Source organism: Flavobacterium soyae, assembly GCF_045348165.1.
Classification (GTDB): Bacteria; Bacteroidota; Bacteroidia; order Flavobacteriales; family Flavobacteriaceae; genus Flavobacterium; species Flavobacterium soyae.
On sequence record NZ_CP150845.1, the window covers coordinates 5,132,763 to 5,248,105 of the forward strand.

Below are 115,343 nucleotides of genomic sequence, written 5' to 3' on the forward strand. Positions count from 1 at the left end.
TTTTTATCTAATTCTTCAATTTCATAAATAAAACCCTGACCTTTATTGATATCAATGTTTAAAGCATTTTCAATATAGCCGTCATTAAATTCGTCTTCAGTTCTTACGTCCAGTATAACTGCATTCTCGTCAGCAGCAAGCTGATTAACCCAATCTTCTTGTGATAAATTCATAATAAATGTGTTTTTGTAAAATTACGACGTTTCTATTAATTAAAAACGTACCAAATGCGATTTCGATTATTATTCTCAGAAAACGTTTTAGAGAAAGTATTATAATCAGTGAAACACAAATTTACTTACTATTTTTAAAAATACACTCTATAAAATCGATAGAAAATAGGATTTTTTCATTTGCACAAAATACCCTTAAATATGGTTTTCTGATAATTTATGACAGCTGAATCTATTATCTTTGTAAAAAATTATAATTTTTAATCTCTTTTTGATAAAAATATTTGCCGCGAATTACACGAGTTTTCGCGAAGTATTTTTTGGAAATTTGTAAAATCTGTGTCAAAAAAATAAATTTCAACACATAGAAACATAGATTAAATTTTTAAGTAAAGTTCAAAATAGATAATATATTATCAACACATAGCTATGTGCATTTATGAAAGTGAAACGCCTTTATTGAGTTTCAAAATCCTATGTCTCTATGTGTTTAAAAATACAATAAATGCAAAATTCATTAAAAACCATATTTCCTAATTTCTCCGGCGAACTTATCGCTACGATAGAAGAAAATGGAAGCCTTCAGGATTTTAAGGCCGGAACTATTTTAATGCGTACCGGACAATACATCAAAAACACCGTTTTAATAACCAAAGGTAAAATCAAAATTTACCGGGAAGGCGAAGACGGCGGCGAATTTTTAATGTATTATCTGCAGCCCGGACAAGCCTGCGCCATCTCTATGATCTGTACTGCAAAAAGTGAAAAAAGCCAAATCATGGCAAAAGTGGTCGAAGATGTTTCGGTTATGATGATTCCGCTGCAAATGATGGATAAATGGATGATGGAACACAAATCGTGGTATGAATTTGTAATTGAAACTTACCGAAGCCGTTTTGAAGAAGTTCTAGAAGTTGTCGATAATATTGCTTTTCGTTCTATGGACGAACGTTTAGAATTTTATTTAAAAAGACATTCTGATGCCTGCGGCTGTTCTGAAGTCAAACTTTCGCATCAGGAAATCGCCACCGAATTAAATACTTCAAGAGAAGTGATTTCCAGATTATTAAAAAAAATGGAACAGCGCGGTTTGGTCAAACTAAACCGAAACCAGATTGAATTATTAAAGTAATATTGCCCACAGATTTTACGGATGAAACGGGTTTTCACTGATGTTTTGTCACATTGAGCGAAGTCGAAATGCTTTGCGGGTTCTCGACTTCGCTCGAACTGACAAACTTTATCTTCAATTTTAAACACATAGAAACATAGATTTTTTTTTCTTAGTAAAAGGTTGAAATAAATAATACATTATTTACACATAGCTATGTGTGTTGATGCAAGTGAAACGCCTTTTTTTGAGTTAGTAAAGCTATGTCTCTATGTGTTAAAATTTATCTGCTCAATGCAACAAATAATCTGTGTCAACCCGTTTCATCCGTAAAACCCGTGGGCAAAAAATATCCATATGTGATAAATGTTACTGTAGATTCATAATTAACGAAGCAACTTTGCATAAAAATAAATGCAATGGAATATTTAGGATATTTTGCTTCAATCATTATTGGGATTTCACTAGGCTTAATTGGCGGCGGCGGATCAATCCTGACAATTCCTATTCTTGTATATTTATTTAGAGTAAATCCAGACCAGGCCACTTCTTATTCCTTATTTATTGTTGGATTAACCGCTTTATTTGGAAGTTACAGCCATTATAAAATGGGAAATCTTAAGATAAAATCAGCTCTTTATTTTGCGATTCCTTCTGTGATTTCAATTTTAATAATTCGTGAAGTCATATTTCCTCAAATCGCTGCGACACTTTTTTCTGTGGCATCTTATACCGTTTCAAAAGATTTTCTGATTATGATAGTCTTTTCGGTTTTGATGATAACGGCGGCAATTTCTATGATTCGAAAAAACCTTCCGGAAATAAAAAGCACCGAAACCAATTATGTTCAATTAGGTATCATTGGCTTTTTAGTGGGGATTGTAACCGGGTTTCTTGGCGCCGGCGGTGGATTTTTAATAATTCCTGCACTTTTATTTTTTGCAAAATTACCAATGAAACAAGCTGTGGGAACTTCGTTATTAATCATTACGATCAATTCTTCAATAGGTTTTGGAGGTGATTTATACATTGGAACTCCAATTAATTATTCTTTTTTATTAGGTGTTTCGGGAATGGCCCTTTTCGGAATGTTAATTGGAAGCCAGCTTTCTAAAAAAATTGACGGAACTAGATTAAAACCGCTTTTTGGGTGGTTTGTTCTCGTAATGGGATTTTATATAATTGCTAAAGAGGTTTTGTTTTAGAGATTATTTTCTCTCGCAGATTTGGCAGATATTTTTTAATTTAATTTTGCTTGTAGATAATCTTTGTCAAAGTTTAAAACCAAGACTGTAAGGAACTCTGATAAAACAATAATTTTTTTATTTTGCAGATATATTTTAACCGATTTAAGAAATGCAGAACAGAACAGAAGTCAAAGAAATCTTAGATTATATTTCAGAGGATCAGCTGGATTTTTTTGCTAAAGAAACGATGGTTGATTGGAATGTAAAAAAATTAAAAGGATATAAGATTCCCAAAATTTCATTTTGTAATGAATTGCAAAATGAAATTATAAAACAAGTAGTAATACATTGCGGAGGGGATCCTGATAAATTACAAACATTTAATACATGAAAGAAAGTTCCTTACAGTCTTGGTTTGAAACTTTGACAAAGATGAAACTATTTAAGCTATTTTCTTCTCGACCATTTTAGCAATTGGTTTTCGATAAAATAAATACCTCAAAACCAAAGTATAAAAAGTAAAAATAGAAGTCGTTAAAGTTCCAACAACAAATAAAAATTCGGTTTGCGATAAAATAAAGAATTTATATGATGCACCTGCTCCGTGCAGTAAAATAACAAGAGCAATAAAAATAGCCCATCTTGACGAAAAAACAAAAGCTTTTCTGGCATTTTCCTGTCTTAACTTTCGTTCCAAACTTTCATTTGCCTGTTCGATTTCAAATCTTTTAAGTTCTATATATTCCGAATGGCTTTTAGGATCATAAGGCCTCATTAAATGATCTTCTTTTTCTGCCTCTTTTGTTACATCTTTTGGAACATTAATAATATCGTTTCCTAAAGCACTTTCCGGTAATTTTTCTGCTAAAGTTTTTTCCATTAACTATTTAGTTTTTCCTGATAATATTCTTTAATTAAATCATTTCCAATTACAACATCATGCGTTCCATCCCAGGTTTGTGACCACGGACTCCCCTCTTCATGTGTTAGTGCAGAAAGCTGCAATCCGGATAAACCTTTGTAATTATCCCAGATTTTTTTCAGGAACTCTTTATCTTCCTCTTTTAATGGCGTTTTCGCAGATATATTCAACAAAAAAGGATCAACAGGATCTTTCCCAAACATTCGTATTGCATAATACAAATCTGGAATAACCGCACCATATTTCCAGGCCTGAATTTCGTTTTCAAAAAGCGGTTTTCCAGTAATTCCCAAATGCCATCCATCCGAAATATAAGTCAGCTTTAGCAATTTCATCGGGTCAAGTCCCTGACCTTCTTCTTTTCCTAATTCTATGAAATACTTTGCTATATCAAAACAATTATACATTTTCTAAAATTTTAATTATTTCTCTTCTAACAAAACTAATAAAAAGCAGATCAAATACAATATCTGTAAAAATTATATTAAAGAAATTTAATGTGAAGTCTTTGTGTGTTGCCTATCCCGATAGCCATCAGGAAGCTATCCGCTATATTCACGATTAACAAAAACTACAACTAAAAGCCTTTTATAAATTGCCTCCAGCTTTAGCTGGAGGTAAATAAATCTATATAAATAAAAGGCTTTAGCCAAACTTTACAATTTGGGCTAAAGCCTTTTGAATACCAATAAAAAAACCTTCAGTTAAAACTGGAGGCAATTGATTTTATATCAAAATAAAAATTCGTGAATTGCTTCGTCCGTTATCGCTCGGGTCGTGACAAAAAATAAAAACCATCAATGTTCTCCATACCCAATATCATCCATTTTACCGCTAAAAACTCGATACTGAATAATAAAATAAATTATCACAAGAAATAAAGCCACAAAAAACCAGCTCATTCCGGCATTTAATCCATATTCTCCGGCGGCAGTATTATAAATTGTTAACGACGGATTTACTTTATTAGTCGAAGGCAGAACATTCGGAAAAATAGAAACGGCTGTCGAAGCAAATCCCCCCACTAAAAAGAAAGTCGAAAACATAAATCCGTAACCGTCTTTTTGAAACGAACGGACTTTAAACAATCCCAGAATTCCAACGAAAGTCAAAAGCGGGAAAAACCAAAGAATAGGATTTTCGACAAAATTATGAAACGGTTTTGGCTCTATAAAATGCCAAACCTGCAATGAAATACAAACTAAAACCAACAGAACAATATTCAATGCAAAAACAACCTTTTTAAGCTTCGGGTTTAAAGATGAATTTGTTTTATAAATAATCCAGTTGGCGCCATGAATCGTTAAAGCGACAGTGCTTACAATTCCAAGAAAAAGCGTAAACCAGTCAATAATTCCCAATTCATTTGCCTGCGGACTAAAAGTTGGATTCCACAAAGGCAGAAAGAAATAATGTGCTTCTTGTGTTGAAACACCATTTTGCACCATTCCGAGATTTACGCCTCGAACAATATTTCCCAAAGCAATCCCAAAGAACAGTGCCAAAAGTAAACTTGCAATTCCGAAAGCTTTATCCCAAATGGTTTCCCACATTGGGTTATGAATCTGTCCGCGCATTTCCAATCCGATAGCTCGGAAAATCAAAAGCCATAAAATCATAATCAAAGGCAGATAAAAGCCACTGAAAGAAGAAGCATATAAAGTAGGAAAAGCAAAAAATAAAACCCCTCCGGCTGCAATAAGCCAGACTTCATTGGCATCCCAAAACGGACCTATTGCACTTGTAATTGCTTTTTTATCTTTTTCTGTATCGGCAAAAAATAAATGAATAATTCCTGCCCCAAAATCATAACCGTCTAAAACCAGATAAACAGCCAGGATTCCCATTAAAACTACGTACCAAAAAAATTCCATACTTATATTTTTTCTGTTGAAAGTTCCACATTATGAGGCCCTTTATTGATAATTTTTCCAATCAAAAGTAAAAACAACATTCCCAGTAAAAGGTATAAACCAATAAAGCCAAGTAATGTAAACAGTGTATTTCCTGATGAAACCGTTGGCGAAGCACCGGCAGCAGTTCGCATTAAATTGTAAACCAGCCAGGGCTGTCTTCCTAATTCAGCCGTGTACCAGCCTGTTGTATTGGCAATGTACGGAAATGGCATCATAAACATAAGTGACCATAAAATCCATTTAGTTTGAAATAATTTTCCCCGGATTAATTGAAAGAGAGAAATAACCATTAACCCAATAAATACAGTTCCAAGTCCTACCATAATATGATATGCATAATACAATCCTGAAATATTTGTTGGGTGAAGATCTTCTTCAAATTGATCTAAGCCTTTAATTTCCTGTTCCCAGTTTCCGTAAGTCAGGAAACTTAAAATATTAGGAACGGCAATTTTATTATCGAGTTTTTTATCTTTAACATCGGGCTGACCAATTAATACAATTTCGGAGCCCTTTTTCTCGGTATGAAAAATTCCTTCCATTGCAGCAAAAGTCACCGGCTGATGTTTCACAACATTTTTTGCCAGTAAATCTCCCGTTGGAACAGCTACTATAACACTAGAAATCAATCCGAAGACAACTCCTGTTTTAAGGAACAATTTCCCGAAAGTAACATTCTTCTCGCTTAAAATATAGAAAGCCCCAATTCCGGCAACAACAAACGAACTTGTCACCAAAGAAGCGGCCTGATTGTGGAGATAAGAAGGCCATAGCCACGGATTTAAGAATAAAGCCTGAAAATTATTCAATACAAATTTTCCGTTTTCAAGGATTTCATAACCAACCGGGTTCTGCATCCACGAATGTGTCGCAATAATTAAAAATCCGCTGGCCCAGGAACCAATACAAATTAATAATCCGGTTACAAAATGCCATTTATGACCAAGGAGTTTTTCTCCAAATAAAAATAAACCTAAAAAAGAAGATTCGAGAAAGAAAGAAAACATTCCTTCCATTGCGAGCGTCTGGCCAATAATTCCTCCGGTTAATTCAGAGAATTTTGCCCAGTTCGTCCCAAATTGAAATTCCATGGGAATTCCCGTTACAACGCCCATCGCAAAATTCAGAGCGAAGATTTTCATCCAGAAATGGGTGGCGTGATTGTATTGTTCGTCTTTAGTTTTTAAGTATTTCCATTTGAAATAAACAATAATGAGCGAAAGACCCATTGTAAGCTGTGGAAAAAGATAATGAAAAGTAATGGTGAAGGCAAATTGCATTCGGTCATAAAAGAGCATTTCTTCCATAAGTGGTATTTATTTATGAAGTTCAACAAATTTAACCATTACAACCCGAATTAATGCCTTTTAAAAGAAGTTTATCACCTAATATTTGTTAAACTTTTCAACAATTTAAAAGTAGAAATCACATTTAATATTTTATGATAAAGTATGTCATTTCGACGAAGGAGAAATCGCACTAGAAACTCCGCAAAGAAAATCGCCAATCTTTATCTATCAGCGCGTACGATTTCTCCTTCGTCGCAATAACAAGATTTCGTATAGATTTGCATAAAACATAACCCGTGGTTTCAACCACGGGAACACAATGTATAATCCTGATACGTTTCCCGCAGTTGAAACCGCAGGCTATATTTGATTATTTTTTTAAAATTCCTTTTTCTACACTTTCATTTATCAAACCTTCGGCGTAATTCCATAACGATGTTGAACCATTTTTTATAACGCTCTTTTTCTCGTAAACCTTATTATAATTCACTCCAAACTCTTTCCAGGTCCCGCCGTTGTTAGAAATATTCTGCAGTAAAGGCTCTAATCTGTCCATAGATTTTGCGAATTTTGCTTCGTTGGTTTCACCAGCTTCAAACTCTTCCCAAATAGAAATCAATTCTTCAGCTTGTTTTTTCGGAAGTAAACCAAAAATTCGATTCGCGGCCAATCGCTCTTCATCTGTATTATCATGACTTTTTACAGTATCATAAATAAAAACATCTCCGGCATCAATTTCTACAATGTCATGTATCAAAACCATTTTTACGACTTTCAGAACATCAATTGGTTCATTAGAGTGTTCTGCCAAAACAATTGCCATTAAAGCCAAATGCCAGCTGTGTTCTGCATCATTTTCATTTCGGTCACTATTAAACAGCTTCGTTTTACGCTGAATATATTTTACTTTATCAATTTCTTTTATAAAGGTAATTTGATCTAATAAGTCTGCTGTATTCATCTTTATAATTGTTTTTTTTCTTTTAAAATGATATTCGTCATGTACAAAATTATAAGTTAAAACTTAATTGCTCGGGTTTAAACCAAATTATATAATGCACATGACAAAATCCATATTTTTTTTACACGAAAATCCAATTTCTGTAACATTAGTCACCTATTTTAATAAAAAACAAAGTTACCTTTGTATTCCATCATTTTTACAACACGTATTATGAAAATAGAACAAATTTACACTGGATGTCTCGCACAAGGTGCATACTATATAACTTCTAACGGAGAAGCAGCGATTATTGATCCGTTAAGAGAAATTCAGCCTTATTTAGATCGTTTAAAACGCAATCAGGTAAAGTTAAAATATATTTTTGAAACACATTTTCACGCTGATTTTGTTTCGGGACACATCGATTTAAGTAAAGAAACTGAAGCTCCAATTGTTTACGGGCCAAATGCAGCCTGTGAGTTTGACTGTATTTCTGCAAAAGACGGACAGGAGTTCAAACTTGGAAATGTGACGATAAAAGTACTGCATACTCCAGGTCACACTATGGAAAGTACAACCTATTTATTGATTGACGAAAACGGAAAAGATCATGCTGTTTTTTCTGGAGATACTTTATTTATTGGTGATGTTGGCCGTCCTGATTTGGCACAAAAAGCTGCGGGAATGACTCAGGATCAATTGGCCGGAATTTTATTTCATTCACTTAGAGATAAAATTATGACTCTTGCCGATGATGTAATCGTTTATCCTGCACACGGTGCCGGAAGCGCCTGCGGAAAAAACATGAGCAAAGAAACAGTTTCAACAATTGGAAATCAAAAAGTTACGAATTATGCTTTGCGTGCGAATATGACGGAAGCTGAATTTATCAAAGAAGTGACCGACGGATTATTGCCCCCTCCAGCTTATTTCAGCATGAACGTGGCCATGAACAAACAAGGTTATGAAAGTTTTGAAACAGTTTTACATAACGGAATGAAAGCTATTGAGGCAAAAGATTTTGAGGCAGTTGCCGAAGAAACTGGAGCTTTGGTTTTAGATACACGAAAAAGCAGTGATTTTGCTAAAGGATTTATTCCGCAGTCTATTAATATAGGGATCAATGGTGATTTTGCGCCGTGGGTTGGAACTTTAGTGGGCGATGTAAGACAGCCCATTATATTAGTAACCGAACTCGGTCTTGAAGAAGAAACCGTTACGCGTTTAAGCCGTGTTGGTTTTGATTCTATAATCGGGCATTTAGAAGGCGGTTTTGAAGCTTGGGAAAAAGCTGGTTTTGAAATTGATAGTGTTAACCGAATCTCTGCAGAACAATTTGCCGGTAAATTTAATATCAAAGAAGATAAAGTTATTGATGTTCGTAAAGAAACGGAATATGAAGCAGAACATATCGAAGATGCTTACAGTAAACCTCTTGCTTATATCAATGACTGGGTAAAAGACATTAACCCTAACGAGCATTTTTATTTACATTGCGCAGGTGGTTACCGCAGTATGATTGCGGCTTCGATTTTGCAGGCACGAGGCTTTAGAAACTTTAGCGAAATTGACGGCGGTTTTGGAGCCATCGCAAAAACTGAAATCCCAAAATCAGATTTTATCTGCCAAAGCAAGGTTCTAAAATAGATTTTTGCCACAGATTAAAATGATTAACACAGATTAAAATTAAATATAAAATTAGCAGGCAGACTTTACAGATAAAAAAGATATCCTTTTGAATCTGTGAAATCTGTGGGAAAAAAACTAACAAATGAATCTACTGGAAATTATTCAAGAACCTTGGCCTTGGTACATTGCTGGTCCTTTAATCGGATTGACTGTTCCTATTTTATTAATTATCGGAAATAAATCTTTTGGGATTAGTTCTTCGCTTCGCCACATTTGTGCGGCTTGTATTCCTTCTAACATTTCGTTTTTTAAATACGACTGGAAAAAAGAAAGCTGGAATTTATTCTTCGTTTTCGGAATATTTCTTGGCGGTGTTATTGGTGCCTACTTTTTATCAAACCCAAATAATGTTCAAATTACTCCAGAACTTTCAGAACAATTAGCTTCTTACGGAATCACGGATCATTCTGGTTTAGTTCCGGCGCAGTTATTTTCCTGGGAAAGTTTATTAACCCTTCGCGGATTTATTATGATTGTTGTTGGCGGATTTTTAGTTGGTTTCGGAACTCGTTATGCCGGCGGATGCACGAGCGGACACGCCATAATGGGATTATCAAATTTACAATGGCCTTCATTAATCGCTACAATCTGTTTTATGATTGGCGGTTTTGTAATGTCCCTTTTGATTTTACCTTATATTCTTTCACTTTAAAATTTCAAAAATGAACAATTTAGAAAATAAAAATACAGACAGCGAAGGAATCAATGCAAGTCATAAAAAAGAAACAGGATTCGCAAACCTTAAATATTTAATTGTTGGAATATTTTTTGGGATTGTATTTGTAAAAGCAGAAATCATCAGCTGGTTTCGTATTCAGGAAATGTTCCACCTGCAGTCATTCTTTATGTATGGCGTAATTGGAAGCGCAGTTGCTGTTGGTGTTATCTCGGTTTTCATCATTAAAAAATTCAATATTAAAACGCTTCAGGGCGAGAAAATCGAAATTCAGCCAAAAACGTTCAGTAAAGGACAAATCTATGGCGGATTGTTATTCGGTTTTGGATGGGCTATTACCGGAGCTTGTCCGGGACCGCTTTTTGCACAAATTGGAACTGGTGCTACTGTAATTATTGTTACTTTATTAAGTGCTATTACAGGAACGTGGTTTTATGGCTGGATAAAAGACAAACTTCCTCATTGATATATTTTTTGTTTCAGGTTTCATGTTTCAAGTTGCTTTACGAAACTTAAAGAAAATAAAATCCAATTTCATTCCGAAGGAATGTCTGGTTGGTAGAATTAAATTTGAGCTGCGGTTATACGTTCCGTAGGAACGTTTGATTAACGAGCCTAGTCTTATATTCTGTTGAAAACGGTGTCCCTACAGGACACAATTCAATTCAAAACAATTCTATTTTTTTCTATCGACGAAATATTCCTAACGGAATATTAAAAATTGTCTTTAGACTAACTTAGACGAAAATATAATCTAAAACAAACCCTACAGATTTTAAAAATCTGTAGGGTTTGTTTTTTAAAACCTAATGAATCAACCTGAAACCTGAAATAAAAACAAACTTTAACAACCAAGACATTTCTTCATCTAAATCTAATTTCGTTTCGCTAAGTTTGCTTTAAACAAAAAATCCAAAAAAAAAGAGCATTATATATGAACCGTTCAGAACAGCTATCGACATTAAAAAACACTGAAAAATGGGATGTAATTATTATTGGAGGCGGTGCCAGCGGTTTAGGAACTGCTCTTGATGCTGCTAGCAGAGGATACAAAACAATTTTAGTCGAAGCGGTTGATTTTGCAAAAGGAACTTCTAGCAGAAGTACTAAATTGATTCATGGCGGCGTACGTTATCTGGAACAAGGAAATATTCACCTGGTCATAGAAGCGCTGAAAGAAAGAGGCTTAATAGTTAAAAATGCGGGTCACTTAGTCAAAAACCAATCTTTTGTGATCCCAAATTACAATTGGTGGAGCAGTTTCATTTATACTATTGGATTAACTGTTTATGATTTATTGGCCGGACGTTTAAGTTTAGGCCGTTCAAAATATATTTCTAAGAAAAAAACAATCGAAATGCTTCCTAACGTAGAAGAAGCTGGTTTGCTAAATGGCGTTATTTATCATGACGGGCAGTTTGATGATTCGCGTTTAGCTATTAATATCGCTCAAACTGCCGTAGAAAAAGGAGCTTGTATTTTAAACTATGTAAAAGTTATAAATTTAATAAAAGACAATAAAAACCATGTTATTGGTGTTGAAGCAGAAGATCAGGAAACAGGAGATAAATACAATTTAAAAGGTGCCGCAATTATAAACGCTACGGGTGTTTTTACAAATGCCATAATGAAACTAAACGATACTGTTTATAAAAAATATATCGTTCCTAGCCAGGGCATTCATCTAGTTTTTGATAAATCTTTTTTACCCGGAGATCATGCTTTGATGATCCCAAAAACAAGTGACGGACGAGTTTTGTTTGCTGTACCCTGGCATAACCGGATTGTAGTAGGCACAACAGATACATTAATTAAAAAACATAGTTTAGAACCTATTGCTTTAGAAAGTGAAATCAAATTTGTATTAGAAACTGCACAGCATTTTTTAGCGAAAAAACCAACCAGAGCAGATGTTTTATCGGTTTTTGCAGGCTTACGTCCTTTGGCAGCACCCGAAGAAGAAGGCAAAAAAACCAAAGAAGTTTCCCGAAGCCATAAAATTATTGTATCTGAAACAGGCTTAATAACTATAACTGGAGGAAAATGGACAACATACAGAAAAATAGCTGAAGATATTATAAACAAAGCAATTAGTATTGGTAAACTGCCTAAAAAACGATGTATTACAGAACATCTTGCGATTCATGGAAATAAAACTACTGCAGCTTTAGACAGAGAAAATCATTTGTATATCTATGGTTCTGACATTCCTAAAATAATCGAATTACAACAAAACAATCCTGAATTAAAAGAAAAAGTACATCCCGATCACGAATTCACTATGGCAGAAGTGCTTTGGGCTATACGATATGAAATGGCAAGAACTGTTGATGATATTTTAGCAAGACGCGTTCGTTTATTGTTCTTAGATGCCAGAGCCGCAATTCAATCTTCAGAAAAAGTAGCAAAACTGATTGCTAAAGAACTTGGACATAATGAAGAGTGGATAAATAAAGAAATCTTAAATTTCAAAAAAATAGCAAGAGGCTTTCTTTTGTCTGAATTTCAATAGGCCTTTTGTCAAAATCTAAAACTTTGACAAAGTTAAATTCAATTTTAAGTAATCATCAAACATTTATTAATCAATATTTTACATTTAAAATTAGAGTATTTTTATTCTGTTTTTTGTACACTTTCAATTTCACGCTAATTCAATTAACAAAAAATTAACGAAACACTTGTATATACAAATATTAAAAACCATACATTTGTATATACAAATTATACACTTACGACTATGACAATTGAAGAGGTTATTAAAAGTACAGTTAAGATGGATAATGCGAAAAAAGTTATTCTGAATATCATGTACACACAGAATGTGATTCAGGATCATTTCAACGAGTTGATAAAACCGTATGATTTATCTGGAGAACAATATAATGTACTGCGTATATTAAGAGGACAAAAAGGAAATCCTGCTAATATGTGTGTGATACAAGAACGCATGTTAGCTAAAACGAGTAACACAACCCGATTAGTTGATAAATTATTACTGAAAGATTTTGTAACAAGAAATGTCTGTCCGGGCAATCGACGAAAAATTGAAGTCTTGATTACACAGAAAGGCCTTGATGTTTTAAAAGAATTAGACCCAAAGGTAGACGAGCACGAGCGTTCGTTTGCCAAAAATATAAGTCAGGAAGAATTAGAATTATTAAACACATTATTAGAAAAATACCGAACCCAACAAAATTAAAATTATGAGTACATTATTAGATAATTTAAACTGGAGATATGCAACAAAAAAATATGATGCATCTAAAAAAGTATCTTCAGCAGATTTAAATACTTTAAAAGAAGCTGTTAGATTAAGTGCTTCTTCATACGGATTACAACCATACAAAGTTGTTATTGTAGAAAATCCGGAAATCAGGGAACAATTAAAAGCTGCAGCTTACGGACAAACACAGGTTACAGATGCTTCTCAAATATTTGTATTTGCAAATGATGTAAATCTTGGAGTACATTCTGTAGACAATTATATCAACAATATAAGCAAAACAAGAGGTGTTCCTGCTGATGCTTTGGCTGGATTTAGCGATATGATGAAAGGTACAGTTGCAAACTTATCTGATGAAGCTAAAAACATCTGGACAGCAAAACAAACTTACATTGCTTTGGGTACTTTATTAAGTGCTGCTTCTGAATTAAAAATCGATGCTACACCTATGGAAGGTTTCAATGCAGCAGAATTCAACAAAATCTTAGGTTTTGATAAACTAGGCCTAAGTACTACAGTTATTGCTGCTGTAGGTTACAGACATGATGAGGACGATGCTCAGCATTTCAAAAAAGTTAGAAAATCTCACGAGGAATTATTTATCACTATATAATTATTATTAATCAAATTCAATTTTAACAACATGAAAAATTTAAAAACAATTGCAATTGCATTATTCGTAGCAGCAGCTGGTATCTCAGTAAACGCACAAACTAAAAAAATCGACGTAAAAGCGTCTACTATCAAATGGGTAGGTAAAAAAGTAACAGGAGAACACTCTGGAACAGTAAACTTTAAAGAAGGTGCTGTAGTTTTCAAAGGAAAAAAATTAGTTGGAGGAAGCTTCACAGTTGATATGACTTCATTAACTTCTACAGATTTAAGTGGAGAATACCAAGGTAAATTAAACGGTCACTTAAAAGCTGACGATTTCTTTGGAACTGATAAATTCCCAACTTCAAAATTAGTTTTCAAAACTATTGGTGCTAAATCTGCTGACGTTTACACAGTAACTGCTGATTTAACTATTAAAGGGATCACTAAACCAGTAACTTTTGATATTACTGTAAGTGGAAACACTGCTACAACTGCATTTAAAGTTGACAGAACTAAATATGATATTAAATACGGTTCTGGAAGTTTCTTCGAAGGTTTAGGAGATAAAACTATCAGCGATGATTTCGAATTAACAGTAGCTTTAAAATTCTAATTTCAGGCTTACTAATTCATATATAAGAAAAACCCCAATAGTTGATTCTATTGGGGTTTTTCTTTTTTATTTATGTCTTTTAATATTTATTGGATTTTGTCTGGTATCAAATACATCCAGAATTTCAATTGAATTTCTTTCAGAATTTATCCAATAAATAATCTTATAATTTTTAAATATCAAATAACGGATTTCTTTTGAATAACTTTCTAAAAGTTCTTCCTTTTGTCCAATTTCAGATTGTCCTTGCTGCTTAGTTGTTTCTTTCGTAATTCCTATAACAAGTTTTCTTGCAACGCTTAAATTGGCTTCTTTTTATAATAATCAAAAAATATTCTTAAGTACTTTTTTAGTAAAATCAGTCCAAAAAGTCTTTAACTTCATTTCTCACTTTCAAGCTTAAGAAAGTCTCTAATAAAAATCACTTTTCGAGTATCTAACTCCATTTCTTTTATTTTTATTAAAGTTACAAATTATCTTTAAATGAAAATTTAATTGCAAACAATTTTGAAGCAGCGTTTTCTCTGGTTAAATATCTTATTTCTTTTCAAAATCATAACATTCTTAATGATAAAATAACGCTTTCATAATAACTATCCCCGTATTGATTAACATTCGGGGTCTAATTTTGAGGAAAATAAAAATCAAAAAACAGAAATTAAAATTATAGCTATGAAAACAAAAATATGTGTTGCAATAATTACACTTATAAGCACTTTTTTTCTACAAGCTCAACAACAGATAAAAGGAATAACCGGCACCAATAACTGGATGAATAATTGGACCAATTTTAATCCGTCTAAAATAGAATACAGTGAAGCAACCAACATAATTGCCGGAACGATTGACAAAGATACCAGATTAGTAAAACGAAATACCTACCAGCTGGTAGGTATTGTTTATGTGACAAACAATGCAACTTTAACCATCGAACCCGGAACTATAATAAGAGGCGATGATAAAACCTGCGGAACTCTTGTTGTTACAAATGGTGCAAAAATTGTGGCCGAAGGTTTAGAAACTGACCCAATCGTTTTTACTTCAAACAAAGAAATCACAGACAGACGTCCGGGAGACTGGGGCGGAATAATCATTTTAGGAAAAGCTCCAATTAATTCGCTTGGCGGACTTCACACACTTCCTTTTACTTTAGATCCAATATTAAATCATTATGGAGGTCAGGATGCCGAAGACAATTCAGGCATTTTAAAATATGTTAGGATAGAATTTGCCGGTAGAAAACTGAGTTCAGAAAAAGAACTTAACGGTCTTTCTCTGGCTGGTGTTGGGAGAAAAACAATTTTAAGCAATATCCAGATCAGTTTTTCAAACGACGATTCTTTTGAATGTTACGGCGGAGATTTAAATATGAATAATTTAATTTCATACAGAACTACTGACGACGATTTCGATTTTACACAAGGAGCTCAAATTAGCATCAGCAACAGTATTGCTATTCGTCATCCTTTTTCATCAGATATTTCGGGTTCAAGATGTTTTGAAGTCGATTCTTATGATAAGATTCAAAATACTGATATGACTAAAAAAATGACAAAAATCAATGCAACCAATATCACTTTAGTAAATCTTGAAGAAAACAACCAAGGCCTGGTTAGAGAATCTATTCATATTAGAGAAAACACTTTTTTTAATTTAAGCAATAGTATTGTTTCTGGTTTTTCTCCTTTTGTTTTATTAGAAAGCAATATTGGAAATGGAGACGAAAGCTTGGCAAAAATGAGTTTCAAAAACATAATCGTGAACAATTGCAACGGCGGAATTACAAGTGAATCATCTAGTGCTGATGCTGCAATTCAAAATTATTACAATCCAAATTCTGGGATAGAATACTCAAAATACAAGAACAATGAGTTGTTTACACTGCCAAATATCAAAGGAAATCCAGATTTTAGAGCAAATGTTAATAATACGATTGCGATTGGAAACTAAGGCCTTAAGCAAACTTTAGAGTTTAAAATTTAACAAATTTCAAAAATTAGAAAAGTTTTTTTTGAGATTTTATGTATTCTAATTCAAATTACATTTATATCTTTGTCACATCAAAATAAGATATGAGAACAATAATGAACAATACTTGGTGGTGGAACAATTTACGTCAAACGTCGTGAACTAAGCTTCCTATGGTATTTTCAAAACTATAAATATAAAAGGCTTGTCATCACGACAGGCCTTTTTTTTTGGTCGAAATTTTAGCAGAAAAAAATATTAAAAACTAAAAAACACATACTTTGAAACCTTTTATACTCAACACACATTACAAACAAATCCTGGCAGACACCATTACGCCGGTTAGTATATATTTTAAAATAAGAGATAAATTTCCAAATAGTTTATTACTGGAAAGCAGTGATTATCACGGAAACGACAACAGTTTCTCTTATGTATGCTGTAACCCTATTGCTACGATTAAAATCGAAAACGAAACGATTTCAAAAACTTTCCCTGACGGAACTTCAGAGCAGACTAAAATTGATGCTTCAACAAATATTCCAGAAGTAATTCAGGAGTTTTCAAGCAAATTTCAATCGGAGAAAAACGACTTTAAATTCATTAATAATGGATTATTCGGATACATTTCTTACGATGCCGTTCGTTATTTCGAGAAAGTTTCGATTGCTAAAAAAGACAATGCAACTTCAATTCCGGATGTTTTTTATGCCGTTTATCAAAACATCATTGCCATCAATCACTTTAAAAACGAAGCCTATATTTTCTGCCACAGCGTTGATGGAACAAATAACATTTCTGAAATCGAACAATTATTACAATCCAGAAATATTGCTTCATACAAATTTTCAAAAGAAGGCGAAGGTTTCTCTAATTTAACCGATGAAGAATTTAAACACAATGTGGCTTTAGCAAAAAAACATTGCTTTCGCGGAGACGTTTTTCAATTGGTTTTATCTCGTCGTTTTACACAAGGTTTTAAAGGTGACGAATTTAATGTTTACAGAGCCTTAAGAAGCATCAACCCATCTCCTTACCTATTCTTTTTTGATTATGGAGATTTCAAAATATTTGGGTCTTCGCCCGAAGCGCAAATTATCGTAAAAAACAGAAAAGCCGAAATTCACCCCATCGCCGGAACTTTTAAAAGAACCGGAAATGACGAACGTGATGCACTTCTAGCCAAAGAACTTTCAGAAGATAAAAAAGAAAACAGTGAACACGTAATGCTTGTCGACTTGGCAAGAAACGATTTAAGCCGAAACGGTCACGATGTAAATGTGGAGAAATACAGAGAAGTTCAGTTTTTCTCGCACGTAATTCACCTGGTTTCTAAAGTTACAGGTCATTTACACGAAAAAGCGACGACAATGCAGGTTGTCGCCGATACTTTCCCTGCCGGAACTTTAAGCGGTGCACCAAAACACAGAGCCATGCAATTGATTGAAGATTACGAAAAAACAAATCGTAATTTCTACGGAGGCGCAATTGGTTTTATGGATTTTGAAGGTAATTTTAATCACGCCATTATGATTCGAACTTTCCTTAGTAAAAATCATCAATTACATTACCAGGCCGGCGCCGGAATCGTAGCAAGTTCTGACGAAGAAAGTGAAATGCAGGAAGTTTATAACAAATTAAGAGCATTGAATACAGCGCTGGAAATGGCAGAAAAAATATAGTTTCAAGTTTTCTTTGTTTCAGGTTTCAAGTTGTTGGAACGTGAAACTTGAAATCTGAAACTTTAAAAAATAAAAACAAACTATAAAAAACTATAAACCATGAAAAAAGTATTATCAATTCTAGTTTTAATCATTACAATAACCTCTTGTAATTCGGAAAAAAAAGAGAATCCAATTAAAGGAACCTGGCGTCTGATATCAGCAGAAACGACAGAAAAAGATTCAACTTTTTCGACTTTCAATCCAAAAACAAAAATGATTAAAATTATTAACGATACACATTTTGCTTTTTTAAATCATGATTTAAATAATGGTAAAGATTCAACAAATGCAGTATTCTTTGGCGGAGGCGGAAAATATACTTTAAAAGATAGTGTTTATACCGAGAATTTAGAGTACTTCAACAACCGCCAATGGGAAAATGGAAAATTTGAGTTTGTAGTAAAAATTAAAAACGACACTTTAACTCAAAAGGGAATAGAAAAAGTAGAAAAATTAGGAATCGATAGAATTATTACTGAAAAGTACGTTCGAGAAAAATAAATAAAAAATAGTTGTCAGTCTCAGTCCCAGTTTTCAGTAACAGTTTGAAAACTTAGTGTCTTAGCAACTTAGAACCTTAGAAAAAATGAAAAAAATATTAGTTATAGACAATTATGATAGTTTCACTTATAATTTAGTGCACTATCTGGAAGATTTAAACTGCGAAGTAACGGTTTATAGAAACGACGAATTCGAAATTGACGAAATTGCTTCTTTCGATAAAATATTACTTTCGCCGGGTCCTGGAATCCCTGATGAAGCGGGTTTATTAAAGGCCGTAATTGAAAAATATGCACCAACAAAAAGTATTCTTGGCGTTTGTTTAGGGCAGCAGGCTATTGGAGAAGTTTTTGGAGGAACGCTTTCGAACCTAGACAAAGTATACCACGGCGTTGCAACAAATGTAAAAACAGTAGTTTCAGACGAAATTTTATTTGAAGGTTTAGGAAACGAATTTGAAGTGGGCAGATATCATTCATGGGTCGTTGACAGTAATTTACCAGAAGCTCTTGAAGCAACGTCAATTGATGAAAATGGACAGATAATGTCACTAAGACATAAAAAATTCGACGTAAGAGGCGTTCAGTTTCACCCTGAAAGTGTGCTTACTCCGAAAGGAAAAAGGATTTTAGAGAATTGGATAAAGAGTTAGAAATTAGTCCAAAGTTTTAAAGTCGAAAGTCATAAAGTCAAATATTAGAAACTTAATCCTTTCCTATTTTAAAACTAAAAAATCCAATTCTAAAATAAATATCAAAAGTCAGGACTTTAAGACCTTCGACTTTAGACTTTAAGACTTAAAAAAAATGAAAACTATATTAAACAAATTAATCAATCACGAAGTACTTTCTAAAGAAGAAGCAAAAGACGTTTTGATTAATATATCAAGCGGACAATACAATCCGAGTCAGATTTCGGCATTTTTGACCGTATTTATGATGCGAAGCATTACAATTGATGAACTTTCGGGATTTCGTGAAGCTCTATTAGAATTGTGTGTTCGCGTTGATTTATCAGCTTACAACACCATCGATTTATGCGGAACGGGCGGTGACGGAAAAGACACATTCAATATCTCAACTTTAGCCTCTTTTGTATCGGCTGGAGCTGGAATTAAAGTTGCCAAACATGGAAATTACGGCGTTTCATCAATTTCGGGATCGAGTAACGTAATGGAAAAAATGGGAATTAAATTCAGCAATGATCCTTCGTTTTTAGAAAAATGTATCGACAAAACCGGAATCTGTGTTTTACACGCTCCTCTATTTCACCCAGCAATGAAAAATGTTGGACCTATCAGAAAAGAATTAGCGGTAAAAACCTTCTTTAATATGTTAGGACCAATGGTAAATCCATCATTCCCGCAAAATCAATTAGTTGGAGTTTTCAATCTTGAATTAGCCCGAATGTATGCTTATTTATATCAAAATACCGATATCAATTTCACCATTTTACATTCACTTGACGGATATGACGAAATCTCTTTAACAGGCCCAACCAAAACGATTACATCACACATGGAAGGAATGTTAAAACCTGAAGATTTTGGTGTTAGACTTTTATCTCAAACAGAAATCGAAGGCGGAAAAACCATCGAAGAATCGGCTGAAATTTTCACTAATATCATTTCTGGAAAAGGAAACGAAGCACAAAATAATGTAGTTTGTGCCAATGCAGCAATGGCAATTGCAACCGTTACAAAATGTTCTCCGCTTGAAGGATTTGAACTGGCAAAAGAAAGTTTACTATCCGGAAAAGGATTAAAAGCATTAAAAGCATTACAGGAATTAAGTAAATAAAAAACAAACACAAATTTCACGAATTAGCACTAATAAATTTGCGTCTTTGTGACTTTGTGGCAAAACAACAACAATGAACATTTTAGATAAAATAATATTTGATAAACAAAGAGAAGTCGTTCTCAAAAAATCAATCATTCCAGTTTCTCAGTTGGAAGCTTCTGTATTTTTTGGAAAAGAAACGATTTCATTAAGCCAAAAACTAAAAGCAAGTTCGACTGGAATTATTGCAGAACACAAACGCCGTTCTCCTTCAAAATCAGTTATTAATCACAACTTTACAGTTGAAGAAGTTGTAAAAGGTTATGAAAATGCCGGAGCTTGCGGAATTTCGGTTTTAACAGACGGGAAATATTTTGGAGGTTCTCTTGACGATTTACTTTTGGCAAGAGCAAGCGTAAATATTCCGCTTTTGCGAAAAGAATTTATTGTCGATGAATACCAAATTCTGGAAGCCAAAGCCCACGGAGCCGATTTGATTCTTCTTATAGCAGCTGTTTTAACTCGTGATGAAATTAAATCATTATCTGAATTTGCCAAAAAATTAGGTTTAGAGGTTTTACTGGAAGTACATAATCAGGAAGAACTGGAAAAATCGATTATGCCAACTCTAGACATGATTGGTGTAAACAACAGAAATCTAAAAACGTTTGAAGTAAGCTTAGATTTCAGCAAACAATTGGCATCCCAAATTCCGGATGATTTTGTAAAAGTTTCCGAAAGCGGTATTTCATCTATCGAAGCCATTCAGGAATTAAAGCCTTACGGATACAAAGGTTTCTTAATTGGAGAAAACTTCATGAAAACTGATAACGCCGGACAAGCAGCTGTTGACTTTATTAGTCAGCTATAGGCTTTATGCTATAAGCCTTTCTCAACATTACTAATTTAGCCTAAAGCCTAAAGCTTAAAGCTTAAAGCATCAAAAAAAATGAAACTCAAAATATGCGGCATGAAATATCCCGAAAACATTCTCGAAGTAGGCGCACTCCTACCCGATTATATGGGATTTATTTTCTGGGAAAAATCCGCACGATATTTTAACGGAACCATTCCTGAACTTATAAAAACAGTCAAAAAAGTGGGAGTTTTTGTAAATCAAACGCAAGAAGAAATTCTGGAAAAAGCAGCAAAATACAACTTACAAGCCGTACAGTTACACGGAAATGAATCCATTGAATTTGTATCGGAACTAAAAAATAAACTGTCAAAAAAAATCGAAATCATAAAAGCATTTTCTGCAGATGAAAACTTTGATTTTGAAGTGATAAAACCTTTCGAACCTGTCTGTAATTATTTCCTGTTTGATACAAAAGGAAAATTACCCGGCGGCAACGGAACAACATTTGACTGGACGATATTAAAAAAATACAATTCAGACAAACCATTCTTTTTGAGCGGCGGAATCGGAATTAACGAATTAAAAGCCATTGAAGAAATTTCAAAAAGCAATTTACCAATTTATGCTATCGATGTAAATAGTAAATTTGAAATCGAACCAGGGCTTAAAAACAGAAATCTATTTAGCAATTTCAAACGAAAATTTGATGTTGCCAACTTTTAAACTTTAAATAAAATGAGTTTTAACGTCAACGAAAAAGGATATTACGGAGAATTTGGAGGAGCTTACATTCCTGAAATGCTGTATCCAAATGTAGAAGAATTACGCCAAAAATATCTAAGCATAATGGATGAACCAGATTTTAAAGCTGAGTTCAACCAATTGCTGAAAGATTATGTAGGACGCCCAAGTCCGTTGTATTTTGCAAAGCGATTATCTGAAAAATACAATACCAAAGTCTATCTAAAAAGAGAAGATTTAAATCATACCGGAGCGCACAAAGTTAACAATACAATCGGGCAGATTCTATTAGCAAAACGTTTAGGTAAAAAAAGAATTATTGCCGAAACCGGAGCAGGTCAGCATGGTGTAGCAACGGCAACAGTATGCGCTTTAATGGGAATTGAATGTATCGTTTACATGGGCGAAATTGACATTGCGCGTCAGGCTCCGAATGTGGCCCGTATGAAAATGTTAGGCGCAGAAGTTCGTCCGGCACTTTCGGGTTCACGTACTTTAAAAGACGCTACAAACGAAGCCATTCGCGATTGGATTAATAATCCTGTTGATACACATTATATAATCGGATCGGCGATTGGACCTCATCCTTATCCCGATATGGTTACACGTTTTCAAAGTATTATTTCAGAAGAAATAAAATGGCAGTTAAAAGAAAAAGAAGGACGAGAAAATCCTGATTATGTTGTAGCTTGTATTGGCGGCGGAAGTAACGCCGCAGGAACATATTACCACTTTTTACACGAACCTGAAGTTGGAATTATTGCCGTTGAAGCTGCAGGAAAAGGTGTTGACAGCGGGCATAGTGCTGCAACAAGTAAATTAGGAAAAGTGGGGGTTATTCACGGCTGCAAAACCCTTTTAATGCAAACACCAGATGGACAAATTACTGAGCCGTATTCAATTTCAGCAGGGTTAGATTATCCTGGAGTTGGACCTTTACATGCACATTTGGCACAAACCGGACGCGGTGAATTCTTCTCTGTAACCGATGATGATGCTATGAATGCAGGCTTGCAATTGACAAAACTAGAAGGAATTATTCCGGCGATTGAAAGTGCCCATGCATTTGCAGTTTTAGATCAAAAGAAATTTAAACCTACAGATGTTGTCGTTATTAGTCTTTCTGGACGTGGCGATAAAGATTTAGACAATTATATTGATTATTTTAAATTGTAATAATAATCGTAATTTGGGCATTCGCTAACGCAAACAAATAACGAGAAAAAAGTAGATATGGAAAAGTTATTCTCTTACGGAACATTACGATCAAAACAAATTCAAATGCAGGTTTTCAATAAAGTATTAACTGGAACTCCTGACCAGCTTCTTGGTTATAAACTAAAAAGCCTTCAAATTGAAGAAGAATTTGGAATGGCTGATTATGTTGTCGTTGTACCAAGCGAAAATCCTTCAGAAGTTATTCATGGAGTTGTTTTCAATGTTACTAACGCAGATTTAGCAAAAGTAGATTTATTTGAATCTAATGCTTATAAAAGAGTTAAGGTTACTTTAAAATCAGGAATTTCGGCCTGGATTTATATGGAAAACTAAATAATTATAAAATAAAAAATGATTCTAGCTGCTGCACAAACAAAACCAACGCGAGGGGATATCGATGCAAATTTATCAGATCATTATCGTCTTATAGAATTGGCTGTAAAAAATAAAGCGCAATTAATTGCATTTCCTGAAATGTCTATTACAGGCTATGAAAGAGAACATGCACAGAGATTAGCTTTCCAGAAAAACGATTCGCGCTTGGATCATTTGCAAAAATTAGCTGTAGAAAATAATATTGTAATTATTGCCGGTGCACCTATTGAAATTGGCTCAAATCTGTTTATTGGCGAATTTGTAATTTCTCCAGATAAGTTAGTTTCAATTTATACGAAACAGTTTTTACACGAAGGCGAGGATGAATATTTTCAATTTTCATTTGATAATAATCCAATTATTTCAATTGAAAATCAAAAGATTTCATTTGCCATTTGTGCCGATATTGATAATCCGCTGCATCCGGAAAATGCGAAAAAGAGAGAAACTGATATTTATACTGCCAGTATTTTCTTTTCGCCAAACGGGATTCCGAACGCATACAGAGATTTGCAAAATTATGCCGAGAAACATCAAATGAATGTTTTGATGTCGAATTTCAGCGGCGAATCGTGGGGATTTCCTTCGGCAGGTCAAAGTGCATTTTGGAATAATAAAGGAGAATTAATTGGGCAGATGAATGATTCAGATTCGGGATTATTATTGGTAGAAAAACAAAAGGATAATTGGACAAGTAGGGTTTTAAAAAATTAAAAATAATGCCACAGATTTCACAGATTTGCACAGATTTTTTTCACGCAGATTTGACAGATTATTACAGATTTAATTAAAGATATTTTTAAAAAATCTGCATCAATTGGCTTAAATCAATTTAAATCTACATGAAATAAAATTTGAATAATAATCCGTGAAAATCCTTTTAATCTGTGGCAAAAAACTAACATACCTACAAGGTTTTGGAAACCTTGCAGGATAAAAAAGATATTAAAATGAACAGAATAACTCAAAAATTACAAGAAGATAAAAAGATACTTTCGATCTATTTTTCTGCGGGATATCCTAACTTAAATGATACTGTGCAGATTATTCAGGATTTAGAGAAAAATGGGGTCGATTTAATCGAAATTGGACTTCCGTTTAGTGATCCTTTGGCCGATGGGCCAACAATTCAGGCGAGTTCTACACAGGCGCTTCATAACGGAATGACAACTCAAATTCTTTTCGATCAGCTGAAAAACATCCGCGAAAGCGTAAAAATTCCCTTGATTATTATGGGATATTTTAATCCGATGTTACAATACGGCGTTGAAGCTTTTTGCAAAAAATGCAGCGAAATTGGTATCGACGGTTTAATTATTCCAGATTTACCTGTTGATGTTTACGCTGAAGAATACAAAGCGATTTTCGAAAAATACGGATTAATTAATGTTTTCCTGATTACGCCGCAAACTTCTGACGATCGTATTCGTTTTATCGACAGCGTTTCAAACGGATTCATTTATATGGTAAGTTCTGCAAGCGTTACGGGATCTCAATCTGGTTTTGGAAATGTTCAGGAAAGCTATTTCGAGAGAATAGCAAACCTAAATTTAAAAAATCCACAAATTGTAGGTTTCGGAATTTCGAATAAAGAGACTTTTAATCAAGCTACTAAATATGCAAAAGGCGCTATTATTGGAAGTGCTTTTATTAAACATTTAAGTGAAAACGGAAGTGGGAAAATTGAGGAATTTGTTGGAGAGATTCGATAAACGTATACAATAAAAGCCTAGCTTGTCATTCCGACGAAGGAGGAATCGCACTAGAAACTCCACAAGCAAATTCTCCAATCTTTGTCGAATTACGAGTGCGATTCCTCCTTCGTCGGAATGACAAAACAAACTAACAAAGCTGAAATACTAAGTGTTTCAGTTTTTTTTTTGCCCAAAATTATCGAAACCGTTTTATGTTAATATTGTGTTAAACAAAAACTAAACAAGTGTTTAAATTAAACGAGTGTTTAATTTTGTATTCGATTATAAACAATACTATGTCACAGATCGAATTAAACGATAAAAAAATTCAGATTCTTACTGTTGCTGAAAAGCTATTTTCTGAGAAAGGATTTGAGGGAACATCAATACGGGATATCTCGAAACATGCAAAAATTAATATTGCCATGGTTTCGTATTATTTTGGTTCAAAAGATAAATTACTGGAATCTTTAATCATTCATAAAACAGCTGATTTAAAGTTACAAATCGAAAGTTTACAGCATGAAGATCTTCACCCTCTTGATAAAGTCAATAAATTAGTCGAAATTTATATCAATAGAATTAATTGTAACAGAGGGATTTTCAGAGTTTTACATTTCGAACTTAATTCTAAAAAAAGAGAAGAAAGCCTTGCCGCTTTTACAGAGCTGAAAAAGGGAAACCTAAAATCTCTTGAAGCAATTATTAAAGAAGGCCAGTCAAAAGGGATTTTTAGAAAAGATGTCATTATCCCGTTGATTACACCAACGATTATGGGAACTTTTTTTCATTTTCATATGAATAAATCATTCTTTGAGGAACTCTTAAATCTAAAAACAGAAACGTTATACAACGATTACATTAAAAACAGTCTTACAAAGCACATTCAACAAACTATAAAAGCGCTACTTGTTTATGAAAATTAGTCAAATAATGCTCTTTGGAGTTTTCTTTATAGGGATATCTTCAATAGAAGCACAAGAAAAAACAAGTTTAACTTTAGATGAAGCCGTAAAAATGGCTTGGGAAAAGAGTAACGAGGTTACGCTTGCCAACACTAAGGTAAACTCAAAAAAATATGAATTACAAACGGTTAAGAATAACCAATATCCAGATTTAAAAGTTTCAGGACAATATCAGCGATTAACAAAAGCTTCGATCGATATGCCTAATCAGGGAGAAAGCGCTTCTTTAGCTTCTCCGGATCGTGCAATGCTTGGTATGGCAAATTTAAGTTTACCTCTTTTTGCAGGATTTAAAATTCAGAATAGTATTGACGCTTATGAAAGCTTATATGAAGCCGAAAGCGTTACTGCTGCTAAAACAAAAGAAGATGTTGCCTTAAGGGTAATTACTTATTACACGGCTTTATACAAGGCACAAAAAACTTTAGATGTTTTAACAGAGAATCAAAAAAGTGCTAAACAGCGTGTTACTGATTTTATTGAATTAGAGAAAAACGGAATCATTCCAAGAAATGATTTATTGAAAGCACAATTACTGGTTTCAAAAACGCAATTATCTATTGATGAAGCTAATAACAACATTAGCAACATCAACTTTTATCTAACGACATTACTTAAATTAGAGCCAACAGTAAAAATTCAGGTTAACGAAGATGATTTCTTTAACTTAAAAACAACTAATGCTCCAACATCAGATGTTTTAGCACTTGAAAGCAGAAAAGATTTAGAGGCTGTTCGTTTACAGCAAAAAGCTTCAGAAGCTAATGTTAAGATTGCAAAAGCCGGATATTATCCAACAATTTCATTACTTGGCGGTTATACTGCTTTAGATCTTAAAGACATTATTACTGTAAAATATGCTATGAATTTTGGTTTAGGTTTATCGTATGATTTATCTGGAATCCTTAAAAACAGCGCACACGTAAAAGAAGCAGAAAGCAAAGCGCTTGAAGTAAAAAATACGGAGGCTATTATGACGGACCGCATTAAAGTTGAAGTTCAAAAATCTATTGAAGATTATGACTTAGCGATCAATCAAAGTGTGGTTTATGAAGAAGCATTTCAGCAGGCTGCAGAAAATTACAGACTTGTAAAAGATAAATTCGACAATGGTCTTGCAGATACCAATGATCTTGTTGAAGCTGATGTTGAACAGCTAAGTGCTAAAATCAATACCGCTGTAGCAAAAGCAACAATTATTCAAAAATATTACGAATTACTTTCAGTATCAGGACAATTATCACAATCATTCAATCTTTCTAAAATATAATCGAAGCTCTCATGGAAAAGAAAAAGACAAATAAAAAATTCATCATCATACTAACCGTTTTGGTTTTAGTGGGAGGAACTTACGGAATATCAAAATACTTACACTCATTGGCTCACGAAGAAACGGATGATGCTCAAATTGAGAAAAAAATGAATCCGATTATTCCGAGAGTATCAGGATATATCAGTAAAGTATATGTGAAAGATAATGACTATGTAAAAAAAGGAGATACTTTATTTACTATCGATAAAAGAGATTATCAGTTAAAAATCGATGAAGCAAATGCTGCATTATTAGGAGCTGAAGGTCAATACGAAGCAGCAAAAGCTGATATTGGAAGTGCAAATGCAAGCATCTCGGTTTCTGATGCAAATATGAGATCTGCAAGCGGTTCTATCGAAAGTGCTAAAATCAGATTGAGACAGCTTACAAACGATTTCAACCGTTATAATAACTTGTATAAAACGCATACCATTACAAAACAGCAATTTGAACAGGCTCAGGCTGCAAAAGATGAAGCTGAAAACCAAGTACGTGTTTTAGAACAGCAGCAAAGAGCAAGTTCTTACCAAAAATCAGTTATTCAGTCAAAATCTAAAGTTTCTGATAAACAAACAGAAGTTGCTGCAGCAAACATCAAAAAAGCAAAAACAATGCTTGATGTTGCTCACTTAAACTTAAGCTACACAGTAGTTACAGCGGCTATTGATGGTCAGGTTTCTAAAGTTGATATTCAGCCGGGACAATTAGTTCAGCCGGGGCAATCTTTATTCTACATTATTAACAATAATGAGGCTTGGGTTGTAGCTAACTTTAAAGAAACACAATTAAACAAAATGGTTGTGGGGCAAAAAGTAAGTTTAAAAGTTGATGCTTATCCAAACTATGAGTTTAAAGGTACTGTAACTTCATTTTCTCCTGCAACAGGATCACGTTTTTCATTGTTACCTCCTGATAATGCTACAGGAAACTTCGTAAAAACAATTCAGAGATTACCAGTAAAAATTAGTTTAGATGAATCAAACGATCCTGAAAAAGTAAAACTTTTAAGACCAGGAATGAATGTTGATGTAGACGTACATTTAAAATAAAAAATGGCAGCAGCAGTACAAGCAGACGACGATTTAGTAGAATACGGTTTTAGACGTGTTGTCATTACGATTACGGCAGTACTTTGTGCATTGCTGGAAATTGTAGATACAACGATTGTAAACGTAGCACTGACAGACATGCGCGGAAGTCTTGGTGCTACCCTGACCGATGTGGCGTGGGTTATTACAGCATATGCAATTGCAAATGTTATTGTAATACCAATGACGAGCTGGTTATCGCAGCAATTTGGAAGACGTAATTATTTTGTGGCTTCTATCATTATATTTACCGTCTGTTCCTTTTTATGTGGAAATGCCACTAATATTTGGGAACTTGTAGCCTTCCGATTCGTACAAGGTATGGGTGGCGGAGCGTTACTTGTAACAGCCCAAACGATTATTACAGAAAGTTATCCGGCTGCAAAACGCGGTATGGCACAGGCCATTTACGGAATGGGTGTAATTGTAGGTCCAACTTTAGGTCCGCCTTTGGGGGGATATTTAGTAGATAATTATTCCTGGCCTTATATATTTTACATTAATATTCCACTTGGAATTATCGCTACTATTTTGGCTTTAACTTTCGTAAGAAGCCCTAAATATGGAGAAAAATTAAAAGCAAATCAGGTTGACTGGTGGGGAATTTTCTTGTTGAGTGCTTTTATCGGTTCTTTACAATTTGTTTTAGAACACGGACAGCAAGATGACTGGTTTAACGATTCACTTATTGTAACTCTAAGTGTTGTGACTGTTCTAGGATTGATTCTTTTTATTTGGAGAGAGCTGACTTACAAACATCCAATAGTTAATTTAAGTGTTTTAAAAGATGGAAATTTAAGAATTGGGACTGTAATGTGTTTCATTCTTGGTTTCGGTTTATATGGTTCAACGTTAATTATCCCTATTTATACACAGTCGATTTTAGGATGGACAGCAACTGATGCGGGATTATTATTGATTCCGGGATCTATAACAACGGCGATTATGATGCCATTTGTTGGAAACATGATTCAAAAAGGTGTTCCGCAAGGTTATATGGTTGGAGTTGGATTTTTTGTGTTTTTCCTCTTTACTTTTATGATGTACAGTCGTATGACTCCTGATACCGGTGTTGAACATATGTACTGGCCATTAATTTTAAGAGGAATTGGTCTTGGATTACTTTTTGTACCAATTACAACACTTTCACTTTCAACTTTAAAAGGAAAACAAATTGGTGAAGGAGCTGCTTTTACCGGAATGATGCGTCAATTAGGAGGTTCATTTGGTATTGCAATTATTACCACTTTTATCACACGTTTTAGTCAGGAACACAGAGTTGATTTAATCAACAATTTAGATCCTGCAAAATATGATGTTCAGCAGCGTATTGCAGGAATGCAAAGAGTTTTTATGTCAAAAGGATATAGTGCTGATGTTGCACTTAAAAAAGCTTACCAGGCAATAGAATATTCAGTATTAAAACAAAGTACCGTTTTGGCTTACATGGATATTTTTATGTACCTGGGAATTATGTTTTTATGTTGTATACCGATTATTCTCTTTATCAAAAAAGGGAAGAACAAGATTAGCGCAGCCGACGCAATGCACTAATAATAATAATTTTATAATACGCAGAAACGCCGAATTCAATTTAGAATTCGGCGTTTATTTTTTTGTTGACATCCACTAAATCTTCAGGGATTGAAATCTTTATCAATATTGTTGAAATTTACAGGGATTGAAATCCCTGCCTACAATATGTTCCGAGCCTTCGGCTCTCTAGTAAAAAATCTTAGAACCTTAGCATCTTAGTAACTCAGAACCTTAAAAAAACCTCTGATCCTTTGTAACTTTGAACCTTTGTCCCTCAAAATTTACCTTGTAAAAACCAAATGATTTCCTTTTGAAAGATTCGCATCAAAATGATAACCTTCGTAATTAAAACCTTTTAAATCATCAATAGTTTCTGCATTTGTATCAATAATATAACGCACCATCATACCTCTCGCCTTTTTTGCGAAGAAACTGATCATTTTTAATTTTCCATCTTTGTAATCTTTAAAATCCGGAGTGATTACAGGAACTTTTAAAGCTTTTACATCAACTGCCGAGAAATATTCGTTACTGGCTAAATTCACAAATAATTCCCCTTTTGTCAATTCTTTGTTTAAAGCTTTTGTAACAACAGGTTTCCAAAATTCATGCAGGTTTTTATAATCTCCAACAGGCAGTTTTGTTCCCATTTCTAAACGGTATGCCTGCATTAAATCAAGCGGTTTTAAAACTCCGTAAAGTCCTGATAAAATTCTAAGTTTATCCTGAAGAACATCTAATTTTTCTAACGGAATTGAATAAGCATCTAAACCTGTATAAACATCACCATCAAAAGTATAAACTGCCGGGCGGGCATTTTCAACCGTAAATGGTGTTTTCCAGTCTTGGTTTCGTTTCCAGTTTAAGTCAGCAAGTTTATCGGAAATTGACATTAAATGAGATAATTCAGCAGGTTTTTTCCCTTTTAATATTTTATGAACCTGACGCGCTTCTTTTAAAAATGAAGGTTCAGTATGTTGAGCAGTAGGTAATTCTTTTTCGAAATTCAGTGATTTCGCCGGCGATATAACAATTTTCATTTGTGCATTTTTATATGACTCAAAAATACAAATTGCATTTTTAAAAATATGTTATTGTAATTGATTTGTTTTATTACTGTATAGTTTTTTTCGCCACGAATTACACGAATTTTCACGAATTATTCTTTCACGCAGATTGCGAAGATTTTTTGCCACAGATTAAAAAGATTTTCACAGATTTTTTAATCATTTTAATCCTTTAATCTGTGGCTATATTTTTCTGCCACGAATTATTCTTTCACGCAGATTGCAAAGATTTTTTGCCACAGATTAAAAAGATTTCCACAGATTTTTTAATCATTTTAATCCTTTAATCTGTGGCTATATTTTTCTGCCACGAATTATTCTTTCACGCAGATTGCAAAGATTTTTTGCCACAGATTAAAAAGATTTCCACAGATTTTTTTAATCCTTTTAATCCTGTAATCTGTGGCAGAAAAAAAATAATTCGTGTAATTCGTGGCAGCCCTTTCTCAATTTATAAAAATCAACGCATCAAAATGTGAAATTGTTCAAAAAAGTGAGCGATAGATTATAATAGGGATTTTCTATGTTGTAAATTTGCATGCATTTCATTTCTTCGAAAATTGAAATCATCTTTATTCAAAAATTAGTGAATTCGTGGCTATACAAACAAATTATAAAACTGCTTTACAAAACAAAATCTTCGATATTATTTCGAAAGCTTCTCAGGAATTAAATGTAGACTCTTATGTGATAGGAGGTTTCGTTCGTGATTTGCTTTTAAACCGAGGTTCTAAAAAAGATATCGATGTTGTAGCGGTTGGAAGCGGCATCGAATTAGCGCTTAAAGTTTCTGACTTACTTCCGAATAAACCAAAAGTTCAGGTTTTTAAAACTTACGGAACAGCAATGCTTCGTTTTGAAGATACCGATATTGAATTTGTTGGTGCCCGAAAAGAATCTTATAATTTTGACAGCCGAAATCCGATTGTAGAAAACGGAACGCTTCAGGATGACCAAAATCGTCGTGATTTTACAATCAACGCTTTGGCTTTATCTTTAAATGCAACTAACTTTGGAGATCTTTTAGATCCGTTTAATGGATTGGCGCATTTAGAAAGTAAAACCATCAAAACGCCTTTAGATCCGGATATTACCTATTCTGATGATCCGCTGCGAATGCTGCGTGCGATTCGTTTTGCAACACAGTTAAATTTTGAAATTGAAGAAAATTCATTGAATGCGATTACCAAAAATGCAGATCGAATTAAAATTATTTCGGGTGAAAGAATCGTAGACGAATTGAATAAAATTCTTTCTACACCAAAACCGTCAACCGGATTTTTACTTTTATATAAAACCGGGCTTTTAGATTTAATCTTACCTGAATTAACAGCGTTGAATCAGGTAGAAGAAATCGAAGGTCATACGCATAAAAACAACTTTTACCATACACTTGAAGTAGTTGATAACATTTGCCCAAATACAGATGATGTTTGGCTGCGATGGTCGGCTTTACTTCACGATATTGGAAAAGCACCAACAAAACGTTTCAATAAAAAACAAGGCTGGACTTTTCACGGACATGAATTTTTAGGTGGAAAAATGGCAAAAAAAATATTCGAACGTTTACATATGCCATTGAATCACAAAATGAAGTTTGTACAAAAAATGGTCATTATGAGTTCACGCCCAATTGTTTTGGCGCAGGATATTGTAACCGACAGCGCAGTTCGTCGTTTAGTTTTTGATGCTGGTGAAGATGTTGAGGATTTAATGACATTATGTGAAGCTGATATTACAACCAAAAACCCAGCAAAGTTTAAGAAATATCATAAAAACTTTGAAATTGTTCGCAAGAAAATTGTTGAAGTTGAAGAACGCGATCACGTTCGTAATTTTCAGCCGCCGATTTCCGGTGAAGAAATTATGGAAATGTTCGATTTGAAGCCTTCTCGTGAAATTGGAGTTTTAAAAGAAGCTGTAAAAGAAGCTATTTTAGAAGGAGATATTCCAAATGAATATCAGGCTGCGTATGATTTTGTGATTAAAAGAGCTGCGAAATTAAATTTAACTCTTAAGAAATAGCATGGATCTTTTAGGTGGAATTTTTATATCTATATTATTGTTAATAATTATTTATTCAAATTTTATTTTTTTTAAGGGATTTAAGAAAACTGGAGAAAAACATATCAAACACAAATTATTTTACTTTTTAATGTCTGTTATTATTCCTTCTTCTGTAATTTTTATTGTTGCTGCTCTTTTAACTAGTCCTGCTTTAATTGAAATGTCGGGTTTAAGAACTGAGATGAATGATAAAATTTCCAGGATTATCTTCGGAAGCGTAATATTTGCTCCAAGTATTTTAATCAATATATATTTCTCGAAATTCTATTTAAAAAGAATTTCCAAAACAAAAAAGACAAACGAAATCGAATTAATCGGAAAAGAATGAAAAGAGAGAATAAATCAGTAATCATTTGGTTACTATCAGGTTGTGTTTTATTATTTTTAATGGTTGTCGTGGGCGGAATCACACGTTTAACTAATTCAGGTTTATCAATGACGGACTGGCATTTGGTTACCGACACATTTCCTCCTTTAACAGACGCAAAATGGCAAGCCGCTTTTAATGAGTATAAAAAGTTTCCTGAGTATCAAAAAATCAATATTCACAACGATTTTCAATTAGCAGATTATAAATTCATTTATTTCTGGGAATGGTTTCACCGTTTCATCGGTCGTATAATTGGTTTGGTTTTCTTTGTGCCGTTTGTTTACTTCTTAATCAAAAAGAAATTAGATACTCCAACTATTAAAAAATGTATTGTTCTTTTGGCAATGGGCGGTTTTCAAGGATTTTTGGGCTGGTTTATGGTTCGCAGCGGATTAATCGATAATCCGGATGTAAGTCATTTTAGACTTTCATTACACTTAACTTTTGCTTTTATCACTTTTGCTTATACACTTTGGGTTGCGTTGGATTTGATTTATCCTGAAAGAAATATCAATAAAATATTACCGCTTCGTAAAATCGCCAGATATGCTTTAGCAGCTTTATTAATCCAAATTATTTATGGTGGATTTGTTGCTGGACTAAATGCCGGATTAATTCACAATCACTGGCCTTTAATGAGCGATGGAGAATTTATTCACGAATCGGTTTTTATTGAACAATCTAGTTTGATTAGGAATTTAATTGAAGGGAAAAGCGGCGTTCAGTTTGTACACAGAACTTTTGCTTATGTTGTTGTTGGAATTATTCTTTTCCTTTTCTTCAAAAGTAAAAAATATACGCTTACTAATACGCAGGTAAACGGAATCAATACTTTAATAGTTTTTGTTTTTATACAATTCCTTCTTGGTGTTTTTACATTATTATACAGCGTGCCTTTGGCTTTAGGATTAATTCACCAAATTATGGCGTTTTTCCTTTTGAGTGCCATGACATATACATTGCATCGATTGAGCAAATAATGTTTTGAACGATATAAAAAAGAGCCGAAAATTTCGGCTCTTTTTTATTTTATGTATTTGGTTAATTCCGTTTGAAAATTTACGTCTCGTTAACCGGATTGAAATCCGTCAGAAATGATAATCACACAATATAACGTTCCGTAGGAACGTCTCATTTAAAAATAAATCTATTTTATCCCAGCCAGGTTTTAAAATCCTGCACTTTTTCACGGCTTACAATAACCTCATCTTCTTTGTAAGTTGGTAAAATTACTTTTAAACGAGAATTGGTATACACCTGAATTTCTTTAATTGCCTGAAGCGGGACAATAAATTTTCTGCTTACGCGAAAGAAATCCTTTTTGTCTAGTTCCTGCTCCAGAATCTCTAAAGTCGAATCAATTAAATAATTTCGATTGTCGTAAGTATGAATGTAAGTTCCTTTATTTTCACTAAAAAAACATTCAATTTCCTCTGTAGTAATTACTTTTAAATGCTGACCAATTTTAACCGTAAATCTCTTTTTGTATACTTTCTCAAAAGGGTTTGACAGCATTTGACGAATCTGTTCAAAATCAAGCTGCAGATTTTGAGTTTCTGAACTTGGTTTTGGCAAGCGTGTTTTAAATTTAGTAACCGCCACTTCCAGATCATCTTCGTCAATTGGTTTGAGGAGATAATCGATACTATTTAATTTAAATGCTTTTAAAGCATATTCATCATAAGCAGTTGTAAAAATAATAGCGCTTTTGATATCTATTTTTTCAAAAATTTCAAACGACAAACCATCTGACAATTGGATATCCAGAAAAATCAAATCCGGATGATCGTTATTGCTAAACCAATGAAGAGATTCTTCTACAGAATGCAGCATTGTTTTTACGGCAATATCTAACTTTTCAAGCTTTCGCTGCAACAATCGCGCAGCTGGTTTTTCGTCTTCTATAATTAATGTGGTCATTTAGTACTGTGCTAAATTTTTAAAAAAAAATATAATTTAAAATTACTCCCATTTATTTTTATTCTGAGCTTCTTTCTCCATATATTTTTTAATTTTTTTGTCCTCCCATTCTTTATTTAAAAAAAGATCAGGTCCAAAAACTGAAAATGCATGAATGGCTAAAGCAATACCCCAATAAAATGCTGTTGAATAGACTTCCCATTCTCTAAAGTTTCTAATTTCAAAATGATTACCTATAAAACCTCTGCTATTCAAACTAGAAATAATGATAATCGCATTTACGATAAGATAAACTTTCAAATGCGAATAAAAGCCTTTTATTCTTTTAACTTTTCTGTATGCTATATTGTAACTTTCATCTGTACTAAATTCATGTGCATAATCTTCGTACATGTGTCTTCTAAATCGTCCCATTTTTATTGAATTAAATTATTGCCATTTTTTTTTATTCTCTTTTTCTTTTTCCATCAATTCTTTGATTTTTCTTTCTTCCCAATCTTTACCTAAAACCGGAAATATTTCAAAAACTTTTAATCCGTGAAAAAGAACTCCAACTCCCCACCACAATAAGGGCCAGAAAAACCATAAATATTCTGGTGATGTCCATAAATTAATGACAATCAAAATAATATTTACACCAATGTAAGAGGTAAGATTAGCATAAAAGCCCTTTATATTTTCTACTTTCTTTTTTGCAAGATAGTATCTGTCTTCTTCATTATATTTTATTTCCATGATTACACCCATTTTTGTTTTTTCTGTCTTTTCTCTAAAATACTTTTCAGTTTACGTTCTTCCCATTCATTTCCTAAAATTTTAAAAGAAACAAATAAGTCTATTGCAGAACATACAAATACCGAACTCCAAATTACCATTACAACATCGTTTAAAAAATTTAATGGAAAAAAGTTCAATGGAGCTCCATAATATTCCTTTAACACAAAAGCTGCTAATCCTGCTGCATATATTAAAGCATGCATATAAAAGGATCTTAGTCTAACCACTTTTTTTCTAAAGATTTGCTCAAACTCCAGTTTTTCTCTTTCATTGTTACAATTCGTTTCCATGATTACTCCCATTTTTGTACTTTATTTTTCTTTTCTAAGAGGCTTCTTAACTTTCGTTCTTCCCATTCTCGACCAAGAAATTTAAAAGAAACCACCATATCAATTACACAACTAATGTAAACTGCCGTCCAAATACTCATTACAACTCCGTTTATAAATTGAAAAGGGAAAGAATGCAAAGGCAATTCTGTATATTGTTTTAATACATAAACAATTAAAGCAATGATGTAAAAAAATGTGTATTTATAAAATGATTTCAGTTTAGCTACTTTTTTACTTGCTAATTGTTGTAATTCATTTTCTTCGATATTATTACTAGAATTGTTTTCCATGATTACTCCCATTTTTGTTTTGAATTTTCTTTTTCTAAAATTGACTGGATTTTTCGTTCTTCCCAGTCTTTATTAAAAATTGGAGAGAAATTAAAAGCTTTCATTCCGTGTAAAATTATCGGAATTGTCCATCCCAGTACAGAATACAAACACCACAAATAACCTGGCGAAGTCATAAGATTGACTACAATAACAATTGGGTTACAAAGAAGATAAACCGTTAAATGCTGATAAAACTTCTTAATTTCAATCACTTTTTTCTGAGCTTCATAGTAACGCTCTCCTTTGTTATAATTTGGTTCCATGATTATTTCCAGTTTCTCTGTTGGTTTTCTTTTTCTAAAATCTCCCTGATTTTTCGTTCTTCCCAATCAGAACTGTATCCAAATACTTTAAAAGCATGCATTACAACTCCAAATCCCCAACCTAAAGCAGAAAACCAAAACCATTGAAATCCAGGAGAGTACGTTAAATTTACAAAAATTAAGCACGGAATCACACAACAATAAGAAATTACGTTTGCATAAAATCCTTTTAATTCCTCTACTCTCTTTTTTGCTCTGAAATAAGCTTTAGTTTCGTCACTATAATCTGCACTTGTTTCCATAACTGTAATTTGTTTGGTTAAAATTGGAATCTTAACCGTGAAATTTTTCTCGTTTTGTTCCACTATAACTTTCCTGTTCGTTACAATTTCGTAGCGGTTTACAATATTTTGTAATCCAACGCCTTGTCTGTCTTGTAACACTTCTTTCTTTTGAAAATCATTTTGAATGGCTAAATAATCGCCATCAATAAAAATCCTGATGTGCAGTGGTTTTTGTTCACTTACTACATTATGCTTTACTGTATTTTCGAGCAGAAGCTGTAACGATAACGGAACCACTTTTGCGTCTGGGTTAATGTTTGTTGTAGGCAATTCATAAAACAAACTATTCTCAAAACGCATTTTCAATAAATTCATATAAGTTTTTGCAAATGACAATTCATCTTCAACAGAAACCAGTTCTTTATCTTTTTGCTCTAAAACATACCTGTAAATTTTAGATAAAGAAGTCGTGAACCGCTGCGCGTTATCCGGGTTTTCTTCAATCAAAGAACTTAATACATTTAAACTATTAAAAAGAAAATGCGGGTCGATTTGATTTTTTAAACTTTCGAATTTAGCACTTGCCGTTCCTGCAATAATCTTTTGCTGCGTAACTTCAAATTTTGACGCCTGTTTCCATTTTACCATGAAACTTCTCGCTTGCATGAAAGTTGACACTGCTAAAGACAAAATAATATAAAACAGATGTATCCAAATCATTCTTTCGCTAAAGAACTTCTCTAAAGGCATGCTTTGCAGGTAAACAAAAATGTAATAATTTATTCCTAAAACTACCGGAACGGTATACAAAACAGTAACTATAATTCCGTAGTAAACCCTTAGATTTGTCTGCTCCAGCCAATCCCATTTTTTGTCTAAGAGCACATTAATGTATCCGTTTCCAAAACCTACTCCAAAAGAATAAAGACAGCTTATAAAAAAGGTTATAAGAACGTTTTCTACACTTAAATCATCTCCTAAACAAGCTGAGAATATCACTGTAAAAATCATAGAAATCTTAAACGAAACAATTGTACCGCTTTTTAAATCTGCATATATATTTCTATGATCTTTCATTTATAAACTGGCTTAAATTGATACTTTTTATTTACAAGTTTTTTGAATTTCCAAAGCTCTGTCTAATCCCCATTTAGGAGAAAAAGGAGTTTCTGGTTTAAAAGTAGCAAAAAGTTCTATAGCTTTATCAACTTGAGCACAAAGTGGTTTTGTATCAACTCCTGTCCATTTTGCACCGCCTATTTGATAATCAGCTTCTCCAAAAACAATTCTTGGGTTGTTTGGGTCGATCGCTTTTCCTTTTGCGTAAGCTTCCATTACTTTAGCCGAATATTTCATTCCGTTTGTCATTGGGTCAGCAACAACATATCCTGTATAAATTAAAGCTTGCAAAGCATAAAGTTCAGCATTGTTTTGATCTTTAATAAATTCTACGTCTAATGCATCCTGAGCTTTTGTTAAAAGAAGATCAATTTTTGTTTTATCTTTTTCAGTAAAAACGGCTGTTGTATTCATTAAAGCGATATAATAATTTGGCAGATAACTGTTCTTATCAGCAGAGGCAATTCTTTCAAATAATGCCGAAGCTTCTGTGTTTTTTCCTTCTTTCCAAAGTGCAAAAGCTTTAGTCATTCCTTGTTCAAATTGAGTTTGAGCAGAACTTATTACTACTACAAATAATGCGATTAAAGTGATGATTTTTTTCATTTTATAAGTAATTTAAATGGTTATTTTGATTTGTTTGTTAGTTACTAATTTATAATACAATTTCAATTTTTGAATCTTTCTCAACAATAAATTTAGCATCTTTATAGGCAGGCGGTCCCATAAACCCTTTTGCATTGTTTGAAGCTGCATAATCTTCGGAAGGTATTCCCATCGCGTTTCTATCAAGCTTACCGTTATTGTTTTCATCGTGATACGTTGAAATTGCATATTCTCCCGAAGGAAGATTGTCAAATGTTACGGTAACTTCATTGTTTTTAATTTCAGAAGAAAGACTTTTGTAAGTCGTTTTAAGAAATGTACCGTCTGAGTTGTACAAACCTACTTTCACAATTCCTGTATTGTTTTTAATGCCTGAAACAGATACAGTCAATTTTACATTTTGAGCAGACATTAAGCTGCAGATAAATAACGTGATTAGTGTAATAATTTTGGTCATGATTTCTTTTTTTTAAGTTACTAAGCTGCTAAGGTTCTGAGATTCTAAGTTTTTTTATTGATGATTAAAACTCTTTTTTTCTAGGTTCAAAGTTGCAAAGGGACAAAGTGACAAAGGTTTTATCCTTTTTAAGTTTTGATGGAACTTTGAACCTTTGTCTCTTTGTTTCTTTGTACCTTTTAATTTATACTTCAAAAGTATATCTGATTTTACTGTCTTAAAATTAAATGATACTGAGTTGTCGATTTTTGCTGCTGAATTGTTTTTTTGAAGGTTCTAAGGTTCTGAGTTGCTAAGATTCTAAGTTTTTTTTAGTTTTTAAAATCTTAGCAACTCAGAACCTTAGCAACTTAGCACCTACAAATTCTTCAACTGATTCTCACTCTTATTCTGGCTGATCGTCCAGAAGAAACCTACGAAGAAAAATCGGTCTGCGGTTGGTGTAATCGCTTGTCTGTTATACACTCCGTTTGGATCTGGTAATTTTGCGTAATCGTATCCAAAGATATTCTGCGTTCCTAAAATGTTTGAAACTGAGAAATAAAGGATTTTTTGTGTTGTCAATAAATACGCCCAGTTAAAACTCAAACTATTATATGATTTTGTTTTTCCGTTCATAAATTGCATTTGGTTTGGATCGTTGTACGGACGTCCTGAACTGTAACTGTTTGTGAATCCAATTTGTGATTTCCAGTCGGTAATAAAATATTTCGTTACAACAGATAAGGTGTGATTTGCAATAAAACTTGGCGTTGCCATTCTTGGAAAGTTTTTATATTGTCTTTCAGAATCAATATAAGAATAGGAAATCCAATATTCTAAATTTTTATACAAATTGCTGTCTCTCCAAAATAAATCCAATCCTTTTGCATAACCTTTTCCATTATTATTGAAAACCGAATTGTACTGAATATCTCTTGTATCGTATTGCACTAAATTGCTGTAATCTTTATAATAAGCTTCGGCTCTAAAAGTTTGTCCCGGCTGTGTAAACTGATAATTTAAAATATAATGCTGTGCTTTTTCACTTTCAAACTGGTGGTATTTTGAATACTTAATATAATCTACAACAGGTGTTTGAGAAAAGTCTCCGTAAGCAAATGAAAACTGGCTGTTTTTTGAAACTTTGTATGCTAATGAAGCTCTTGGTGCAATATTGTTTTCATTTAATAAACTGTTGTTAGAATATCTTAAACCAACTTTCATTGCCAGCTTTTTAGAGAATAAAATATCTGCTTCTGTATAAGCTGCAAAAATATTAGAATCATATCCGTTTTTCACGTCAATAGAAATATTGTCATCAAAGTTTTCATTGAATTTGGTAATGAAATAATCAGCTCCAAAAGACAATTTGAAATAGTTTGATACTTTCTTTCCAAGTTTTAATTTCAACTGCGCTGCATTTTCATCTGTATTGATATCATTAATATCGTATTTTGTTTTGTTTTTGCTGTAACCGTAGCTAATTCCAGAAGTTAACTGCCATCCCGTTCCAAAAGTTCCTTTATAAGAAGTGTTTAGGTAGAAGTTATTGTTGTTTAAATCTGTTCTTATTGGGTTCTCGAAATTGATGTTTTTCTGGTTCAAATCGAATTTTTCAGAATCAAAAGCTGCGTATAATTTAAAGATTCCGTTTGTAAAATTATATCTGTAAACTGTTTCACCTCCAAGCGATTGATACGGATTATTCCAGTCTACATTTTGTGGAATCACTGCCTGATAAGGCGCTAAATTAATGTAAGCCATATTTACGCTTAACGAACTTTTTGTCCATTTTTGAGTATTTCCTAAACTCAAACCAACGGTCATTAAACCAATATCGGTTTTATTATGATCTGGTTCATCCTGTGTATTTAAAAGCAAAACACTTGATAAAGCTTCACCATATTCTGCCGAGTAACCTCCGGTAGAAAAAGCAATTCCGCTGAATAAGAAAGGGGAAAAACGGCTTCTTGTTGGTAAATTATTGGTTGTTGCTCCGTACGGCTGTGCCACGCGAATTCCGTCAACAAAAGTCTGCGTTTCGCTGGCTTCACCTCCACGTACAAACAAACGTCCGTCCTCGCCCACACTTTGCGTTCCAGGCAAAGTCTGCAAAGCGGCAACAATATTTCCTGCAGAACCTGCAGTTGTTACAATATCTAAAGGCTTTAAAACCGAAACCCTTGCTTTGTCTCCAGATTCTAAAGTTCCGGCTGTAATAACAACGGCATCCAGAGTGTTTACATTTTCTCTTAGTTTTATTGTTTGATTTTTATAATTAGCAACATCAATTTCATTTTTAAAAGTTTCGAAAAGTAAAAAGCTTACTACTAAAAACTGATTTCCGGTTGAAGTAGTTTCAAAAGAAAAATCTCCAGTTTCAGAACTTGTTGCTCCATCGTAAGTTCCGTCTATATAAATATTAGCGCCGGCAACAGGTTTTCCTTTTTGGTCCAAAACTTTTCCTGAGATAACATTTTGTGCAAAAGTAAATGTGCTTAGTAATAATAAAATAAAAGTAATTCTGGTTTTCATACCTGTTGATTTTATTGGTTATTGGTCATGTATGCTGTCGCCTTTTATTTAATGGTGTTTGCAAGCAAACTTTTTAAGTGGCGATTTCATGATATTGGTTTTTGATGGAGCAAATGTATTTTAACATTTCCTGTTAAAAAATATATAATAACCCAATTGTAGAATTTTAAGGATGAGTTGTAAATTACAAATTTGTATCTTAGCTGTAGTGTTTCTAAAAACTATTAACTATGTCAGAAAGTAAAAGAGTTTCGAATTTGTATCAATCCATTTATAATGGAAATCCGTGGCTTGAAGTTACCTTAGCTGATACTTTAAAAGATGTAACTGCAGCTCAGGCTTATAAAAAAATCAATCCTAATTTAAACACGATTTGGGAAATTGTCAATCACCTAATACAATGGAGAAGAAACATATTAAAACGTGTTCAGGGAGAAATAATTACCACTCCCGATCATAATTATTTTGTGCCAATTTTAGATTCATCTGAACCAGCCTGGGAACAATCACTGCAAAGTCTGGCAAAATCTCAGGAATTATGGAGTGCTTGTTTGAATAATTTTAATGATGCGGATTTCGAGAAAATAGATCAAAATAATAATCATAATTTTTATGAAGATATTCACGGAATCATTCAGCATGATGTTTACCATTTGGGACAGATTGTTATTTTGAAAAAATTATTAAACACATAGAAACATAGATTTAATATTGTGTTTGAGATTATTTTAAAATCCAGATTTTACGCATAGCTATGTCTTTATGCAAATGAAATGCCTTTTTTAAAGTTTTCAATTCTATGTTTCTAAGTGTTAAAAAATAAAACAATTATGAAAAACTCACTTTTTATTATCGCTTTTTTATTGATGAATGTAATCGGTTTTTCTCAGGAAACCGAAGTTAAATTCGACGAAAATCTTGCAAAATCCCTGAATGCCGATGAATACGGAATGAAGAAATATGTTTTCTGCCTTTTAAAATCAGGAACCAATACAACGGCTTCAAAAGAAGAAACCAAAAAGTTGTTTGAAGGACATATGGCAAACATCAATAAACTGGCAAAAGAAGGAAAACTGGTTGTTGCCGGCCCTTTTATGAAAAACGATAGAAATTATAGAGGTATTTATATTTTTAACGTAGAAACTGTTGACGAAGCAAAAGCACTTGTAGCAACAGATCCAGCTATAAAAGCCAATTTACTCGAAGCCGAATTAACGCCTTGGTACTGCACCGCAGCTTTACAGGAAACTGTAAAAATTCATGAAAAGATTGCCAAGACGAAAATGTAATACTCTATATGAAAACAGAAAAAGAAAAAATGATTTCGGGCGAATATTACAACGCTTTTGACCCGGAATTAGTAAAAGGCCGCCGAACTGCAAAAAATCTTTTACACAGCTTAAATGTAAAAGAATACAGAGTTACCAAAAAAGCAAAAGAAATTTTAAAAGAATTAATTCCCAATACTGGAGCTGGTTTTTACATCGAACCACCTTTTCATTGTGATTATGGTTATAATATTTTTTGTGGAGAAAACGTTTATTTTAATGTGAATTGCGTTGTTTTGGATTGTGCTCCTGTAAATATTGGTTCGAATGTATTTATTGCGCCAAATGTTCAAATTTATACAGCCTCGCATCCGCTTGACGCTGAATTGAGAAAATCGCTTGAGAATGCTTATCCGGTTACAATTGGGGACGATTGCTGGATTGGCGGAAATTCTGTTATCTGCCCGGGAGTTACGATCGGAAAAGGCTGTGTTATTGGCGCCGGATCTGTTGTAACAAAAGATATCCCTGATAATTCACTGGCCGTTGGAAACCCTGCAAAGGTAATCCGAAAATTAAATCAAGAACCTGAATCAAAATCATAATGCTTACCTTAAATAAAGTTCACCATATTGCCATTTTATGCTCTGATTATCAAAAATCTAAAACCTTTTATACCGAAATTTTAGGATTAACGATTATAAGAGAAATTTACAGAGAAGAACGCCAGTCTTACAAATTAGATTTGGCTCTAAATGGAATTTATGTAATTGAATTATTTTCATTTCCAGATCCGCCAAAAAGACCTTCAAGACCAGAAGCCGTTGGATTACGTCATTTGGCGTTTGAAGTAATTAATCTAAATGAAACTGTTGCTTTTTTGACTTCAAAAAATATAGAATCTGAGCCAATACGAATTGATGAAACGACTGAAAAGCGTTTTACATTTATCACAGATCCTGATTTACTGCCGATAGAGTTTTATGAGAGATAAGTTTTTGCTGCGAAGGCGCTAAGACGCGAAGTTTTTTTTCTCGTTTTATGTCATTTCGTATGTAAAGGAATATTTCAATTGCCTCCAGCTTTAGCTGGATGATTTAAAAATCAAGCTGAAAAGGCTTTAGCCAAACATACGGTAGTTCGGCTAAAGCCTTTTTTCTATCATATTTCGTTCCTCCAGCTAAAGCTGGAGGCAATTTATTTCTTTAATAATTTTAATAAAAAAACTTCGCGTCTTAGTGCCTTCGTAGCATCCATTACACCGCTATACTCATAAAAACACACTGAAAGAATTTTCTTATTTTAATAATTTTAACATATAATAAGGAACGATTATTATTAAAAAACAGATTTGATTGCCTAATTTTGTGAAATCGCAAATAAAATCCTGCGACTACAAAATCACTTCTGATGAACAAAACGGCGCAAATCAAAAAAAATCATCAATTTATTAAATTCCGAAAATTAGTTATTGTTTCTATTTTAATTGGGTTTCTTTCAGCCTTTCTCGGAATTTCACTTAAAAAAATTACGGAGTATTACGAAGAAATCTTCTTCCATGAAGTTTCGGTAAACCCAATATTTTACATCATTTTTCCGGTTTTTGGGTTATCTGTAATTTATTTTTTGAGACAATATCTTTTTAAGAAAAAAGAAAACAAAGGAATTAAAGAAGTTTTTGAAAGCACAAAAACAACAAAAAATCTTCCATCTTATAAAATTCCATCACACTTTATCAACGGATTACTTACCGTAGTTTTTGGCGGCTCTACCGGAATAGAAGTTTCTACCGTTGTTGCTACTGCAACAATTGGTTCAGTTGCCCACGAAAAAGAAAATATCTTCCGTCAATACAAAACAGAATTAATCTGTGCAGGGGTTGCAGCCGGAGTTACAGCGCTCTTCAGCAGTCCAATTGCGGGTATTTTATTTGCTTTTGAAGTTATATCACGAAAAGTAACGCGTGTTTTTATCATTTCAAATATCATTGCTGTTTCAATCGCTTTTGGCTTACTTTCTATTTTAAAAGAAGAACCTTTATTTTCGGTTTCAATTACAACCTGGCATTTAAAAGCAATCCCGTATTTCATTCTTTTAGGAATTTTAGCCGGAATGAATTCGGTTTATTTAACCAGATGTGTATTGTTTTTTAAATCTCAGTTTGGAAAAATCGGAACTCATTATTATAAAATTATTATTGGTTCTGTTGTTTTAAGTATTTCGTTATTTATTTTCCCTCAATTATATGGGGAAGGTTATCATGCTATAAAAGACATTTTCGGAAATACTGCACAAATACCTTTAACCATAACATTAGCTTTAACATTCATCGGAATTTTAATTCTAAAACCTATTGTAACTTCTATAACATTAGCTTCGGGGGGCGACGGCGGTGTTTTTGCTCCGAGTTTGTTTATTGGTGCTTTCTTAGGATTGTTACTGGCGTCTATTTTAAACAGTTTTTTCCATGTAAATGTAATTCCGGTTAATTTCATGATTATCGGGATGGCGGCTGTTTTGAGCGCAAGTATTCATGCTCCGTTTACTGCCATCTTTTTGGTATGCGGCTTAACAAACGATTATACTCTGTTTTTACCAATTCTTGTAGTTTGTTTAATTTCAAAATACACTGCCAAAACAATTTATCCTTACACTGTATATAGTTACGCCCCAAGCTTGACGAAATAATTTTTTTGCCACGAATTCACCAATTTTTCTAATTTATTAAACGCAAACATTTGTGAATTCGTGGCAAAAAGTACCACAAATTACATTACTATGCCAACTCCTAAAATTAAAAGAAGCTATCGCAAGACACGCTATATTCTTTACAAAGAAACTTTAATTGACTACAAGGAACATTTTTGGTCATTTTTAGGATCATTTGCCGGAATTGGGATTTTGGCTTACGTACAGTCCCTGCATTTTTCCGGAAGTGATGCCGTATATTTAATTGGTTCTTTTGGAGCTTCGAGTGTATTGGTTTACGGAATCATTCAAAGTCCGTTTTCTCAGCCTCGAAATCTGGTTGGAGGTCATATAATCTCTGCTATTGTAGGCGTAACCGTTCATAAACTGGTTCCAGATGTTATGTATATAGCTGCTCCATTGGCAGTTTCTCTTGCCATAATTTTAATGCAGATTACCAAAACGCTTCATCCTCCCGGGGGTGCAACGGCTTTAATTGCTGTTATTGGAACAGAAAAAGTAAAAGCTTTAGGTTATATGTATGTTCTTTCTCCTGTTTTAAGCGGGGTGCTTATTTTACTTTTAACGGCTTTAATTTTTAATAATATGACTTCGAGCAGAAGTTATCCTAGTCATAGTACTTACCACAAACATTATCATAAACTTAGAAAGAGATTGACTGGGAAATAATTCTCTGGTCTGCTCCTGCAAGGTTTTCAAAACCTTGCAGGAATGTAAATATATGAATGTCATCCTGAGCGAAGTCGAAGGGCGCTCCAATTGGAATCGGGGCTTCGACTTCGCTCAGCCTGGCAATCGACGTCACTTAATCAGAAAGCTGAAAAAATCTTTTCAACAAATCGTAATTCACAATTCGTATTTCGTTTTTTATATTTTACCTTTGACCTCTCAATAAAAACAAAGATTATGGTTTATAAATTTAGAGTAATTCTAGACGCCGAAGAAGATATTTTTAGAGACATTGCTATTCTTGAAGACGATACACTTGAGGATTTACACAATGCTATCTTCAACGCTTTTGGTTTTGACGGATCAGAAGTTGCTTCATTTTATACTTGTGATGAAACCTGGAATCAGGAAGATGAAATTCCTCTTTTTGATACTGGCGATGTTCCGGGAGAACAAAGAACCATGAACGATTATCCGTTATCTAGTATTTTAGATAAAGAAAACACAAAGATTATCTACGTTTATGATTTCATCAGCATGTGGACTTTCTTAGTTGAATTGGCCGCCATCGAAGAAGAAGCTGTAGGCGCAACTTATCCTGAAACTTTATTCTCTCACGGAGTTATGCCAGACGAAGCAATGGAAAAAAGCTTCGAAGCTGATGATATGCACAATGATATCTACGGAGAATTTGAAGATGACTTAGACGAAGATGATCTTGATATGTTCGAAGGCGACGACAGCTTCGAAGATTATGGATTTGAGGAAAATTGGAATTAGTTTTTTTGAGGTCCAAAGGCTCAAAGTTGCAAAGGTTCAGAGGTTTTCTTTAGAATCTTTGATTTCTTATTGTAGGAATATTTTTATTTTTGTGTTTGATTTTTTAAATGCAAAATATGAATACTTTTAGAGACCTTTTGATTTGGCAGAAGTCAATGAACTTAGTTACCGAAATTTACCAATTAACAAATTCATTCCCGAAAGAAGAAATTTATGGACTGTCTTCACAAATTAGGAGATGTTCTATATCAATACCGAGTAATATTGCTGAGGGATATGGAAGAGACGGAAATAATGATTATTTGAGATTCTTAAATATTTCAATTTCATCATTGTTTGAAATGCAGACTCAGCTTGAAATTTCATTCAATTTAAAATATATAACCGAGTATCAATTCAATAAAATAAATGGAGAAAGCAGAGAAATAGAACGAATGTTAAGCTCTTTTATCAGAAAAATAAAAGGCAGAAAATAACCTTTGTCCCTTTGAACCTCTGTAACTCTGAACCTAAATAACACATGATAAACCTATTCAACACCCACATCGAGACGCTTGCGATACACCGCGTAGGGAACAAAAGCCGTAACGAAGCTATTTTTTTATCAGAGCAGCCATTTAATCTAAATGATGAAATTGTGCCTTTGATAAAAGAGTACTTCTTTAAACCTTTTAGAGAGAAAGAAGAAAACTATTATCAGTTTGCGCACGAAGTGGACTTGGATTACAACGACATGTTTAAATATGCAACGGAGATTTTTGCTAATCCTTCAAATCTGCAGGAGATTTCAAAAAAAATTACGATGCATTTATTTGAGCAGTCAAATCATCCGCATATTAAAAACGGAGAGGTTTATGTAACCTACTTAACAAACTTAAGTATTGATAATAATGTAGTTGATGCAATCGGAATTTTTAAAAGCGAATTGCAGTCGGACTTTTTACAATTTGAAGAAAAAAACAGCAATCTTGAAATGATTTTGCAGCAGGGAATCAACCTGAGCAAATTAGACAAAGGATGTTTGATTTTCAATTATAAAAAAGAAGAAGGATACAAAATCCTAACTGTAGACAGTAACCGTTACGACGCGCGTTATTGGTTAGAGCACTTTTTATCTGTAGATGCTTTTGAAGACGAAAACTTCATCACTAAAAAATATTTAAAATTCTGCCAGAACTTTGCAAAAGATGTTGTTTTACCAGCAGAAGACAAAAAAGAGGAAGTAATGTTTATGAACCGATCTGTGAATTATTTCGCTAAAAACGATCAGTTTGAAGAGCAGAATTTCCTAAATGAAGTATTAGACAATCCAGACTTGATTCCTGAATTCAAAAACTATAAAGTTGATAAAGGAGAAAAATACAGCATCGAAGATGTAACCTCATTCCCAATTGCAAACGGAGCAGTTTCTGACGCCAGAAAATCGATTAAAAACGTGATTAACCTGGATACGCATATTCAGATTAAAATGGATTTTATCAACCCTGAAAGTGCAGAAAAATTTGTTGAAAAAGGCTGGGATGAAGAAAAACAAATGTATTACTACTTAGTTTACTTCAATAAAGAAGAAAAAAGCTAAGAAGTTTTCATTTTCTATTACTTACTTAAAACAAAAAATGGCAGTTACAAAATGTAATTGCCATTTTTTTATTTCGATTATTTTTGATGCTATAAAAGGGAAAAAACTGCTTTTACAATATCATCATAAACTTGTTTATCTCTTTCTCCCGTGCGGGCCAAAACCCGAATTCCGGAATAATTATTAAAAATGAACCGGGCTAAAACCCTTGCATCCTGCTGTTTGGAAATATGTCCTGCCTCCTGCCCTTTTTTCACAGCATTTGTAAAAACTTCTTCCATTGTCTGGCTGTTGCTTTTTACAATCTTAGCAATTTCTTCATCGTGCATAGCCAATTCTACAGAAGAATTTACCATAAAACAGCCTTTTGTAATTCTATCTTCTAAACTCTCTATAACAGCTTGTTTAAAAATTGCATGCAAAGTCTCTTTAACATTTTCAGATTTATCTAAAAGCTCTTTTACAGCATCTTGATTCTGTTGCTGATAGCGCTGCAAAGACTTTGAAAACAATTTTTGCTTGTCGCCAAAAGTATCATACAAACTAGAGCGGCTTAAACCTAAATGTGTTACCAAATCCTGAGCAGATGTCCCGTTGTAACCTTTGTGCCAAAAAATTTCAATTGCTTTATCTAAAGCCTGATCTTCATTAAATTCCTTCGTTCTAGCCATGATATCAAAATTAAATTTCTTTACAAATATAAGGATTAAACGGAACAATCGTTCCTGAATAAGTCAAAAAAAATTATAATACTGTGTTTACAGTAAGCCCGCCGTCAACCACAATTTCAGTTCCTGTAATGAATGATGAATCATCAGAAGCAAGGAAACTAATTGTTTTTGCAACTTCAGCAGCTTGTCCAAAACGTTTCAATAAGATTTTTTCTCCTAAAGCTGCTCCTAAACCTTCAACTTCTTCTTTTTCTAAACCAACTTTACCATACAAAGGTGTTTCGATTGGACCAGGAGAAACTGCATTTACTCTAATTTTTCTTGGCGCTAACTCTGCAGCAAATATTCTGTTTAATGATAAAACCGCAGCTTTACTTGCTCCATATACACTTGAACCCGGCATTCCTAATTGAGCATTTACAGAAGTATTAAAAATAATAGAACCGCCATCGTTTAAAATTGGCAATACTTTTTGAACTGTAAAATAAACTCCTTTTACATTCACGTTCATAATACTGTCATAATGATCTTCTGAAGCTGAATCTACTGGAGCAAAAGCCGCAATTCCTGCATTTAAGAATAAGATATCTACTTTTCCGAATTGTGCTTTTACTTGTTCTACTAAGCTGTCAATAGATTTTAAATCTGATTGATCTGCAACGATTCCCGTAACGTTCAGTTCTGCTTCTGCTTTTGCCAAAGCTTCTTTGTTTCTACCTGTTACAATTACTTTTGCACCTTTTGATGCTAATTCCGCAGCAGCTGCGTATCCAATTCCGCTATTTCCACCTGTTACAATAGCTGCTTTGTTTTCTAAATTTTTCATTTTGTTTATTATTTAAGTTATTGATTATTCAATTATTATGGTACAAAGATATAATAACGGAATGATCGTTCCGTTATTTGTAATGTTAATTTTTAGTTAAAATAATTCCCCGCTTCCGAAAACGCCATTTTATAAGGGTTAATATCTATGAAACTATAAACGAAACAAATCGTAAAATGACGCCAATTCTTAATTTATGCTTAATTTTGTAATTCTAAAAACAAAAAAACAGATGGATCGTCTTTTACCAACCGAAAGTCCTTTCGAAACGATAATCTCATTTCATAAACTAATTGAGTCTTTTGAGCAGATTGCTTTATCTAATGTTGATTACCGATCTAACTACGCCAAAGCGATTTTAAAAGAAATTGAGGCGTATCCGGAATTCAGAACAGGAATTCACGATTACAGCACTATTAAAAATAATGAAGCCTTAATTAAAAACATTGCTGCTGATTTATTCCCTACGGCTTTAACAAACAATGAAATAAAAGCCATAACAATACCTTTTCAAAATATATCCTTTAATTATACAGAGCGTTTCAAGAAAATTTTACGAAATGCAGGTGATGAATTTTATATGGAAATTCGTGATTTTGATGATCATCAATTCTATATCAATAACTGCTGTTTGATTTTAAGCGCTTATTATCATCAAAATATCGATTTTAATAAACCCTTTTTCTACGATATACCAGATGAAGAAGGTGTAGAAAAACATTATCGTATTCTGTACAATGCCGATTTCATGGAAATCACACCTACAGAGAATGCACCGCAGCTTACGCAGGACGATATTGATGTTTTGATTGATAATTATAACGATATTGATTTATGGAAATCTAAATTTCCCCCTAGAAGCTGGATTTTAAAAGGTTTCGGAATTGTTTCTTTATTTGATGCGACTACAGAAAGTGCTATTTCTAATTTAAAAAGTAATCTTTTAAAACCAGAAACCTCAAGAGTTGCCTCTACAGAAATTGTAGAAAATATCTTTAGGTCTATTTTTAAAATTCCGAGCTTAAAAGTTGGTTTTATTATTTATAATCCTGAAGAAGAAAAATTTATACGGCCAATAAAGTTTGACAACCAAATGCAGAGTTTTTTACTTTCATCTACTCAGGAAGTAGATTGTAAAAATGCATTTTTTGGATGTTCGTTTGAAAATCTTTTAGATAAAAAAGAGCCGTTTGTAATTTCAAATGTGAAAAAGTTTATCGAAGAATCTTCAAACCCAAAACTTGGCGAGCATTTATTAAAACAGGGAATTCAAAGCTGTGTTTTTGCACCCGTTATAAAAGATGACCATTTATTGGGCGTTGTCGAATTGGTCTCTGATAATATACGTGAATTAAACAGCATAAATGCAACAAAACTAGAATTGGTTTTACCTTATTTAACAGATACAATTGACCGCTATAATACGGATATGCAGCATCAGGTTGAAGCTATTATTCAGCGTGAGTATACTACGATTCACCCAAGCGTTTATTGGAAATTTAGAAAAGAATCTCAAAACTATTTCCAAAACATAAATCATACAAAAGATTATATTTTTAAGGAAATTGTATTTAAAAATGTATTCCCGTTATACGGACAAATTGATATTAAAGGTTCATCTGAACACCGAAATGAGACGGTTAAAATTGATTTGAAAAATCAGCTGACGGCCCTTTTGGAAATTTTCGATAACCAGAAACCAAATTCAAATCTGGTACTTTTAGAGCAGAGAAAATTCGAATTGGAGTCTCTTCGAAGCGAATTGGATTTTCCGCTAAAAGCAGATATGGAACAGCATATCCAGCGTTATATCGAAGATGAAATTCATCCGATACTGAAAAATACCAAAGACAATGCTAAAAATAAAAAGTTAGAAGAATTGTACTTTGAAAGTCTGGATGAAAAAACAGGAATGTTCTATCAGGAAAGAAAAAAGTTTGATAACGCTATGTCGATTATCAATAAAAGACTTGCTTCTGTATTAGACAAAAAGCAGGTTGAAGCACAGCAAATTTATCCACATTATTACGAACGTTTTAAAACGGATGGTGTTGAGCATAATTTATATATTGGGGCATCGATTTCGCCAACAAAACCGTTTGACATTATGTATCTGCACAATTTACGTTTGTGGCAGCTGCAGACTTTATGCGAAATGGAATTAGAGCATCATCAGCTAAAAGAATCGCTTCCGTATGAATTAGATGTTACTTCACTGATTTTGGTTTTCAGTTCGCCGCTTTCTATCCGTTTTAGAATGGATGAAAAACGTTTTGACGTTGACGGAACTTATAATGCAAGATATGAAGTCGTTAAAAAACGAATCGACAAATCGAACATTAAAGGAACAGACGAAAGAATTACTGAAAAAGAGAAAATTACAATTGTATATTCTCAAAACAGTGAGGAGGCAGAATATTTAAAATACATCAAATATTTGCAGCACAAGAAAATTTTGGAACCATCAATAGAACAATTTGAAGTAGAAGATCTTCAGGGAGTTTCTGGTTTAAAAGCGATTCGTGTAAAAGTGATTAATAACGTAAATAATTCAAAAATAAAGAAAATTACTTATCAGGATTTATTAGATGAACTCAACTAAAAGCTGGGCTTTTTCTTATAGTCAAATTTTATAGAAATAGAACGCGGATGAAACGGATTCGCTTCGCGAAGACGCAGATGAAACGGATAAATATTTAACGCGGATAAATACAGAAAAAATCTGTTTTTATCCGCGTTTTTGCGAAGCGAATCCGTTTCATCCGCATCTAATTTTTTTATGCATTCTAAAATTTAAATCGATTTAAAAGCAATTACAAACGCAATTACAGTAACAATAATTCCAAACATAAATAGGTTGTACGCAATACGAAGTAAATTATATTTTCGCTGTAAAACCAATCCCAGGTAATACAAATCTTTAATCATGTTCGAATAAAGATAATCGCGGTCTTTCATCATTTCGTTCATGGCCCAGTCGTATTCTTCTAAAGGCATTTTGTAGAAGTTTCCAAAAAACAATAAATTAATCTTTTTATTCTCAATATCTTCTCTTGTAAAAACACCCGAAGTTACTTTTGGACGTGTAGAAAGAATTGCAAAAATAATGGTAATTACACTCGACATCAGCATAATAAATGTGGGGATAACTAAGTGTGCATTTTTCGGACTGTCTAATTTTGGAATAATAGACGAAAGTGCAATCGAAATAATAATGGCATTTACAGACAATAAAATATTGGCTTTACTATCAGCAATTCCGCTTAAACGGGTATGGTTTCCAAGTGTAACGCGAAACAAGGTATCAACGCCGCGATCTGGTTTTTCGACTTTTTCGCTTTTTTTGTTTTCTTTTTCAATCTCTTCTGCCGCTTTCAATTCCTGTTTATTTATTTTTTTTTGAATCAAAAGCAGGTTTTTTTCTTTTAAAGGCTGCCATTTTCTTAAAGCATAATCCGTGTAAAACCTATGTTTATTTAGCAAAAAGTTTAAGTTTTCCTTTGTCCATTCAGCATTCGAAAAATTTACAATTCCTATATTTTTTAATTCTAAACGCAATAACTCACAGGTTGTAACATATTCAGTTCCCATTAAATGGGCATAATCAGCATCTTTAATTATTTTCTCTAAATGTGTTTTTGGATGATAGTCTTTGACTGTAGCCAAAATCAAACCGGAAACAAGCTCGATAAACTTTTCTGATTTTTCTTTTTTCTTTAAAAAATCAACTGCAATCTTTACGCTTTTGGCTTCATGGTTTTCATAACCTTCAATATAACCTGTATCATGAAACCAGGCTGCAACTAAAAGCGCCTCTTTATCATCTGCATCCACATCCTCTTTTTTGCAAAGCTCTTTTACCGCTGTAACTACTGTGAAGGTATGGTTAAAATTATGGTAAGAATATAAATTAGAAAGTTTATCTTTGAGTAAATTACTGACGAAATCTTCGGATTGTTCTATTAGATTCATAAAAGAATATTTTTACACCACTAAATTATGAAATTGTTTTTGGATAATCATTTTATTGCTAAGATTAAAAACTTTTTATTAGCAATTATCACCTTAACATTAATTTATTCCTGTGCCACACATAAAGCGCAGTACGGAAAAAACGTTAGTGCTAACGAAACAGAAAACGCAGCAGAAGATACCATAAAAATTGCCCACACTTTTTATCTTGTTGGAGATGCCGGAAATGCTGATGAAGAACAAGCGCAGCAAACACTTGAACTTTTACATCAAAAACTTAAAAAAGCGAGTAAAAAATCGACTTTACTTTTTTTAGGAGATAATATTTATCCTAAGGGTTTTCCTAGTAATAATACTGAGGATAAAGCTTTGGCAGAAACAAAATTAACAAACCAGCTAAAATTAGCTGAAGGATTTAAAGGAAAAACAATTTTTATTCCCGGAAACCACGATTGGTACAGCGGAATAAAAGGTTTAGAACTGCAGGCTGATTTTATAACGAAAAATTTAAATGATAAAAAAGCATTTCTTCCCCGAAAATCCTGCCCAATCGAAGATACAAAAATTGACAGTAACACGACGTTAGTAGCTATTGACAGCGAATGGTTTCTGGAAGATTGGGATAATCATCCAACAATAAATGATAACTGCGATATAAAAACAAGAGAAGATTTTTTTAAGGAACTCGAAAGCATCTTAAACAAAAATCAGGAAAAAACGGTTCTTTTAGCGATTCATCACCCTTTATTAAGCAGCGGAAGTCACGGCGGTCAGTTTTCATGGAAAAAACAATTATTTCCGTTAGAAAATAAAATTCCGCTTCCGGTAATTGGGTCTTTTATTAATTTACTGAGAAAAACATCTGGAGTAAGTCCGCAGGACCTTCAAAATAAACAATATACAATTTATGCAAAACGAATAAAAACACTTTTGCAAAAACAGCGAAATGTAATTGTAGTTTCAGGACACGATCATAATCTGCAATATATCAGCAAAGAAAATATTCAGCAGATTATCAGCGGTGCCGGATCAAAATCGGAGGCCGCAAGAGCCATAAATCCATTTGATTTTTCGTATGGCGGAAACGGTTATGCAGCTTTAACTTTATATAAAAGCGGCGACGCCAAAGTTTCTTTTTACGGAAATGAAAACAATAAAGAAAAACTGCTTTTTGAACGTGAAATTATAAAAGCCAAAGAAATTAACTGGGCATCGGATATTAAGAATAATTTCCCTCCAAGAATTACAACTTCTATCTATTCTACTAAAATGACAGATAAAAGTATGTTTCACAGATTTTTATTTGGACAGCATTACAGAAAATATTACAGCATGCCTATTGATGTTCCAGTGGTAACTTTAGACACTTTAAAAGGCGGTTTAAAACCCATTCGAGAAGGCGGCGGGCATCAATCTGTTTCTTTAAGAATGTCTGATCCAAAAGAGCGTGAATATGTTATGCGCGGCATGAAAAAAAGTGCCTCTGTATTTTTACAGTCTGTAGCTTTTAAAGATCAATATGTTGTGAATGATTTTGAAGACACTTATACAGAAAGTTTCTTGTTTGATTTTTATACGACTTCGCATCCCTATGCTCCATTTGTAACTGGCAGTATGTCAGACAAAATTGGTATTTTGCATACTAATCCGGTTTTATATTATATCCCAAAGCAAAATGGTTTAGGTGAATTTAATGCGGGTTATGGCGATCAATTGTATATGGTGGAAGAAAGACCTGCTGATAATCATTTAGACGGTAAAAACTTTGGTAATCCAAGCGATATTATTGGTACAGATGATATGATGCTCAATCTTCATAAGGACGAAAAATATTCGGTTGACGAAAAAGAATATATAAAAGCACGTTTGTTTGATATGTTGATTGGAGACTGGGACAGACACAGCGATCAATGGCGCTGGGCTGAGTTTAAAAAAGACGGTAAAGTTATTTACAGACCAATTCCAAGAGACAGAGATCAGGCATTTGCAAAATATGATGGTGCGCTGCTTTCTATTTTAATGAATATTCCGGCATTGCGCCACATGCGTACTTTTAAAGATAAAATTAGCAATGTAAAATGGCTGAACAGAGAACCTTACCCAATGGATTTGGCTTTTTTAAGAACAGCAGAAGAAAAAGACTGGATTGAACAGGCAAAGTTTATTCAGGATAATTTATCTGACAGCGACATTGAAAATGCTTTTAAAGCTATGCCAAAAGAAGTTCAGGATGAAACAGTTGACGATATCATTCAAAAATTAAAAGCCAGAAAAAGAGACCTTCAAAAATATGCGATAAAATATTCTGATGTTTTAAGCAAAACGGTTATGATTGCCGGAACAGATAAAAAAGACCGATTTGTTTTAAACCACAACAAGAAAAAAAGCATTGAAATTCAGGTTTTCAGAGTGAAGAAAGAAGGTGATGAATTACAATATACAAAAACGCTGACCGATACTAAAACCAAAAATTTATGGATTTATGGTTTAGACGATAATGATGTTTTTGAAGTAAAAGGCGATCAAAAATCGAGAATTAAAGTTCGTTTAATTGGAGGTCAAAATAATGATACATACAATATAGAAAACGGAAGAAAGGTTATTGTTTATGATTTCAAATCAAAACAAAACACTTATAATTTATCTCCTGGCCTTGGGACTAAAACCCAAACACAGTTAACAGACGATTATGATGTTAACTTGTATAATTTTCAAAAACCAAAATACAATGTGATTTCCGGACTGCCAAATATTGGGTATAACCCGGATGATGGTGTAAAATTGGGAGTTAACCTTAATTATACAGTAAATAACTTCAAACAAAATCCGTACACGCAAAAACATGTTTTAAATGCTTTTTACTATTTCGCAACCGGAGGTTTAGAATTTAATTATGCTGCACATTTCCCAGGTTTATTAGGAAAATGGGTTATTGATGTTGAATCGCTTTATACAACACCAAATTTTGCGATGAATTATTTTGGCTACGGAAATGAATCTCAATATGATGACAACCTAGGTATGGATTATAACCGTGTTCGTATCCGTAAATTTAATGCTTCGGGAGCCATTCGCCACGTTGGAAGGTATGGAAGTGAATTTAGTGTTCAGCCAATTTTCCAAAGAATGACTGTTGAAGAAACTGAAAACAGGTTTATCAATATTCCAAATATTGTAAATCCTGATGTATTTAACAGCCAGAATTATGGAAGTTTAAAAGTCAAATATCTTTTTAAAAATTCTGATTTTGCTGCAAAGCCAACTTTAGGAATGTATTTTATGATTGCCGGAACATGGACAACTAATTTAGATGATGCTAAGAAAAACTTTCCAACGCTGGAAAGCATTTTAGGTTTCACACATAAAATTGATCATAACGGAAAACTGGTTTTAGCTACTTATCTAAAAGGAAAAGCAATTTTAAATAATAATTACGAATTTTATCAAGGGGCTGCTTTGGGCGGTGATACTGATTTACGCGGTTTTAGAAACGAGCGTTTTTTAGGAAATTCTTATTTCTCTCAAAGTTCTGATTTGCGTTTGAGTCTTGGTAAAATCCGTAAAACACTTGCTCCGTTTACTTACGGAATTTTAGGTGGTTTTGACTACGGAAGAGTTTGGCTTGACGGCGAAGATTCCAGAAAATGGCACCAAGATTACGGCGGCGGACTTTGGCTGAATGCTATCAATGTTTTAACCGCCAGAATTTCTTATTTCAAATCTCCTGATGAAGTTGGGAGGGTAATTTTTGGAGCAGCTTACAGTTTCTAGGTTCAGAGTGACTAAGTAACAAAGGTTCAAAGTTTTTTTACTGCGAATTACACTAATTTTCACTAATTTTTATTTAAAATTAATTCGTGGAAATTAGTGTAATTCATGGCAAACTTTTTATTTTAACTTAAATTCGTAAACGTTTCCTCCTATTTTATTTGTTTTTTCATCGGCTACGAGTAGAGTATTGTTGTCTTTAAAAACGATGGCTTCTTTTTGAGAGAAATGGTTTAAACTGATTTCGGTTTGGGTTCCTTTGTGGAATAAATCTCTTTTGAAACCTTTAAACAACACTATTTTATCGTGACTTAATAAAACCACTTTTTTACCGTCTGGACTTATCGTTGCGCTTGTTAAAACGCAGTGATTGTAATTACTGCACGTTTTAAACTCTCCTATTTTAACTGCTTTTTGAGTTCCTTTTGCATTTTTAATTTTGTAAATAAAAGCTGTTCCGTCAAAACCTTTGCTTCGATTTTTGGTGAAAAGATAAAAATAACCGTTGTGTTCAAAGAAACCTTCAACGTCATAGAATAATTCTTTTTTCTTTGGTGGAAATTCGGTTTGTTCCGGATACGAGAATGAGATTTTATATTCGGCAGAAGCCTCATCTTTATTCAATTGATTTTTGGCTACTTTATAAATGCACAAATCTCTGCGTTCGTTATCGTTGTTTCCGAAATCACCAATGTAAATATTTCCCGTTTTATCTTTGGTAATATCTTCCCAATCGACATTTTCGGCATTTGAAATTGTAATTGTCTTTTCTAATTTCCCTTTAGAATTAATGGCATAAATGGCATTCTTATTTCCGCTGTCTTCGAGAGTATAAATCACATTGGTTTCAGGAAAATAGGTAATTCCCGAAACTTCTTTTAATTTTTTCGGAAGCGAATAAAGCATTTTCAAATCATCATTTGACTGCTGCTGACAGGCTAACAAAACAATAGAAGCGGCTACTAAAAAGGTCTTTTTCATAAGATTGATTTTTTTTGTTATCCTGAGAAACGAAGGATCACACTAGAAACTCCGCACAGTAATTCTCCAATCTTTATCGAGCTGCTTGTGCGATCCTTCGTTCCTCAGGATGACAATAATTCTAAACTAAGTTTGTGTTTTTAAAATTACGGATGATGAATTCAAAAGCGGCCTGCATGATGTGTCCCATTGATCTTGCGTTTTTAAATTTCATATCGTTTGTGTATCGGTACAATTCCATTTTTAACTGGTTTAGATGTTCCTCAGTCGAAATGGTATCGTGACACATAATGTTCAATAATTTTTTGATTCTGTTTTCGGCAGAATGGATTCGTTTTGCCAGAATCGCTCTTTCTTCATCTTTATACTGAATAATGGAACGCTCTTCCAATTTCTCTTTAATGAGCTGCATCATCGGATAATTTTCTTTAAAAAACTGCGGACGATAAACTTTGAAATTTCCTTCATAACACTGCTGATCAAAATCGATTGGCCGAATTTTATAGACCACCTGATCAAAATCATGAATCGGGACAATTACATAATTATACGCTCTCATATCTCCCAAAAGCCTAATCATACAGCGTTCATTAAATTTTACAAACTCTTTGGCGATTTGTGCTTTCTCCATTTCGGTACATTTATCGAGCAGCGTATCCATAAAAACATCGCCGGGAATCCCAATAATATGTTCTTCGATTAAAGTATCATTGTAAACCAAAAAGTTGATTTTATCCGGCGAAAGGATATCTTCTAATTCTAATCCGTAAATCCTTGAAGCATCGGCTTTTTTAATATAAAAATGAACATAATTGTCGTTGAGAATATTTCGGACTTTAATCCTAAAAGGTTTTGAATTTCCGAAAGTACAATAGTCGATTGCATCAATGTTTAGGAACTGAATAATCTCACTGTTTCCATCAGAATGCAGAAGCGAATAAATTTTCTTTAAATTGAGATCAATTTCATTTCTTTCAAATTCATTGTAATAGACCCGAATCCATAAAGTATCGGTTTCGTTTTTATCGTAAACGTTAACCGAACCTGAAAATCGTAATAAGTCATCATAAAACACAGATACTTTCGAAATACGCTCGTATCTGTCCAAATAACTTAAAAGTGCTTGTGTTAAAGGAAAAGAAGGCTTCTTTAACACCATCAAAGGTTCGCTCATTTTGAATATCTTTATTACAAATTTACATCAATAAGCTGATAAAAATAAATTTGGCGTAACAATATAGAACTTGAATCGTCATACTAAAAACTAAAACCGAAATAAATTTGGAAACCATCCTTACCATTCAGAATCTCAGTAAAAGATACGGGCGCATTCAGGCGCTTAAAAATGTATCTTTTAGCATACAAAAAGGCCACGTTTACGGAATTCTGGGCCCTAACGGAAGTGGAAAATCTACCACTTTAGGAATTGTTTTAAGTGTTGTAAACAAAACATCAGGCGATTATAAATGGTTTGACGGAAATGTACAAACGCATGAAGCTTTGAAAAAAGTGGGAGCGATTATCGAACGTCCCAACTTTTATCCGTACATGACCGCCGAAGAAAACTTAAAATTGGTCTGTAAAATTAAAAACATCAATTATTCTAAAATTGAAGAAAAACTAAATCTTGTTGGTTTATCTGAAAGAAAAAATAGCAAATTCAGTACTTTCTCTTTGGGAATGAAACAGCGTCTGGCAATTGCGTCGGCACTTTTAAATGATCCTGAAATTTTGATTCTGGATGAACCAACCAATGGATTAGATCCTCAGGGAATTCATCAAATTCGAGATATTATTAAAGAAATTGCATCACAGGGAACTACAATTTTACTGGCTTCGCATTTATTAGACGAAGTCGAAAAAGTTTGCTCTCACGTTGTTGTTTTACGAAAAGGCGAAGTTTTGTATTCAGGGTCTGTAGATGCCATGTCTGCAAATGAAGGTTTCTTTGAAGTTTCTTCAGAGGATAATCTGGCACTGAAATCTGCTTTATATAATCATCAAGCCGTTGCAGAAGTTAAAGATGAAGATGGAAAAGTTTTGGTTTACTTAAAAGCCGATTTATCTGCTCAGGAACTAAATCAGTTTTTATTTTCAAAAAATATTATTTTAAGTCATTTGGTCAAACGCAAAAATAGTTTGGAAGCCCAATTTTTAGAATTAACCAAAAATACAAATCCAAAAATCTAACTAAGCCATGAAAAGACTTATCTCTATAGAATTACAAAAAATCTGGATGAATAAAGCCAGTCGTATTTTAACATTAACCTATTTTATTTTACTTTCATTTATAGCTTTAATCGCTTCTATTAAATTTAATATTGGCCCTATTAAACTTCATTTGGCAGAGATGGGAATCTTCAATTTTCCTTTTATATGGCATTTTAATACTTATGTTGCCGCTATTCTGAAATTATTTCTTGCTATCGTAATTGTTTCCATGATGGCTAACGAATACAGTTATGGAACATTAAAACAAAATTTAATTGACGGTTTGAGTAAAAAAGAATTTATTCTCTCGAAATTCCTAACTGTAGTTTTATTTTCAGCTGCTTCAACTGTTTTTATTTTTGTTATGAGTTTAATATTAGGGTTAATTTTTTCTTCTTATACTGAACTTGATATTATTTTTAGTGACTTAGATTATCTTTTAGCCTTTTTCGTAAAATTAACCGGATTCTTTTCGTTCTGTTTATTTCTTGGAATTTTGGTAAAACGATCTGCTTTTGCATTAGGTTTTCTTTTAGTTTGGAATATAATCGAAGCCATAATTAGAGGTTACTTGGCCTTTAGTATTTTTCCTGACAGCAACACCGATGAAAAAATTACACAATTCCTTCCTTTAGAATCAATGTCTAATTTAATTGTTAATCCCGGCCCAAGATTATCTGTAGTCAAGAATATTGGTTCACAAATGGGAATTAATACAGATATCGATTATAGTGTAAGTTACTTTGCAATTCTAATTGTATTAATCTGGACATTTTTATTTGTATATTTTTCTTACAAATTATTAAAAAATCGGGATTTGTAGTATATTTGCTATACTATGAATCAGGCAAAAAGTTTTTTAATTATTCTGTTTTTATGCTGTTTATCTACAAAGGTAAATGCGCAATTTATTACTATTGATGATCAAAAAACACCGCAGCAACTTATTGAAAATATTCTGGTGAATAGTTCGTGCGCTGCTGCATCAGGTTCAACCGGTACAGGTGATAATTTTAGGCCGGGTAAACAAAGTTTTGCTTATTTTAATAGTAACGGAAGCAATTTCCCTTTTGCCGAAGGAATAGTACTGGCAACATCTACAGCCGAAAGTGCCGTTGGGCCTTTTGTTAGTGACCTTACAAGCAGCGACAGCCCTAACTGGCTTGGCGACAGTGATCTCGATCAGATATTAGGTATTCATTCTATAAACGCAACGGTATTAGAATTTGATTTTATTGCTTATACAAGTGCATTAAGTTTTAATTATATTTTTGCGTCAAATGAGTATCAGTACGATTATCCGTGTCAGTTTTCAGATGGATTTGCTTTTTTAATTAAAGAAGCAGGAACTACTGATCCTTATAAAAATTTAGCTGTATTACCTAATACAACTACACCTGTTTCTTCTGTAAATATCCGCCCGAAAATTGAACCCGGTACAAGGCCTGGAGGAATTAATTATCAAGGCTGTGCAGCTTCAAATGAAAATTATTTTCATGGCCTAAATAACAATACCAGTCCAGTAAATTATGCCGGACAAACTGTTGTTATGACTGCGCAGACTACAGTTACTACCGGAAAAACATATCATGTAAAACTTGTCGTGGCCGATGACACTTATAGATATCTGGAATCTGCAATTTTCCTTGAAGCCGGAAGTTTTGCTTCAAAAATTTTGCTTGGTGAAGATCGTACTACTGCCACAAACAATCCTGCTTGTTTTGGAGAAGAAATTGATCTTGACAGCAATCTTGATCCCGCAACTTATACTTTTAGATGGTTTAGAAAAGATGACCCTACTAATACCCTTGGCACAAATGCAGCTTATAAGGTTGTAAGTGCAGGAAATTACAAAGTTGAGGCTACTGTTATTGGTACAACATGTGTATTATCCGGAGAAATAAAAATTGATTATGCTCCCGAAATTCTTTCCGCAAATACTTCTTTATTTCAATGTGATGACAATACAGATGGAATTTCAATTTTCAATTTAGATAAAGCGAACAATATTGTTAAAAATAATGCTGCTTATATTATTAATGAAGGGTATTATGAAACATTGGCGCAGGCGCAGACTAAAACAAATAAAATTGTAAAACCTGAAATGTATATCAATAAATATGCAGATCAAATTGTATATGCCAGATTAGAAAATGAATTTGGCTGTTTTAAAATTGCCGAAGTAACGTTAAAAATTGCTCCTACATCAATTCCAGACCCTAGTCCAATAAGTACTTGTGACCGAGACGAAATTCAGGATGGGCTTTATCAATTTGATTTGAATGCAGAAGTTACGCCAGTAGTAACTTCAGGTCTTCCAAACGGATTAATTGCTGCTTATTATTTAAATACAAATGATGCTTTGGTTGAAATAAATGCATTACCTAATATCTTTAAAAATACAACAGCTTATAATCAAAGGATATATGCCAGAGTTGTAAACGGACCGGATTGTTATGATGTTGTACCTGTCGATCTTGTTGTGAATACTTTTAATCCGCCAAATTTTCAGGATGAATCTGTATTTTTATGCCAAAATGGAAATACAACTTTATCTGTAGCGGCTGGTTTTAGCAGTTATTTATGGAGCAACGGAGAAACTTCAAATTCTACTGTCATAACTGTTCCCGGCGATTATTCAGTAACCGTAACTGATGCGAATGGCTGCGAAAAAACAAAAGATTTTAAGGTTATTTTATCTGAACCTGCAATCATAACGAATGCAGCTGTAAAAGATTTTTCAGGAAATGATAATTCTGTTTCAATTGAATATACCGGAGTTGGAAATTATGAATTTTCATTAGACGGAGAAACTTTTCAAAACGAACCGCTATTTACAAGTGTACCAGCCGGAACTTATAATGCAGCTGCAAGAGATAAAAATGGCTGCGGATTGTCTAATGTATTTGTTGTATATGTTTTAGATTATCCTAGATTTTTTACTCCAAACGGCGATACTTACAACGACTTATGGCTTATTGGTGACTCAAATTTACTGCCCAATTATACCTTAAATATTTTTGACCGCTACGGAAAACTTTTAAAACAAATGAACCAAAACAGCCCGGGATGGAACGGTATTCTTAACGGACAGCCGCTTCCTTCTGATGATTATTGGTTTACTTTAATTTTTGCAGACGGCAGAAATGTGAAAGGGCATTTTAGTTTGAAAAGATAATTTTTTTGAAATTCCAATCCCGAGGCTTCGTATAAAATCCAAATTCCAATACTTAAAATCTAAATTCCAATTGTATAAAAATTCGGGTTTAAATCATAAAAAAATCCCAAACTCCTATTGGAATTTGGGATTTTATATTGAAATTTAAATCTAATTAGATTTTAAATCTTTTTCTATCTGTCTCACTTAAGTAAATTTTTCTTAAACGAAGAGATTTTGGAGTAACTTCAACATATTCATCTTTTTGAATGTACTCTAAAGCTTCTTCTAAAGAGAATTTGATAGCAGGAATAATTCTTGCTTTATCGTCAGCTCCGGAAGAACGTACGTTTGAAAGTTTTTTCGTTTTAGTAACGTTAACAGTCATATCGTCGCTGCGAGTATTCTCTCCAATAACCTGACCTTCATAAATATCCTCGTTAGGATCAACGAAGAATTTACCACGATCTTGTAATTTATCAATAGAGTAAGGAATTGCTTTTCCGTTTTCCATAGAGATTAATGAACCGTTGTTACGTCCAGGAATTTCTCCTTTGTATGGTTCGTACCCGATGAAACGGTGCGCCATAATAGCTTCACCAGCAGTAGCAGTAAGCAATTGATTTCTTAAACCAATGATTCCACGAGATGGAATATTAAATTTAATAATCATACGCTCTCCTTTACCTTCCATAGAAAGCATTTCTCCTTTACGAATTGTTACGAATTCAACTGCTCTACCTGAAAGGTTTTCTGGTAAGTCGATAGTTAATTCCTCAATTGGCTCACATTTTTTACCATCAATTTCTTTGATGATAACTTGCGGCTGACCAATTTGAAGCTCGTAACCTTCTCTTCTCATTGTTTCGATAAGTACAGATAAGTGTAATACACCACGACCAAAAACCATGAATTTATCAGCAGAATCAGTTTCTCCAACTTTCATTGCTAAGTTTTTCTCAAGCTCTTTTGTCAATCTGTCTCTAATATGTCTAGAAGTAACAAATTTACCTTCTTTACCAAAGAAAGGTGAATCGTTAATTGTAAATAACATACTCATTGTTGGCTCATCGATAGCAATAGTTTGTAAAGCTTCCGGATTTTCAAAATCAGCAATAGTATCACCAATTTCAAAACCTTCAACCCCAACAATTGCACAAATATCTCCGGCAACAACTTCTTCCACTTTTCTACGGCCTAAACCTTCGAAAGTATGTAATTCTTTAATTCTTGATTTGATAACTTTACCATCTCTTTTTACCAAAGAAATTGGCATTCCTTCTTTTAAAACACCTCTTTCAAGACGCCCAATAGCGATACGACCTGTAAAAGAAGAGAAATCTAAAGATGTAATCAACATTTGCGGAGTACCCTCAGAAACTTTAGGAGCAGGAACATTTTTAATAACCATATCTAATAATGGTTCAATGTTTTCTGTTTGGTTTTTCCAGTCATCAGACATCCAGTTGTTTTTAGCAGAACCGTAAACAGTTGGGAAATCTAATTGCTCTTCAGTTGCACCTAATTCAAACATTAAGTCAAAAACTTTTTCATGAACTTCTTCAGGAGTACAGTTTTCTTTGTCAACTTTATTAATAACTACACATGGCTTTAAACCTAAGTCAATAGCTTTTTGTAATACAAAACGCGTTTGCGGCATTGGTCCTTCAAAAGCATCCACTAGCAAACATACACCATCGGCCATGTTCAATACACGTTCTACTTCACCTCCAAAATCGGCGTGACCCGGAGTATCAATAATATTGATTTTTGTTCCTTTGTACTGAACAGAAACGTTTTTAGAAGTAATAGTAATACCTCTCTCACGCTCTAAATCGTTATTATCAAGAATTAAATCACCTGTATTTTCGTTTTCACGAAATAATTGACAGTGATACATAATTTTATCAACCAAAGTGGTTTTACCGTGATCGACGTGGGCAATAATTGCAATATTTCTAATAGATTCCATTTGTTATTTTTAATGGGTGCAAAAGTACACTTTATTTTGATAAAAAAAACGTTTCTGCGATAGTTTGCGTATATACAAGTAATTAGTTCATTAATCTACTGTTAATTTGAACCTCAAAATGAACTTTACTTATTGTTTAATTATAGTTAATTTAACTATATTTGAGTAATGAAAAGTAAAACTCTCCAAATTACTCTCGTTTACGTTATCATATCGCTAATTATGGCAATAGTCTGCCATAATTTACTCACAGACCACTTTTTTGAAGCAAAATATTCTTATTTGTTTTTCGCAAAAGATGTCTTTTTCATAATAGCTACTGCATTCATCTTCAAATATATACTTTCAGTAAATGAAACTAAAAATATTTCTATTTTTCAGAAATTAAAAAGTACAAACGAAGAAATTAAGGAATCAAACGAAAAATACGACATTGTTGCAAAGGCAACAAGTGACACTATTTGGGACTGGAAAATTCAGGAAGACACCATAAATTGGAACAAAGGAATTGAAAGCGTTTTTGGCTATAATCCGGAAGAAGTTGGAAAGACTTCAAAGTGGTGGTTTGACAAAATTCATCCCGAAGACAGCATTCGAATGTCTATCAAATTATACTCTTTTATTGAGCAAAAAACAGAAAAATGGCAGGATCAATACCGATTTAGATGCGCCGACGGAACTTATAAATATGTTTTGGACCGAGGTTTTTTACTTAAAGATGAAAACGGGAGAGCCATTAGAATGATTGGGGCTATTCAGGATATTACCAAACAAAAAGAAGAAGAACAGCGATTAAAACTTTTAGAAACTGTAATTACACAATCTAAAGACTCTATTTTGATTACCGAAGCCAACTCACACGATCGTAAAATACCGAAAATTGTTTACGTAAATCCAGCATTTTCGCAAATGTCCGGTTATCAGTCAGATGAAATTATCGGAAAGTCAACCAATATATTTAAAGGCCCAAAATCTGATTCAGAGGAATTAAAAAAACTTTTACGGGCCATAAAAAATGAAGAAGAATGTGTAATTGAAACCATAACATATACAAAAACACAAGAAGAATATTGGGTTCGTTTTGCAATGATTCCAATTTTCAATAACGAGGGAGTAATTACACACTGGATTTCTATTCAAAGAGATATTACTGATGAAAAGAAACTGGAAACAGAAAAAGAACATCTTATTCGGGAACTTACGCAAAACAATAAAGATCTAAAACAGTTCTCCTATATAACATCGCACAACCTTCGCGCACCATTGTCAAATTTAATCGGACTTTTAAATCTTATCGAAGATATTCCTATCGAGAACGAAGAACTGGAAGAAATTCTGGCCGGTTTTACAAAATCAACACATTTATTGAACGAAACCATAAATGATTTAGTAAAAGTAATTATCATTAAAGACAATCCTTCGATGCAAAAAGAAGAGGTATCTTTAAAAGAAGTTTTCGAAAATGTTTTTAGCCAGCTCTCTTTTCAAATAGAATTACATAAACCTATTATTAAACTAAAGTTTGACAGGGTTCCGCTTTTAAACACTAATAAGGCTTATATTGAAAGCATTTTATTAAATCTGCTGACAAATTCAATAAAATACAAATCTGAAAACAGAAAACTAAAAATATCAATTACAGCAGAGCAAATAGATCATCACGCCATTTTAACCTTTAAAGACAACGGAATTGGAATTGATCTGGAAAGAAACCGTGACAAAGTTTTTGGACTTTACCAAAGATTTCATAATTATCCTGACAGTAAAGGATTAGGTTTGTATCTTGTAAAATCTCAGGTAGAAACTATGGGAGGAACAATTAGTATTGATAGTGAGGTCAATAAAGGCACCACATTTACTATAACATTTAAAAATTAACGCTATGCTGGAGCAAATTTTATGCATTGACGACGATCCAATTACGTTGATGTTATGCAAAAAAGTAATTTCAAAATCTTCATTTTCGCATGAAATTATTACTGCTCAAAATGGCGAAGAAGCTTTACATCATTTTAATACTTTAAAATACACAAACAACAAGAATAAAGTAAACAAAAAACCAGAACTAATATTTTTAGATTTAAATATGCCAGTAATGGGAGGCTGGGAATTTTTAGATCATTTCACTTCTAATGATTATGCAGAATTCAACACAGCAAAAGTCATCGTATTATCTTCTACAATTGATCCTGACGATTTAGCTAAAGCAAAAAAATACCCAATTATAATAGATTTTCTTTCTAAACCTATTACTCAGGCTATGCTTGAATATCTTAAAAAGAAAATCAGTTAAGTTAAAATTCTGAAATACTGTCTAGTCCTAAAACAGCAATACACAAAAAATCATGATTATTAACTGTACCTAATAAGTTATTATATTAGTACAAAATTTTGTACAACTTATATTATCATCCTTTAAAAATTAAGGAATATGAAAAACCTAATAATCATTACATTCCTAATTTGTTGGTAATTTACTGAATGCGCAAGTAGGTATAGGTACAACAACTCCAGGCAACACTTTAGAAATAAACAGCAGTACAACTGAAGAAAGCTGATTGCGGTTTACTCAATTAAATTCCAATTCGGCTACTGTTTCAAATACGCCGGCAAAGGTATTAGGGCTAAATACTGCCGGAGATGTTGTTTTTACCGCATTATACCCGCAAGTTGTATCGACAAATACAACTCTGGACGCCAATACTCCTGCAAATACAACATTAACATTAGGAGAAATACAGTTTCTAACCGATAAAACAAGCCCTGGGGTTACTGGAAATATACAGGTTCGATCCAGTTCTGCCAGCACGCTTGCTGTCGCAATTTTTGGCCATGAGGAATATAATTCGGGTACAAATAATTACACTGCTGTAAGTGCAGTTCTCAATGATAATTTAGGAGCATTTACTACTTTTTTTTTGCAGGCGGTTTAAATTTAAATGAGTTACTTGTTTACAGAATCGTAACTGTTGGAGGAGGAATCTACCGAATCACTTTGTTTAACAGAAATGATACTGACATATATTTAGCGGGAGAAAAATTAAAATAAAAACTACTATTCTTATTTCTATTTTTTAACAAAAACATATAAAGCAGATTAACCTTCAATGAAAAGAATATATATTGAATAAATATATCTTAATACAATAAAACAGGATATTTCTATCTTTTCAAAATAAAAACCAGCATCGGAACCTATTTTTACTATTGAGTCAGATCCATTTTCACTTTAAATTCCAATACATTTACAAATGATTTGGAATTTGAATTTTGAATATTGGAATTTTTATTGATATTTTTCAATGAGGTATAAACAAAAAAAAAGTCCTCTAGAAGAGGACTTTTATATATTTAGTAACATTGTAGTTAATTACAATTTAGCAACGTGTTTTGTTAATTTAGACTTCAAGTTAGAAGCTTTGTTATCATGAATGATATTCTTTTTAGCTAACTTATCAATCATAGAGATTACAGTTGATAATTTTGCAGTAGCATCAGCTTTATCAGTAGCTATTCTTAACGCTTTAATAGCATTACGAGTAGTCTTATGCTGATATCTGTTAAGAACTCTTCTTTTTTCGTTACTTCTGATTCTTTTTAATGCTGACTTATGATTTGCCATTTTCTTTAATTTTAGATGTAATAATTATTATAAATACTAGTTAAAAAAGAAAAACCTCCCACAATTGCAAAACAATCACTTTGGTTTTAACTAATAAAACAAAAACCGAGACACCAATTTTTATTTTACAAAACTTATTTACAACTAATTTTGTAGTCCGTAGGGGAATCGAACCCCTGTTACCAGGATGAAAACCTGGCGTCCTAACCCCTAGACGAACGGACCTTAATTCTCCTAAGTTTGGAAACTCTTCAATATATAATATAACTTGTAGTCCGTGGGGGAATCGAACCCCCCTTACCAGGATGAAAACCTGGCGTCCTAACCGATAGACGAACGGACCGTGCTTCTCTAATGCGGATGCAAAGATACATCTATTTTTTAGTTGCACAATAGTTGAGGCAAAAAAAATTATTTTTTTTTAATATGCCTTAGCAAAAAGCACTCTTTTTGAAGAAGGATTCCCAGTAAATACACAGGCTCCCGCCTCTTCAACAGCATCCAAAGGAATGCATCTAATTGTTGCTTTTGTCAAATCTTTTATCTTCTCTTCGGTTGCTGCAGTTCCATCCCAATGAGCTGAAATAAATCCGCCTTTTCCTTCTAAAACTTGCTTAAACTCCTCAAAATTATTTACTTCCGTAATATGAGTATTACGATAGTTTAATGCTCTGTCAAATAAATCGATTTGAATCTGTCTTAATAAATCATTTACATATTCCACGATTTTTTCTGCAGCAACAACTTCTTTTGATAAATTATCACGTCTTGCAACCTCAAAAGTTCCGTTTTCTAAATCTTTTGGGCCAACAGCAATTCTAACAGGCACACCTTTCAATTCCCATTCAGCAAATTTGAATCCCGGTTTTTGCGTTGTTCTGTCATCGTATTTTACCGAAATCTTAAGCTTTCTCAATTTAGCAGCCAATTCATTAACCGCAGCTGTAATTTCAGCCAGTTGTTCATCCGTTTTATGAATCGGAACAATTACAACTTGTATTGGTGCTAAATTTGGAGGCAGTACCAATCCCTGATCGTCAGAATGTGTCATAATCAGCGCTCCCATCAATCGGGTAGAAACTCCCCACGAAGTTCCCCAAACGTGTTCCTGTTTTCCTTCTGCATTAGCAAATTTCACATCAAAGGCTTTTGCAAAATTCTGACCTAAAAAGTGAGAAGTTCCGGCCTGTAATGCTTTTCCATCCTGCATCAATGCTTCAATACAATATGTTTCATCTGCACCGGCAAAACGTTCACTCTCTGTTTTAAATCCTTTTACAACAGGGATTGCCATGAAATTCTCAGCAAAATCAGCATATACATTCATCATTTTTTCAGATTCTTCCAAAGCTTCTGCCTTTGTAGCATGAGCGGTATGTCCTTCCTGCCACAAGAATTCTGCAGTTCTTAAAAACAAACGTGTACGCATTTCCCAACGCACGACATTTGCCCATTGGTTAATCAACAAAGGCAAATCTCTATAGGATTGAACCCATCCTTTATATGTAGACCAGATAATTGCTTCACTCGTTGGACGAACAATAAGCTCTTCTTCTAATTTAGCGTTAGGATCAACCATTAATTTTCCAGGTCTGTCCTCATCGTTCTTTAATCTATAGTGTGTTACAACAGCACACTCCTTTGCAAATCCCTCTGCATTCTTTTCCTCCGCTTCAAACATACTCTTAGGAACAAATAAAGGAAAATAAGCATTTTGATGTCCTGTTTCTTTAAACATTCTATCTAACTCTGCCTGCATTTTTTCCCAAATTGCATATCCGTATGGTTTGATCACCATACACCCTCTAACTCCTGAATTTTCAGCTAAATCTGCTTTGACAACCAGTTCATTATACCATTTAGAATAATCTTCTGATCGTGTAGTAAGGTTCTTACTCATATTATATAGTTTGGCACAAATTTTGTTTTAATAATTTTAACTAAATAGTTTGACAAAACTAACTATTTTTGTAATGTGCAACAATAAAAAACACCACAGATATGAAAACTAATATTACTCTCCGCCAAAACTCAAGTCATTTTTACTTAATTGGATTACTGAGTTTTCTGTTAGCATCTTGTGGTTCTTACCAAAACACATCCTATCAAGATAATGACGGTGTATATGGTAACTCTACCAACAGATACGCGCAAACAAATACCACGAACACAAATAATCAATATAAAGATTACTTCAAGTCCCTTCAAGATGATAACCAGCCTACTGAAATTTTTACCGATGTAGACAATTATGGTAATTATGCTGAAAGCGACAGTACACAAACAGCAGCTGCATCTTACCCGGCTTGGGGAAGCAGCAATTCAGAAGTTTCTGTAAACGTTTACTCTAACCCGGCATGGTCATTCGGATTTGGATGGGGCTACCCTTATTACGGATACGGATGGGGATATGGCGGTTATTGGGGCGGATACTGGGGTTATCCTGGTTACGCTTGGGGATACCCTGGATATTGGGGACCTGGATGGGGATACGGATATCCTGGATATTGGGGTGGAAGTTACTACAGAAACTACTCTTATAACTACGGAAGAAGAGGATCTGCCGCTTACTATGGAGGCAGAAACTATGCTTCAAACAGAAACTTTGTAAACAGTAGAAACTACACTAACAGAGGAAGCTACACAACAAACAGAAGTTATACCAATAGATCAAACGGTTATTCTGATTACAGAAGAAGCTCTTCTGTAAACGGAAGAACTTATAATTCCAGCCCGACTTTCAGCAACAGAAGAAGTTATTCTCAAGGCCAAAGTAACAGCTACGATTATTCTAATAGAAGATCAAGCTCTGCAGCAACTAACAGAAGTTACAACTACAACAATAACAACAGCAGTTCATCAAGAACTTACTCTCCTAGCCCTTCACGCTCAATGAACAGCGGCGGAGGCGGAAGTATGAGATCATCTGGCGGCGGAGGCGGTGGAAGATCATACGGAGGCGGTGGAGGCGGAAGAAGGTAACATTTTCCTTCTTTTGTACATCTAATTACACATTAAAAACTTATCCAAATGAAAAAAATACTTTTCCTTTTAATTACAGGACTAACTGTCAGCGTCTCACATTCTCAGGAAGTTTCTGATGCAGTTCGTTATTCACAAGACAACTTGACCGGAACTGCAAGATTTAGAGCAATGAGCGGTGCATTTGGAGCTGTAGGCGGGGATCTATCCTCCATTTCTGTCAATCCGGCCGGATCAGCAATCTTTAACAATAATCAGGTTGGAATAACTCTGAGCAATCAAAATATTAAAAACAATTCTAATTATTTTGGAACTCAAACATCAGACAAAGACAATTCTTTTATTTTAAATCAAGCAGGTGGAATTTTTGTATTTAAAGACCGAAATCCCAACAATAATGGATGGAATAAAATTGCAATTGGAGCAAGTTATGAGAACACAAATAATTTTAACAGTAACACTTTTTCTGCTGGAAGAAATCCTAACAATTCGATAGCTAATTATTTTTTAACTTACGCTAATGGAATCGAGCTAGGCAATATTACAAATATTCCATACAGAGATCAGTTTTATGATGAGCAACAAGCTTATTTTGGCTATTACGGATTTGTAATAAATCCTGTTTCCGATACTGACGGCAACACACAATACACAAGTAACGTACCAGCATTACAACCTGGGCAAAGTTATTATCAGGAAAACAATATTTACGAAAGAGGCTATAACAGTAAAGTAAGTTTTAACATTGCGACATCATACAATGATCGTATTTATCTGGGAGCAAACTTAAATGTACATGTAACAGATTATAGGAGATCAAGTAGTTTTTATGAGTCCAACAACGCCCCTCTTACTTCAACGCCAACTATTTCTGCAGCAACATTCAATAATGAATTATATACTTATGGCAACGGATTCTCTTTTCAATTAGGTGCAATTGCAAAAGTTACAGAAGCATTTAGACTTGGTTTAGCTTACGAATCAAATACATGGTATGAGCTTTACGATGAAGTTTCTCAAAGTCTTTATACTACAAGACAAGCTAGCGACGGGCAAGAACTTTATAAAACTGTAAATCCCGATATTGTTAACGTTTATGATTCTTACACTTTACAAACCCCGGGAAAGTTCACTTTTAGTGCCGCTTATGTATTTGGCAAATCAGGCTTAATAAGTGTTGATTATGCAATTAAAGATTATAGTAACACAAAATACAAACCAACAAACGATTCAGGTTTTAGAGACTTAAACAATATCATGAGCAATCAATTAACTACAAATGGAGAGTTAAGAGTTGGAGCTGAATATAAAATAAACAGACTGAGTTTACGTGGAGGATATCGTTTTGAAGGAAGTCCTTATAAAAACGGAACTACAATTGGAGATTTAAACAGCTATTCTGGAGGTTTGGGATATAGTTTTGGAGCAACTAAATTAGATTTAGCTTATTCGTATTTAGAAAGAAAATCTAATCAAGGTTTCTTTGCTACAGGATTTACTGATGGCGCAAACATTACATCGAAACTAAACAATGTTTCTTTGACTTTATTATTTGAATTGTAATTAAGAATAAATAGATGAATGGAAATTTCCGTCAGGTTTATACCTGGCGGATTTTTTTGGCCCTAAAATATCAAGAAGCTCTTCATAAAAAACACCTAAAAGAAACCGAAACAAGCTGTGTTTGAATAAAAAAGTGTAATTTTGCACTCCAATTTATAAAAGTATGAGAACCAAGTCTTTAAAAAAAAACAAAATTAACGTAATCACTCTTGGGTGTTCAAAAAATGTATATGATAGTGAAGTGCTTATGGGTCAGCTTCGTGCAAACGGAAAAGAAGTAACTCATGAAGCCGCTGCAAAGGATGAAGGAAACATTATTGTAATAAATACTTGTGGTTTTATTGATAATGCGAAAGCAGAATCGGTAAACATGATTTTGGAATATGCTGATAAAAAAGATAAAGGTTTAGTTGACAAAGTCTTCGTTACCGGATGTTTATCTGAGCGTTACAGACCTGATTTAGAAAAAGAAATTCCAAATGTTGACCAATATTTTGGTACCACTGAATTACCTCAATTATTGAAAGCTTTAGGAGCTGATTATAAACATGAATTATTAGGAGAAAGATTAACGACTACTCCTAAAAATTATGCTTACTTAAAAATCGCCGAAGGCTGTGACAGACCTTGCAGTTTTTGTGCAATTCCATTAATGCGTGGTTCTCATGTTTCGCAGCCAATTGAAAAATTAGTTAAGGAAGCACAAGGTTTAGCTAAAAACGGCGTTAAAGAATTAATACTGATTGCTCAGGATTTAACGTATTACGGTTTAGATCTTTATAAAAAGAGAAATCTGGCAGAATTGTTAGAAGCATTAGCAGCTGTTGAAGGAATCGAGTGGATTCGTCTGCATTATGCTTATCCTACTGGTTTTCCAATGGATGTTTTGGAATTAATGAAGCGAGAACCTAAGATTTGTAATTATATTGATATTCCGCTGCAGCATATTTCAGATTCTATTTTGAAATCGATGCGCCGCGGTACAACTCAGGCTAAAACAACACAATTATTGAAAGATTTCCGCGCTGCTGTTCCCGGAATGGCAATTAGAACTACTTTAATTGTTGGATATCCTGGTGAAACGCAGGAAGATTTCGAAATCTTAAAAGATTTTGTTCAGGAAATGAAGTTTGACAGAATGGGCTGTTTTGCTTATTCTCATGAAGAAAATACTCATGCATATTTATTAGAAGATGATGTACCGGATGACGTAAAACAAGCCAGAGCTAATGAAATTATGGAATTGCAATCGCAGATTTCATGGGATTTAAATCAGGAGAAAGTGGGACAAGTTTTTAGATGTATTATTGATAGAAAAGAAGGTACTCATTTTGTAGGCAGAACTGAGTTTGACAGCCCGGATGTTGATAATGAAGTTTTAATAGATGCTTCTAAACATTATGTAAAAACCGGCGAATTTGTTAATATCAAGATAATTGAAGCAACAGAATTTGATTTATACGGAGAACCTGCTTAAATTTACCGTAAACTCTAGTATTAACTTAGACAAAACAATTTTATGAAAGCTTCTCAAAACTTAACTATATTAGTTTTTACATTATTCTGTTTCAATTTTGCTTCGGCTCAATATGGTAACGGATATAATAATGGTTATGGCAATGGCTATGGCGGCGGCTACGGAAGAGGCGGCGGTATGGGCATGGACAGAAGTATGATGGGAGGACCGCAGGGCAATACCAGTAAACCGAAAGAAATACCTGTTGAAGAAACTGCAGCGAAAATTGTAGAGCAAATGAAACCGGTAGTAAATCTTGACGAACTTCAGGCAATTGCTATTACAAATGTTTTTGCCGACGGTTTGAGAGAACAGGGAATTCTTTTAAAAAATGAAAGCAGCAGCCAGGATGAAAAAATGGAGCAGTTAAAAGCCCTAAAGGAAAGCATGACAAAAAAAATCACTGCTTTTTTAAATCCTGACCAAATAGAGAAATACACTAATTTCATGGCTGATTTCAAAGAAATTAAAAAAACAAAATCAAAAAAGAAAAAAGATTCTAAAGAATCAAAAGATAATGAAGAAGAAAAACCTGCAGAAAAAATTCAGGAATAATTGTTCTAATTCTATTATAAAATGTAATTAACCATGGCAAAAAAACATTTTTGTTATTTGATTTTAGCAATTATTATTACTTCTTGCTCAACAAATCCGTATAAGCATACTGAAAAAGCTTATGACCAGCAGTTAAAAACTTTAGAAAATCAAATTACGAGTAAAGAAGCACAAACAATCCCGCCGATAAGCCCGTTAATTATTGATACAACTTATGCTTCGCAGCTGGGTATTATAAAAGACACGTTATCTAAAACGGGTTCAACGGCTTTAGTAAACGGAATTAGTACGGAATGGATTGGAACTGTAAATTTCAATTTAAGAAAACCTAGTTTTATTATTATTCATCATACTGCTCAGGATTCTCTTCAGCAGACTATAAATACTTTTACTAAAACCAAAACTCAGGTTAGTGCCCATTATGTAATTTCTGAGAACGGAAAAGTTGTTCAGATGCTGAATGACTATTTAAGAGCCTGGCATGCAGGAAATTCTACCTGGGGAAAAAATACTGATTTAAATTCAACTTCTATAGGAATTGAACTAGACAATAATGGTTTTAAACCTTTTACTGAGGCACAAATCAACAGTTTAGTAGCATTATTGACAAAACTTAAAAAGGATTACAATATTCCGACCCAAAACGTTTTAGGCCATGCCGATATTGCTCCGGGAAGAAAACAAGATCCGAGTGCCTTATTTCCGTGGAAAACATTAGCCGAAAAAGGGTTTGGAATCTGGCCGGATGAAGTTCTGGAAGAAGCTCCGTTTGACTTTAAAATTGAGCCTGCGCTAAGAATTATTGGCTACAACACAAAGAATCTTTCTGCAGCTATTCAGGCTTTCAAATTGCATTATATTCAAACTGATGCAACTTCAACGCTTGACCGCAAAACAATTGACACAATATATTCTATATATAAAAAACAGGTTCAGTAAGAACACATCTCCAATAAAATATAAAACGCATTTCTAAAGGTCTAGAAATGCGTTTTTTTATACTTGCATTTTTCCCAAGGATAATAATATACATACAAGATTTTGCCACAGATTTAAAGGCTTAAAAAGATTTTTCACTCTTTGAGTTGATGTTTTTTTTGCCACGAATTTCACGAATTTTCACTAATTATTTTTGGTAAAAACTGTATGCACAAAAAATGGATTTCACGGTTTATGTTAAGAAAGTTTATTAACGATTCTTCGTGTAGCGATATAAAAAATTAAGCAAAATTTAATTCGTGAAAATTCGTGAAATTCGTGGCAAAAAAAAAATCCTTTATAATCCTTTAAATCTGTGGCAAAATCAAACAAAAAAAATAATCCCAATAAAAAAGCTGCCAAAACATAAGTATATTTCGACAGCTCCAAAAAAAAAAAAAAAAATATCAATCTTTATCTCTAGAAAGAGTATGTTGTAGCAAGCAAGGCGAAGAATGATCCTCCTGTTGGAGCAGCATCACTGTCTAAGAAGATATCTTCTGAAGCAGCATCGTATCTTAGCTCGGGAATTATTGTTAGTTTTCCAACTTTATAGTTTAATGAAACTGTATTTGCAAATACATTAGAACCAGTTAATGTTCCTAAACTTGGAGCAGCATCTTTTGCATCAAAATATTCAACTCTGTATGCTAGAAGCAAAGATGGGCTAAATGAATAATTTGCATATCCTACTACTGAAAACCATTCACCATCTAAAGTACTATCGAAATCATGTTTCGTTTTAGCATAAGTTGCATTAAGCCCAAGTCCGAAGCTGTCACTTATTGTTTTAGAAGCTGTCAAATCGAATTGTGTTTTATTCTCATTTGACACCGGTATTGTACTTCCAGGAATTGGGTTTGTACTTCCTGATGTAAAGTTTAAATAAGCGCTTCCTGTTTCACCAACAAAACCTACTTGACCTATATACGTTTTTTGTGTTGAACCAGCATCCATTGCCGATTTAAAATCTGTTGGGTTAGTTATACCAAACATAGCAGTAAATTTACCTTTAGTATATTGTGCTTTAACCCCTGTATTAAAGAATGGTCCATAAGAGAAGGCATAAGACATACTGTAGTTTTTATTGTCTACCGCATCTACTAATTCATACCCTACGTGTGTACCAAAGCTACCGGCAACAACTTTAAATTCGTCTGTAATTTGGTAAGTAAAAAATAATTGTTTAATTAAAAATTTAGCATTTATATCTTTATCTGTTGTTTCATTGTATGAGAACTCTCCTGCTCTTTTTCCGAAACCTAAGTCTACAAAAACAGAAGCTTTTCCAAATGTATGACTTGCTTCGATCGAAGCCATTCCTAATTCAAACGAATCCTGAGAGTTGGTAAAGCTCGTTAATCCGTTCATTTGTTTAGAAAAATCATATTTATAGTAAGCGTCCGCAGACCCTCCCCATGTAGTTGCTGGCGAAGTTTGTTTTTCATCCTCTTGTGCAAAAGCAAAAGAACTGGTTAAAGTGGCAGCTAAAATGTAAAATACTTTTTTCATGTGTTAATTGGTTTTTAGTTATTAATTTGATTTTGGTTAGTTAATCGTTTATATATCTATTAATAGTATAAGTCATTTTTTAAAACCCTGAATCTCCGCCTAAAACCTCTTCATTTTCATTAGCGAATTTATTAACTTTTGTATGAGTAGAATAATTGGAAACTACTTTTTTGAGGTTTATAGCGAAGAATTATGGATTACAAAAATTAAACTGCCAATAATCGTTATTTGACATTTATAGCGTTTTGTTTTTGAAAATTCAATAACGTTTTTTTGGTGTTTTTATTCAAAAAAATTGGGCTATTTAAAAACTACAATCAAAAAACAGATAAAAAACCAACTTAAAAACACTTTAAAATAACATTACCCCTTAAAATTTTAGGGGTGTATTAAAAAACAAATATTTAAAACAAAACCAGATCCTTATTATTCAAAAAATCCACCAATGCTAAAGCTTGACAAAATTTCTTACAAAAATAAATTCCTTAAAACACCCGTTAAATATGTTATTACAAAATCAAAAATTCACCCGTAAAACAAAAAAGCCTGCTCAAATCTGAACAGGCTTACTTATTAACGAAAGAGTTTTTTTACTCTTGACTATTATACTTTCTTAAAAACTCACGGACCTTGATCCCGGATTCTTTTAAGTCTTCATCTTTCCACTTTCCATCTGATTTTGCGGTCTTTTTTAAAATCGAGCAAGTTTCATCTTTATCAGAAACTGACCATGTTATCCAGCTTAATTTTTTAGATTCCATCCAGTCAATATATTCCTGCCATGCTTTTACATTTAAAGTTCCGTCGCCGGAAGCTTCCGTTCCTGCAGATTCAGAAATAAAAATAGGCAGACCTCTTTTCAGTGCTTCATCTGTTCTGTCCCTTAATTCTTTACCATGTGTTGCGGCGTAAAAGTGTAAAGTATACATTATATTATTATATCCTAAAATTGGATCTTCTGCAGGAAGGTCAACATCCTGATCCCAATGCGGTGATCCTACCAATATAATATTGTTGGGGTCATTTTCTCTAATTACCCTTATTACTTCTTCGGCATAGGTTTTAACTTCCCACCAGGTTTCATAATCAGGTTCATTAAATACCTCATATATTATATTAGGGTACTTGGAGTACTTTTGAGACATTTCTGCAAAAAATGCTTTTGCTTCTTTTAAATTAACATTATGGCTGTGCCAATCTATAATTACATATATATCAGATTTTATAGCACCATTTATTACGGCTTCTATTTTTTCTTTTGAAAACTGAGGGTCATTAGTATAGGAGTAATCTCCAAGTTCGATTCCCATTGCGGCACGCACGACATTGCAATTGAAATCTTTTTTGAGCCAGCTTACGGCTTTTTCGTTGTAAAATCTCGGCCACATACTATGCCATCCAAAACTCAAGCCCCGCAAAACAACGGGTTCATTGTTTTTATCTACTAACTGAGTTCCCTGAAGGCTCAATTGACCATGCTTTTTTACAAATTGTGCTTGTACAAAACAGCATACTAATAAGAATAAAATTGTAGTTAATTTTTTAAACCTCATCATAAATTTAAATTTTAAAGAGACAATTTTAATGTTATGCAATCATGCGAAGCTAATTCTGCTGCAAAATTCTTTTTTGTATTTCCTGAATCTTTATTAGTCCAAAGATTTTTTAATTTGAATGTAGTTTTATTAAAATCAGCTTCATAGCCGAAATCTACATCTTTTATTGCATTCTTTTTCCAATCGAAATTAATTTTTTTAGAAACTTCACTTCTGTTTAAAAAAGTAACCGCCCAATTTCCATCAGATAAAGGTTTTACCCAGACTTCTAAACCGTCTTCTGCTGAATGCTTAAAACCCTGAATTCCTAATTTATCCTGATTTACAGCGATTAATTCTTTATTGGTTAAAATCGCTAATGTTTCTTTTGACATTTTTCTGAAATCATTTCCTGCAATAAGCGGCGACGAAAGCATACACCACATTGCAAAATGTGATTTATCTTCAGTATCGTTCATTTCGTTTCCAACTTCCATCATATCAAAATCATTCCAATGATCCGGTCCGGAATATTTACGGATGTCTTTTCGCATTTCGGCAATTTTCATAAATCCCCAGGAAGACCAGTTTTCAGGATGTTTGAATTCGCAGTCAAAGCAAGGATAAATATCTCCGGAAATTCTCCAAAGATTTCCAACAGGTTTTCCCCACTCCCATGGCTGATTATCGCCCCATTCGCAAAGGCTGAAAACAATTGGCCGTCCTGCAGTTTTTAATGCGTTGCTCATGGTTGTATAAGCTTCTGGTGCAGTAATTCCTTTTGTGTTACACCAATCGTATTTTAAAAAATCGATTCCTAGTTTAGCATAAAAACGAGCATCCTGATATTCATAACCACGAGTTCCCGGATATCCCGCGCAGGTTTGCGTTCCGGCACAATTGTACAAGCCAAATTTTAAGCCTTTACTGTGCACATAATCGATTACAGATTTCATTCCGTTAGGGAATTTAACAGGGTCCGGAACTAAATCTCCGTTTGCATCACGTTCTTTGGCCATCCAGCCATCATCTAATACTATATAATTGTAACCGGCAGCAGCCATTCCTGATGAAACCATTATATCAGCGGTTTCTTTTACCAATTTTTCATCAATATTTGTTGCAAAAGTATTCCATGAATTCCATCCCATTGGCGGCGTCATGGCCAGACCTTCAAATTTTCCTGCAGTCAGCGTATGTGTATTCCCCTGGCTGAAACCAAAAACGGAGACACATAAAGCTAATCCTAAAATAATTTTCTTCATTTTATAAAATTAAAAACACATTTATAAAAAGATATTCCCTAACTTTTCAATTAGGGAATATCTTAAACTAACTCAAAAAAGCAACTTTATTTATTTTAATACAAATCCTATATCATCAAATAATACAGTATTACCTCCATCATTATTTGATTCCTGGAAGGTAAGCATCCAAAGACTCGTAGGATTTCCTAAATCGCTAAAAGGAATTTCCAGATAAACCCATGAAGTTGTAACAGGTAAAACATAGTTTGCTCCGCCGTTTACACTAAAATTAACTCGTCCGGTTTTTGAACCTTTAATGGCGATACGTAATGCTTTGTATGGGGTTAAATCAACATTGAAACCCCAGTTTCCTCCATCCCATTGACCAAATTCCCATTGCCATGATTTTTCGCCCTGATAAGAATCTCCTTCAAAAGCAAAATTAACTCCTTTTCCAGCCCATGGACCTCCCCATTGCACACCATACAATATATCATCGTATAATGCTGTTCCTATAGCTTCTTTTGATACGGCTGCTCCGGATATATTAGCTACAGAAAGATATCTGTGATTTGCATTTGCCGGGATTTTTACCACTATCTGCTCTAAAGTTGAAGATACAACTGTAACAGGAACTGCAGGCTGTGTTGGTGTTTCTGCCAGGGTAACTACAGGGTTTAGGAAATATTTACCTTTAATTATTACCTGATCTCCCTCTGCACAATTGATAGAATTAAAACCGCTAAATGTAGGTACCGGTGGGGCAACTGTCAAATTATACACAACAGTCCCTCTTTCTGTAACCACTTTTAACTGATTAGAAGCATTAGCATAAGGAGTGTCTTCATCAACCAATATAATTATATCAGTATCTGTTACAAATGTTGGTCTGAAATAGGTATCAAAATCATTAAAGTATACTTTTTTCGTGGTAAGCAATCCTTTACCGTGAATTACATAATAATTTTTTGGATCTACTAATGTTACCGGAGTCAATGGTTTAAGACTTCCATCTGCATTATAACCAGAAGGCATAACTGATTCTATTACAGGAGCACCAGTATAAACCTCAGCGCTGCTGTCATCACTTGAGCATGAAGTAAAAAGCATTAAAGATAACATCCATGCCATGCATGCTGCTAACGAAACAATTTTTATATTTTTCATATTTTTATTTTTAAAAATTATTTAAAAGTATACGGTGCTACTTCTGTTAATTTTGGATTTTTAATTAAATCATCTGCCGGATAAGGCAGTAAAAGATTTGATGCCGAAATTGTAATATGTTTCGGTGTTTGCTTATCTCCTCTGTTTTGAGCCTCTAAAATTGCTTTTGCCTGAGCAAATGGCAAACGACCTAAATCAAAATAATAATCTCCTTCACAAGCTAATTCTGCACGTCTTTCTTTAAAGATATCATCAAATGAAATAGAAGCTTTAATTGGCAGACCAGCTCTTTTACGTACTGCGTTAAATGATTTTAAGGCTGCAGGATCAGAAGTGCTTCCTGATTGTGACCCTAAAATTGCTTCGGCATGAATTAAAAGCAGTTCAGCATAACGCATCATATAACTATTCATACTGCTTTCTCCATTAAATGGTGCATTGAATGGTCCTGTTATTGGTAAATTCTCTTTCCCTATTACATATTTTTTCAAACCGGATCCTGAATTCTGAGCTTGATTTGCTTCTTCAAAAGTATATCCTAAAAGTTTTGGAGAATCTACTGCAAGTGTTTGTGCATAAGTCAGGTTTGGGTAATAATCTCCAGGAAGCATAAATGTTTCTGCTCTTCTTTTATCTCCCGGCTCATAAACATTATGAATTAAATCCTGAGACGGCGCAATCTGACCTGAATATGAAGTCTCTACTAATCTGTTCTCCGGAGCAAACAATGTGTTTGAAAAGTTCCCCTCAAAATAAGTTCCTGCACCAGTCCACTGCCATGAAAAGATAGACTCTTCATTGTTATTATTTTTTTGAAGCCATAAATCAGCAAAAGATTTTGTTGGCAGTTCATCACCACCCAATAATTTAAATTCGCCGCTGTTAATTACTTCCTGAGCCATAGCTCTTGCCAGATCATATTTCTTTTGATACAGATATACTTTTGCCAAAAGAGCTTTTGCAGAACCGCTTGAAACGTGTGCATTTGCAGCATAATCAGATCCTCTGTTTTTAGATCTTAAATTGGCAATAGCAAATTTTAAATCGTTCTCTATAAACGTATAAACATCTGCTACAGGATTACTTGGAATAACAAAATTCTTAGAATAATCAGCATTGTTTTCAATAATTGGCACGTTACCCCATAATCTTACCAAAAAGAAGTATGAAAAAGCTCTGATAAAATGCATTTCGCCTAAAGCATTGTTTAAGGCTTCGCTGCTTACATCCGGCCCAACACTTTGAGGAAGTAAACTTATATATGTGTTACAATTTGCAACAGCCCCAAAACATGATCTCCATGAATCTCCAATAAAAGACTGTGAATTAGTAAAACTCAAATCTGTAAACTTACCAAATTCGTTATAAGGCCCCGCATACATATTACCAGATATAACATCGGTAATACCATAAAAACCTTCCTTATTCATATTAAACCAAACAATGCCATAAAGCCCGTTACTTGCATTGTCCAATTTTACATCAGAATCGTAATAATTTCCTATTGTAGGCACTCCTTCTGCAGGCACGTCTAAAAAGTCCTGAGAGCAAGAAGAAGATATTAACATTAGCAGCGTCAAAGCAGCTGCACCACTTCTTTTTATTATATTTTTCATATTAATTCGTATTAAAATTCAACATTAAAACCAAAAGATATTTGTCTAGGCACAGGATAACGACCATTATCAACACCTGATAATAATGCATCTTGATTGTAAGAACCAACTTCAGGATCATATCCTTTATATTTGGTAAAAGTGTATAAGTTTTGTCCAGAAGCGTAAATTCTCAATCTTGTTAATTTTATTTTTGAGATTACGTCAGAAGGAAGAGAATAACCTAAAGTTACATTCTGAATTCTTAAGTATGATCCATCTTCTATAATTCGTGACGAAACCGCATTATTGATATCATTGTAAGCAGAAGGTCTAGGCAGTGAAGCATCTAAATTGTCTGCAGAATAAAAATCAGCCGCATCTGTTAAATAATTTGTACCTAAATTACTGTTTAATGTACCAGACATACGAGTTAAGTTCATCAGCTTGTTTCCAGAAGTTCCCTGAAGAAAAATAGATAAATCAACATTTTTATACTTAAAGTTGTTTGTTAAACCGTAAGTGAATTTTGGATTTGGATTTCCAATAGTAACTAAATCTTTTGTATCAATAATACCATCATTATTTTGATCCTTGTAAATTACATCTCCTTTTATAAAGTTTGGCTGTAATGAATTTGTTCCGTTTTTTAAAGGTACTCTTGTGCCTGCAGCATTTTCGTAGCCATAAGTTAATAAATCTTCATCTGTTCTGTAAATACCTGTTGCTTCATAACCTAAAAATGAACCTATAGGCAGACCTTCCTGAGTTCTCGATACCGTTACCGTATTATAAGCCAGTGTACCCATTGTTTTAACAATGTTTAAGCCTGCCATATTGGTAACTTCATTTTCATATTTTGTAAAGTTTGCACTTGCGTTCCATGAAAAATTTGGTGTAAATTGCTGTGTATAATTAAGAGTAATCTCAATACCCTTGTTTTTCATACTTCCAAGATTAAAAGAAGGAGGATTTACACCACCCTCATAATCACCACCTCCAGAAAGAAAGTTTGGCAGAGGAACCTGATACAAGAAATCTTTAGAAACTTTTTGATACACATCTATTGTTGCAGAAAGTTTTGAATCAAACATTGTAAAATCTAATCCTAAGTTGGTCTGTTCCTGAGTTTCCCATTTCAAATCTTTATTAGCTGTATTTGACGGCAGATAAGAAGTTCCCATTGAACTGTTAATCAAATGCAGGTTAGAATCATATAAGTTATTACCAATCTGGTTATTACCAGTTTGTCCCCAGCCCACTCTAAGTTTAATATTATCAACATACTTTCTCGTATTTGCCATAAAATCCTCATGAGAAAGTTTCCAGGAACCGCTGGCAGAGCTAAAAACCCCCCATTTGTTTCCTACGAAAAACTTAGAAGAACCATCTGTTCTTACTGCTCCTGTAACGCTGTATTTATCACCAAAATCATAAACAACCCTTCCTAAATAAGAAGCCAAGGTCTGAGTTCCTGAATAAACACCATTTGTAACCGCTTTTGATAAATCAGATGCAGCCAATGATTTGTCATTGTTATCTTTATATCCATAACCTGTTATTGTATATCCTTCCCAGTGAGCTCTGTTTGACTCCTGAACCGCAAGAACAGTAAAATTATGTCTGCCAATAGTTTTTCTGTAAGTAAGCATGTTTTTTAAATTCCATGAGTTACCAGAAGATGGGCTGTAATATAAATTGGCAAAACTTTTTACCGCATTCCCCAACGAATACATTGGATCAAATCTTTGACCTAAATTATCATATATATAACCACCAGCCTCAAAACGATATTCTAAACCTTTTAATATATCAATCTGAGTATAGAAATTTCCTGAATAGTTTTTTCTAACCAATGTATTTGATCCTAATAAAGAAGTAGCAACCGGGTTAACAAAAGATGTCGCTCCTCCAGCAGGCGGGCCGGCAAATGCACCCGAAAGTTCTCTAACTGCAACATCTGGAGTTGCCAATAATGACGTAGCAACTACACCATTAAACTGCCCGTTAAGAGTTAATTTTTCATCCGTAATTGCACCGCTTACATTAACTCCAACTTTTATAAACGAATTAACTTTAGCATCAATATTTGTTCTAAAATTATATCTTTTAAATCCAGATTCGATAACAATACCTTCCTGATTTAAAACACCTCCGGATATATAGTAATTTACCCCTTCTTTACCACCTGAAAAAGAAAGCTGATTAGAAGTCATAAATCCTGTTTCATAAATTGCATCCTGCCAGTCAGTACCTTTTCCTAAAAGTTCAGGATGAGCAAATTCAGGTCTGAAAGAAGTTGGATCATATACAGCAGACAAAGCATTTTGATGTCTTGCATATTCCTGCAGATTCATAGAATGAAGTTTCTTTGGCAGGTTACTTATTGTGTAAGAATTTTCAAAAGATAATTTACCAGTACCTTTTTTACCAGACTTTGTTGTTACAATAATAACACCATTAGCACCACGAGAACCATAAATAGCGGTTGCCGAAGCGTCTTTTAAAATATCAATAGATTCAATATCACTTGGATTAATAAGAGCTAAAGGGCTTTGTGTTATATTACCGCTATTAGAGAAATTAGAATTTCCCTGTGCATTTCTTCCCGAAGTTGATGAATTTCTTGCATCTCCTGAAATTGGCACTCCATCTATTACATATAAAGGTTCGTTTGTTCCTGTTAAAGACGAAACCCCTCTAATTCTTACCGAAACGTTACTTCCAGGTTCACCAGAATTGCTATTTACAACCACCCCGGCAGCTTTACCCTGCATCATTTGATCAAACGATGCAACTTTTAAGTTTTCAATATCTTTTGAATTAATACTAGAAATAGCACTGTTTACATCTTTTCTCTTTTGTGTACCGTAACCAATTACAACTACATCTTTTAAGTCTTCAGCACTTGATCTTAAGATTACATTGATTGTTCTTTTACCATCAACTGCGATTCTTTGTGTATTAAATCCAATAAATGAATATACTAAAGTTGCATTTGAAGGAGCATCAATAGAATATTTTCCGTCAAAATCAGTTGAAGTAGTTGTCTTCGATCCTGCTATCGAGATATTTGCACCAGGAATCGATAAACCTTTTTCATCAGTTACTGTTCCCGATATTTTACCCTGAGCAGCAATATAATTACTTGTCAGTAACAGAAATAAAATCAATGGAACCGCTCTGTGGTTCGCGTTCCAATGAATAAAGTTAGTCATTAGTTTTTTCATAATAAGTATTGGTTAGTTTAAATTTGTTTAATTCATAATTAAGCAGTAAGGGCAACTTTTACTTCGAAATTATTTAACAAATCTATAACAGATCCAATTATCAAATCGATAGTATTTCATCAATTAATGATAATATTTTCACTATATCTTCTTAAAAAAACACATAATAAAATAAAATCAAGTAAAAAATGAATTATTCACAATGAAACAACCCTTAACAACCACTATTATACAGAAAAGTTAACGAAATCATAAAAATCAAACGTTTTCGTTAAAAATAATATTTACTTATGCAAAAAAAGTATCACTACAAAATACGTTTTAATCCAGAAAAATCCTCACGATATTGACTAGGAGTACAATTTTTAATAGCTTTAAAACTACGATTAAAGTTTGCAATATTATTAAAGCCAGATTTAAAAGCCACTTCAGAAACACTCAAATCTTTCTCAACAAGCCAGCGTGCAGCATATCCAATACGAATGTCATTAATATAGTTTACAAAAGTTTTTCCGGTGCGTTTTTTAATAAAACGATTAAACGAAATTACAGACATACTAGCAACATTTGCCACATCCTCTAAAGTAATTTTATTTGCAAAATGTTTTTGCACATACTCATAAACCAATTTCATTTTATCGTAATCATCGAACTTATCATAGTCAACAGTATAAGTAGAAAGTAATCGCTGATTTCTAGAATTAGCAAGATCATATAACAAGGAAGTAATTTCCAGAAAATAATCCATACCATCTAATTTAGAAAGACTTACCAATCTTGGAGTTAATTCTTCGGCAGCTTTTTTAGAAAATAAAATTCCGTGAATAGACCTATTAAACATATCACGAATTGGATTCATGATTCGTCGTGCAAGCAGTGATTCATGAAATAAATCATTATGAAACTGAATCGTAATTTCGTGTATTTTTTTGTTAGTACATTTATTTAATTCCCAGCCGTGATATAAATTTGGCCCAATCAAAACCAATTCTACATTATCAATTTCTTCAATATTATCTCCCACTACACGCCTTACTCCTTTTCCATTTAAAATAAAATTAATCTCAAATTCGGGATGGTAATGAACAGGAAAATCAAAACTATCCTTAACCCTGTCAAAGACCAAAAAACTATCTCCGGCTGAAAGCGGGGCGATTTCTCTATAAAAATTTTTAGCAGTACTCATCTCTTAAAACTATTTTATCTAAATATCAATTGATTTTTTTCTGCAATAATATGATATATAATTGATAAAATAATATTAATTACGCTATAAACATACATTTATCTTTGAAAAATAGAATTATCAACTTTACAAAATCAGTATTAATAATAAACATTAATCATTTTTAATACTTGAACTTTTTATAGTTTTAATAATTTTATCAGGAAAACAATACCGAATTATAAATAGATAAATTCAGCTTCAACAATAAGACAGCAATTTCTAACCAAAAGCTGAAAATGTGCTGAAAAACAATATTTTCAAAAAATGAAAAAATACTTTTTTAAGCTTTTAGCCTCCGCATTAATAGGAACCTCTTGCTCTGCACAGCATACTAATAGTAATACAAATTTGTCACTTTCAGATAAAAAAGCAACCCCTGAAACAGTTTTACTGTATAAAAAACTGAATCAACTCATTAAAAAGGGTTATCTTTTTGGTCATCAGGACGATTTAGCGTATGGAGTAAACTGGAAATATGAAAACGAACGAAGCGACATAAAAGATGTTGTGGGAGACTATCCTGCAGTTTATGGCTGGGATCTTGCGGGTCTGGAAAAAGATGATATAAATAATATAGACGGAATTCCATTCGAAAAAATGAAACAATATATTATTGAAGCCAATGAAAGAGGGGGGATTTCTACAATAAGCTGGCATTTTGATAATCCTGTAACAGGAAAAAATGCCTGGGATAATACACCAAATTCTCTAAAAACTATTTTACCAGGCGGAGAAAATCATCAAAAATATGTTTCATGGTTAGATAAAGCGGCTAATTACCTTCTATCCTTAAAAGATAAAAAAGGAAAAAATATTCCAATTCTTTTTAGACCTTATCATGAACTTTCAGGAGGCTGGTTTTGGTGGGGAAAAGGAAAATGTACATCTGATGAGTTTAAAACTGTATGGAAATTTACATTTGAATACCTGCAGAAAAAAGGTGTACATAATTTAATTTATGTTTACAATACCTCCAGTTTCAACTCAAAAGAAGATTTTCTGGCGAATTATCCCGGAGATAATTTTGCCGATATTTTAAGTTTCGATTCTTATCAAAATAATAATGATAAGGAAGGAATAAAGTTTATTGAAGAAGTTCAAAACCAGCTTAAGATTTTAAATGAAATAGGTCTTGAAAAACATAAATTAATAGCCATTGCCGAAGCAGGTTATGAAGCTGTTCCAGATCCAAAATGGTGGACAGGAACTTTCTCTAAAGCAATTGGCGATTATAAAATATCGTATGTCCTTTTATGGCGAAATCACGGCTGGCAGGAAAACGAGAAAAAAATGCATTATTATGCACCTTTTAAAGGGCAGGTAAGCGAAAAAGATTTCATTGATTATTACAATATGGATAAAACACTGTTCGAAAAAGACATTAACAAATAAATCTGAGTCATCTGCGTGCAAAAAAATCAGCACATAGAAACATGCTTAAAACACTAAAATAATTGCCCCAAAAACAAACTTTACAACCTTTAAAAAACAACCAATGCACAACAAAATTAGTTTAAAAGAAAAAATCGGTTACGGGCTTGGAGATGCCGCTTCTTCAATGTTCTGGAAAATCTTTAGTATGTATCTTTTGTTTTTCTATACCGATGTTTTCGGATTAGCTCCTGCCGTTGTAGGAACCATGTTCTTGATTACCAGAATCTGGGATTCCTGCTTTGATCCAATTGTTGGAATCATTGCCGACAGAACAAAAACTAAATGGGGAAAATTCAGACCTTATCTTTTATGGGTTGCGATTCCTTTTGCCGTAATTGGAGTTTTGACTTTTTACACGCCGGATTTTGACGAAAAAGGAAAAATAATTTACGCCTACGTAACCTATTCGTTAATGATGATGATTTATTCACTAATTAACGTTCCATACGCATCACTTTTGGGCGTAATGTCATCTGACCGAAAAGACAGAAACACATTATCATCTTACAGAATGGTTTTTGCCTTTGGCGGAAGTCTTTTGGCACTTTGGTTAATTGAACCTCTTGTAAATTATTTTGGCGGCAGCTTAAATTCTAAAACAGGCTGGATCACAACAATTACCGTTTTTGGAGTAATTACAACAGCGTTTTTCTGGGCTTGTTTTTTCTTTACAAAAGAAAGGGTAAAACCTATCGAAAATGAGCAATCTAATCTAAAAGAAGATTTAAAAGATTTATTAAAAAATAAACCGTGGTGGATTTTATTAGGTGCCGGAATCGGGACTTTAGTTTTCAACTCTATCAGAGACGGAGCCGCAGTTTACTATTTTAAATATTATGTAAGCAGTTCTGTAAATTTTGATTTTTCACTTTTTGGAACAGATTTCCATATGACACCAACTTCTATTTATTTGGTTTTGGGTCAGGCAGCTAATATTATTGGTGTAATTATCGCTACTCCAATCGCTAATAAAATTGGTAAAAAGAAAACATTCTTTGGCGCAATGACAATTGCCTCAATTTTAAGTTTAGTTTTCTATTTCTTCGGAAAAGAAGATGTTTTCCTAATCATGAGTTTTCAGGCTTTAATAAGTATTTGTGCAGGCTGTATCTTCCCGTTAATCTGGTCAATGTATGCAGACAGTGCCGATTATTCAGAATGGAAACAAGGCCGCAGGGCAACCGGATTGGTTTTCTCAGCTTCATCAATGTCACAAAAATTTGGATGGACTATTGGCGGTGCCGGAACCGGATGGCTTTTAGGTTATTATGGTTTTCAGGCAAATGTTGAACAAACTGCCGTAACCCAAAACGGAATTCAATTAATGCTAAGTATACTTCCTGCAATCGCAGCGGCAATATCAGTCGCTTTTATAGTATTCTATCCTTTATCCGAAGAAAAACTACAGACAATAGAACAAGATTTAAACGAAAAAAGACATCAAACAAAATAAAAACAAATCAGATACCGAATCAAAAATATGACAACAATAACCTCTTCGACTACTTTTCTGGATCGAAAAGCAGCATTAGAAAAAGAACATAAAGCACTAATCGAACAAAAAAATGCACCGGAAGAAAAGGCTGGAAACGGGATTTATAAACGTTATAAAAATCCTGTTGTTACGGCATCTCACGTTCCGTTGAACTGGCGTTTTGATTTAAACGAAAAAACAAATCCTTTTTTACAGGAACGAATTGGGGTAAATGCCGCTTTCAATGCCGGAGCAATGAAATGGAACGGAAAATATCTTCTTGCAGTTCGTGTAGAAGGAATCGACAGAAAATCATTTTTTGCAATTGCCGAAAGTCCAAACGGCGTAGATAATTTCAAGTTTTGGGATAAACCATGCGTAATTCCGCAAACTTCAGAGCCAGATACAAACGTATACGACATGCGTTTGGTCAATCATGAAGACGGCTGGGTTTATGGCATTTTTTGTACTGAAAGAAAAGATCCAAAAGCACCAAAAAGTGATACAAGTTCAGCCATTGCCAATGCAGGAATAGTACGTTCAAAAGATTTAGTAAATTGGGAAAGGTTACCGGACTTAATTTCGAATACAGGACAACAGCGAAATGTTGTTTTGCATCCGGAATTCGTAAACGGAAAATATGCATTATACACGCGTCCGCAAGACGGATTTATTGACGTTGGAAGCGGAGGCGGAATTGGTTTAGGGTATATTGACGATATGACAAATCCACTTGTAAAAGAGGAGAAAATCATCTTCGGCAAACAATATCATACCATTTATGAATTAAAAAACGGTCTTGGCCCTGCTCCAATCAAAACAGAAAAAGGATGGCTGCATTTAGCACACGGCGTTCGTAATACCGCTGCAGGACTACGCTATACTTTGTATATGTTTATGACAGATTTAAACGATATTTCGAAAGTAACCCACATTCCTGCCGGACATTTTATGGGACCGGAAGGAATTGAAAGAGTTGGTGATGTGTCAAACGTATTGTTTTCAAACGGATGGATTGAAGATACTGACGGAACTGTTTATGTATATTATGCATCATCAGATACAAGAATGCACGTTGCTGTTTCCTCTGTAGATAAATTAGTTGATTATGTTACCAACACTCCCGCAGATACATTTATTTCTGCTGGATCTGTGGAAACGATCATTAATCAGATCGAAAAAAATAACGCAATTTAAGTATCGTGTGTACAACCTTAAAACAGCTTAAATCTGAATTAACAACAGAGCTGGATTCCATTTTAAATTATTGGTCAAAACATACACTTGATACTCAAAACGAAGGTTTTATTGGTCAGATTGATTTTAACGATCATCTTATTACTAATGCAGAAAAAGGTTCTGTATTAAATTCCAGAATTCTTTGGACTTTTTCATCAAGTTACCAGGTTACCAAAAAAGAAAATCATAAAAAAATTGCTGAAAGGGCTTTTGATTTTCTTTCAAAATATTTTTATGATGCTGAATTTGGCGGGCTTTTTTGGAGTATTAATTTTGATAAAACCCCAAAAGATACCAAAAACCAAATCTATGCTTTAGCTTTTGCTATTTATGGTTTAACGGAATATTATGCTATTTCTAAAGACGAAAAAGCTTTAGAAATAGCAAAAAAATTATATTTTAAAATTCAGGAACACAGTTACGATCCTATAAACAAAGGTTATCTGGAAGCCTTTACAAGAGATTGGCAGCCCATTGAAGATTTGCGTTTAAGCGCTAAAGATGCTAACGAAAAAAAGACAATGAACACCCATTTGCATATTATTGAAGCTTATGCAAATTTGTTTAAAGTCTGGAAAGATGAAACGCTCCGAAAAGACAGTATTGAATTACTAGAAACGATAGAAAAACATTTCATAAATACCGAAACCGGACATCTTCGTTTATTTTTTGATGAAAACTGGATCGAAAAACCGGACGTTATTTCATACGGACACGATATTGAAGCAGCCTGGCTGTTATTACAATGTGCCGAGATTTTAGAAGAGGAGAATTTAATTGCCAATTATAAAAAACATGCCGTTCAAATTGCCGAAGTTACCAAAGAAGGATTTGATTCTGACGGAGGTTTATGGTACGAATTTGATCCTGAAAAAAAGGAATTAATTGCCGAAAAACATTGGTGGGTTCAGGCCGAAGCCTTAATTGGTTTTTACAACGCTTATCAATTGACCGAAAATGAAGACTATTTAGATATTATTTTCAGAAACTGGAAATTCATAAAAAAACATATTCTCGATCTTAAAAATGGCGAATGGTTTTGGGGAATTTACAGCGATTATTCTTTAATCGAAAAAGACAAAGCCGGATTCTGGAAATGTCCTTATCATAACGGCCGCGCTTGTTTAGAACTTATTAAGAGGATAAAAACTTAAAAGCTTCTCCTAATCAAAATTAATTATTGTACTAAAAAATATTGCTTATGAAAACACTTATTCTTTTTAGTTTATTATTTCTAACTACAATAACAAATGCACAAGGTAATCTTGTCAAAAACCCCGGTTTTGAATATGAGTTTGTAAACTGGCAAGGCGGCGACGCAGCCTATATTACTCCTTATGATAAAAAAACAGGAAAAAATTGTGCTGCAATCAATCAATTTGTTGGTGCCGAATGGAAGGCTGTTGATCAAACTATAAACATACCAAAAAACATTTATGCTTTAGAATTTAGTATTTGGATTAAATCTGAAAGTATCGAAGAGCAAAAAGAAGCTTATAAAGCCGGTGCGGCAATTGCATCGTTTACAAATTCTGCAAATAAAGAAATTATATCCGAAACTTTTGCTCAGGTAAAAGGAACGACTGGATGGGCAAATTATAAAAAAACTGTAAAAGTTCCAGACGAAGCAAAAAAAGTCCGCATTATGCTTGCTCTGGCACAAACCAATGGCACAATTTATTTTGATGATGTAAAAGTTACCACTCTTTCAGAAGAAGAGTACATAAAACAAAATACGCCTGCAGTAAGTGAGTCTGAAAAATTAAGTTCAGCGCCAAAACTATTTCTTAATGGCAATTTTGAAGAGAATTTAGCACCATGGAATGGTTCAGGTTCAATTACATCTGAAGATAAAAAAGAAGGAAAATCAGCTTTAGAAATAACTTCGGATATTGCTGAGTGGAAAGCTGTTGAACAAATTTCAGATCTCACTGACGGAGATAAAAGCTTACAGATTTCAGGATGGTTAAAAGCAAAAAACATTAAACAAGGAAAAGACAGCTGGAATAATGGTATGATTATTATCGAATTTAAAAATGACAAAGACCATAAAGCACAGGAAGATATGGTGGCTGCAACTGTAACCGGCAATACAGACTGGACATCATTTCAAAAAACATTTACAATTCCCCAAGGGGCAATTAAATACAGAATTATGATTGCCCTAAGCAATTGTACAGGAACATTATTAGCTGATAATATCGAGATTAAAGTCTCTAAATAAAAATCTAAATGAAAAAATATTTTATAAAAACAGTACTTGCCAGCTTATCAATTTTAGCATTTGCAAGCTGTTCTTCAGATAAAGAAACAGAGGACGAAACTATAGTTATAGTAGATCCGCCAACACAAAGCGACCCGTTAACAACGCAAAATGCTGCCACTTATATGGTTGATGCAAATGCTACTAAAGAAACCGTGGCTTTATTTTATAACTTAAAAAGGCTGGCAAAAACAAAAGTGGCAATTGGTCAGCAGGATGCCTTTAACAGCTTTTATCAAGATGCCGGAGGAGATTCTGATATTAAAAAAAATACAGGTTACGATCCTGCCGTTTTAGGTTCAGATTTTATGTTTATTACCGATAAAAACAATAACAACCAGGCAGATAACTGGTTTTATCAGCAAGAAATAAAAATTACAAGCGATGTCAAAGCCGCTTACGCAAAAGGTATAATCAATACTTTCAGCTGGCATATAAGAGAACCTTTTAAAGACGAATCTTTTTATGCTGCTGATATGTCTGCTCAGGAAAAAGCCGCAGCATTTAAAAGCATTTTACCCGGCGGAACCAATCACGAATGGTACAAGAAAAAATTGGACAAAGTCGCCAGCGTTGTTTTAAACTTCAAAGGCTCGAATGGTGAATTAATCCCGATAATTTTCAGGCCTTTTCATGAATTCGACGGAAGCTGGTTTTGGTGGGGCGCTAATTACTGCACTGCCGACGAATACAAACAAGCATATCAATTTACCGTTGATTATTTAAAAAACACAAAAGGCGTACACAACATTTTATACGCTTTTTCTCCAGACAATTCATATGCAACAGAAAGCAGTTATTTAAGCCGATATCCGGGTGATAAATATGTCGATATTCTGGGAATGGACAATTACGGAGATTTTGCTAATCAAGGTTCTACAGGTTCTGGCAAAGCCAATGCAAAACTAAAAATGATCTCTGACATTGCTAAAACCAAAGTAAAAATTGCCGCTTTAACCGAAACAGGTTACAGAGTTACAAGTTCAATTCCGCCAGTTACAAACTGGTTTTCAACTTATTTATATGATGCTTTAACAGCAAACGATATTCAGGTAAGTTATGTAATGTTTTGGAACAACAACAGCGACGGGTATTATGTTCCAAATGGTTCTGTTTCGAATGCCGCAGATTTTAAAACTTTTAGTACCAAAACAAAATCGGCGTTATTGAATTCCCTGCCAAAAATGTATGAAATGCCGAAATAGCATTTTTAACGGCACGCAGATTTAGCAGATTGTGCGACGCAGAAAAAAGAGCCAAAGGCTCGGCCAAATATTGCAGAGCTGGACTTCAGTCCAGTTTTACATTAAGTTCTAACAAAATATCATATGAAAAACAGATTTCTAAAACACCTCAGCTTTGCTTTAATTTTCTCCGTAATCGCTTGTCAGGCACAGGAAAGAATTACTGTAAGAGGAAACCAATTTTATAAAGGTAATAAACCATACGCTTACATTGGAACCAATTATTGGTACGGAAGTTTATTGGCATCCAAAAAAGCAGGCGACAGAAAAAGATTAATTAGAGAACTTGATTTATTGAAAAAAAACGGAATCGATAATCTGCGAATTTTAGTTGGCGGTGACGGTGGAAAATACGATTTTACTGTTCGTCCGGCACTGCAATATGAGCAGGGAAAATATGACGAAGATTTACTTGACGGACTTGATTTTTTAATCAACGAAATGAGCAAGCGTAAAATGTATGCCGTTTTATATTTGACAAACAACTGGGAATGGTCTGGCGGAATGTCACAATATTTAGAATGGAATGGAAAAGGTGCTATTCCTGTTCCGGCAATTCCACCCAATACGTGGCCTCAATTTATGTCGTATACAGAACAATTTCATAGCTGCGAGCCTTGTATGAACGGTTTAGAAAATCATGTAAAATTTATTATCGGGAGAACAAATTCCTATTCAAAAAAGAAATATACCGAAGACAATACCATTATGGCGTGGCAGGTTGGAAATGAACCCCGAACTTTTACGCCAGAGAACGAAGCAAAATTCACAGTTTGGCTAAATAACATTGTCAATTTAATTGACAGCCTAGACAAAAACCACTTAATTTCGACCGGTTCTGAAGGCAAAAACAGTTCAAATGACAGCATGGAAATTTTTGAACGCACACATCAGAATCCGAATATCGATTATTTGACGATGCATATTTGGCCAAAAAACTGGAATTGGTTTAAAGCAGATAATGCCGAAAAAACATTACCTGCTACCTTAGAAAATGCCGGAAAATATATTGACGATCACATAAAAGTGGCAAACAATTTAAAGCGCCCCATTATTATAGAAGAATTTGGTCTGCCAAGAGAAAACGAAAATTTAACTGCCGGATCTTCTGTTGCAAACCGGGATGTTTTCTATAATTATATTTTTGGCCGAGTTGCCGAAAGCGTTAAAAATAATGGTACGCTGCAAGCAGCCAATTTCTGGGGATTTGGCGGTGAAGGAAAAGCAATTAACAAAGACGGAAAATGGAATCCGGGTGATCCCTTAACAACAGATCCTCCGCAGGAACCACAGGGTTTGAATTCTGTTTTTTCTTCAGATAAATCGACTTTAGAGATTGTAAAAAAATACAATTTACAGTTGAAAAAATAATTTCTCAACCATATAAGTGATTTAAGTTTATAAAGTTAGTACGCCCCTTTTTTAAAAAACTTATATTATACTTATATGGTTTAAAAAATATCAGCATGAAAAATGTATTAGTTCTTTCTTGTTTTTTGTTACTTAATCTTTCTTTCTCACAAAAGAAACAAGATTTCGTTTTAAATTCTCCCAATGGGAAAATCGATATCAGAATTACTGTCAATGATAAAATTTCATGGACAATTTCGCATGAAAAAGATTTGATCCTTGCACCTTCTGATATGTCAATGACTTTAGACGAAAATATAGTTTTAGGAAAAAATTCAGTTGTTGTAAATTCGAAAAAAGAAAGTTCAGATTCTTCATTTGAAACTCCTTTGTATAAAAAGAAAACAGTCAAAAATAAATACAATCAGCTGACTATAAATTTCAGAAATGATTTTAGTATTGAATTCCGGGTTTTTGATGATGGCGCTGCATATCGTTTCATCACAAAAAAGAAAAAAGATATTACAGTAAAATCCGAGGAAGTTTCTTTAAATTTTGATCAGGATTACAATACTTTAATACCTTACGTTCGAGATTTAAGAAATCCAAAAGATCAATATATTTCTTCGTTTGAATCGCATTATGAAAACAAAAAAATAAGCGAATTTACAAAAGATACTCTTGCCTTTTTACCTTTCTTAATTGATTATAAAAATCATAAAAAAGCCGTTTTTCTGGAAGCCGGTCTGGAAGATTATCCAGGATTATTTGTAACGAATAATAAAAATAAAACAGGTTTTGAATCTCGTTTTTCTAAATATCCGCTTCAGGAAACCAACGGCGGATTTAATTACCTCAACAAATTAATTACCGAAAGAGCTGATTATTTGGTTAAAACCAAAGGAACACGAAGTTTTCCGTGGAGAGCAATCGTAATCTCTGAAAATGATTCGGCTTTAGCCAATAATGATATGGTTCAAAAATTATCTGAGCCTTCAAAAATTGCGGCTATTTCGTGGATAAAGCCCGGAAAAGTTGCCTGGGACTGGTGGAACGACTGGAATATTTACAATGTCGATTTCAAAGCCGGAATCAATACACAGACTTATAAGTATTACATTGATTTTGCTTCAAAAAACAAAGTTGAGTATGTAGTTTTAGATGAAGGCTGGAGTGTAGAAACCGACATTATGAAACACAGTCCGAATGTTGATTTAGAAGCTTTAATAGCTTATGCAAAAGAACGAAATGTTGGAATTATTTTGTGGGCTTCATGGATGGCTTTGCATGAAAATATTGATGGCGTTTTTGACAATTATGCAAAATTGGGTGTAAAAGGTTTTAAAGTAGATTTTATTGATCGTGACGATGCAAAAATGGTCAATTCGGTTTATGATATTGCGCAAAAAGCAGCAAATCATAAATTGATTATTGATTTTCACGGTATGTATAAACCAACCGGAATTCAGAGAACTTATCCGAATATTCTAAATTTTGAAGGTGTTAAAGGTTTAGAGAACAATAAATGGACACCAAATGATGATGTTCCTTTGTATGATTGTACAATCCCATTCATCAGAATGATGGCAGGTCCAATGGATTATACACCCGGAGCCATGCGAAACGCCGCAAAAAGCGAATTCAAGCCAAGTCATTCTAATCCGATGAGTCAGGGAACCAGATGCCATCAACTGGCACTATACACCATTTTTGAGGCTCCTTTGCAAATGATGGCCGACAGCCCGACTGCTTATATGAAAGAACAGGAAAGCACCAATTTTATTGCTAAAATCCCAACTACTTTTGATGAAACAGTTTCTTTAAATGGCGAAGTTGAAAAGTTTGTAACGATTGCCAGAAAAAAAGCAGACACTTGGTATTTAGGTTCTATTACAAATTGGGATTCCAGAGATATTACAATTGATTTTTCTTTCCTTGAAAAAGGCAAAAAATTCCAGGCCGAAATTTTCTCAGACGGTTTAAACGCTGACAAAGCCGCTACCGATTATAAAAAAGAAATCGTTACAATCGATTCATCAACTAAATTAACCTATCGATTAGCAAGCGGCGGTGGGCTGGCGATGATTATAAAATAAACATTCGTTTTCTATACGTTTCTAAACCCAACAGGTTTTAAAAAACTGTCGGGTTTAATACTAGAACATAAACTGAACGTAGACGCACTGCTGTGCGTCTCTACGATATACGTTTGTTGAATAAATGTGTTTACATTTCACAAAACACATCTCACACATATTACAAAAAATTTTACGCTAATATTTTCTCAATTACATTCAATTCATCTGCTGCAAATGCTGTATTTTGCAGACAGTCAATATTATTGCACAATTGTTTTACAGAACTTGCACCAATTAAAACGGAGGTAATTCGTTTGTCTTTTTGCAGCCAGGCCAATGCCATTTGAGCCAAAGACTGATTTCTATTCTGAGCAATTTCATTCAGCTGAATTAATTTCTGAATACGTTCTTCGGTAACTTCATTTTCTTTCAAATGCCCGTTTGGATTATGCGCTCTTGAATTCTCCGGAATTCCGTTTAAATATTTATCTGTTAAAAGTCCTTGTGCCAAAGGCGAAAACGCAATACATCCCACTCCTTTTTCCTCCAAAACATCTAACAAACCATTTTCGACCCAGCGTTCTAACATCGAATATTTTGCCTGATGAATTAAACACGGCGTTCCCAATTGTTTTAAAACATCAACCGCAACGCGGGTCTGCTCTGCCGAATAATTACTGATTCCAACATACAAAGCTTTTCCGCTTCTAACAGCGTGATCTAAAGCCATCATGGTTTCCTCAATCGGCGTTTCCGGATCAGGGCGGTGCGAATAAAAAATATCGACATAATCAACATTCATTCTTTTCAAACTCTGATCTAAACTTGACAATAAATATTTTCTGGAACCCCAGTCTCCATAAGGTCCATTCCACATGGTGTAGCCGGCTTTTGTAGAAATTACAATTTCATCACGCAGATTTCCCTGAAAATTATGCCATAATATTTTACCAAAATTTTCCTCGGCAGAACCCGGAACCGGTCCATAATTATTCGCTAAATCAAAATGAGTAATGCCTTTATCAAAAGCTTCTACGGCAATACATTCAGCATTTTCAAAATTATCAACTGAACCGAAATTATGCCATAATCCTAAGGAAATCTCAGGCAGTAATAAACCGCTTTTTCCGCATCTGTTATATTTCATTGTTTTAGTTTAAAGGTTGAAGTTTTAAATAGAATTTAAAGGTAGAAAAATATCAAAAGCTATTAATTCAAAAGTTGTATTTTTTTAATCTCGCAAAGTCGCACAGCCGCAGAGTTTTTTTGAATAGCCCCTAGCTTTAGCTGGGGAATAAGTTTGGAAGTTACAAAGGGCTTTAGCCAAACTTTGTAGGTTTGGCTAAAGCCCTTTTGATTGCGTTAATATTTTTCATCCAGCTAAAGCTGGACGCTATTAATCTTAAATTTAAAAAAAACTTTGCGGCTCTGCGACTCGCGAGATTAAAAAAACTTGCGCCTTAGCGTCTTTGCGGCAAAAACGTCTATTCCTTTATATCAAAACCATCTTGTAAACCTTTATCAGAACTTCCTCCAACCATAATTTTAAAAGTTCCAGGTTCTACTAAATAATTTCCTTCGTTATCATAAAAACCGAGTTCCTTATTAGTTAAAGTAAAAGTTACGGTTTTAGTTTCTCCTTTTTTCAGATTTACCAATTCAAAGCCTTTTAATTCCTTAATCGGACGGATGATACTTGCAAATTCATCATGAATATATAACTGAACTACTTCTTTTCCGTCATAATTTCCTGAGTTTGTTACTTCGACGCTTACTTGCACATTTTCTCCTTTTGCGAAAGAAGGTTTATTTAACTTCAGGTTTTTATAATCAAATTTGGTATAGCTTAATCCAAAACCAAACGGAAATTGAGGTGTTTTCTCTACATCCATATAATGCGACCAGAAAACATTTTTATCACTGTCTGTTGGTCTTCCTGTGCTGTATTTGTTGTAATAAATTGGCACCTGACCCACATTTCTTGGAAAGGACATTGGCAGTTTTCCACTCGGATTATAATCTCCATATAAAACCTGCGCAACCGCATTTCCTGTCTGAGTTCCTAAATGCCAGGCCTCAACAATTGCCGGAACATTTTCTGCAGCCCACGGAATACTCAACGGACGTCCATTATTTAAAACCAAAACCACATTTGGATTCACTTTGTAAATTTCTTCTAATAATTCTTGCTGCAATCCTGGCAGATTAAGATCCGTTCTACTTCTTCCTTCACCGCTCTGGAAACCATATTCTCCTAAAACCATTACGACAACATCGGCATTTTTAGCGGCTGTTTTTGCAGCTTCAAATCCGCTTTTGTCAGTGGTATTGAAAACCGTTTCGGTTAAGAAAGTTGCTTTTTGTTTCAATAAATCGGCTCCTTTTTCAAAAACCAATTGATTGTCTTTGTATTGCTGCATTCCTTCTAAAACCGAAACAGCCGTATTATCATCTGCAGCAATTCTCCAACTGCCAAGCGGACTGTTTTTATCGTTTGCCAAAGCACCAATCAAAGCAATTTTTTGTCCTGATTTTTTTAGCGGAAGTAAATTTTTATCATTTTTCAATAAAACAATAGATTTCTTAGCCATATCTAAAACGCCTTCGTTGTTAGCTTTACTTCCAACAACTTCTTTTTCACGTTTTTCATCACAATATCTGTACGGATCATCAAACAAACCTAATTCAAATTTTACACGAAGAATTCTGCGAACGGCATCATCAATCAAAGATTCTTTTACTTTTCCCTGTTTAATCAAATCAACTAATTTCGCTACATACAAATACGATTCCATATCCATATCAGAGCCCGCAATTACGGCCTTAGCAGTTGCATCGGCTTCATCTTTTGCGTAACCGTGTGCAATCATTTCACGAATCGAAGCATAATCTGAAATTACAAATCCGTCAAACTTCCATTTTCCTTTTAAAATATCTCTTTGCAAAAACGCATTTCCGGTTGCCGGAACGCCGTTTAAAGTATTAAACGAATTCATAAACGTACGAACTCCGGCTTGAACAGTAGCTTCAAAAGGAGGTAAAACTGAATTATACAATTTAGAATTACTGATATCCACAATATTATATTCTAAACCTGCTTCAACATAACCGTAGGCCGCAAAGTGTTTTGCACAAGCCGCAATTGTATTTACTTTTTGAAGATCAGCAATCGTTTCACCTTGAAAACCTTTTACTCTCGCAATTGCAATTTTACTTCCCAAATACGGGTCTTCTCCCGCACCTTCCATCACACGTCCCCAGCGTGCATCATTCGCAACATCTACATTTGGACCAAATGTCCAGTTAATTCCAGATGCCGAAGCTTCATCTGCTGCAATGGCCGCCGATTTCTTAATCGCTTCTAAATCCCAGCTTGCTGCTTCTGCCAACGGAATTGGACTTAACGTTTTATAACCATGAATTACATCAAAACCAATAATAAGCGGAATTCCCAAACGTGTTTCTTCAACCGCAATTTTCTGTACAGCACGAACTTCTTTTACGCCGCGCACCGTAAGCATTGATCCAACTAATCCTTTTCTTAAATGTTCGTATTTTAATTCAGCCGTTCCGCCTTTTGGAGCCGGTCCAGTAACATCCCAAAAACCATTGTACTGGTTCATCTGCCCCACTTTCTCCTCCAAAGTCATCAAAGGCAAAAGCAAATCAATTCTTTGCTCAATAGTTTTATTTTTATCCAGATACGGCTTTTTTTGTGCATTCATATTTCCAACAGTAAACAGGGACAAAATCCCAATAATTATTATTCTTTTATTTTTCATATGTGGTTTAGTTAGTTTTTTAAGATTCTGAGGAGCTAAGATGCTAAGGTTCTAAGTTTTTTCTAATCTTTGCGAGGCTTCGACTTCACTCAGCCTGACAAAAGCAAACAAAAAATCAGTGTTAATCCCTTCAATCAGTAAAATCTGTGGGCAAAAAATCTAAAATCAAATCACTCTGTAGTAAAACAAGAAGCAGGTAAATTGGCTTTATTAAACAAATCTGACTGCATTGTATTTCCCCAGGCAAATCTCACTTTGGCCGGGTTTGGTACTTTTTTACTTGTCAAAACCACTTGATTATTTTTTATTGAAGCTTCGGCAGGAACAAAAACTCCGTCGGCTCCGGCGACTTCAAACTGATTTGATTTTTTATCTTTAAAATACAATCCTTCAGCATAATCAAAAGAAACTGTCACTTTGTTTTTATCGATTTTTATTTCTTTGAAAAACGGACCGTTTACCAAATTTGAATTGGTTTTATAAACTTCAGCCAAAGCCAAATTTGCCAAACGAATTCCAACTGATTTTTTATTTTTTGGATGAATATCAATCGTATCTGAAATATCAGAAGTTAAAACCATTCCTGTTTTTGGAACTTCTTTCAGAATTTTTCTTTGAGAATTTCTAACCGTAACATTTGAGAAATTATTTGTTCCTGTTTTATAAGGCGCAATCTGAACGAAATAGAAAGGAAATTCGTCATTCCAGTTTTTTCTCCATGAAGTAATTAAAGCTGAAAGCGTTTTATCGTAAACCAGAGAACCAACATTTGATTCTCCCTGATACCAAATTGCTCCTGCAATTTTAAATCCAACAATTGGAGCAATCATAGCATTGTAAGCACGGCCGGGCTGGTGCGGGCCATATTCCTGCTCATTTAGTTTTTTAGCATTTTCCAGTAAAACCGGATCGTTTTGAACAGCTTCTTCCGGCATCCAGATTTCAGCCGGAGTTCCGCCCCAGTTAGATGAAATTAATCCAATAGGAACATTTTTTAAATCTTCGCGTAAGCGTTTAGCAAAAAAGTAACCAACGGCGCTGAAATACTTCATGGTTTCAGGAGTCGATTCAACCCAATTTCCCAATACATTATTCTGTAGACTTGCTGCTGTAGATTTAGAAACTGTAAAAAATCGAATATTAGGATTTGCGGCATTTTTTACTTCCTCATCGCCATTATCAATTCCCCAGCTTGCCGACATTTCCATGTTGGATTGCCCGGAACAAATCCAGACTTCGCCAATTAAAATATTTTTTAAAACAACTTCATTATACCCTTTTATAGAAATTGTGTAAGGTCCGCCAGCTTCTGGAGTTTTAATTACAAGTTCCCATTTTGCCTGATTACTTGTTAGAACTTTATATTCCTGATTGTTCCAGCTCGAAATTAATTTTATTTCTTCTTTCGGATTTGCCCAGCCCCAGATTTTCACTTCAGAATTGCGCTGTAAAACCATATTATCTCCAAAAATATTCGGAAGCGTAACATTTGCTGTTATGATATTAGAAATCATAAAAAAGAAGACAAGCTTAAGTATATTATTTCTCATTTAACAGCTTTTTTAAAAATGGTCCATATTCATCTGCCAAAACTTTATGATCTGCAACATCTGGATGTCCTGTACATCCTTTAGGTGTCATTGGCTTAAATTTGAAAATCTGAATTGGTTTGTGCTGCTTATCTTCTGCAAAAGCTTTTTTTACTTTATTCAGACAATCTTCAAAAACAATGGCTCTTTCTCCACCTACCATCGGACTATTTGTAATCACAATCTGTACCTTCGGATTATGCTCATAAAGCATTTTTATAAAGCTGATATAATTCGAAACATATTTTTCCGGATTAAAAGGCAGACGTTCTTTTTTTCCGTCTCCGCCAGAAAAATCATTTGTTCCTAAAGCAATACTTATAATATCTGGCTGAAAAGCAAAATCATATTTTGGTTTTGATTGATCTTTGGTTAAATATAAATTTTGATAAATATCCGGCATTATGGCTTCGTCTTTGTTTTCGTCGTTCCAATTTCTGTAAATTCCAATTCCTGAAACACAGCTCATTAAATAATCAACACCAATTGCTCTCGAAAGTCTAGGGCCGTAAGCATAATAACCGTTATGATGATCCATATATTCGCCTTTATCACACGGAATATCTGATGGATCACTCGCCGCACCACAAGTAATCGAATCGCCTATAAATTCAATTTTCTTTTTCTTTTTTGAGGAAATTGAAGTCAGTTTGGCTGTTGTTCCGGCAAACAAAATATTACCGCTTTGCGCTTCGGTATTTTTATAAATTTCTAAATGATGCTGTTTTTTGTTTGAACTCACTTTTATTGGAAATGACTGAATTTCTCCTTTTTCAATTTTAATTTTCCCAATATATTTTCCGTCTAAAACCAGTTGAACATAATTATGGGGTTCATACGAATCGACACTTTGAAGTGAAATTGAACATTCTTTTCCCGTAAAGTTAAATGAAACCGAAGAAGCAGTTCCGATTAAAATAACCTGACCGTTCTGAAGTTTGTCAACTCGTCCTGCATAAAGAAAAGTATTCTGATTTTGAGATGTCGAAATAATTGAAATCAGCAAAAACAGAATTAAAAGTGCATTTTTTTTTAGAAACATAATTTATTTGTTAAAATATAAATACGATTCACAAATATATTTGAAATACATTACACAGAAAGATACTAAAATATCAAAAAGCAATATAAAAATACCAAAAGAACGTTTGTAATTTGAAATTAAATTCTTACGAAGTATCTTTAGCAATTATTTTTTTGAGGTTTAGAAACTCAAAAGAAACAGAGGTTCAAAGTTTTTTTTCTTTGAATAAAATGGGTTATTAAAACAGTTTAGCTAAATATTAATTTTAAAATGAAGAATTACATTTCAATATTATTAATTTCGATTTTAGTTTCATCTTTCACTATAAAAAAGAAAGACAAAATTCAAATTCAAAAAGAACAATCAACAATTGATCGTGATTCTATAATCGTTTTTGCAAAAAAATATTTAGGAACTCCTTATTTATATGCAAGCAGTGATCCGCAAAAAGGGTTTGATTGTTCTGGCTTTGTAAGTTATGTTTTTAGTAATTTCGGTATGACACTGCCCAGAAGTTCGAGCAGTTATAAAAATCTGGGAACACCTCTAAAACCTGAAGATTTTAAAGTTGGTGATGTTTTGGTCTTTTACGGATATAAAGACAAAACGGTTATTGGACATCTCGGAATAATTTGCGAAGCCAATGGAATGCAGTCTAAGTTTATTCATGCATCATCTGGAAAAGCACAGCAGGTTACTATTACTGAACTCAATACAGAACATTATACGAAACGTTTTTATAAATGTATCGATGTAATTTCTAAATAAAAAAACTCCAAATACATTACATATTTGGAGCTTCCACTTTATAACTAACCTTTATTTTAAATAACCGTTCCTTTTAACGTAAGTATTTTTGGAGCTGTTTCAGCGCTTGTCGTTACAGTAACCGTTTTTGTAAAAGCACCTTTGTTTGCTGCGTTGTAAGTTGCTGTAACTTTTGCAGACTTACCAGGCAAAATTGGTTCTTTTGTATAGTCTGTAGCTGTACAGCCGCATGATCCCTGAACTTGTGTAATTACAACGGCCGTTTTTCCTGTGTTTTTAAATTCATAAACAATGACTTTTGGAGTTCCCTGCGGAATTTGTCCAACATCGATTGTTTCAGCTTTCCAAACAATTGTCGATTCAGCTGCAGTAACTTTTGTTTCAGAAACTAATGATTTTACCGGAGCAATTGCCGAAAATGACATTAGGCTTAAAGCCAAAACCAGCATAGAAATTTTAATGATTTTCATAGTTGAATATATTATATGGTTTATAGTTCAAATTTTATATTACAAAGGTAATTCAGACAAAAAAGAATCGCTGTTAACCGGTTTCAAATGTTTGTTAATGACTTGTTAATCGCTGTTTTTAACTATATTTTTGATTAATATTACACTCTCAAAAGTCTGTTTTCTTGAAAATTAATAAACTCAATAGTATTATAGTCCTGGGTTTGGTCGCCATTATTAGTATTTTGGTGGCGCAATTGCTATGGACAAAAGAAGCTTTTACGATAGAGCAGAAAAAGCTGAGTCAAAAAGCCCATATTGCTCTTCTTGAAGTAGCCAAAAAATTGTATGAAGGAACGAGCCACGAACTGCCGGCACAAAGTCCTGTGCAGAAAATTTCAAATGATTATTATATCGTAAATGTTGATAATGAGTTTGAACCTGATATTTTAGAATTTTATCTAAAAACAGAATTCAAAAAAATGAATATTACGACGGATTTTGAATATGCGATGTACAATTGTCAGAGTGATGAGATGATTTACGGCGATTACATTTCTTTGTCGAAAAAAAAATCTGAATGCAAAAAGACCGTTTATTTCCCCAAGCATAAAAATCTAGTTTATTATTTTGCGGTTCGTTTTCCTAACGAAACGACTTATTTATTTAGTTCGATGCGCTTTTGGTTTGTGCTTTCGATTATGTTGATTTTGATTTTGTTGATTTATGTTTATTCGATTTTTACACTTTTACAGCAAAAAAAATATTCTGAATTACAGCGTGATTTTATCAATAATATGACGCATGAATTTAAAACGCCTTTGTCATCCATTTTAATTGCTTCGAAATATTTAAGCGAACAAAATCCGATTAAAGACGATAAAAAACTGCATACTTATACGGAGATTATTATCAATCAAAGTAATAAACTGAATCATCATGTTGAGAAGATTTTAAATATTGCAAAATCAGATCATACACCTTTAGAATTAAAAAAAGAACCGGTTTTAATTGTTCCGATTATTGAAGAAGCGATTGAAAATATTCAGTTAAAATATCCCGAAACGGTTATTAAAATTGAAAGTCCTTCAAAAGAATATCTATTAGACACAGATGTTTTTCATTTTGCCAATCTAGTTTATAATCTTTTAGATAATGCAGTAAAATACTGCAATAAAAAGCCAGAAATTACGATTAGAATTATTGAAGAAAATTCAATTCTAAAATTAGAGTTTATAGATAACGGAATTGGTATTTCTACTAAAAAATTATCTTATATATTTGATAAATTTTACCGCATACAAAACGAAAAGAGTAATGAAGTGAATGGTTTTGGACTTGGTTTATATTATGTAAAAGAAATTTGTAATTTACAGAACTGGAAAATAAAAGCTGAAAATAATACTGAAAACGGGGTTACTATAACTTTGTCAATTCCTTATAAAAAATGAAAAATTTCAAGATACTTTATACCGAAGATGATGAAACGCTGGCGTTTTTGACCAAAGATAATCTGGAGCAGAATAATTATGAAGTGATTCATTGTACGAATGGAAAATCTGGTTTGGAAACTTTTAAAAATGAAGATTTTGACATTTGTATTTTTGATATTATGATGCCAAAAATGGATGGTTTTGAATTGGCTGAAGAAGTTAGAAAAATTGATACTGATGTTCCCATTATTTTTCTTTCGGCTAAAACTTTAAAAGAAGACCGTATAAAAGGGCTTCGCCTTGGTGCCGATGATTATTTGGTAAAGCCTTTCAGCATTGAAGAATTAATATTAAAAATTGAAGTTTTTCTGAAACGCTCCCAGAAAAACAATAAAGTCGAAAAATCGGTTTACGAAATTGGAAAATATCAATTTGACACTAAAAATTTCATTCTTTTTAACGATGAAGAAAAGGTCGGTCTTACACAGCGTGAAGCCGAATTGCTAAAATTGTTTCTTGACAATAAGAATTTAGTTTTAAAAAGAGAGCAGATTTTAACTGCACTCTGGGGAACTGATGATTATTTTATGGGAAGAAGTCTTGATGTTTTTATTTCGCGTCTGCGTAAAATTTTATCAAACGAAAAAGGTATTTCCATTGAAAACCTGCACGGAATTGGTTTTAGATTTTCTATAGCATAATTGTAACGTGTATTCTTGCAAATAATAACAATTCTGTTAAAAATAAAGAAAAATCTGTAAATAGATTTTGAAAAATCTTTGTATTTTTAAGTTCTAATTTTCCCAGATATGAAAATACATCATTTGCGAAATGCCACATTGGTAATTGAGACAGAAGAGCATGTTATTCTTGTCGATCCGATGTTAGGAAAAAGAAAAACGATCGCACCATTCACCATTTTTCGTTATAAACCCAAAAGAAACCCACTTGTGGCCCTGCCTAAAAACAGCAGGGAAATTTTGAGTAATGTCACGCATTGTTTAATTACGCATTTACACCCGGATCATATAGATAAAGCCGGGGAAGTATTTTTGAGACGAAAAAGCCTTCCTGTAATTTGCAGCGCAAAAGATGAAAAAGTTTTGCAGCAAAGAGGACTTAATATTGTACAGACTTTAAATTATTGGGAACCTCAGCCTTTTTTAGGTGGAAAAATCATTGGAATTCCCGCTCTTCATGGTTACGGATTTATTGCCAGATTAATGGGAAATGTAATGGGTTTTTACATCGAACTTCCAAACGAAAAATCAATTTATATAAGTTCTGATACTATTTTTACAGATGATGTTCAAAAAGCATTAATTGAACTTAAACCAGATATTGCAACAGTTGCCTGCGGAACTGCCAGATTAGATATTGGACAGCCTTTGTTAATGCGAATCAATGATATTTTGAAGTTTACCACTCTTGCACCCGGAAAAGTTTTTGCCAATCATCTTGAAGCTTTAAATCACTGCCCAACAACTCGCGAAGAATTAAGAAAAGCACTGACTGAAAATAATCTTTTGTCTAAAGTTGCTATCCCAAGTGACGGAACTAGTGTAGATTATTAAGTTACAAAACTAATAATCCGAATTCGCGTAAAGTATTAATTGGTTTTGAATACCAAAATAATTCAAAATCTTCTAATGAAGTTTCGAAATCATTTTTAACTTCCTGAAATGTATAATTTTTAGTATTCAAAATTGATATTTTGCCCAGAATCTCAATCAACCACTCACCTTCTTCTTTACTAGTTTGAATAGTAAAACTTTCTTTTTTATCATGAAAAGTCAGAGACATCATTTCCCAGCTTCTGCCTTTTTTTGATTTTGTGAAGATTTCTGCCGAAGGTTTTCCACCAAGCCAGACTACTTTTGCATTTGGTTTTGTATTGAAATCGTTTTGTTCTTCGAGTGCATTAAAAATAAAATCAGGATGAATTTTTGTTTTCGGAATCTTGAAATCAAACCAATCTTGCAGTTCGTAATCAAAACAAATTCCATGCATGAAATTGAAAAGTGATTTTTTTAATCCGAAGCTGAATTTATCGTGATTGATTCCTGTTGAATCTGTATATTCAATATCGTTATTGGCAAAAGTTCCAATTAATTCTGTTTTTTTAGTTACGCCAAATTGCTCTGGATATAATCCAACCGGACTATGAGCCGTCAATGCAAACTGATGCCAAAATCCTGATTGCAAAACTCCGGCTTCAAACAACTGACGAACCATTTCAAGACTGTCAATCGTTTCCTGAATAGTTTGCGTAGGATATCCGTACATTAAATACGCGTGGACCATTATTCCTGCCTCGGTAAAATTGCGGGTTACTTTTGCAACTTGTTCTACCGTTACACCTTTGTCAATTAATTTCAATAATCGATCCGAAGCAACTTCTAAACCTCCTGAAACTGCAATACAGCCGGAAGCTTTTAGCAATAAACATAAATCTTTAGAAAAGCTCTTTTCAAATCGAATGTTGGTCCACCAGGTTACAGCTAATTTTCGCTTTAAAATTTCGAGTGCCAAAGCACGCATTAAAGCAGGCGGTGCAGCTTCATCTACAAAATGAAAACCGTTTTGACCTGTTTGAAGAATCAATTCTTCCATTCGGTCGCAAAGTAAACTTGCTGCAACAGGTTCGTAAACTTTAATATAATCAAGAGAAATATCGCAGAAAGTGCATTTTCCCCAATAACAGCCGTGCGCCATTGTGAGTTTATTCCAGCGACCATCGCTCCACATTCTATGCATCGGATTTACAATTTCGATTACCGAAATGTATTTATCCAAAGGAAGATCTGAATAATCCGGTGTTCCTACATAAGCTTGTTTATAGTCGTGTTTTAGGGAATTATTTTTGTAGACAACTTCTCCATTTTCTAATAAAAAAGTTCTTTTATAATACTTCTCATCCCTCGACTCCGCTCGGGATGACATATTTTCAACAAGTTCTTCAATCGGAACTTCACCATCATCCAAAGTAATAAAATCAAAAAATTCAAAAACTCGTTTATCCGAAAGTGAACGTAATTCAGTATTTGGGAAACCGCCTCCCATTGAAATTTTAATTTCGGGATGATTTTGTTTCACCCATTGTGCAGATCGAAATGCGCTGTATAAATTTCCCGGAAAGGGAACAGAAATTAAAAATAATGTTGGTTTTACAGCTTCAATTTTTTCTTTTAAAATCGAAATTAAAATCGAATCGATATAAGTTGGTTCTTGCTGCAAAGCATTATATAATTCATCAAAAGAATTGGCGCTTCGGCCCAAACGTTCGGCATATCGGCTAAAGCCAAAATTTTCATCGATACATTCTACAATAAAATCCGAAATATCTTCGAGATATAAAGTTGCTAAATGTTTTGCTTTGTCCTGAATTCCCATTGTTCCAAAGGCCCAATCGAGTTCTTCTAACTGCGCAAAACGAGAAGCTTCCGGCAAAAAATCTTCCTGACAAATCTGCAATGCCAATGTTGGATTTTTTCCCTGCAAAAACTGAATTACGGGATCGATCGTTTTGATATATTCATCCTGTAAAGCAAAAATTCTTTTGCAGTTGTCGGTTGTTGGTTGTTGGTTAATAGATTGGAATAAATTGATTAATCCTTTTTTTGAAAACAATTCTAAAATCACATCAATCCCCAAATCTGCCTGAACCGATTCAATATTTTTTGTGTTCAGAAAACCTTTTATATACGCAGTTGCCGGATACGGTGTATTCAGTTGGGTAAATGGCGGTGTAATTACAAAAAGTTTCGTTTTCAAAAGGATTTATTTTTATGCAAAAATACGGGATATTTAGAATTATTTGACAAAAGAAATTAATCCTAATTATTTTACTAACGTCATCAAATCTTTTAAGTTTTTATTATTGATATAAAACTTATAAAACATTTCTTTATTCATATTTACGGCATAGTTTTTTGGCTATATTTGCTCACCAAATTTCACTAAATGAAGCTTAGAATTTTACTCTTTTTTACTGTTTTTATCAAATGTTCTTGTGTCTTTGCGCAAGAAATTAATCCGAATTCGTCTAATAAATTTTTATTAGAAGATAGACATGGTCATTTAATTCAAAATTTAGAAGAACAAAAACAATTTTTGAAAATTAGGGAGGAAAGGATGAAAGCAGAAGTCCTGGATTTAAAAAAAGTAATTTTGAATTCAAAAGATGGAAATTTGACTTCAAAAACGGCAGCTACTCTTCAAGGAGTAGAAATGTGTACTAATGGAGGTTTTGAACAATATGAAACTATAAATGGCAACAGTTATCTTAAAAATTTTCTTTGCACAATAGGCGATCCTCCTGGTCCAACACAATGCCAATCGATTAGCAATACTGCCGATTCCTATATCAATCGATATAATCCTAATAATATGGATATTATGGCAACTACTGTTTCTGCCAATTTGGTTGATCCATATATGGGAGATATTAAAGCATTTGATCAATATGCTCTTAAAATTAATTATGAGAACTCTTCTACCTATGGTTCTATTGTTCAGGGCAAGAGGTTTAAAACAAATAATGAAAATTATCTAAAATTTAACTACAAAGCAGTAATACAAAGTGTATACGACAATAGTCATACGGATAATCAAGCTTTTGTAAAAGCTCGGATTTTGGATAAAAATAAGAAAGTTGTCAGTGAATTTTGTTTGGTAGGAGATGAAAAAAATTGCATTTTCAGCAAGGTTCCAAGTCAATATTCTGATTTCGTTACTTTATATACTACCAATTGGCAATCAGGAATATTGGATATTTCATCAATTCCAAATAATGAAGAATTTACCGTTGAATTTATGGCTTCAAGATGTGGATTGGGCGGGCATTTTGGATATATGTATGTTGATGATGTTTGTATCTTACATTCCGCAGAAAATTTGCAAGGTTCTATAGAACTTAATCCTTTAAATAAAGTTTGTCCTACTTTACCAATCTCAGTTTGTGGTAATTATACTATTCCTAATTCTGGAGGAATTTCTGCATCAGTAAAAAAAATCACTTTAAATGTTTACAATAGCAACAATGTGTCTATTTATAGTACATCAACTACTTCAAGCTTAGATACAACAAATAAAAAATTCTGTTTTACATTAAAAAACAGTGATTTTCCAAATATTACAAATGCTAATTATAATGTAGGCGTACAAATTGATTATAACATTTCTGGAACTTCATGCTCAGGAACCACATTTGATTCTGCTGCAGATCCTGACGCAAATCCTGGCTGGGATATTTCTTTTTTGAATTGCTCTTCAAGTTGTACTATTAATGTAACAACTGCCAAAATATCCCAATGTGATGCTAACCGTGACGGAACTGAAAATTTTAATTTATCTACATTAAACTCTTTAATTGTTCCTTCTACGACGGGTTTAAATTTTAGCTATTTCAAAAATTACAAAGAAGCAGAGTCCAACTTGAATGCTATCGCCAATTTTACAAGTTATCCAAGTTCAAGTGCTTCTATTTTTGTTAGAGTAAACAGAGATGCAGCTTGCTACAAAATAATTTCTGCCGATTTAGAGGTGAGAAACCCCACAGCAAATATTACAGGTATCCTAAATGTGTGTTCTGGAAGCACAGTATTAACTTCTTCTCCAGGATCTTCGTATTTATGGAGTACAGGAGGAACCACACAAAGTATTACGGTAACTTCCTTAGGAAATTATTCTGTTACTGTCACAGATTCTTT

The 115,343-nt window shown here is 33.6% G+C and carries 101 protein-coding genes and 2 tRNA genes (2 of these 103 cut by a window edge); 63 read left to right on the plus strand and 40 right to left on the minus strand.

Annotation, left to right across the window (positions count from 1 at the left end; translation table 11 throughout):
- Positions 1–173 carry the 5' portion of a rhodanese-like domain-containing protein gene (locus tag AABD74_RS21195; RefSeq protein ID WP_071634709.1) on the minus strand. The gene continues 139 nt to the left of window position 1, outside the view, so 173 of the gene's 312 nt are visible here — the first part of the coding sequence; the start codon lies at positions 171–173; the stop codon falls past the left edge of the window.
- A 505-nt stretch (positions 174–678) separates the two neighbouring features.
- On the opposite strand from AABD74_RS21195, the gene AABD74_RS21200 reads away from it, so the two are divergent.
- From AABD74_RS21200 to AABD74_RS21210, 3 genes are all read left to right on the plus strand, one after another.
- Positions 679–1,305, plus strand: a complete 627-nt coding sequence (locus tag AABD74_RS21200) for a Crp/Fnr family transcriptional regulator (RefSeq protein WP_232679137.1) — start codon at positions 679–681, stop codon at positions 1,303–1,305.
- 398 nt (positions 1,306–1,703) lie between these two features.
- Positions 1,704–2,489 (plus strand): sulfite exporter TauE/SafE family protein, encoded by a 786-nt coding sequence (locus AABD74_RS21205; protein ID WP_232679133.1) that lies wholly within the window; start codon positions 1,704–1,706, stop codon positions 2,487–2,489.
- A 151-nt stretch (positions 2,490–2,640) separates the two neighbouring features.
- Positions 2,641–2,862: a hypothetical protein gene (locus AABD74_RS21210; RefSeq protein WP_406844221.1), complete on the plus strand. Its 222-nt coding sequence runs from the start codon at positions 2,641–2,643 to the stop codon at positions 2,860–2,862.
- Positions 2,863–2,913: 51 nt separating this feature from the next.
- Here the strand turns inward: AABD74_RS21210 and AABD74_RS21215 are convergent, their stop codons facing one another.
- From AABD74_RS21215 to AABD74_RS21235, 5 genes are all read right to left on the minus strand, one after another.
- Entirely contained in the window at positions 2,914–3,351 is a 438-nt protein-coding gene (locus tag AABD74_RS21215) for a hypothetical protein (RefSeq protein WP_232679126.1), read from the minus strand.
- On the minus strand, positions 3,351–3,800 hold the full coding sequence (locus tag AABD74_RS21220; RefSeq protein WP_406844222.1) for a Panacea domain-containing protein: 450 nt from the start codon (positions 3,798–3,800) through the stop codon (positions 3,351–3,353). The genes AABD74_RS21215 and AABD74_RS21220 overlap by 1 nt, the downstream gene beginning before the upstream one ends.
- 390 nt (positions 3,801–4,190) lie before the next feature.
- The gene (cydB, locus tag AABD74_RS21225) at positions 4,191–5,267 is read right to left on the minus strand and encodes a cytochrome d ubiquinol oxidase subunit II (RefSeq protein WP_232679122.1); all 1,077 of its coding nucleotides are present in this window, start codon (positions 5,265–5,267) and stop codon (positions 4,191–4,193) included.
- A gap of 2 nt (positions 5,268–5,269) precedes the next feature.
- Positions 5,270–6,616: a cytochrome ubiquinol oxidase subunit I gene (locus AABD74_RS21230; protein ID WP_406844223.1), complete on the minus strand. Its 1,347-nt coding sequence runs from the start codon at positions 6,614–6,616 to the stop codon at positions 5,270–5,272.
- 352 nt (positions 6,617–6,968) lie between these two features.
- Positions 6,969–7,559 (minus strand): HD family hydrolase, encoded by a 591-nt coding sequence (locus AABD74_RS21235; protein ID WP_406844224.1) that lies wholly within the window; start codon positions 7,557–7,559, stop codon positions 6,969–6,971.
- 213 nt (positions 7,560–7,772) lie between these two features.
- Here AABD74_RS21235 and AABD74_RS21240 point away from each other — a divergent pair, with 213 nt between their 5' ends.
- The 22 genes from AABD74_RS21240 to AABD74_RS21345 all read left to right on the plus strand — a co-directional run bounded on the left by AABD74_RS21240 (position 7,773) and on the right by AABD74_RS21345 (position 30,119).
- On the plus strand, positions 7,773–9,188 hold the full coding sequence (locus AABD74_RS21240; RefSeq protein WP_406844225.1) for a rhodanese-like domain-containing protein: 1,416 nt from the start codon (positions 7,773–7,775) through the stop codon (positions 9,186–9,188).
- Between the two features lie 124 nt (positions 9,189–9,312).
- The gene (locus AABD74_RS21245; RefSeq protein WP_232679114.1) at positions 9,313–9,882 is read left to right on the plus strand and encodes a YeeE/YedE family protein; all 570 of its coding nucleotides are present in this window, start codon (positions 9,313–9,315) and stop codon (positions 9,880–9,882) included.
- A 10-nt stretch (positions 9,883–9,892) separates the two neighbouring features.
- Positions 9,893–10,372, plus strand: coding sequence for a DUF6691 family protein (locus AABD74_RS21250; RefSeq protein ID WP_406844226.1), 480 nt, complete (start codon positions 9,893–9,895; stop codon positions 10,370–10,372).
- Positions 10,373–10,840: 468 nt separating this feature from the next.
- Complete coding sequence (locus AABD74_RS21255; protein WP_406844227.1) at positions 10,841–12,418, plus strand: FAD-dependent oxidoreductase; 1,578 nt, start codon at positions 10,841–10,843, stop codon at positions 12,416–12,418.
- A 225-nt stretch (positions 12,419–12,643) separates the two neighbouring features.
- Positions 12,644–13,105 carry a MarR family winged helix-turn-helix transcriptional regulator gene (locus AABD74_RS21260; RefSeq protein WP_232679107.1) on the plus strand — a complete coding sequence of 154 codons (462 nt, stop codon included), beginning with the start codon at positions 12,644–12,646 and terminating at the stop codon, positions 13,103–13,105.
- Between the two features lie 4 nt (positions 13,106–13,109).
- Entirely contained in the window at positions 13,110–13,742 is a 633-nt protein-coding gene (locus AABD74_RS21265; RefSeq protein ID WP_406844228.1) for an NAD(P)H-dependent oxidoreductase, read from the plus strand.
- A 30-nt stretch (positions 13,743–13,772) separates the two neighbouring features.
- Entirely contained in the window at positions 13,773–14,339 is a 567-nt protein-coding gene (locus AABD74_RS21270) for a YceI family protein (RefSeq protein ID WP_232679102.1), read from the plus strand.
- A 672-nt stretch (positions 14,340–15,011) separates the two neighbouring features.
- The gene (locus tag AABD74_RS21275; RefSeq protein WP_232679101.1) at positions 15,012–16,289 is read left to right on the plus strand and encodes a hypothetical protein; all 1,278 of its coding nucleotides are present in this window, start codon (positions 15,012–15,014) and stop codon (positions 16,287–16,289) included.
- Between the two features lie 299 nt (positions 16,290–16,588).
- Positions 16,589–17,989 carry an anthranilate synthase component I family protein gene (locus tag AABD74_RS21280; protein WP_232679099.1) on the plus strand — a complete coding sequence of 467 codons (1,401 nt, stop codon included), beginning with the start codon at positions 16,589–16,591 and terminating at the stop codon, positions 17,987–17,989.
- Between the two features lie 99 nt (positions 17,990–18,088).
- Entirely contained in the window at positions 18,089–18,532 is a 444-nt protein-coding gene (locus tag AABD74_RS21285) for a hypothetical protein (protein ID WP_232679096.1), read from the plus strand.
- 85 nt (positions 18,533–18,617) lie between these two features.
- A complete protein-coding gene (locus AABD74_RS21290) occupies positions 18,618–19,184 on the plus strand; it encodes an anthranilate synthase component II (RefSeq protein ID WP_406844229.1) in 567 nt (188 codons plus the stop codon).
- Between the two features lie 154 nt (positions 19,185–19,338).
- Positions 19,339–20,331, plus strand: a complete 993-nt coding sequence (trpD, locus tag AABD74_RS21295) for an anthranilate phosphoribosyltransferase (protein WP_406844230.1) — start codon at positions 19,339–19,341, stop codon at positions 20,329–20,331.
- 73 nt (positions 20,332–20,404) lie between these two features.
- Positions 20,405–21,184 carry an indole-3-glycerol phosphate synthase TrpC gene (gene trpC, locus AABD74_RS21300; RefSeq protein WP_406844231.1) on the plus strand — a complete coding sequence of 260 codons (780 nt, stop codon included), beginning with the start codon at positions 20,405–20,407 and terminating at the stop codon, positions 21,182–21,184.
- Positions 21,185–21,262: 78 nt separating this feature from the next.
- Complete coding sequence (locus AABD74_RS21305; RefSeq protein ID WP_406844232.1) at positions 21,263–21,895, plus strand: phosphoribosylanthranilate isomerase; 633 nt, start codon at positions 21,263–21,265, stop codon at positions 21,893–21,895.
- A gap of 12 nt (positions 21,896–21,907) precedes the next feature.
- Positions 21,908–23,089 (plus strand): tryptophan synthase subunit beta, encoded by a 1,182-nt coding sequence (trpB, locus tag AABD74_RS21310; protein WP_132989783.1) that lies wholly within the window; start codon positions 21,908–21,910, stop codon positions 23,087–23,089.
- Between the two features lie 57 nt (positions 23,090–23,146).
- Positions 23,147–23,464: a gamma-glutamylcyclotransferase family protein gene (locus AABD74_RS21315; RefSeq protein WP_232679081.1), complete on the plus strand. Its 318-nt coding sequence runs from the start codon at positions 23,147–23,149 to the stop codon at positions 23,462–23,464.
- 18 nt (positions 23,465–23,482) lie between these two features.
- A complete protein-coding gene (locus AABD74_RS21320; protein ID WP_406844233.1) occupies positions 23,483–24,220 on the plus strand; it encodes a carbon-nitrogen hydrolase family protein in 738 nt (245 codons plus the stop codon).
- A gap of 236 nt (positions 24,221–24,456) precedes the next feature.
- Complete coding sequence (trpA, locus tag AABD74_RS21325) at positions 24,457–25,218, plus strand: tryptophan synthase subunit alpha (RefSeq protein ID WP_406844234.1); 762 nt, start codon at positions 24,457–24,459, stop codon at positions 25,216–25,218.
- Between the two features lie 278 nt (positions 25,219–25,496).
- Positions 25,497–26,126, plus strand: coding sequence for a TetR/AcrR family transcriptional regulator (locus AABD74_RS21330; protein ID WP_232679074.1), 630 nt, complete (start codon positions 25,497–25,499; stop codon positions 26,124–26,126).
- The gene (locus AABD74_RS21335; RefSeq protein ID WP_406844235.1) at positions 26,116–27,435 is read left to right on the plus strand and encodes a TolC family protein; all 1,320 of its coding nucleotides are present in this window, start codon (positions 26,116–26,118) and stop codon (positions 27,433–27,435) included. The genes AABD74_RS21330 and AABD74_RS21335 overlap by 11 nt, the downstream gene beginning before the upstream one ends.
- 11 nt (positions 27,436–27,446) lie before the next feature.
- On the plus strand, positions 27,447–28,526 hold the full coding sequence (locus tag AABD74_RS21340) for an HlyD family secretion protein (RefSeq protein WP_232679070.1): 1,080 nt from the start codon (positions 27,447–27,449) through the stop codon (positions 28,524–28,526).
- 3 nt (positions 28,527–28,529) lie between these two features.
- A complete protein-coding gene (locus AABD74_RS21345; protein WP_406844236.1) occupies positions 28,530–30,119 on the plus strand; it encodes an MDR family MFS transporter in 1,590 nt (529 codons plus the stop codon).
- Between the two features lie 263 nt (positions 30,120–30,382).
- Here AABD74_RS21345 and yaaA read toward each other — a convergent pair whose 3' ends face one another.
- Entirely contained in the window at positions 30,383–31,141 is a 759-nt protein-coding gene (gene yaaA, locus AABD74_RS21350) for a peroxide stress protein YaaA (RefSeq protein ID WP_406844237.1), read from the minus strand.
- A gap of 621 nt (positions 31,142–31,762) precedes the next feature.
- Between yaaA and AABD74_RS21355 the strand changes: the two genes are divergently transcribed.
- Together AABD74_RS21355 and AABD74_RS21360 are read left to right on the plus strand one after the other, a co-directional pair.
- Positions 31,763–33,193 carry a CCA tRNA nucleotidyltransferase gene (locus tag AABD74_RS21355; protein WP_406844238.1) on the plus strand — a complete coding sequence of 477 codons (1,431 nt, stop codon included), beginning with the start codon at positions 31,763–31,765 and terminating at the stop codon, positions 33,191–33,193.
- Positions 33,194–33,559: 366 nt separating this feature from the next.
- Positions 33,560–34,585, plus strand: a complete 1,026-nt coding sequence (locus AABD74_RS21360) for a COX15/CtaA family protein (RefSeq protein WP_406844239.1) — start codon at positions 33,560–33,562, stop codon at positions 34,583–34,585.
- Between the two features lie 172 nt (positions 34,586–34,757).
- Here the strand turns inward: AABD74_RS21360 and AABD74_RS21365 are convergent, their stop codons facing one another.
- The 10 genes from AABD74_RS21365 to AABD74_RS21410 all read right to left on the minus strand — a co-directional run bounded on the left by AABD74_RS21365 (position 34,758) and on the right by AABD74_RS21410 (position 42,212).
- Positions 34,758–35,525, minus strand: a complete 768-nt coding sequence (locus tag AABD74_RS21365; RefSeq protein ID WP_291146949.1) for a LytTR family DNA-binding domain-containing protein — start codon at positions 35,523–35,525, stop codon at positions 34,758–34,760.
- A gap of 42 nt (positions 35,526–35,567) precedes the next feature.
- Positions 35,568–35,939, minus strand: coding sequence for a 2TM domain-containing protein (locus AABD74_RS21370; RefSeq protein ID WP_232679056.1), 372 nt, complete (start codon positions 35,937–35,939; stop codon positions 35,568–35,570).
- A 15-nt stretch (positions 35,940–35,954) separates the two neighbouring features.
- Positions 35,955–36,260: a 2TM domain-containing protein gene (locus AABD74_RS21375; protein ID WP_406844240.1), complete on the minus strand. Its 306-nt coding sequence runs from the start codon at positions 36,258–36,260 to the stop codon at positions 35,955–35,957.
- Between the two features lie 2 nt (positions 36,261–36,262).
- The gene (locus AABD74_RS21380; RefSeq protein WP_232679052.1) at positions 36,263–36,592 is read right to left on the minus strand and encodes a 2TM domain-containing protein; all 330 of its coding nucleotides are present in this window, start codon (positions 36,590–36,592) and stop codon (positions 36,263–36,265) included.
- Between the two features lie 2 nt (positions 36,593–36,594).
- The gene (locus tag AABD74_RS21385; protein WP_232679050.1) at positions 36,595–36,924 is read right to left on the minus strand and encodes a 2TM domain-containing protein; all 330 of its coding nucleotides are present in this window, start codon (positions 36,922–36,924) and stop codon (positions 36,595–36,597) included.
- Positions 36,925–36,926: 2 nt separating this feature from the next.
- On the minus strand, positions 36,927–37,229 hold the full coding sequence (locus AABD74_RS21390; protein WP_232679048.1) for a 2TM domain-containing protein: 303 nt from the start codon (positions 37,227–37,229) through the stop codon (positions 36,927–36,929).
- Between the two features lie 2 nt (positions 37,230–37,231).
- Complete coding sequence (locus AABD74_RS21395; RefSeq protein WP_232679046.1) at positions 37,232–38,590, minus strand: 2TM domain-containing protein; 1,359 nt, start codon at positions 38,588–38,590, stop codon at positions 37,232–37,234.
- A 27-nt stretch (positions 38,591–38,617) separates the two neighbouring features.
- On the minus strand, positions 38,618–39,238 hold the full coding sequence (locus tag AABD74_RS21400; protein ID WP_232679044.1) for a hypothetical protein: 621 nt from the start codon (positions 39,236–39,238) through the stop codon (positions 38,618–38,620).
- A gap of 49 nt (positions 39,239–39,287) precedes the next feature.
- Positions 39,288–39,695, minus strand: coding sequence for a DUF2141 domain-containing protein (locus AABD74_RS21405; protein WP_232679042.1), 408 nt, complete (start codon positions 39,693–39,695; stop codon positions 39,288–39,290).
- Positions 39,696–40,052: 357 nt separating this feature from the next.
- Complete coding sequence (locus AABD74_RS21410; protein ID WP_406844241.1) at positions 40,053–42,212, minus strand: TonB-dependent receptor; 2,160 nt, start codon at positions 42,210–42,212, stop codon at positions 40,053–40,055.
- Positions 42,213–42,442: 230 nt separating this feature from the next.
- Here AABD74_RS21410 and AABD74_RS21415 point away from each other — a divergent pair, with 230 nt between their 5' ends.
- The 9 genes from AABD74_RS21415 (at position 42,443) to AABD74_RS21455 (ending at position 49,217) form a co-directional block, all read left to right on the plus strand.
- Complete coding sequence (locus AABD74_RS21415) at positions 42,443–42,907, plus strand: DinB family protein (protein ID WP_232679038.1); 465 nt, start codon at positions 42,443–42,445, stop codon at positions 42,905–42,907.
- Between the two features lie 135 nt (positions 42,908–43,042).
- Positions 43,043–43,501 (plus strand): YciI family protein, encoded by a 459-nt coding sequence (locus AABD74_RS21420; RefSeq protein WP_232679035.1) that lies wholly within the window; start codon positions 43,043–43,045, stop codon positions 43,499–43,501.
- Between the two features lie 8 nt (positions 43,502–43,509).
- Positions 43,510–44,085, plus strand: coding sequence for a sugar O-acetyltransferase (locus AABD74_RS21425; protein ID WP_053473870.1), 576 nt, complete (start codon positions 43,510–43,512; stop codon positions 44,083–44,085).
- The gene (locus AABD74_RS21430; protein ID WP_406844242.1) at positions 44,085–44,474 is read left to right on the plus strand and encodes a VOC family protein; all 390 of its coding nucleotides are present in this window, start codon (positions 44,085–44,087) and stop codon (positions 44,472–44,474) included. Before AABD74_RS21425 ends, AABD74_RS21430 begins: the two co-directional genes overlap by 1 nt.
- A 416-nt stretch (positions 44,475–44,890) precedes the next feature.
- A complete protein-coding gene (locus tag AABD74_RS21435; protein ID WP_406844243.1) occupies positions 44,891–46,168 on the plus strand; it encodes a chloride channel protein in 1,278 nt (425 codons plus the stop codon).
- A 90-nt stretch (positions 46,169–46,258) separates the two neighbouring features.
- Complete coding sequence (locus AABD74_RS21440) at positions 46,259–46,858, plus strand: HPP family protein (protein ID WP_232679500.1); 600 nt, start codon at positions 46,259–46,261, stop codon at positions 46,856–46,858.
- Between the two features lie 237 nt (positions 46,859–47,095).
- Positions 47,096–47,638, plus strand: coding sequence for a plasmid pRiA4b ORF-3 family protein (locus tag AABD74_RS21445; protein ID WP_232679030.1), 543 nt, complete (start codon positions 47,096–47,098; stop codon positions 47,636–47,638).
- Positions 47,639–47,754: 116 nt separating this feature from the next.
- Positions 47,755–48,114: a four helix bundle protein gene (locus tag AABD74_RS21450; RefSeq protein WP_053473865.1), complete on the plus strand. Its 360-nt coding sequence runs from the start codon at positions 47,755–47,757 to the stop codon at positions 48,112–48,114.
- 44 nt (positions 48,115–48,158) lie between these two features.
- A complete protein-coding gene (locus AABD74_RS21455) occupies positions 48,159–49,217 on the plus strand; it encodes a nucleoid-associated protein (protein ID WP_406844244.1) in 1,059 nt (352 codons plus the stop codon).
- A gap of 89 nt (positions 49,218–49,306) precedes the next feature.
- On the opposite strand, the gene AABD74_RS21460 is transcribed toward AABD74_RS21455, so the two are convergent.
- A complete protein-coding gene (locus AABD74_RS21460) occupies positions 49,307–49,888 on the minus strand; it encodes a TetR/AcrR family transcriptional regulator (RefSeq protein ID WP_232679023.1) in 582 nt (193 codons plus the stop codon).
- A gap of 73 nt (positions 49,889–49,961) precedes the next feature.
- A complete protein-coding gene (locus AABD74_RS21465) occupies positions 49,962–50,714 on the minus strand; it encodes an SDR family oxidoreductase (RefSeq protein WP_406844245.1) in 753 nt (250 codons plus the stop codon).
- A gap of 232 nt (positions 50,715–50,946) precedes the next feature.
- On the opposite strand from AABD74_RS21465, the gene AABD74_RS21470 reads away from it, so the two are divergent.
- Positions 50,947–53,316 carry a GAF domain-containing protein gene (locus AABD74_RS21470; RefSeq protein WP_406844246.1) on the plus strand — a complete coding sequence of 790 codons (2,370 nt, stop codon included), beginning with the start codon at positions 50,947–50,949 and terminating at the stop codon, positions 53,314–53,316.
- A 191-nt stretch (positions 53,317–53,507) separates the two neighbouring features.
- Here AABD74_RS21470 and AABD74_RS21475 read toward each other — a convergent pair whose 3' ends face one another.
- Positions 53,508–54,686, minus strand: a complete 1,179-nt coding sequence (locus AABD74_RS21475) for a Pycsar system effector family protein (RefSeq protein ID WP_232679016.1) — start codon at positions 54,684–54,686, stop codon at positions 53,508–53,510.
- A 27-nt stretch (positions 54,687–54,713) separates the two neighbouring features.
- Here AABD74_RS21475 and AABD74_RS21480 point away from each other — a divergent pair, with 27 nt between their 5' ends.
- Positions 54,714–58,457: a metallophosphoesterase gene (locus AABD74_RS21480; protein ID WP_406844247.1), complete on the plus strand. Its 3,744-nt coding sequence runs from the start codon at positions 54,714–54,716 to the stop codon at positions 58,455–58,457.
- A 117-nt stretch (positions 58,458–58,574) separates the two neighbouring features.
- Here AABD74_RS21480 and AABD74_RS21485 read toward each other — a convergent pair whose 3' ends face one another.
- Both AABD74_RS21485 and AABD74_RS21490 read right to left on the minus strand, forming a co-directional pair.
- On the minus strand, positions 58,575–59,435 hold the full coding sequence (locus tag AABD74_RS21485) for a hypothetical protein (RefSeq protein ID WP_406844248.1): 861 nt from the start codon (positions 59,433–59,435) through the stop codon (positions 58,575–58,577).
- 121 nt (positions 59,436–59,556) lie between these two features.
- On the minus strand, positions 59,557–60,609 hold the full coding sequence (locus tag AABD74_RS21490) for a hypothetical protein (protein WP_232679009.1): 1,053 nt from the start codon (positions 60,607–60,609) through the stop codon (positions 59,557–59,559).
- Between the two features lie 107 nt (positions 60,610–60,716).
- Here AABD74_RS21490 and AABD74_RS21495 point away from each other — a divergent pair, with 107 nt between their 5' ends.
- The 3 genes from AABD74_RS21495 to AABD74_RS21505 are packed head-to-tail and all read left to right on the plus strand — an operon-like array spanning position 60,717 to position 64,824.
- Positions 60,717–61,625 carry an ABC transporter ATP-binding protein gene (locus AABD74_RS21495; RefSeq protein WP_406844249.1) on the plus strand — a complete coding sequence of 303 codons (909 nt, stop codon included), beginning with the start codon at positions 60,717–60,719 and terminating at the stop codon, positions 61,623–61,625.
- 7 nt (positions 61,626–61,632) lie between these two features.
- A complete protein-coding gene (locus AABD74_RS21500) occupies positions 61,633–62,469 on the plus strand; it encodes an ABC transporter permease (protein WP_232679005.1) in 837 nt (278 codons plus the stop codon).
- Between the two features lie 15 nt (positions 62,470–62,484).
- Positions 62,485–64,824: a choice-of-anchor L domain-containing protein gene (locus AABD74_RS21505; RefSeq protein WP_406844250.1), complete on the plus strand. Its 2,340-nt coding sequence runs from the start codon at positions 62,485–62,487 to the stop codon at positions 64,822–64,824.
- 154 nt (positions 64,825–64,978) lie between these two features.
- On the opposite strand, the gene typA is transcribed toward AABD74_RS21505, so the two are convergent.
- Positions 64,979–66,775, minus strand: coding sequence for a translational GTPase TypA (gene typA, locus AABD74_RS21510; protein ID WP_232679001.1), 1,797 nt, complete (start codon positions 66,773–66,775; stop codon positions 64,979–64,981).
- 168 nt (positions 66,776–66,943) lie between these two features.
- Between typA and AABD74_RS21515 the strand changes: the two genes are divergently transcribed.
- From AABD74_RS21515 to AABD74_RS21525, 3 genes are all read left to right on the plus strand, one after another.
- Positions 66,944–68,653: a PAS domain-containing protein gene (locus AABD74_RS21515; protein WP_406844251.1), complete on the plus strand. Its 1,710-nt coding sequence runs from the start codon at positions 66,944–66,946 to the stop codon at positions 68,651–68,653.
- A 4-nt stretch (positions 68,654–68,657) separates the two neighbouring features.
- Entirely contained in the window at positions 68,658–69,068 is a 411-nt protein-coding gene (locus tag AABD74_RS21520; protein ID WP_232678995.1) for a response regulator, read from the plus strand.
- A gap of 265 nt (positions 69,069–69,333) precedes the next feature.
- A complete protein-coding gene (locus AABD74_RS21525) occupies positions 69,334–69,708 on the plus strand; it encodes a hypothetical protein (RefSeq protein WP_406844252.1) in 375 nt (124 codons plus the stop codon).
- 437 nt (positions 69,709–70,145) lie between these two features.
- Here the strand turns inward: AABD74_RS21525 and rpsT are convergent, their stop codons facing one another.
- The 4 genes from rpsT to proS all read right to left on the minus strand — a co-directional run bounded on the left by rpsT (position 70,146) and on the right by proS (position 72,297).
- Complete coding sequence (rpsT, locus tag AABD74_RS21530) at positions 70,146–70,397, minus strand: 30S ribosomal protein S20 (RefSeq protein ID WP_068844538.1); 252 nt, start codon at positions 70,395–70,397, stop codon at positions 70,146–70,148.
- Positions 70,398–70,550: 153 nt separating this feature from the next.
- Positions 70,551–70,622: transfer RNA gene (locus AABD74_RS21535), tRNA-Glu, on the minus strand.
- A 46-nt stretch (positions 70,623–70,668) separates the two neighbouring features.
- A tRNA-Glu gene (locus tag AABD74_RS21540) sits at positions 70,669–70,740 on the minus strand.
- Positions 70,741–70,818: 78 nt separating this feature from the next.
- Positions 70,819–72,297 (minus strand): proline--tRNA ligase, encoded by a 1,479-nt coding sequence (gene proS / locus AABD74_RS21545; RefSeq protein WP_406844253.1) that lies wholly within the window; start codon positions 72,295–72,297, stop codon positions 70,819–70,821.
- Between the two features lie 101 nt (positions 72,298–72,398).
- On the opposite strand from proS, the gene AABD74_RS21550 reads away from it, so the two are divergent.
- The 5 genes from AABD74_RS21550 to AABD74_RS21570 all read left to right on the plus strand — a co-directional run bounded on the left by AABD74_RS21550 (position 72,399) and on the right by AABD74_RS21570 (position 77,952).
- Complete coding sequence (locus AABD74_RS21550; protein WP_406844254.1) at positions 72,399–73,379, plus strand: hypothetical protein; 981 nt, start codon at positions 72,399–72,401, stop codon at positions 73,377–73,379.
- Positions 73,380–73,427: 48 nt separating this feature from the next.
- Positions 73,428–74,942: an OmpP1/FadL family transporter gene (locus tag AABD74_RS21555; RefSeq protein ID WP_406844255.1), complete on the plus strand. Its 1,515-nt coding sequence runs from the start codon at positions 73,428–73,430 to the stop codon at positions 74,940–74,942.
- Between the two features lie 163 nt (positions 74,943–75,105).
- Complete coding sequence (gene rimO, locus AABD74_RS21560; protein WP_406844256.1) at positions 75,106–76,419, plus strand: 30S ribosomal protein S12 methylthiotransferase RimO; 1,314 nt, start codon at positions 75,106–75,108, stop codon at positions 76,417–76,419.
- A 42-nt stretch (positions 76,420–76,461) separates the two neighbouring features.
- Entirely contained in the window at positions 76,462–77,013 is a 552-nt protein-coding gene (locus tag AABD74_RS21565) for a hypothetical protein (RefSeq protein ID WP_232678981.1), read from the plus strand.
- Positions 77,014–77,046: 33 nt separating this feature from the next.
- Positions 77,047–77,952, plus strand: a complete 906-nt coding sequence (locus tag AABD74_RS21570; RefSeq protein ID WP_232678979.1) for an N-acetylmuramoyl-L-alanine amidase — start codon at positions 77,047–77,049, stop codon at positions 77,950–77,952.
- 459 nt (positions 77,953–78,411) lie between these two features.
- Here AABD74_RS21570 and AABD74_RS21575 read toward each other — a convergent pair whose 3' ends face one another.
- From AABD74_RS21575 to AABD74_RS21605, 7 genes are all read right to left on the minus strand, one after another.
- Positions 78,412–79,503, minus strand: a complete 1,092-nt coding sequence (locus AABD74_RS21575) for an outer membrane beta-barrel protein (RefSeq protein WP_232678977.1) — start codon at positions 79,501–79,503, stop codon at positions 78,412–78,414.
- A 590-nt stretch (positions 79,504–80,093) separates the two neighbouring features.
- Complete coding sequence (locus AABD74_RS21580; RefSeq protein ID WP_232678972.1) at positions 80,094–81,059, minus strand: glycoside hydrolase family 5 protein; 966 nt, start codon at positions 81,057–81,059, stop codon at positions 80,094–80,096.
- An 11-nt stretch (positions 81,060–81,070) separates the two neighbouring features.
- On the minus strand, positions 81,071–82,303 hold the full coding sequence (locus AABD74_RS21585) for a glycoside hydrolase family 27 protein (protein WP_406844257.1): 1,233 nt from the start codon (positions 82,301–82,303) through the stop codon (positions 81,071–81,073).
- A gap of 90 nt (positions 82,304–82,393) precedes the next feature.
- A complete protein-coding gene (locus AABD74_RS21590; protein WP_232678968.1) occupies positions 82,394–83,452 on the minus strand; it encodes a hypothetical protein in 1,059 nt (352 codons plus the stop codon).
- 17 nt (positions 83,453–83,469) lie between these two features.
- The gene (locus AABD74_RS21595; RefSeq protein ID WP_232678966.1) at positions 83,470–85,068 is read right to left on the minus strand and encodes a RagB/SusD family nutrient uptake outer membrane protein; all 1,599 of its coding nucleotides are present in this window, start codon (positions 85,066–85,068) and stop codon (positions 83,470–83,472) included.
- 11 nt (positions 85,069–85,079) lie between these two features.
- The gene (locus AABD74_RS21600) at positions 85,080–88,277 is read right to left on the minus strand and encodes a TonB-dependent receptor (protein WP_232678963.1); all 3,198 of its coding nucleotides are present in this window, start codon (positions 88,275–88,277) and stop codon (positions 85,080–85,082) included.
- Positions 88,278–88,584: 307 nt separating this feature from the next.
- On the minus strand, positions 88,585–89,463 hold the full coding sequence (locus tag AABD74_RS21605) for an AraC family transcriptional regulator (RefSeq protein ID WP_232678961.1): 879 nt from the start codon (positions 89,461–89,463) through the stop codon (positions 88,585–88,587).
- Positions 89,464–89,769: 306 nt separating this feature from the next.
- Between AABD74_RS21605 and AABD74_RS21610 the strand changes: the two genes are divergently transcribed.
- From AABD74_RS21610 to AABD74_RS21645, 8 genes are all read left to right on the plus strand, one after another.
- Complete coding sequence (locus AABD74_RS21610) at positions 89,770–90,897, plus strand: glycoside hydrolase family 26 protein (protein ID WP_406844258.1); 1,128 nt, start codon at positions 89,770–89,772, stop codon at positions 90,895–90,897.
- 103 nt (positions 90,898–91,000) lie between these two features.
- The gene (locus tag AABD74_RS21615) at positions 91,001–92,392 is read left to right on the plus strand and encodes an MFS transporter (protein ID WP_406844259.1); all 1,392 of its coding nucleotides are present in this window, start codon (positions 91,001–91,003) and stop codon (positions 92,390–92,392) included.
- A gap of 27 nt (positions 92,393–92,419) precedes the next feature.
- Positions 92,420–93,610 carry a glycosidase gene (locus AABD74_RS21620; protein WP_406844260.1) on the plus strand — a complete coding sequence of 397 codons (1,191 nt, stop codon included), beginning with the start codon at positions 92,420–92,422 and terminating at the stop codon, positions 93,608–93,610.
- A gap of 5 nt (positions 93,611–93,615) precedes the next feature.
- Entirely contained in the window at positions 93,616–94,806 is a 1,191-nt protein-coding gene (locus AABD74_RS21625; protein ID WP_406844261.1) for an AGE family epimerase/isomerase, read from the plus strand.
- A gap of 47 nt (positions 94,807–94,853) precedes the next feature.
- Positions 94,854–95,876 (plus strand): carbohydrate binding domain-containing protein, encoded by a 1,023-nt coding sequence (locus AABD74_RS21630; RefSeq protein ID WP_406844262.1) that lies wholly within the window; start codon positions 94,854–94,856, stop codon positions 95,874–95,876.
- 8 nt (positions 95,877–95,884) lie between these two features.
- On the plus strand, positions 95,885–97,120 hold the full coding sequence (locus AABD74_RS21635; RefSeq protein WP_406844263.1) for a glycoside hydrolase family 26 protein: 1,236 nt from the start codon (positions 95,885–95,887) through the stop codon (positions 97,118–97,120).
- A 123-nt stretch (positions 97,121–97,243) separates the two neighbouring features.
- Positions 97,244–98,530: a beta-mannanase gene (locus AABD74_RS21640; protein ID WP_406844264.1), complete on the plus strand. Its 1,287-nt coding sequence runs from the start codon at positions 97,244–97,246 to the stop codon at positions 98,528–98,530.
- Positions 98,531–98,625: 95 nt separating this feature from the next.
- Positions 98,626–100,605, plus strand: a complete 1,980-nt coding sequence (locus AABD74_RS21645) for a glycoside hydrolase family 97 protein (protein WP_406844265.1) — start codon at positions 98,626–98,628, stop codon at positions 100,603–100,605.
- 172 nt (positions 100,606–100,777) lie between these two features.
- Here AABD74_RS21645 and mgrA read toward each other — a convergent pair whose 3' ends face one another.
- The 4 genes from mgrA to AABD74_RS21665 all read right to left on the minus strand — a co-directional run bounded on the left by mgrA (position 100,778) and on the right by AABD74_RS21665 (position 107,000).
- A complete protein-coding gene (mgrA, locus tag AABD74_RS21650) occupies positions 100,778–101,734 on the minus strand; it encodes an L-glyceraldehyde 3-phosphate reductase (protein WP_406844266.1) in 957 nt (318 codons plus the stop codon).
- A gap of 337 nt (positions 101,735–102,071) precedes the next feature.
- The gene (gene bglX, locus AABD74_RS21655; protein WP_406844267.1) at positions 102,072–104,369 is read right to left on the minus strand and encodes a beta-glucosidase BglX; all 2,298 of its coding nucleotides are present in this window, start codon (positions 104,367–104,369) and stop codon (positions 102,072–102,074) included.
- A 170-nt stretch (positions 104,370–104,539) separates the two neighbouring features.
- Positions 104,540–105,919, minus strand: coding sequence for a sialate O-acetylesterase (locus AABD74_RS21660; protein WP_406844268.1), 1,380 nt, complete (start codon positions 105,917–105,919; stop codon positions 104,540–104,542).
- The gene (locus tag AABD74_RS21665; protein ID WP_406844269.1) at positions 105,909–107,000 is read right to left on the minus strand and encodes a GDSL-type esterase/lipase family protein; all 1,092 of its coding nucleotides are present in this window, start codon (positions 106,998–107,000) and stop codon (positions 105,909–105,911) included. The genes AABD74_RS21660 and AABD74_RS21665 overlap by 11 nt, the downstream gene beginning before the upstream one ends.
- Positions 107,001–107,252: 252 nt before the next feature.
- Here AABD74_RS21665 and AABD74_RS21670 point away from each other — a divergent pair, with 252 nt between their 5' ends.
- Entirely contained in the window at positions 107,253–107,750 is a 498-nt protein-coding gene (locus AABD74_RS21670) for a C40 family peptidase (RefSeq protein ID WP_232678933.1), read from the plus strand.
- A 56-nt stretch (positions 107,751–107,806) separates the two neighbouring features.
- On the opposite strand, the gene AABD74_RS21675 is transcribed toward AABD74_RS21670, so the two are convergent.
- The gene (locus AABD74_RS21675; RefSeq protein ID WP_232678932.1) at positions 107,807–108,220 is read right to left on the minus strand and encodes a DUF1573 domain-containing protein; all 414 of its coding nucleotides are present in this window, start codon (positions 108,218–108,220) and stop codon (positions 107,807–107,809) included.
- 164 nt (positions 108,221–108,384) lie between these two features.
- On the opposite strand from AABD74_RS21675, the gene AABD74_RS21680 reads away from it, so the two are divergent.
- The 3 genes from AABD74_RS21680 (at position 108,385) to AABD74_RS21690 (ending at position 111,206) form a co-directional block, all read left to right on the plus strand.
- Positions 108,385–109,650, plus strand: coding sequence for a sensor histidine kinase KdpD (locus AABD74_RS21680; RefSeq protein ID WP_232678930.1), 1,266 nt, complete (start codon positions 108,385–108,387; stop codon positions 109,648–109,650).
- Complete coding sequence (locus AABD74_RS21685; RefSeq protein ID WP_232678928.1) at positions 109,647–110,333, plus strand: response regulator transcription factor; 687 nt, start codon at positions 109,647–109,649, stop codon at positions 110,331–110,333. Before AABD74_RS21680 ends, AABD74_RS21685 begins: the two co-directional genes overlap by 4 nt.
- Before the next feature lie 108 nt (positions 110,334–110,441).
- Entirely contained in the window at positions 110,442–111,206 is a 765-nt protein-coding gene (locus tag AABD74_RS21690) for an MBL fold metallo-hydrolase (protein ID WP_406844270.1), read from the plus strand.
- A gap of 1 nt (position 111,207) precedes the next feature.
- On the opposite strand, the gene AABD74_RS21695 is transcribed toward AABD74_RS21690, so the two are convergent.
- Positions 111,208–112,695, minus strand: coding sequence for a B12-binding domain-containing radical SAM protein (locus AABD74_RS21695; RefSeq protein ID WP_406845648.1), 1,488 nt, complete (start codon positions 112,693–112,695; stop codon positions 111,208–111,210).
- A 95-nt stretch (positions 112,696–112,790) separates the two neighbouring features.
- Here AABD74_RS21695 and AABD74_RS21700 point away from each other — a divergent pair, with 95 nt between their 5' ends.
- Positions 112,791–112,931, plus strand: coding sequence for a hypothetical protein (locus AABD74_RS21700; RefSeq protein WP_406844271.1), 141 nt, complete (start codon positions 112,791–112,793; stop codon positions 112,929–112,931).
- Positions 112,932–113,766: 835 nt separating this feature from the next.
- A protein-coding gene (locus AABD74_RS21705) for a T9SS type B sorting domain-containing protein (protein ID WP_406844272.1) crosses the window boundary here: on the plus strand, positions 113,767–115,343 show its start. Its footprint extends 5,485 nt past the window's final position; only the first 1,577 of its 7,062 coding nucleotides appear in the window; its start codon is at positions 113,767–113,769; its stop codon lies beyond the right edge, outside the window.

Bases quoted from the DNA above. Each gene is read 5' to 3' on its own strand.
- AABD74_RS21465 (WP_406844245.1), bottom strand. From the start codon at position 50,714: ATGAAAAATTTAGAAAACAAAGCAGCTATTGTAACAGGTGGAAATAGC.
- trpA (WP_406844234.1), top strand. From the start codon at position 24,457: ATGAACAGAATAACTCAAAAATTACAAGAAGATAAAAAGATACTTTCG.
- AABD74_RS21220 (WP_406844222.1), bottom strand. From the start codon at position 3,800: ATGTATAATTGTTTTGATATAGCAAAGTATTTCATAGAATTAGGAAAA.
- AABD74_RS21335 (WP_406844235.1), top strand. From the start codon at position 26,116: ATGAAAATTAGTCAAATAATGCTCTTTGGAGTTTTCTTTATAGGGATA.
- AABD74_RS21590 (WP_232678968.1), bottom strand. From the start codon at position 83,452: ATGAAAAATATAAAAATTGTTTCGTTAGCAGCATGCATGGCATGGATG.
- proS (WP_406844253.1), bottom strand. From the start codon at position 72,297: ATGAGTAAGAACCTTACTACACGATCAGAAGATTATTCTAAATGGTAT.
- AABD74_RS21615 (WP_406844259.1), top strand. From the start codon at position 91,001: ATGCACAACAAAATTAGTTTAAAAGAAAAAATCGGTTACGGGCTTGGA.
- AABD74_RS21245 (WP_232679114.1), top strand. From the start codon at position 9,313: ATGAATCTACTGGAAATTATTCAAGAACCTTGGCCTTGGTACATTGCT.
- AABD74_RS21595 (WP_232678966.1), bottom strand. From the start codon at position 85,068: ATGAAAAATATAATAAAAAGAAGTGGTGCAGCTGCTTTGACGCTGCTA.
- AABD74_RS21290 (WP_406844229.1), top strand. From the start codon at position 18,618: ATGAAAAAAATATTAGTTATAGACAATTATGATAGTTTCACTTATAAT.
- AABD74_RS21370 (WP_232679056.1), bottom strand. From the start codon at position 35,939: ATGGGACGATTTAGAAGACACATGTACGAAGATTATGCACATGAATTT.
- AABD74_RS21235 (WP_406844224.1), bottom strand. From the start codon at position 7,559: ATGAATACAGCAGACTTATTAGATCAAATTACCTTTATAAAAGAAATT.
- AABD74_RS21685 (WP_232678928.1), top strand. From the start codon at position 109,647: ATGAAAAATTTCAAGATACTTTATACCGAAGATGATGAAACGCTGGCG.
- AABD74_RS21360 (WP_406844239.1), top strand. From the start codon at position 33,560: ATGAAAAGAGAGAATAAATCAGTAATCATTTGGTTACTATCAGGTTGT.
- AABD74_RS21260 (WP_232679107.1), top strand. From the start codon at position 12,644: ATGACAATTGAAGAGGTTATTAAAAGTACAGTTAAGATGGATAATGCG.
- AABD74_RS21500 (WP_232679005.1), top strand. From the start codon at position 61,633: ATGAAAAGACTTATCTCTATAGAATTACAAAAAATCTGGATGAATAAA.
- trpC (WP_406844231.1), top strand. From the start codon at position 20,405: ATGAACATTTTAGATAAAATAATATTTGATAAACAAAGAGAAGTCGTT.
- AABD74_RS21430 (WP_406844242.1), top strand. From the start codon at position 44,085: ATGCTTACCTTAAATAAAGTTCACCATATTGCCATTTTATGCTCTGAT.
- AABD74_RS21580 (WP_232678972.1), bottom strand. From the start codon at position 81,059: ATGATGAGGTTTAAAAAATTAACTACAATTTTATTCTTATTAGTATGC.
- AABD74_RS21405 (WP_232679042.1), bottom strand. From the start codon at position 39,695: ATGACCAAAATTATTACACTAATCACGTTATTTATCTGCAGCTTAATG.
- AABD74_RS21550 (WP_406844254.1), top strand. From the start codon at position 72,399: ATGAAAACTAATATTACTCTCCGCCAAAACTCAAGTCATTTTTACTTA.
- AABD74_RS21345 (WP_406844236.1), top strand. From the start codon at position 28,530: ATGGCAGCAGCAGTACAAGCAGACGACGATTTAGTAGAATACGGTTTT.
- AABD74_RS21575 (WP_232678977.1), bottom strand. From the start codon at position 79,503: ATGAAAAAAGTATTTTACATTTTAGCTGCCACTTTAACCAGTTCTTTT.
- AABD74_RS21480 (WP_406844247.1), top strand. From the start codon at position 54,714: ATGAAATTGTTTTTGGATAATCATTTTATTGCTAAGATTAAAAACTTT.
- AABD74_RS21600 (WP_232678963.1), bottom strand. From the start codon at position 88,277: ATGAAAAAACTAATGACTAACTTTATTCATTGGAACGCGAACCACAGA.
- AABD74_RS21670 (WP_232678933.1), top strand. From the start codon at position 107,253: ATGAAGAATTACATTTCAATATTATTAATTTCGATTTTAGTTTCATCT.
- AABD74_RS21275 (WP_232679101.1), top strand. From the start codon at position 15,012: ATGAAAACAAAAATATGTGTTGCAATAATTACACTTATAAGCACTTTT.
- AABD74_RS21305 (WP_406844232.1), top strand. From the start codon at position 21,263: ATGAAACTCAAAATATGCGGCATGAAATATCCCGAAAACATTCTCGAA.
- rimO (WP_406844256.1), top strand. From the start codon at position 75,106: ATGAGAACCAAGTCTTTAAAAAAAAACAAAATTAACGTAATCACTCTT.
- AABD74_RS21515 (WP_406844251.1), top strand. From the start codon at position 66,944: ATGAAAAGTAAAACTCTCCAAATTACTCTCGTTTACGTTATCATATCG.
- AABD74_RS21460 (WP_232679023.1), bottom strand. From the start codon at position 49,888: ATGGCTAGAACGAAGGAATTTAATGAAGATCAGGCTTTAGATAAAGCA.
- AABD74_RS21250 (WP_406844226.1), top strand. From the start codon at position 9,893: ATGAACAATTTAGAAAATAAAAATACAGACAGCGAAGGAATCAATGCA.
- AABD74_RS21645 (WP_406844265.1), top strand. From the start codon at position 98,626: ATGAAAAATGTATTAGTTCTTTCTTGTTTTTTGTTACTTAATCTTTCT.
- AABD74_RS21660 (WP_406844268.1), bottom strand. From the start codon at position 105,919: ATGAGAAATAATATACTTAAGCTTGTCTTCTTTTTTATGATTTCTAAT.
- AABD74_RS21200 (WP_232679137.1), top strand. From the start codon at position 679: ATGCAAAATTCATTAAAAACCATATTTCCTAATTTCTCCGGCGAACTT.
- AABD74_RS21315 (WP_232679081.1), top strand. From the start codon at position 23,147: ATGGAAAAGTTATTCTCTTACGGAACATTACGATCAAAACAAATTCAA.
- AABD74_RS21610 (WP_406844258.1), top strand. From the start codon at position 89,770: ATGAAAAAATACTTTTTTAAGCTTTTAGCCTCCGCATTAATAGGAACC.
- yaaA (WP_406844237.1), bottom strand. From the start codon at position 31,141: ATGAAAATTGTTATATCGCCGGCGAAATCACTGAATTTCGAAAAAGAA.
- AABD74_RS21265 (WP_406844228.1), top strand. From the start codon at position 13,110: ATGAGTACATTATTAGATAATTTAAACTGGAGATATGCAACAAAAAAA.
- AABD74_RS21330 (WP_232679074.1), top strand. From the start codon at position 25,497: ATGTCACAGATCGAATTAAACGATAAAAAAATTCAGATTCTTACTGTT.
- AABD74_RS21475 (WP_232679016.1), bottom strand. From the start codon at position 54,686: ATGAATCTAATAGAACAATCCGAAGATTTCGTCAGTAATTTACTCAAA.
- AABD74_RS21565 (WP_232678981.1), top strand. From the start codon at position 76,462: ATGAAAGCTTCTCAAAACTTAACTATATTAGTTTTTACATTATTCTGT.
- AABD74_RS21255 (WP_406844227.1), top strand. From the start codon at position 10,841: ATGAACCGTTCAGAACAGCTATCGACATTAAAAAACACTGAAAAATGG.
- AABD74_RS21585 (WP_406844257.1), bottom strand. From the start codon at position 82,303: ATGAAGAAAATTATTTTAGGATTAGCTTTATGTGTCTCCGTTTTTGGT.
- AABD74_RS21425 (WP_053473870.1), top strand. From the start codon at position 43,510: ATGAAAACAGAAAAAGAAAAAATGATTTCGGGCGAATATTACAACGCT.
- AABD74_RS21450 (WP_053473865.1), top strand. From the start codon at position 47,755: ATGAATACTTTTAGAGACCTTTTGATTTGGCAGAAGTCAATGAACTTA.
- AABD74_RS21620 (WP_406844260.1), top strand. From the start codon at position 92,420: ATGACAACAATAACCTCTTCGACTACTTTTCTGGATCGAAAAGCAGCA.
- AABD74_RS21270 (WP_232679102.1), top strand. From the start codon at position 13,773: ATGAAAAATTTAAAAACAATTGCAATTGCATTATTCGTAGCAGCAGCT.
- AABD74_RS21520 (WP_232678995.1), top strand. From the start codon at position 68,658: ATGCTGGAGCAAATTTTATGCATTGACGACGATCCAATTACGTTGATG.
- AABD74_RS21635 (WP_406844263.1), top strand. From the start codon at position 95,885: ATGAAAAAATATTTTATAAAAACAGTACTTGCCAGCTTATCAATTTTA.
- AABD74_RS21320 (WP_406844233.1), top strand. From the start codon at position 23,483: ATGATTCTAGCTGCTGCACAAACAAAACCAACGCGAGGGGATATCGAT.
- AABD74_RS21605 (WP_232678961.1), bottom strand. From the start codon at position 89,463: ATGAGTACTGCTAAAAATTTTTATAGAGAAATCGCCCCGCTTTCAGCC.
- AABD74_RS21690 (WP_406844270.1), top strand. From the start codon at position 110,442: ATGAAAATACATCATTTGCGAAATGCCACATTGGTAATTGAGACAGAA.
- AABD74_RS21385 (WP_232679050.1), bottom strand. From the start codon at position 36,924: ATGGAAAACAATTCTAGTAATAATATCGAAGAAAATGAATTACAACAA.
- AABD74_RS21240 (WP_406844225.1), top strand. From the start codon at position 7,773: ATGAAAATAGAACAAATTTACACTGGATGTCTCGCACAAGGTGCATAC.
- trpD (WP_406844230.1), top strand. From the start codon at position 19,339: ATGAAAACTATATTAAACAAATTAATCAATCACGAAGTACTTTCTAAA.
- AABD74_RS21415 (WP_232679038.1), top strand. From the start codon at position 42,443: ATGTCAGAAAGTAAAAGAGTTTCGAATTTGTATCAATCCATTTATAAT.
- AABD74_RS21285 (WP_232679096.1), top strand. From the start codon at position 18,089: ATGAAAAAAGTATTATCAATTCTAGTTTTAATCATTACAATAACCTCT.
- bglX (WP_406844267.1), bottom strand. From the start codon at position 104,369: ATGAAAAATAAAAGAATAATAATTATTGGGATTTTGTCCCTGTTTACT.
- AABD74_RS21410 (WP_406844241.1), bottom strand. From the start codon at position 42,212: ATGAAAACCAGAATTACTTTTATTTTATTATTACTAAGCACATTTACT.
- AABD74_RS21420 (WP_232679035.1), top strand. From the start codon at position 43,043: ATGAAAAACTCACTTTTTATTATCGCTTTTTTATTGATGAATGTAATC.
- AABD74_RS21435 (WP_406844243.1), top strand. From the start codon at position 44,891: ATGAACAAAACGGCGCAAATCAAAAAAAATCATCAATTTATTAAATTC.
- cydB (WP_232679122.1), bottom strand. From the start codon at position 5,267: ATGGAATTTTTTTGGTACGTAGTTTTAATGGGAATCCTGGCTGTTTAT.
- AABD74_RS21455 (WP_406844244.1), top strand. From the start codon at position 48,159: ATGATAAACCTATTCAACACCCACATCGAGACGCTTGCGATACACCGC.
- AABD74_RS21570 (WP_232678979.1), top strand. From the start codon at position 77,047: ATGGCAAAAAAACATTTTTGTTATTTGATTTTAGCAATTATTATTACT.
- AABD74_RS21470 (WP_406844246.1), top strand. From the start codon at position 50,947: ATGGATCGTCTTTTACCAACCGAAAGTCCTTTCGAAACGATAATCTCA.
- AABD74_RS21230 (WP_406844223.1), bottom strand. From the start codon at position 6,616: ATGGAAGAAATGCTCTTTTATGACCGAATGCAATTTGCCTTCACCATT.
- AABD74_RS21665 (WP_406844269.1), bottom strand. From the start codon at position 107,000: ATGTTTCTAAAAAAAAATGCACTTTTAATTCTGTTTTTGCTGATTTCA.
- AABD74_RS21365 (WP_291146949.1), bottom strand. From the start codon at position 35,525: ATGACCACATTAATTATAGAAGACGAAAAACCAGCTGCGCGATTGTTG.
- AABD74_RS21490 (WP_232679009.1), bottom strand. From the start codon at position 60,609: ATGAGCGAACCTTTGATGGTGTTAAAGAAGCCTTCTTTTCCTTTAACA.
- AABD74_RS21675 (WP_232678932.1), bottom strand. From the start codon at position 108,220: ATGAAAATCATTAAAATTTCTATGCTGGTTTTGGCTTTAAGCCTAATG.
- AABD74_RS21340 (WP_232679070.1), top strand. From the start codon at position 27,447: ATGGAAAAGAAAAAGACAAATAAAAAATTCATCATCATACTAACCGTT.
- AABD74_RS21445 (WP_232679030.1), top strand. From the start codon at position 47,096: ATGGTTTATAAATTTAGAGTAATTCTAGACGCCGAAGAAGATATTTTT.
- AABD74_RS21640 (WP_406844264.1), top strand. From the start codon at position 97,244: ATGAAAAACAGATTTCTAAAACACCTCAGCTTTGCTTTAATTTTCTCC.
- mgrA (WP_406844266.1), bottom strand. From the start codon at position 101,734: ATGAAATATAACAGATGCGGAAAAAGCGGTTTATTACTGCCTGAGATT.
- AABD74_RS21390 (WP_232679048.1), bottom strand. From the start codon at position 37,229: ATGGAACCAAATTATAACAAAGGAGAGCGTTACTATGAAGCTCAGAAA.
- AABD74_RS21215 (WP_232679126.1), bottom strand. From the start codon at position 3,351: ATGGAAAAAACTTTAGCAGAAAAATTACCGGAAAGTGCTTTAGGAAAC.
- AABD74_RS21380 (WP_232679052.1), bottom strand. From the start codon at position 36,592: ATGGAAACGAATTGTAACAATGAAAGAGAAAAACTGGAGTTTGAGCAA.
- AABD74_RS21210 (WP_406844221.1), top strand. From the start codon at position 2,641: ATGCAGAACAGAACAGAAGTCAAAGAAATCTTAGATTATATTTCAGAG.
- AABD74_RS21395 (WP_232679046.1), bottom strand. From the start codon at position 38,590: ATGAAAGATCATAGAAATATATATGCAGATTTAAAAAGCGGTACAATT.
- AABD74_RS21485 (WP_406844248.1), bottom strand. From the start codon at position 59,435: ATGAAAAAGACCTTTTTAGTAGCCGCTTCTATTGTTTTGTTAGCCTGT.
- typA (WP_232679001.1), bottom strand. From the start codon at position 66,775: ATGGAATCTATTAGAAATATTGCAATTATTGCCCACGTCGATCACGGT.
- AABD74_RS21400 (WP_232679044.1), bottom strand. From the start codon at position 39,238: ATGAAAAAAATCATCACTTTAATCGCATTATTTGTAGTAGTAATAAGT.
- AABD74_RS21505 (WP_406844250.1), top strand. From the start codon at position 62,485: ATGAATCAGGCAAAAAGTTTTTTAATTATTCTGTTTTTATGCTGTTTA.
- AABD74_RS21555 (WP_406844255.1), top strand. From the start codon at position 73,428: ATGAAAAAAATACTTTTCCTTTTAATTACAGGACTAACTGTCAGCGTC.
- trpB (WP_132989783.1), top strand. From the start codon at position 21,908: ATGAGTTTTAACGTCAACGAAAAAGGATATTACGGAGAATTTGGAGGA.
- AABD74_RS21375 (WP_406844240.1), bottom strand. From the start codon at position 36,260: ATGGAAATAAAATATAATGAAGAAGACAGATACTATCTTGCAAAAAAG.
- AABD74_RS21695 (WP_406845648.1), bottom strand. From the start codon at position 112,695: ATGGGAGGCGGTTTCCCAAATACTGAATTACGTTCACTTTCGGATAAA.
- AABD74_RS21700 (WP_406844271.1), top strand. From the start codon at position 112,791: ATGTTGGTTTTACAGCTTCAATTTTTTCTTTTAAAATCGAAATTAAAA.
- AABD74_RS21205 (WP_232679133.1), top strand. From the start codon at position 1,704: ATGGAATATTTAGGATATTTTGCTTCAATCATTATTGGGATTTCACTA.
- AABD74_RS21630 (WP_406844262.1), top strand. From the start codon at position 94,854: ATGAAAACACTTATTCTTTTTAGTTTATTATTTCTAACTACAATAACA.
- rpsT (WP_068844538.1), bottom strand. From the start codon at position 70,397: ATGGCAAATCATAAGTCAGCATTAAAAAGAATCAGAAGTAACGAAAAA.
- AABD74_RS21440 (WP_232679500.1), top strand. From the start codon at position 46,259: ATGCCAACTCCTAAAATTAAAAGAAGCTATCGCAAGACACGCTATATT.